At 70.8% G+C, this 88062-nt stretch carries 63 protein-coding genes and 2 pseudogenes (1 of these 65 running past the window's edge); 36 read left to right on the top strand and 29 right to left on the bottom strand.

The features are described from left to right. Window positions 1–86 precede the first annotated feature (86 nt). A complete protein-coding gene (locus tag ACWD68_RS18435) occupies window positions 87–1325 on the top strand; it encodes an RNA-guided endonuclease InsQ/TnpB family protein (protein WP_451807479.1) in 1239 nt (412 codons plus the stop codon). Here ACWD68_RS18435 and ACWD68_RS18430 read toward each other — a convergent pair. Then, entirely contained in the window at window positions 1309–2265 is a 957-nt protein-coding gene (locus ACWD68_RS18430; RefSeq protein ID WP_451807475.1) for a GlxA family transcriptional regulator, read from the bottom strand. The genes ACWD68_RS18435 and ACWD68_RS18430 overlap by 17 nt on opposite strands. A gap of 364 nt (window positions 2266–2629) precedes the next feature. On the opposite strand from ACWD68_RS18430, the gene ACWD68_RS18425 reads away from it, so the two are divergent. Next, window positions 2630–3802 (top strand): amidase domain-containing protein, encoded by a 1173-nt coding sequence (locus ACWD68_RS18425; protein WP_451807474.1) that lies wholly within the window; start codon window positions 2630–2632, stop codon window positions 3800–3802. A gap of 115 nt (window positions 3803–3917) precedes the next feature. On the opposite strand, the gene ACWD68_RS18420 is transcribed toward ACWD68_RS18425, so the two are convergent. Continuing rightward, the gene (locus ACWD68_RS18420) at window positions 3918–4283 is read right to left on the bottom strand and encodes a DoxX family protein (RefSeq protein ID WP_451807473.1); all 366 of its coding nucleotides are present in this window, start codon (window positions 4281–4283) and stop codon (window positions 3918–3920) included. 107 nt (window positions 4284–4390) lie between these two features. On the opposite strand from ACWD68_RS18420, the gene ACWD68_RS18415 reads away from it, so the two are divergent. The 3 genes from ACWD68_RS18415 (at window position 4391) to ACWD68_RS18405 (ending at window position 6660) form a co-directional block, all read left to right on the top strand. Then, a complete protein-coding gene (locus ACWD68_RS18415) occupies window positions 4391–4768 on the top strand; it encodes a winged helix-turn-helix transcriptional regulator (protein WP_451807472.1) in 378 nt (125 codons plus the stop codon). Window positions 4769–4805: 37 nt separating this feature from the next. Next, the gene (locus ACWD68_RS18410) at window positions 4806–5126 is read left to right on the top strand and encodes a DUF6191 domain-containing protein (RefSeq protein WP_451807471.1); all 321 of its coding nucleotides are present in this window, start codon (window positions 4806–4808) and stop codon (window positions 5124–5126) included. 358 nt (window positions 5127–5484) lie between these two features. After that, entirely contained in the window at window positions 5485–6660 is a 1176-nt protein-coding gene (locus ACWD68_RS18405; RefSeq protein ID WP_451807470.1) for an epoxide hydrolase family protein, read from the top strand. Between the two features lie 217 nt (window positions 6661–6877). On the opposite strand, the gene ACWD68_RS18400 is transcribed toward ACWD68_RS18405, so the two are convergent. The 4 genes from ACWD68_RS18400 to ACWD68_RS18385 all read right to left on the bottom strand — a co-directional run bounded on the left by ACWD68_RS18400 (window position 6878) and on the right by ACWD68_RS18385 (window position 9225). Then, entirely contained in the window at window positions 6878–7588 is a 711-nt protein-coding gene (locus ACWD68_RS18400) for a formylglycine-generating enzyme family protein (protein WP_451807469.1), read from the bottom strand. Window positions 7589–7653: 65 nt separating this feature from the next. Then, complete coding sequence (locus ACWD68_RS18395; protein ID WP_451807468.1) at window positions 7654–8460, bottom strand: rod shape-determining protein; 807 nt, start codon at window positions 8458–8460, stop codon at window positions 7654–7656. Continuing rightward, window positions 8457–8831, bottom strand: coding sequence for a TraR/DksA family transcriptional regulator (locus tag ACWD68_RS18390; RefSeq protein WP_451807467.1), 375 nt, complete (start codon window positions 8829–8831; stop codon window positions 8457–8459). The genes ACWD68_RS18395 and ACWD68_RS18390 overlap by 4 nt, the downstream gene beginning before the upstream one ends. Window positions 8832–8898: 67 nt before the next feature. After that, on the bottom strand, window positions 8899–9225 hold the full coding sequence (locus tag ACWD68_RS18385) for a TraR/DksA family transcriptional regulator (RefSeq protein ID WP_451807466.1): 327 nt from the start codon (window positions 9223–9225) through the stop codon (window positions 8899–8901). 396 nt (window positions 9226–9621) lie between these two features. Here ACWD68_RS18385 and ACWD68_RS18380 point away from each other — a divergent pair, with 396 nt between their 5' ends. The 5 genes and pseudogenes from ACWD68_RS18380 to ACWD68_RS18360 all read left to right on the top strand — a co-directional run bounded on the left by ACWD68_RS18380 (window position 9622) and on the right by ACWD68_RS18360 (window position 18358). Continuing rightward, on the top strand, window positions 9622–10572 hold the full coding sequence (locus ACWD68_RS18380) for a HAMP domain-containing sensor histidine kinase (protein ID WP_451807465.1): 951 nt from the start codon (window positions 9622–9624) through the stop codon (window positions 10570–10572). After that, window positions 10569–11234 carry a response regulator gene (locus tag ACWD68_RS18375; RefSeq protein WP_266764643.1) on the top strand — a complete coding sequence of 222 codons (666 nt, stop codon included), beginning with the start codon at window positions 10569–10571 and terminating at the stop codon, window positions 11232–11234. Before ACWD68_RS18380 ends, ACWD68_RS18375 begins: the two co-directional genes overlap by 4 nt. 198 nt (window positions 11235–11432) lie before the next feature. Continuing rightward, on the top strand, window positions 11433–13709 hold the full coding sequence (gene secD, locus ACWD68_RS18370; RefSeq protein WP_451807464.1) for a protein translocase subunit SecD: 2277 nt from the start codon (window positions 11433–11435) through the stop codon (window positions 13707–13709). Between the two features lie 129 nt (window positions 13710–13838). After that, window positions 13839–14613, top strand: a pseudogene (locus ACWD68_RS18365) (cytochrome P450); the annotation flags it as partial. A gap of 838 nt (window positions 14614–15451) precedes the next feature. Further along, a complete protein-coding gene (locus ACWD68_RS18360) occupies window positions 15452–18358 on the top strand; it encodes a zinc-ribbon domain-containing protein (RefSeq protein WP_451807463.1) in 2907 nt (968 codons plus the stop codon). A 93-nt stretch (window positions 18359–18451) separates the two neighbouring features. Here ACWD68_RS18360 and ACWD68_RS18355 read toward each other — a convergent pair whose 3' ends face one another. The 4 genes from ACWD68_RS18355 to ACWD68_RS18340 form a co-directional block, all read right to left on the bottom strand. Then, a complete protein-coding gene (locus ACWD68_RS18355; RefSeq protein ID WP_451807462.1) occupies window positions 18452–20839 on the bottom strand; it encodes an ATP-binding cassette domain-containing protein in 2388 nt (795 codons plus the stop codon). Window positions 20840–21232: 393 nt separating this feature from the next. Further along, a complete protein-coding gene (locus tag ACWD68_RS18350; RefSeq protein ID WP_451807461.1) occupies window positions 21233–21532 on the bottom strand; it encodes a DUF6510 family protein in 300 nt (99 codons plus the stop codon). A gap of 1 nt (window position 21533) precedes the next feature. Then, the gene (locus tag ACWD68_RS18345) at window positions 21534–22289 is read right to left on the bottom strand and encodes a ferredoxin reductase (RefSeq protein WP_451807460.1); all 756 of its coding nucleotides are present in this window, start codon (window positions 22287–22289) and stop codon (window positions 21534–21536) included. Then, window positions 22259–22858, bottom strand: a complete 600-nt coding sequence (locus tag ACWD68_RS18340) for a sulfite oxidase-like oxidoreductase (protein ID WP_451807459.1) — start codon at window positions 22856–22858, stop codon at window positions 22259–22261. The genes ACWD68_RS18345 and ACWD68_RS18340 overlap by 31 nt, the downstream gene beginning before the upstream one ends. A 227-nt stretch (window positions 22859–23085) precedes the next feature. On the opposite strand from ACWD68_RS18340, the gene nhaA reads away from it, so the two are divergent. Beyond that, window positions 23086–24987 (top strand): Na+/H+ antiporter NhaA, encoded by a 1902-nt coding sequence (gene nhaA / locus ACWD68_RS18335; RefSeq protein ID WP_451807458.1) that lies wholly within the window; start codon window positions 23086–23088, stop codon window positions 24985–24987. 37 nt (window positions 24988–25024) lie between these two features. On the opposite strand, the gene ACWD68_RS18330 is transcribed toward nhaA, so the two are convergent. Together ACWD68_RS18330 and ACWD68_RS18325 are read right to left on the bottom strand one after the other, a co-directional pair. Next, a complete protein-coding gene (locus ACWD68_RS18330) occupies window positions 25025–25936 on the bottom strand; it encodes a GlxA family transcriptional regulator (RefSeq protein ID WP_451807457.1) in 912 nt (303 codons plus the stop codon). A 10-nt stretch (window positions 25937–25946) separates the two neighbouring features. Beyond that, complete coding sequence (locus tag ACWD68_RS18325; RefSeq protein WP_451807456.1) at window positions 25947–26546, bottom strand: isochorismatase family protein; 600 nt, start codon at window positions 26544–26546, stop codon at window positions 25947–25949. A gap of 651 nt (window positions 26547–27197) precedes the next feature. Here ACWD68_RS18325 and ACWD68_RS18320 point away from each other — a divergent pair. The 6 genes from ACWD68_RS18320 (at window position 27198) to ACWD68_RS18295 (ending at window position 35247) form a co-directional block, all read left to right on the top strand. Beyond that, window positions 27198–27650 (top strand): phospholipase, encoded by a 453-nt coding sequence (locus ACWD68_RS18320; RefSeq protein ID WP_451807455.1) that lies wholly within the window; start codon window positions 27198–27200, stop codon window positions 27648–27650. Between the two features lie 258 nt (window positions 27651–27908). Continuing rightward, entirely contained in the window at window positions 27909–28619 is a 711-nt protein-coding gene (locus ACWD68_RS18315) for a lipoprotein (protein WP_451807478.1), read from the top strand. 399 nt (window positions 28620–29018) lie between these two features. Further along, window positions 29019–29588: a three-helix bundle dimerization domain-containing protein gene (locus tag ACWD68_RS18310; RefSeq protein ID WP_451807454.1), complete on the top strand. Its 570-nt coding sequence runs from the start codon at window positions 29019–29021 to the stop codon at window positions 29586–29588. 41 nt (window positions 29589–29629) lie between these two features. Continuing rightward, window positions 29630–30667: a polyphosphate kinase 2 family protein gene (locus ACWD68_RS18305; protein ID WP_451807453.1), complete on the top strand. Its 1038-nt coding sequence runs from the start codon at window positions 29630–29632 to the stop codon at window positions 30665–30667. Window positions 30668–30715: 48 nt separating this feature from the next. Then, a complete protein-coding gene (locus ACWD68_RS18300) occupies window positions 30716–33439 on the top strand; it encodes a cation-translocating P-type ATPase (RefSeq protein WP_451807452.1) in 2724 nt (907 codons plus the stop codon). Window positions 33440–33489: 50 nt separating this feature from the next. Next, a complete protein-coding gene (locus ACWD68_RS18295) occupies window positions 33490–35247 on the top strand; it encodes a SulP family inorganic anion transporter (protein ID WP_451807451.1) in 1758 nt (585 codons plus the stop codon). A 42-nt stretch (window positions 35248–35289) separates the two neighbouring features. Here ACWD68_RS18295 and ACWD68_RS18290 read toward each other — a convergent pair whose 3' ends face one another. After that, window positions 35290–37755 carry a SpoIIE family protein phosphatase gene (locus ACWD68_RS18290; RefSeq protein ID WP_451807450.1) on the bottom strand — a complete coding sequence of 822 codons (2466 nt, stop codon included), beginning with the start codon at window positions 37753–37755 and terminating at the stop codon, window positions 35290–35292. Window positions 37756–38110: 355 nt separating this feature from the next. Between ACWD68_RS18290 and ACWD68_RS18285 the strand changes: the two genes are divergently transcribed. Further along, entirely contained in the window at window positions 38111–40177 is a 2067-nt protein-coding gene (locus tag ACWD68_RS18285) for a SpoIIE family protein phosphatase (protein WP_451807449.1), read from the top strand. A 78-nt stretch (window positions 40178–40255) separates the two neighbouring features. Here the strand turns inward: ACWD68_RS18285 and ACWD68_RS18280 are convergent, their stop codons facing one another. Both ACWD68_RS18280 and ACWD68_RS18275 read right to left on the bottom strand, forming a co-directional pair. Continuing rightward, a complete protein-coding gene (locus tag ACWD68_RS18280) occupies window positions 40256–41293 on the bottom strand; it encodes a YihY/virulence factor BrkB family protein (protein WP_451807448.1) in 1038 nt (345 codons plus the stop codon). A gap of 258 nt (window positions 41294–41551) precedes the next feature. Beyond that, window positions 41552–43645 carry a SpoIIE family protein phosphatase gene (locus tag ACWD68_RS18275; RefSeq protein ID WP_451807447.1) on the bottom strand — a complete coding sequence of 698 codons (2094 nt, stop codon included), beginning with the start codon at window positions 43643–43645 and terminating at the stop codon, window positions 41552–41554. Between the two features lie 251 nt (window positions 43646–43896). Between ACWD68_RS18275 and ACWD68_RS18270 the strand changes: the two genes are divergently transcribed. Next, the gene (locus ACWD68_RS18270) at window positions 43897–44178 is read left to right on the top strand and encodes a glutaredoxin domain-containing protein (protein ID WP_451807446.1); all 282 of its coding nucleotides are present in this window, start codon (window positions 43897–43899) and stop codon (window positions 44176–44178) included. A 251-nt stretch (window positions 44179–44429) separates the two neighbouring features. Here ACWD68_RS18270 and ACWD68_RS18265 read toward each other — a convergent pair whose 3' ends face one another. Beyond that, a complete protein-coding gene (locus ACWD68_RS18265; RefSeq protein WP_451807445.1) occupies window positions 44430–45593 on the bottom strand; it encodes a serine/threonine-protein kinase in 1164 nt (387 codons plus the stop codon). 465 nt (window positions 45594–46058) lie between these two features. Here ACWD68_RS18265 and ACWD68_RS18260 point away from each other — a divergent pair, with 465 nt between their 5' ends. From ACWD68_RS18260 to ACWD68_RS18245, 4 genes and pseudogenes are all read left to right on the top strand, one after another. Further along, window positions 46059–47216 carry a S1 family peptidase gene (locus ACWD68_RS18260; RefSeq protein ID WP_451807444.1) on the top strand — a complete coding sequence of 386 codons (1158 nt, stop codon included), beginning with the start codon at window positions 46059–46061 and terminating at the stop codon, window positions 47214–47216. Window positions 47217–47552: 336 nt separating this feature from the next. After that, complete coding sequence (locus ACWD68_RS18255) at window positions 47553–48383, top strand: aldo/keto reductase (RefSeq protein ID WP_451807443.1); 831 nt, start codon at window positions 47553–47555, stop codon at window positions 48381–48383. Window positions 48384–48522: 139 nt separating this feature from the next. Beyond that, window positions 48523–48635 (top strand): annotated as a pseudogene (locus ACWD68_RS18250) (SAM-dependent methyltransferase); the annotation flags it as partial. Window positions 48636–49037: 402 nt separating this feature from the next. Then, window positions 49038–49907, top strand: a complete 870-nt coding sequence (locus tag ACWD68_RS18245) for a nuclease (protein WP_451807442.1) — start codon at window positions 49038–49040, stop codon at window positions 49905–49907. 198 nt (window positions 49908–50105) lie between these two features. On the opposite strand, the gene ACWD68_RS18240 is transcribed toward ACWD68_RS18245, so the two are convergent. From ACWD68_RS18240 to ACWD68_RS18225, 4 genes are all read right to left on the bottom strand, one after another. Continuing rightward, window positions 50106–52901 carry a hypothetical protein gene (locus tag ACWD68_RS18240; protein WP_451807441.1) on the bottom strand — a complete coding sequence of 932 codons (2796 nt, stop codon included), beginning with the start codon at window positions 52899–52901 and terminating at the stop codon, window positions 50106–50108. A 262-nt stretch (window positions 52902–53163) separates the two neighbouring features. Then, window positions 53164–56115 (bottom strand): hypothetical protein, encoded by a 2952-nt coding sequence (locus ACWD68_RS18235; RefSeq protein ID WP_451807440.1) that lies wholly within the window; start codon window positions 56113–56115, stop codon window positions 53164–53166. 205 nt (window positions 56116–56320) lie between these two features. Beyond that, a complete protein-coding gene (locus ACWD68_RS18230) occupies window positions 56321–57229 on the bottom strand; it encodes a glycoside hydrolase family 16 protein (RefSeq protein ID WP_451807439.1) in 909 nt (302 codons plus the stop codon). 239 nt (window positions 57230–57468) lie between these two features. Beyond that, a complete protein-coding gene (locus ACWD68_RS18225) occupies window positions 57469–58890 on the bottom strand; it encodes a lipase family protein (RefSeq protein WP_451807438.1) in 1422 nt (473 codons plus the stop codon). Between the two features lie 628 nt (window positions 58891–59518). On the opposite strand from ACWD68_RS18225, the gene ACWD68_RS18220 reads away from it, so the two are divergent. Together ACWD68_RS18220 and ACWD68_RS18215 are read left to right on the top strand one after the other, a co-directional pair. Then, complete coding sequence (locus tag ACWD68_RS18220; protein WP_451807437.1) at window positions 59519–60166, top strand: TetR/AcrR family transcriptional regulator; 648 nt, start codon at window positions 59519–59521, stop codon at window positions 60164–60166. Between the two features lie 268 nt (window positions 60167–60434). Further along, window positions 60435–61616, top strand: a complete 1182-nt coding sequence (locus ACWD68_RS18215) for a chitinase (protein WP_451807436.1) — start codon at window positions 60435–60437, stop codon at window positions 61614–61616. Window positions 61617–61842: 226 nt separating this feature from the next. On the opposite strand, the gene ACWD68_RS18210 is transcribed toward ACWD68_RS18215, so the two are convergent. Further along, window positions 61843–62190 carry a DUF1330 domain-containing protein gene (locus tag ACWD68_RS18210; RefSeq protein ID WP_451807435.1) on the bottom strand — a complete coding sequence of 116 codons (348 nt, stop codon included), beginning with the start codon at window positions 62188–62190 and terminating at the stop codon, window positions 61843–61845. Between the two features lie 404 nt (window positions 62191–62594). Here ACWD68_RS18210 and ACWD68_RS18205 point away from each other — a divergent pair, with 404 nt between their 5' ends. Together ACWD68_RS18205 and ACWD68_RS18200 are read left to right on the top strand one after the other, a co-directional pair. After that, window positions 62595–66677, top strand: a complete 4083-nt coding sequence (locus ACWD68_RS18205) for a discoidin domain-containing protein (RefSeq protein ID WP_451807434.1) — start codon at window positions 62595–62597, stop codon at window positions 66675–66677. Between the two features lie 185 nt (window positions 66678–66862). Next, window positions 66863–67675, top strand: a complete 813-nt coding sequence (locus tag ACWD68_RS18200) for a maleylpyruvate isomerase family mycothiol-dependent enzyme (protein WP_451807433.1) — start codon at window positions 66863–66865, stop codon at window positions 67673–67675. A gap of 37 nt (window positions 67676–67712) precedes the next feature. Here the strand turns inward: ACWD68_RS18200 and ACWD68_RS18195 are convergent, their stop codons facing one another. Together ACWD68_RS18195 and ACWD68_RS18190 are read right to left on the bottom strand one after the other, a co-directional pair. Further along, complete coding sequence (locus ACWD68_RS18195) at window positions 67713–69596, bottom strand: glycoside hydrolase family 15 protein (RefSeq protein ID WP_451807432.1); 1884 nt, start codon at window positions 69594–69596, stop codon at window positions 67713–67715. A gap of 279 nt (window positions 69597–69875) precedes the next feature. Then, on the bottom strand, window positions 69876–70400 hold the full coding sequence (locus ACWD68_RS18190) for a hypothetical protein (protein ID WP_451807431.1): 525 nt from the start codon (window positions 70398–70400) through the stop codon (window positions 69876–69878). A gap of 395 nt (window positions 70401–70795) precedes the next feature. Here ACWD68_RS18190 and ACWD68_RS18185 point away from each other — a divergent pair, with 395 nt between their 5' ends. Then, a complete protein-coding gene (locus ACWD68_RS18185; protein WP_451807430.1) occupies window positions 70796–71896 on the top strand; it encodes a winged helix DNA-binding domain-containing protein in 1101 nt (366 codons plus the stop codon). Between the two features lie 25 nt (window positions 71897–71921). On the opposite strand, the gene ACWD68_RS18180 is transcribed toward ACWD68_RS18185, so the two are convergent. After that, window positions 71922–73052 carry an NADAR family protein gene (locus tag ACWD68_RS18180; protein WP_451807429.1) on the bottom strand — a complete coding sequence of 377 codons (1131 nt, stop codon included), beginning with the start codon at window positions 73050–73052 and terminating at the stop codon, window positions 71922–71924. A 243-nt stretch (window positions 73053–73295) separates the two neighbouring features. Between ACWD68_RS18180 and ACWD68_RS18175 the strand changes: the two genes are divergently transcribed. After that, complete coding sequence (locus ACWD68_RS18175) at window positions 73296–75935, top strand: alpha-L-rhamnosidase-related protein (protein ID WP_451807428.1); 2640 nt, start codon at window positions 73296–73298, stop codon at window positions 75933–75935. A 40-nt stretch (window positions 75936–75975) separates the two neighbouring features. Here the strand turns inward: ACWD68_RS18175 and ACWD68_RS18170 are convergent, their stop codons facing one another. Next, window positions 75976–76392 (bottom strand): ATP-binding protein, encoded by a 417-nt coding sequence (locus tag ACWD68_RS18170; RefSeq protein WP_451807427.1) that lies wholly within the window; start codon window positions 76390–76392, stop codon window positions 75976–75978. Window positions 76393–76802: 410 nt separating this feature from the next. On the opposite strand from ACWD68_RS18170, the gene ACWD68_RS18165 reads away from it, so the two are divergent. Further along, window positions 76803–77459 (top strand): hypothetical protein, encoded by a 657-nt coding sequence (locus ACWD68_RS18165; RefSeq protein ID WP_451807426.1) that lies wholly within the window; start codon window positions 76803–76805, stop codon window positions 77457–77459. Window positions 77460–77874: 415 nt separating this feature from the next. Here the strand turns inward: ACWD68_RS18165 and ACWD68_RS18160 are convergent, their stop codons facing one another. Next, complete coding sequence (locus tag ACWD68_RS18160; RefSeq protein WP_451807425.1) at window positions 77875–78366, bottom strand: FBP domain-containing protein; 492 nt, start codon at window positions 78364–78366, stop codon at window positions 77875–77877. A 71-nt stretch (window positions 78367–78437) separates the two neighbouring features. On the opposite strand from ACWD68_RS18160, the gene ACWD68_RS18155 reads away from it, so the two are divergent. Together ACWD68_RS18155 and ACWD68_RS18150 are read left to right on the top strand one after the other, a co-directional pair. After that, complete coding sequence (locus ACWD68_RS18155; protein ID WP_451807424.1) at window positions 78438–79007, top strand: TetR/AcrR family transcriptional regulator; 570 nt, start codon at window positions 78438–78440, stop codon at window positions 79005–79007. 241 nt (window positions 79008–79248) lie between these two features. Beyond that, complete coding sequence (locus tag ACWD68_RS18150) at window positions 79249–80313, top strand: PucR family transcriptional regulator (protein ID WP_451807423.1); 1065 nt, start codon at window positions 79249–79251, stop codon at window positions 80311–80313. 1 nt (window position 80314) lies between these two features. Here ACWD68_RS18150 and ACWD68_RS18145 read toward each other — a convergent pair whose 3' ends face one another. Together ACWD68_RS18145 and ACWD68_RS18140 are read right to left on the bottom strand one after the other, a co-directional pair. After that, window positions 80315–81055: a flavodoxin family protein gene (locus ACWD68_RS18145; protein ID WP_451807422.1), complete on the bottom strand. Its 741-nt coding sequence runs from the start codon at window positions 81053–81055 to the stop codon at window positions 80315–80317. A 331-nt stretch (window positions 81056–81386) separates the two neighbouring features. Next, window positions 81387–83399 carry a trypsin-like serine protease gene (locus tag ACWD68_RS18140; RefSeq protein ID WP_451807421.1) on the bottom strand — a complete coding sequence of 671 codons (2013 nt, stop codon included), beginning with the start codon at window positions 83397–83399 and terminating at the stop codon, window positions 81387–81389. A gap of 163 nt (window positions 83400–83562) precedes the next feature. On the opposite strand from ACWD68_RS18140, the gene ACWD68_RS18135 reads away from it, so the two are divergent. The 4 genes from ACWD68_RS18135 (at window position 83563) to ACWD68_RS18120 (ending at window position 87716) form a co-directional block, all read left to right on the top strand. Further along, window positions 83563–84264: a hypothetical protein gene (locus ACWD68_RS18135; protein ID WP_451807420.1), complete on the top strand. Its 702-nt coding sequence runs from the start codon at window positions 83563–83565 to the stop codon at window positions 84262–84264. 81 nt (window positions 84265–84345) lie between these two features. Beyond that, window positions 84346–85257 (top strand): oxidoreductase, encoded by a 912-nt coding sequence (locus tag ACWD68_RS18130; protein WP_451807477.1) that lies wholly within the window; start codon window positions 84346–84348, stop codon window positions 85255–85257. Window positions 85258–85395: 138 nt separating this feature from the next. Then, complete coding sequence (locus tag ACWD68_RS18125) at window positions 85396–87030, top strand: protein kinase domain-containing protein (RefSeq protein WP_451807419.1); 1635 nt, start codon at window positions 85396–85398, stop codon at window positions 87028–87030. Further along, window positions 87027–87716: a hypothetical protein gene (locus ACWD68_RS18120; protein WP_451807418.1), complete on the top strand. Its 690-nt coding sequence runs from the start codon at window positions 87027–87029 to the stop codon at window positions 87714–87716. The genes ACWD68_RS18125 and ACWD68_RS18120 overlap by 4 nt, the downstream gene beginning before the upstream one ends. A gap of 28 nt (window positions 87717–87744) precedes the next feature. Here ACWD68_RS18120 and ACWD68_RS18115 read toward each other — a convergent pair whose 3' ends face one another. Further along, window positions 87745–88062: the end of a LacI family DNA-binding transcriptional regulator gene (locus ACWD68_RS18115; protein ID WP_451807417.1), read on the bottom strand. Its footprint extends 687 nt past the window's final position; the window shows 318 of its 1005 coding nt (coding positions 688–1005); the start codon falls outside the window, past its right edge; the stop codon is at window positions 87745–87747.

Below are 88062 nucleotides of genomic sequence, written 5' to 3'. Positions count from 1 at the left end.
GGGGCGAGCTTGAGCCGTGTGCATTGAAAGGTGCACGCACGGTTCTGAGGGGGCCGGGATGCAGTGATGCATCCCGGCTACCCGACCTGTACCCGACGTTTGGTCAGCGCATCGCGTTGGCGAGGGCGTTCGGGTGTGCGCGGGTGGTCTACAACGACGCTCTGAGGGCGCGGGAGGCTGCCCGTGGCGAAGGTATGCCGTTTCCGAGGACCGGTGACCTGTCGAAGGTGCTGATCACGGAGGCGAAGAGGTGCCCGGAGCGAGCGTGGCTCGGTGAGGTGTCGGCGGTCGTGCTCCAGCAGTCCCTGCGGGACCTGGACGCCGCGTACCGGAACTTCTTCGACGGTCTGAAGGGCAAGCGCCCGCGTATGGGCGCGCCGCGCTTCAAGTCGAAGCGGGATGCCCGGCAGTCGGTCAGGTTCACGGCGAACGCCCGCTGGTCGATCACGCCGGGGCAGAAGCTGCGGCTGCCGAAGATCGGCGACGTGAAGGTGAAGTGGTCGCGTGTCCTGCCCTCGAGACCGTCCACGGTGACGGTGGTCAAGGACGCGGCAGGCCGGTACTTCGCGTCATTCGTCGTCGACACCGGCGGCAGCGAGATCCTGCCGGACACCACGGGCACGGTCGGCATCGACCTGGGGCTGACGCACTTCGCGGTCCTCTCCGACGGCCGGAAGATCGACAGCCCGCGCTTCCTGCGCCGCGCCGAGAAACGCCTGAAGAAGACCCAGCGCAACCTGTCCCGCAAGACCAGGGGCAGCAACAACCGTGGCAAGGCCCGGCTCAAGGTGGCCCGCGCCCATGCGCGGGTGGCCGACGCGCGCCGCGAGTTCCACCACCAGCTCTCCACCCAGCTGATCCGCGAGAACCAAGCGGTCGCCGTGGAGGACCTGGCGGTCAAGGGACTCGCCCGCACGCGCCTGGCCAAGTCGATCCATGACGCCGGATGGTCCGCGTTCGTGACCATGCTGGAGTACAAGGCAGCCCGGTATGGGCGCACCTTCCACCGGATCGGCCGCTTCGAACCCACCAGCCAGGTGTGCTCACGGTGCGGCGTGAAGGACGGCCCCAAGCCCCTCCACGTCCGTACCTGGAAGTGCGGGGCATGCGGGGCCGTCCTCGATCGGGACATCAACGCGGCGGTCAACGTCGCCAAGGCCGCCGGACTGGCGGTTTCAGCCTGTGGAGCGCAGGTAAGACCGGGAGTGATCCCGGCACCGCGCAGCGAAACAGGAACCCACCCGAAGCCACCCACCACTCCTCGGTGGGAGCAGGCGGGAATCCTCGGCCCTTGGGCCGGGGAGGATGTCAATCGCCCTGGGTGAAGGTGCGCCGGTACTCGCTCGGGGAGGTGCCGAGGATCTTGTGGAAGTGCAGGCGCAGATTGGCGCCGGTACCGAGACCGACGCCCGCCGCGATCTGCTCGACACTCCATTGCGAACGCTCGAGCAGTTCGCGGGCCATGTCGATGCGGGCTCGCATGACCCATTGCATCGGCGTGTACCCCGTGTCGTCGGCGAAGCGCCGCGAGAAGGTGCGCGGTGACACCGCGGCGTGCTGGGCGAGCACCTCGAGGGAAAGGGGGTCGCCGAGCCGGTGCAACGCCCATTCGCGGGTCGCGGCGAATCGCTCGCCGAGCGGTTCGGGAACGCTGCGCGGCACATACTGCGCCTGACCGCCGCTGCGGTAGGGGGCCGCGACCAGGCGGCGGGCCGCATGGTTCGACGCGGCCACCCCGAGGTCGCCCCGCAGGATGTGGAGGCACAGGTCGATGCCCGAGGCGGCGCCGGCCGAGGTGAGCACGCTTCCCTCGTCGATGAAGAGCACGTTCTCGTCGACCTTGATGAGCGGATGTTTCGCCGCGAGCGCCCGCGTGTAGTGCCAGTGGGTCGTGGCGCGCTTTCCGTCGAGCAGACCCGTGGCGGCGAGCGCGAAGGCGCCCGTCGAGATGGCGGCGAGCCGTGCGCCCCGGTCATGGGCGTCGATCAGCGCGTCGACGACGGCCCGCGGCGGGTCCTCGCGGTCCGGTGAGCGGTAGCCGGGGACGAAGACGATGTCGGCCCAGGCGAGTTGTTCGAGGCCGTGGGCGACGTGGTACGACAGGCCGTCGCCGCCTGTCACGAGACCGGGTTCCGCGCCGCACACCCGTACCTCGTACGGCATGCTCGCGCGGGTCGTGAACACCTGCGCGGCGATGCCGACATCGAGCGGCTTGGCACCCTCGAGCACGAGAACGGCGACACGGTGCAAGGGGGAGGCTGCCACGTGGAGAGGGTACGTGGGCCTCCCGGTTCACGGCCTCGGATGTCTCGCGCGTCGGCTTCTCCAGCACCGGATGGGGTGGTGCCCCATGCGACACGATCGCCCGGATTGCCCCCTCTCGCGACGACATGTGATGGCCCGTCACCGGGAATCGGTGAGGTCACCGCCTCCGGTCGGAACGGTCCCGGAGCCGGAGGTCCGGGGCCGGGCAGGACCGCTCGGCGGCGGGGAACGCTCCCTCCCGATCGCGGAGCCGCGGCCTTTCCCGGAACCGTGATACCGCTTCGGTAACCCCCTTCACAGGAGCCTCACACGTCGTGCGAGGATGCGGCTCCGGTATCGAATACCGGCGTAGAGGGGAACACCATTGAAATCAAGGAAACTGAGCCGTAAGCGGCAGCGCGCGACCATAGTCACGGCGGCGGCCGCGTCGGTCGTCGCCGGCGCAGCTCTGCTGCCCAACTGGTCCGCGGGCGCGGCGAGTGTCGCCGCCGACCCCAAGGTGGACGCGTCGACGAAGGCCACCTTCCAGCGGCTGGCGGACGCGGTCTTCACCGACCGTACCGACGCCCTGGTGGACAACGACGAGAGCAAGCGGAAGGCGTCCCGGTTCTCCGGGGACGTTCGGCTGTCCTCCACCCAGACCCGCGCCGAGAAGGCCGCGCTGTCGCAGTTGGAGAGCCGCAAGGCCCGCCTGGCGTCGCTCGGTGAGAAGTACAGCTCGGCCAACACGACCGTGTCGCTGGACCGTACGCGGCTGAAGGGCCGTCACGCCACGGTCAGCGTCACCGAGACGACGACGCTGACCTACGACGAGGCCAAGGGGAGCGAGCCGAAGTCGACCGGCTTCGTCGCGCACCACGAGCTGACGTTCAAGGCCGACCACAAGGGTGACTGGCAGCTCACGGGCGTCCGTGACACCGACGACGGGGTCGCGGTCAACCAGGTCGCCACCACGCCGCTCGTCGCCACGCCGATGACCGGCGACACCACCCCGCCCTCGGCGACGCGCTCCGCGACCACGCGGCCCGCGCCGGCGAAGCCGAAGAACTTCTCGGCCACCGGCTACGACTACAAGGCCATGGCGGCGTACGCGGCCAAGTACTGGAAGAACTACAACCCGGCCTACCCCGACTTCAACGGGGAGGGCGCCGGCGGCGACTGCACCAACTTCGTCAGCCAGTCCCTGAAGGCCGGCGGCTGGAAGCACGCTCCCGGCTACACGAACGACTTCCACAAGTGGTTCGGCAACGCCGACATCCAGTCGGACTCGTTCGTCGGCGTCAACGAGTTCTCGTGGTTCGCCCTGTCCTCCAAGCGGGTCACCAGCCTCGCCAACGTCTATCAGGCGGACGTCGGTGACGTGCTGCAGATGGACTTCAACAAGGACGGGTCCAAGGACCACACCATGATCGTCACGTACCGCAGCCCGCAGGGTGTGCCGTACGTGTCGTACCACTCCACCAACACCTACAACAGGTCGGTGGCGAGCGTCATCGCGTCGTACCCGAACGCGGCGTACTACGCCTACCGCACCTGAGCGGTCGCGTTCCGGGGCGGGAGTCGGCACCAGGTGCCCGGCTCCCGCCCTTTGCGTTACGCGGGCCCGCGACCGTCCGGTCGCCGCGTCGGGTCCTCGGCACCCGGCGGACCGGTCAGAGCCAGGTGGTCCCCAGCCGGACGGCCGCCGCGGCGGCGACCAGCAGGGCGATGTTGAGTCCGATCAGCCGGGCCTCGCCGCGGGAGACGTGGACGGCGATTCCGCCGACCTGTATGAGGACGAGGCCCGTCGCCGCGGCGACGGCGAGCCAGGGCGCGATCCCGGTGAGCGGTGGCAGGATCAGGCCTGCCGCGCCGAGGACCTCCAGTGTCCCGATGAGCCTGACGAGCGGCATGGGAACGCGATCGACCCACCCCATCATGGGCTGGAGGCGCTCCTGGCTCTGCAGGACCTTCTTGCCTCCGGCGTAGAGGTAGAACACCGCCAGCAGCGCTGCGACGATCCAGTAGGCGACGTCCATAACGACCCCTTGCACGATGGTTACCAGGCGTAAGTTGCCCCATGATGTGTCACTGTCGGGAGGCTTACAAAAGGCACATGGATGTGCGCTACCCACAGGGAGTTGTCATGTCGCAGTACGAGCACACGTGCATGATCCGCGGGGACGGCGGGCGGACGATCCGCGCCGTGCTCGACCGGATCTGCGACAAGTGGACGCTGCTGATCGTGACGACCCTCGAGCGGGGACACCTGCGTTTCACCGACCTGCAGCGGCAGATACCCGGCATCTCGCAGCGGATGCTCACGCTGACCCTGCGGAATCTGGAGCGCGACGGCCTGGTGTCCCGGACGGCGTACGCGGAGGTCCCACCCCGCGTCGAGTACGCGCTGACCCCGACCGGACAGAGCCTCATACCCCCGGCACTCGCGCTCGCCGGCTGGGCGATCGAGCACATCGCGGAGATCGAGGCCAGCAGGACCGCGTACGAGGAACGAACCGGCTGACGGTTCCCTCCAGCTCTTCGCGCCGGATACTGGGGGCATGGGATTCGTGGTCTTCATGACGTTGCCGGGGCTGGTCATTCTTCTGACCGCGGTCGCTTTCGCCGACCAGTTGGTGCTGCGTGCGGGGCGAGCCGGACTGCTGCCCTGGCGGAACAGTGTCCGGCACGGACAGATATCGGCGACCGGCTTCGAGCAGCTGCACGCGAGCTTCTCGCCGGGTAAGCAGAGCGAGCTGAAGGAGCGGCAGTCGGCGCTCATCCTGCGGGACGACGAGGAGGACGGAGCGCAGCCGAACCGCACCATGGTGGATCTGGAGGGCGGAACAGCGGTCGTCCGGATACCTCAGCGCGGTCGGTGAGCGGAGGCGGAGGTCCGCCCGCCCGGGACCCGCTCCACACCCTGCGGGCAGTTCGCCCGGCGCCCTGCGGGAGTTCTCCCGTCGCCTGGCGGAGAGTTCGCCCGTCGTCCCTCGGTGCGGCCCAGACACTTCGGCGCGGAGCCCGGCGGTGCGGCAGGCTCGACGGCACGTCGGCGCGGAACCCGCCGACCGCGGGCCGTTGTTCACCGCGATACCGCCGCCGGGCAGCACGGCGCCACGGCGGCACGGCGGCACCGGTCTCCTCCAGTTGAGGGATCCTGGAGGGTGACGGCCGGCGGCGCCACGCCTGCCCTGCGGGTTCCAGAAGTCGCGTGGCCCGCTCCTTAGGATGCGCCTCATGCCTGATGTCCCGCCTCGCGCCGAGCCGTTCACTCCGCGGACCGCCCCCGCCGCCCTCGACGACCTCCGCTCACGACTGCGCCTGACGCGCTGGCCGGACGCCCCCGAGGACGCCGGATGGTCGCTCGGAACCGACCTCGACTACCTCCGCGAGCTCGTCGCCTACTGGGCCGACGGGTTCGACTGGCCGGCGCAGGAAGCGGCGCTCGCCCGGCTCCCCCACTACCGTGTCCGGCTCGGTGGGCTCGGGATCCACTTCGTGCACGCCCGGGCCGTCGCACCGGCCGGGCCCGTCCTGCCGCTGGTGCTCAGCCATGGCTGGCCGGACTCGTTCTGGCGGTACACGAAGGTGATCCCGCTGCTGGCCGATCCCGGCGCGCACGGCGGCGATCCCGCCGACGCGTTCGACGTGATCGTGCCCGACATGCCGGGCTTCGGGTACTCCGACCGCCCCAGCGGCCCGCCGCTCGACTCCATCGCTGTCGCCGGGCTGTGGGCCGAACTCATGGACGTCCTCGGACACGAGCGGTTCGGCGCGGCCGGCGGTGACATCGGCAGCCACGTGAGCCGCTACCTCGCGCTCGACCATCCCGACCGCGTCGTGGCCGTCCACCGCATGGACGGGGGCCTGCCCGTCCTCACCGGAGATCCTGCCGACCTCACACCCGAGGAGCGCGCCTGGATGGAGGGCGCCGCGGCGTGGGGCGGTACCGAGGGCGCGTACGCCGCCATGCACCGTACGAAGCCCCAGACCGCCGCCGTGGGGCTCACCGACTCACCGGCCGGGCTCGCGGCCTGGATCGTCGAGAAGCTCCGGGCGTGGAGCGACTGCGACGGCGACATCGAACGGTCCTTCACGAAGGACGAGATCCTGACGAACGTGACGCTCTACTGGCTTACGGAGACGATCGGTTCGTCCATGCGCATGTACCGCGCGAACGGCGCGATCGAGCCCGCGCAGCTCGCCCGCCGCGTCGAGGTGCCGTCCGGCTTCGCCATCTTCCGCGGCGACATGGTCCGCCCGCCTCGGGCGTGGCTCGAGCGCACGACGAACCTCGCGCGCGTCACGGAGCCGCCACGCGGCGGCCACTTCGCCCCCTTCGAGGAGCCCGAGCTCTACGCGGAGGAACTGCGCGCGTTCTTCCGCCCCTACCGGGCGTCGGTGACGGGCTGAGAAAGGGCTTCACGTCGGCGGGGTCGGACGACGGGGGCATCACTCGGGCCGTGGAAGGCCGTTCGGCGCGTCCAGACGTTCCGTCGGCCGCCGAACGGCAGGACGGCAGGACCAGCGTGCGTGTCGCCATGAGCCAGGCGTCGTCGACCCCGCGGAAGTGGTCCTCGTAGTGGCCTGTGTACGCGTGCAGCCGCGGCGGAGCCGACGTGCCTTCGGCTCACGAGCCCTTTCCCTCGGTCTCGTTCTCCAGCTCGTCGCCCGCCAGGGACCGGGCGACGCGGAAGCCGACGTCGTCCACCCGGAAGGTGGGGTGGCTGCGGCGCCGCACGGAAGCCCGGCAGCTCCAGTGCTCGTCGAACCAGCCACCGCCGCGCAGCACCCGGTAGCTGCCGTAGATCTCGGCGTCGTAGATGTCCCAGCACCACTCCCACACGTTGCCCAACATGTCGTGCAGGCCCCACGAGTTGGGCCGCTTGCCGCCCACCTCGTGCATTCGCTCGCCGGAGTTGTGCCGATGCCAGGCGATCTCGTCGAGGGGTCCGTAGCGCGGTCCGGTCGTACCGGCCCGGCAGGCGTTCTCCCACTCGGCTTCGCTCGGCAGCCGGTATCCGTCGGCCGATGCGTCGCGGTCGATGTCCTCGCCGTCGGCCCCGAGAAGGTAGACGGGCCTGAGTCCGTCGCGTCGGGACAGGGCGTTGCAGAACCGCACCGCGTCCCACCAGGAGACCCCCTCGACCGGCAACCGGTCCCCACGGACGCCGCTCGGACACAGGCCGGTGACCTCCGTGTAGAGCCCCTGGGTGACCGGGTGCTCCGCGATGGCGTACGGCGCGAGCTCCACCGCCCAACTGCGCTGTGTCCGCCGGTCCGACAGGTTGACCCGCCCCGCCGGAATCGCGATCATCTCCTGCTCTGTGCCCGTATCCATGAGCGGACGATCCTACCGGCGCCTGCCTCCGACGCCTACGTACGCCTTCGCGGTGCGCGCCCGCCTCACCGCGCGGTCGGCGGGCAGAGGGAGAGCGACGACGGGTGGGTGTGGGCGGCCGCCAGCAGGTGGGCCGCGCCGCGGACGGCCGCGGTGTGGGGGGCCGGGGCGGGCCTGACGGGAGCGTGCAGGTGCTGGGTGAGGCGGTAGGTGATGTCGGGGCGCAGGGCGCCTCCGCCTGCCAGGAGCGCTCCTCGGTGGACGGCGTCGAGCGTCTGGGTGGTGTGGTCCTGTTCCAGCATCGTGGTGACCATGGCGACGACGGCGTCGGCGATCCGCGTGGACGGGGTGAGGCCGTCCAGATCGCTGGTGCCCAGAGCGGTGCGGCGGGCATCGGTGACACTGCCTTCGGTGAGGAGGACGACCTCGGTGACATGGGCACCGAGGTCCACGACGAGCAGCGGCGTGCTCAGGTCGGCGCCGGCGGCGGCCGCGACGGCTCGTGCGGCCGGGACGGTCAGCACCGTGCGTGGTCGCAGGGTCTCGACCGCGAGGCGGGCCTCGGCGCGGAAGGCGATCCCGCCGAGGACGGGCGCGGTGAGGATGAGCAGGGGGCGGCCGAGACGGGGCAGGCGGTGAGTGAGCAGGCGGTCGAGCATCCGGGCCGTTCCGGGGGTGTCGACGATCGTGCCCCGCTGGATGGGGCGGGCCGCGCCGTCGCCGGAGAAGGTCACCGTCGGCACGTCGAGGATCACTCCCCGGCCGGACATCCAGGCGCGGGTGCGGGAGCTGCCCAGGTCCAGCGCGATGCCGCTGCAGTGCCGGCACCGGGGCCAGGGCCGGTGCCGTCCGGGGCGGGGTGTCGTGGTCACCGGTCGGCCTCCCTGACCTGCTGACAGCGCCCGCAGTACCGGGCTTGCGGCACGATGGTCAGACGCTCCCGGTCGATGGCTCTGCGACACAGGTGACAGGCGCCGTAGCGGCCCTCGTCCATGCGCCGGAGAGCCGCTTCGACATCGGCGAGCACCATGCGGGCGGAGGCGGCGAGCTTGACGCGGACCTCGATCCGGGAGGCGGTCTGCCGGGTCGGCAGCGCCTCGGTGGGGTCCATGGCGGCGGCCGCGATCTGCTGGAGCTGCTCCTGCCGGAACAGGCGCTGCTCGTGCAGGTTCTCGCGCAGCGCGGCGAGGTCCTCGATCGACAGGGTCGTACGGCGGTCGCCGATGATCTGATGGGTCACCACTTCACCCCTCGGGCAGGGCGGGAAACTGACGCTTCGGGACGGGAGGCGCGGAACGGACGGCCGCGCGTCAGGCGGTGTCGCGCCGGCAGGGGACGCAGAAGCGTGTGTACGGCAGGATCTCCAGGCGCTCGACCGGAATGGACTTGGCGCAGGCCTGGCAGACTCCGTAGCTGCCGTCCTGGATGCGGCCCGAGGCGGCGTCGATCTCGCCGAGGACACGCTCGATGACGTCTTTCTGCGCCGTCATCACCTGCTCCTCCGCGTCCTCGCCGGCCTCGTCGATGGCCCGCAGCTGTGTCAGCCGGGAATTGCGTTCGTGTTCGAGACGCTGACGTGCCTCGTGCGCCGTCAGGAGCTCGGGACGGGGTCCGGTCCGGGGCGTGTCGAGCGACATGGCGGGTCCTTCCTGCAACACGGAGAGTGACGTACGGCGAGGCGTGACAGGGCCGGGGCCCTGTGCGGAGCACGGCTTCGCGACGCGGTGGCTGTGCCATGCCTTCACCCTGGCCGATGCGCCGCGCGAAACCCATCGGGCGCAGTACCCATGTTCGGCGGCCCTCCGAAGCACCTGTGTACGCGGAGGACCAGCACGTACGGAGGAGCAGCCGGCCCTCACGGCGGGGCCGGGCCCCGGTGCGGAAATGGGCATGGGACCCCATCGACGGACGGGGCCCGACCCAGGCAGGCTGGGCGGCAGGCCGGTCGAGACAAGTGGCCGCAGCTCATGCTCGGGGTGCGCGGTGACCGACAGTAGAGAAGAAGCCGTGCGCACGAGAAAGGTGTCATCCCGTTGTCCCTGTTCTGGCGGATCTTCGCGCTGAACGCGCTGGTGCTCGGAAGCGCCACCGCGCTGCTGCTGTGGGCTCCGGTGACCGTCTCCGTGCCGGTGGTGCTGACCGAGGCCGTGATCCTCGTGGGCGGTCTGGCCGTCATGCTGGTGGCCAACGCGGCCCTGCTGCGGATCGGGCTGGCCCCGGTGGCCCGGCTCAAGAAGCTGATGACCACCGTCGACCTGCTGCGCCCCGGCCAGCGGCTGCCGGAGCGCGGGCGCGGGGAGATCTCCGAGCTGATCCGCACCTTCAACGCCATGCTGGAGCGCCTCGAGCACGAACGGGCCGCCAGCAGCGCCCGCGTCCTGATCGCGCAGGAGGCGGAACGTCGTCGTATCGCCCAGGAGCTCCACGACGAGGTCGGGCAGACGATGACCGCGATCCTGCTGTCCCTGAAGCGGTCGTCGGACGACGCCGCCGAGCCCTTGCGCAGCGAGCTCCAGCAAGCGCAGGAGATCACCAGGGAGAGCCTGGACGAGGTGCGCCGTCTGGTGCGCCGGCTGCGGCCCGGGGTGCTGGAGGATCTCGGTCTGGTCAGCGCCCTGACCTCGCTCACCACCGAGTTCTCCACCCACACCGGTCTGCGTGTCCTGCGCGCCTTCGACACCGGCCTGCCGTCCCTGGATCAGCAGACCGAACTGGTGCTGTACCGCGTCGCCCAGGAAGCCCTGACCAACGCCGCCCGGCACGCCGAGGCCGGGCGGGTCGAGGTCAGCCTGCGCCATACCGGTGGCACGGTCGTCCTGGCCGTCACCGACGACGGCCATGGATGCGGCGTCGCACGGGAAGGCGCCGGGATCCGCGGGATGCGTGAGCGTGCGCTGCTCATCGGGGCCACGCTCGACATCACGTCCGCACCCTCCGGTACGCAGATCCGGCTGACCGTGCCCGACCCTAGGAAGCAGTCATGACCCCGTCCGACGCGTCCGTGATCCGGATCCTCCTCGCCGACGACCACGCGCTGGTACGGCGCGGGGTGCGGCTCATCCTCGACAGCGAGCCGGATCTCGAGGTCGTCGCCGAGGCGGGGGACGGCGCGGAGGCGATCGCCATGGCCCGCGAGCACGAGGTCGACCTGGTCGTACTGGACATCGCCATGCCCCGGATGACCGGTCTGCAGGCCGCCCGCGAGCTCATCGCGCTGAAGCCGGGCGTACGCGTCCTGATGCTGACGATGCACGACAACGAGCAGTACTTCTTCCGGGCGTTGAAGGTGGGTGCCAGCGGTTACGTGCTGAAGTCCGTGGCCGACCGCGATCTGGTCGCCGCCTGCCGGGCCGCCATGCGGGACGAGCCCTTCCTGTACCCGGGTGCGGTCACCGCGCTCGTACGCAACTACCTCGACCGCGTCCACGACGGCGAGGAGCTCCCCGAGCAGGTCCTGACGCCCCGCGAGGAGGAGGTGCTCAAACTCGTGGCCGAGGGGCACTCCTCCAAGGAGATCGCCGAGATGCTCTTCATCAGCATCAAGACCGTCCACCGGCACCGGGCGAACATGCTCCACAAGCTCGGCCTGCGCGACCGTCTCGAGCTCACGCGGTACGCGATCCGCGCCGGCCTCATCGAGCCCTGACCTCCGCCCCACCGACCGTCTCAGGGCTCCGGCCCCACTCCCCCGCCGGAGCCCTGAGGCCTCCCCCGGCCTGAGCCCCGACCCCACCGGCGCGCGGGACCGCTTCCGACCAGCCATCACCAGCCGAGACATCTCCATGTCGTCATCCCGATCACCGCCGCCACTGTCCTGGCCGCGTTCGCCTGCCGGAGGCCCGCCTTGACCCGCGCCCTGCGCATCCGAGGGCTGCTCGCTCTCGCCGCTGTCGCCCTGTCGCTCTACGTCGCCTTCACCGTGCCCGTCCACCTCGGACTGGATCTGCGCGGTGGCACCCAGATCGTGCTGGAAACCCGCCCCGCCTCAGCCTCCGGCTCCGACCCCGCCCCCGACCCTGGGGCCACGGATCGCACGGTGGAGGTGCTGCGCGGTCGTATCGACGCGCTGGGTGTCGCCGAACCCACCATCGTCCGTTCCGGCAGCGACCGGATCGTCGTCGAACTGCCCGGAGTGCAGGACCCCAGGAAGGCCGCCGTGGTGCTCGGCCGCACGGCTCAGCTCACCTTCCACCCGGTCCTCGGCAGTGCCGCCGGCGCCGACGACAAGCCCGCGTCGCTGCCCAAACGACCTCATCAGCTGGTTCTGCCCGACGAGTCCGGCCGGTTCCTGCGCCTGTCGGCCGCCACGCTGACCGGCAGTGACGTCGACGAAGCCGCCGCACGTCTCGACCAGCAGGGCGGTGCCGGATGGCACGTCACCGTCGACTTCAAGGGGGCCGGTCGCGACGGGTGGGCCCGCCTCACCGGCGAGGCGGCCTGTCATCCGGCGGGAGATCCGTCCCGCCGGGTCGCCATAGTCCTGGACGGCAAGGTCATCTCATCGCCCCAGGTCGATCCCTCGGTGTCCTGCGGTTCCGGGATCGGCGGAGGCTCCACCCGGATCACCGGCTCCTTCAGCGACGGAGAGGCACGCGAACTGGCCCTGCTCATCAACGGCGGCGCCCTGCCCGTGCCGGTGGAGACCGTCGAGCAGCGCATCGTCGGCCCCACCCTCGGAGCGGAGGCCATCGCGGCCGGCGCCTGGGCCGCCGTCCTCGGCACCGCGCTGACCGCCCTGTTCATCGGCGTCGTCTACCGCCTCATGGGTGTCCTGGCCACCGTCGGCCTGGCCTGCTACGCCCTGATCTCCTACGCCGCCCTGGCCGCCATCGGCGCCACCCTCACGCTGCCCGGACTCGCCGGATTCGTGCTGGCCATCGGCATGGCGGTCGACGCCAACGTGCTCGTCTTCGAGCGTGCCCGCGAGGAGTACGCCGCGCGAAACCGTCCCACCCCGCGCTCGTCCCTGACCGCGGGATTCCGCGGTGCCTTCAGCGCGATCGCCGACTCGAACGTCACCACCCTGATCGCCGCCGGCCTGCTCTACTTCCTCGCCACCGGACCCGTCCGCGGCTTCGGTGTCACGCTGGGCATCGGCGTCCTCGCGTCCATGTTCAGCGCCCTGGTGATCACGCGTGTCCTCGCGGAGCACGCCGCCGCGCGCTCTCGGATACGCCGCCGTCCCCGGGTCACCGGCATCGCCCACACCGGCCGTGTCCGCGACCACCTCACCCGCAGGAATCCCGATCTGATGCGCGCCCCGCGCCGCTGGCTGGCCGTCTCCGCCGCGGCTCTCGTCCTGGCCGCTTCCGGAATCGCTGTGCGCGGCCTCGACTTCGGCATCGAATTCACCGGCGGCCGTCTGATCGAGTACACCACCGCCGCCCCCGTGGACCCCGACCGGTTGCGCGGCGCGCTCGCCGACGCCGGGTTCCCCCGGGCCGTCGTCCAGACCTCCGGCGACCACCGACTCACCGTCAGGACGGACCAGCTGACCAACGCTCAGGCGGCCACGATCACCGAGGCCGTCGGCGACCTGACCACGCGGGCCGACAAACTCCGCGACGAGACCATCGGCCCGAGCCTCGGCAAGGAGCTGCGCCAGGGCGCTCTGGTCGCCCTCGCGATCGCCTTGGCCGCCCAACTCCTCTACCTGGCGGCCCGATTCCGCTGGCTGCTGGGAACCTCGGCGGTCGCCGCGCTGGCCCACGACGTCGTGATCCTCGTCGGCGTCTTCGCCTGGCTCGGCAAGCCCATCGACGGCGTCTTCCTCGCCGCGCTCCTGACGGTCATCGGCTACTCCGTCAACGACTCGGTCGTCGTCTTCGACCGCATCAGGGAACTGCGGCGCCAGGACAGCGAGGCGCCGTTCGCCCGCACGGCCAACAGCGCGCTCCTGCAGACCCTCCCACGTACGGTAAACACCGGTATGGGCGCGGCTTTCATCCTCACTGCGCTGGCGGTCCTCGGCGGCGACACCCTGGCGGACTTCGCCCTCGCCCTCCTCATCGGCCTCGCGGTGGGAACCTACTCCTCCATGTTCACCGCCACCCCGCTGGCCATCGAACTCGACGACCGCGCCCGCTCGTCGGCCGGACGGGCACCCGCCCTCGGCTCCTGAGATCGCCGGTTCCGATGACGGCGTGCACGGATCGAACACCGTGCAAGGGATGCCGCATCTGTCACGGACGCATCAACACACCTGATTCGGGGAGGAGTTGCCTGCCGGAGCCCCGGGCGATCCCTGGGCTCGCACGAACTCATCGACGCCTTCCGGCACTCCGGTTCCGCCGACATCGTCAGCGACTACGCCACCCGCCTCCCGGTCGACGTCATCGCCGACACGCTGGGCCTCGACAAGGCCGACCACAGCCGCTTCCACGGCTGGTACACGACTGTCATCGCATTCCTCGGCAATCTCTCCGGCGACCCCGAGGTGACCGCGGCGGGTGAACGCACCCGTGCGGAGTTCGCCGAGTACATGCTCCCGGTCATCCGTGAGCGGCGGGAGAACCCAGGTGAGGATCTGCTCTCCTCGCTGTGCGCCGCCGAGGTGGACGGCGTGCGGATGAGCGACGCGGATGAGCGACGAGGACATCAAGGCGTTCTGCAGCCTGCTGCTGGCGGCGGGCGGGGAGACCACCGACAAGGCGATCGCGAGCACCCTCGCGAATCTGCTGACGCACCAGGACCAGTTGGCGGCCGTCCGGGAAGACCGCGGTCTCATAGCCGCGGCCTTCGCCGAGACCCTGCGTTGCACCCCTCCGGTCCACATGATCATGCGCCAGTCCGCCACCGAGGTGGAGGTCTCCGGCGGCGTCATCCCCGCGGGTGCCACGGTGACGTGCCTGATCGGAGCCGCCAACCGGGACGAGGAGCGTTACCGCGACCCCAACCGCTTCGACATCTTCCGCGACGATCTGACGACCACGTCCGCGTTCTCCGCCGCCGCCGACCAACTCGCGTTCGCACTCGGCCGGCACTTCTGCGTGGGCGCGCTGCTCGCCAGGGGTGCGTCGCCGACGCGCGCGGGCCACGGGGTCGCCGTCCCCGGGGTCCAGAACTCCCACCGCCGCGAGGTGACGCTCATGCGGCCATGAGGACGAGGAGCGGGGCGCCCGGACGGGGTCGTGGATCCGGGACGGCGATGAAGTCACCTGGGAGAAAGCCCAGTTGAGGCCCGCAATCGGGCGCCCTGACGCTCGGCCCGCAACAAGGGCGCCCCAGGCAACTCGTGCGACCTACAACTAACCGCTCACAATCTCTTGATCATGACGCCACGCCCTGATATTCATATCCACACCCTCCTTACATGATCTTCACATGTGGGCGGCCTCCCGGATCGACTCCCCCTGCGCGTCGGCGTCCTGCCGGCGTGCGCGCTTCGAGATGCCGTAAGGACGTTGCCTTGAGGGAGAGCATCCGCGTTCGTCCGCCCGGCACGCATGCCGGTCCGCACTTGAGAGCACCCTTGACCCTCCGCCTTGTCCGCGCGACGCGGTTAGCGCCGTCCGCGCACCTCGCGACGCCCCCGGGTCCCCCGGCGGCGTGGTCCGACACGGCCGCGACCCCGACCGGCTGAATCGGCCACCGCGGGCCGGCCGGCTCGTCAGCCCTTTCCGCACAGCCGTTGAGCACGCCCGCGCGCGCCGACTCCCGGGTCCCCGACCTCGTCGACGCCGCGAGCCGCCGCTCGCCGTTCCGGACCCGGACATCCCACCGGGCGGGCCGGAACACCGCCCGACCACCGGCGGTCCCTTCACGTCCTTCCGTCTTCCCACCGGGAGGCGGCGGTCACGCCGTGCACACCGTCCCGCCGCTTACGGCCTCACCGTCCTTCACGTCATTTCATCAAGGGAATCCATGCCTGCCTTCTGCGCCCACTGCGGCAGCCGGCTGACCGACGAGGCGCGTTTCTGCACCTCGTGCGGCCGGCCCAACATCACCCCTCCGCCGGTCGCGGCGCCGAGCGTGCCGCCTCCGCTCCCCGCCTCGCCGCCGGCCGCTCCGGGAACCGCGCAGGCTCCGTCCGGTTCCGCCGCCCTCGGCACGCCCCCGGCCGCACAGTTGAGCGAACGTGCCCGCACGGTGCTGACGCGCCTGCTGAGCGGTGACTGGATCGCCCCCGCGCGGATCGCCGCCCTGCCCACCGCCCTCCTGATTCTTCTGGCACTGGTCGTCACCCTGCTCTCGGATGTCCCGGGGGACGACTTCGGTGACGTCTTCTTCACGGCGCTCGCGGTCGTCATGTCCGCCGTGGGCGCCCGTCCGGGCCTCGAGCTGATGCCGGTGCGCGACACCGCGCTCGCCTCGGCAGAGATCTCGGTCGTGCCGCTCGGAGTGACCCTGCTGTGGGCGACGGCACTGTGGTTCGGTGCCCGGCTGCACCTCCGAGGCGCGGCCGGAAGCGGGGCGGCGCGGCTCAACAGCGCGGAAACCGCGCTGCTGGCCGTGCGCGGTGTGCTGTCGGCCGTGCTCGGGGCCGTGGTGCTGGCCTGGGTGGCCGGTACGTCGATCGCGCTGTCGGACTCCGGGGGCGGGTGGGATTCAGCCGCCTACCTGCTCGGGGTGGAGGACCCCACGATCTCGGTGACGTGCTCCCCCGTGAGCGCGGCCTGGTGGACCCTGCTGCTGGCGTCCGCGGTGCTCTTCCCGACGCTCTGCCGGACATCCGCGTCGGAGTGGGTCGCTCGTCGGCCCGGTCTTGGTGCCTGGCTCCGCGCGGCCCGGCACGCGGGTGTCTCGCTGGCCGTGTCCCTGGCCGTGGCCGGCATCGCCGTCGTGGTCCTTCTGGTGAGCAAGGGCGGCTCGGCCGCGCTGATACCGGCGCTGCTCCTGGCGCCCAACCTCGCCACGACACTGCTCGGCTTCGCCTGGGGCGCCCCCGTCCGCTTCGACATCGAGGGCACGGGGATCTCGGCGGCCATGGACAGCGATGCCTCCGGTCCGCCGTGGACGGCTTCCCTCTTCCAGCTCCAGAACCTCAGCGGCTGGGTGTGGACGTCCGTGCTGCTCGGTGTGGTGGCCGCCGTGGTGCTGGGCGCTGGCGTCCTGCGTGAGGAAGCCCGGCCCGTCGCCGCCGTACGCGCCGTGGTCTCCTTCGTCTCCGGGTTCCTGCTGGCGGTGCTCATCGCGGGAATCACGGTCGAGTTGACGTTCGATGCCGGCGCCACGCCGTGGCTGGGCAGGCTGCTCGAAGATGTCCTGGACCTCCCCGATTCTTCGGGCAGTCTGGCGGCGGAGGCCGGACTGGCCGTGCCCGGGGCCCTGTTCGCGGCGGCCGTGTGGGGTGCCGTCGGGGCGTTCGGTGTACCGGCCGCGGCCCGGCGGCTGGGCGTCACGCACCTCGCGTACCTCCCCGGACTCGTGGCCTTCGTCCGAGGCGTGAACACCCGGTCCGGCCCTGCCCTCACCACCGTGACTCCCGTCCCTGCGCCTACTGCGGTCCCGGTTCCGGTACCTCCTGCGGTTCCGGTCCCAGGTCCGGTTCCGGTCGCGGTCGCGGGTCCGGTCGCGGTCGCAGATCCCCGTCCCGCCGCAGGTTCGGTTCCCGTCGCGGGTCCGGTCACGGTCGCGGGTCCGGTCGCGGTCGCAGATCCCGGTCCCGCCGCAGGTTCGGTTCCCGTCGCGGGTCCGGTCACGGTCGCGGGTCCGGTCGCGGTCGCAGATCCCGGTCCCGCCGCAGGTTCGGTACCCGTCGCAGGTCCGGGTCCGGTCGCCGCACCCGAACTGCCCGTACCCGCACACGCTCCGCTCACTGATCCCGCAGCCGAGCCCGCGGCGACTCCCGCGCCCCTGGCCGAACCGGCCCCAGCGTCCGTCGCTCCAGTCACCCCGCCCGCACCCCAGCAGGCGCTGAACCCCGCGGCGGCCGCGTCTGAGGCCCCGGTCGCCGACGAGCCGACGGACTCGGCCGGCACAACACCCGAACCGGCCCCCGTCGCCCCCGCGGCCATGGCCGTACCGGCGGCCTCCGACATGCCGCCACCCCTCACCCCCGCCGGCTGGCTCGTTCCCGCTCCCGCTCCGCAACGGCGCAGGATCGGCTGGGGTGTCGTCACCGCGACCCTCGTGGCCACGGCGGTCGTCGCCGGTGGCCTCGCGGCGGGTGCGGTGTGGCTGACCTCCGACCGGTCGGCCCCCCGACCGCACACGGCGCAGGCGACCGCCGAAGCCGTTCCGTCGGGAGCGGGCACCCTCCCTCCGGCGCCCTCGTCGGGCTCGGCCGAAACCACCGATCCGTCTTCCGACTCCACCGGCTCCGACGCGTCGCCGTCCGCCTCGGCGACGTCACCGAAGGACATCGTCAGTCAGGTGCAGGGGCTGCTGGAGGAGAACACCCCGCTGCGCCAGCAAGTGCAGGACGCCGTCGCCGCGGCCAGGGACTGCTCGGAAGGAGCGGATCCCGTCCGCGACGCGCGTGACGACCTGGTGGCGGTGGCCGAGGCGCGCGAAGGGTTCGTACGACAGATCGACCAGCTCGCTCCGCAGGCGACCGGCGACCTCGCCGAGGCTCTGGTCGATCTGTCCCGCGCTTGGACGGCATCCGCCGCGGCGGACCGGGACTACGCCTCATGGGCGTCGGGCGTCGTCGACGACGTCACCGAGTTCGGGGTCCTGGGATGTGGGCACAGCGGAGCCCCCGGGGCCTCCGACTGGGCCTCGGCCCACAACAAGCAGGCGAGCACGGCGAAGAAGGACTTCGCCGAGCTGTGGAACTCCATCGCTCCGCAGTACGACCTGACCACGGTGGATCCGAGCCAGATCTAGCGCATCGGGCGCCCGGAAGGGCGGTCGGGGGCCGGGTCCGGCAGAAGCCACGGCTCTGCCGGACCCGGCCCACTTGTCCGCGAGGGGGCCCGGTCAGGCGCCCACGTAGGCCGCGAGGTGTTCGCCGGTGAGGGTGGAGCGGGCGGCGACGAGGTCGGCCGGTGTGCCCTCGAAGACGAGCCGGCCGCCGTCGTGACCGGCACCGGGACCGAGGTCGATGATCCAGTCGGCGTGTGCCATGACCGCCTGATGGTGCTCGACGACGATCACCGACTTGCCCGAGTCGACGATCCGGTCGAGCAGACCGAGCAACTGCTCGACGTCGGCGAGGTGCAGGCCGGTGGTGGGCTCGTCGAGGACGTAGACGCCGCCCTTGTCGGCCATGTGCGTGGCGAGCTTGAGCCGCTGCCGCTCGCCGCCGGACAGCGTGGTGAGCGGCTGTCCGAGGGTGAGATAGCCGAGCCCGACATCGGCGAGCCGCGCGAGGATCCGCTGCGCGGCCGGCGTGTGCGCCTCCTCGGTACCGAAGAACTCCTCGGCCTCGTCGACCGACATCGCGAGCACCTCACTGATGTCCCGGCCGCCGAGGTGGTACTCCAGGACCGACGCGTCGAACCGCTTGCCCTCGCAGTCCTCGCAGGTGGTGGCGACGCCGGCCATCATCGCCAGGTCCGTGTAGATGACGCCGGCGCCGTTGCAGGTGGGGCAGGCGCCCTCGGAGTTGGCACTGAAGAGTGCCGGCTTCACGCCGTTGGCCTTCGCGAACGCCTTGCGGATCGGGTCGAGCAGACCCGTGTACGTCGCCGGGTTGCTCCGCCGCGAACCGCGGATCGGAGTCTGGTCGATCGACACCACACCCTCGCCGGCCGGGACGGACCCGTGCACGAGCGAGCTTTTGCCGGAGCCTGCGACGCCGGTGACGACGACCAGCACCCCGAGCGGGACGTCGACGTCGACGTCGCGCAGATTGTTCGCCGACGCACCGCGAATCTTCAGCGTGCCGGTGGGCTCGCGCAGCGTCTCCTTCACGGAGGCCCGGTCGTCGAAGTGGCGGCCGGTGACGGTGTCGCCGGCCCGCAACTCCTCGACGGTTCCCTCGAAGCAGACGGAGCCGCCCCCCGTACCGGCGCCGGGGCCGAGGTCGACGACGTGGTCGGCGATCGCGATCGTCTCCGGCTTGTGCTCCACGACGAGCACCGTGTTGCCCTTGTCCCGCAGCCGCAGCAGCAGGTCGTTCATGCGCTGGATGTCGTGGGGGTGCAGGCCCGCCGTGGGCTCGTCGAAGACGTAGGTGACGTCGGTGAGCGAGGAGCCGAGATGGCGGATCATCTTGACGCGCTGCGCCTCGCCGCCGGACAGCGTGCCCGACGTACGGTCGAGGGCGAGGTAGCCGAGGCCGATCTCCACAAACGAGTCGAGGGTCTGCTGGAGCGCGGTGAGCAGCGGCGCCACCGACGGCTCGTCGAGACCGCGGATCCATTCGGCCAGGTCACTGATCTGCAGGGCGCAGGCGTCGGCGATGCTGATCCGCTTGATCTTCGACGACCTGGCGCCCTCGCTGAGCCGGGTGCCGTCGCACTCGGGACAGATGGTGAAGGTGACCGCACGGTCCACGAACGCCCGGATGTGCGCCTGCATCGACTCCTTGTCCTTGGAGAGCATCGACTTCTGGATCCGTGGGATCAGCCCCTCGTAGGTCATGTTGATGCCCGCGATCTTCATCCGGGTCGGTTCGTGGTGGAGGAAGTCCTGCAGCTCCTTCTTCGTGTACTTGCGGATCGGCTTGTCCGGGTCGACGAAGCCCGACTCCTTGTAGAGCCGCATGTTCCAGCCGTCCGAGCCGTAGCCGGGGATGGTGATGGCGCCGTCGTTGAGGGACTTGGAGTCGTCGTAGAGCTGGGTCAGGTCGATGTCGGAGACCGTGCCCCGGCCCTCGCAGCGACCGCACATGCCGCCGGTGCGGTTGAAGGTCGCCTTCACCGTCTTCTTGGCACCGCGCTCCACGGTGATGGCACCGCTCGCCTTGACCGAGGGGACGTTGAACGCGTACGCGCTGGGCGGGCCGATGTGCGGCTTCCCCAGCCGGCTGAAGAGGATGCGCAGCATCGCGTTGGCGTCCGTGGCGGTGCCGACCGTGGAGCGGGGGTCGGAACCCATCCGCTGCTGGTCGACGATGATCGCGGTGGTCAGCCCTTCCAGGACGTCGACCTCGGGCCGCGCGAGCGTGGGCATGAATCCCTGCACGAAACTGCTGTAGGTCTCGTTGATCAGCCGCTGCGACTCGGCGGCGATCGTGTTGAACACCAGCGAGCTCTTGCCCGAGCCGGACACCCCGGTGAACACCGTCAGCCGGCGCTTCGGGATCTCGATGCTGACGTCCTTGAGATTGTTCTCCCGCGCGCCGAGCACGCGGATCAGATCGTGGCTGTCGGCACCGTGGGGCGCAGGCGACTGCGTGTCCGTCCTCGTGGCCTTGCTCATCGTGTCTCCATCTGTCGGGCGGGGCCGCCTTCGCGGTCTCCGCCGGCATCGCCTGGCTCGATCCAACCAGCTGCGCGCGGTGCGCCGGGTGCTCCTCGGCCGGTTCCGTTCCCCCGGTCGCGGCCACCGTCCACGGCGTATCTCACCGGCGGTGCGGGTCGACGTGCTGTGACGATGTCCATGCGGACACGCTAGGTGAGGCCCGGTGGCGGGCGCTTCTCGATTCCTGACCGTTCTGGTCCCGGCCGCCATCGCCGGAAGGGCCTGCTCCACCGACAGCCCCGGTCCGGTCCCGACGCCCTTCGTCCCCGGCAGGCCGTCTCGCCCCTCTCGCCCCCATGAACCGCGCACCCGCACACCCGCCCGCCCCGCCGTCGACGGCCGGACGCGGACTCAGCGGTCGGCGAGCGGGATACGGAGGCAGACGGTGCCGCGCAGGTCCAGCCAGGCGGCGTCCGGACCGCGGACCAGGCGGAGAACGACCTGCGCGCAGTCCGGGCAGCGGGCGACCAGTCCCGGCGCTTTGCCGTAGACCCGCAGTCGGGCCAGCGGGCCCGAACTGCCGCACCCGGTGCAGGAACTGACGGCCGCCGTCACATCGACGGCGAACACCTCCGAGAGGGGGCCGGCCAGGACATTGCCGTCCTGGTAGGTGTCGTCGTCGTAGGACTCGTCGACGGGGTGCGTACTCATGTCAGCCTCCGCTGGGACCGAAGCGTTCGGTGCGGATGAGATCGGGAGCGTGGCCGAGGTCGACCAGCTGGTCGGCCACGCTCTCGACGAAGCCGGTCGGGCCGCAGACGTAGACGGTCGACTCGAATTCGACGGACCGGCCGGCCGCCATCAGGTCCTCGGCCCGCAGTCGGCCCGGCGGGCGCCGCGAGCCGTCCGGGGCACTGCGTGTGTAGGCGTAGGCCACGTCCAACCCCGGTTCCGTGTGCCGGAGTTCATCCTGGTACAGCCGGTCCTCGGGTGTACGCACCGAGTAGATCAGCCGGAACGGCGACCGGACTCCGTCGGCTCGCCGCGTGCGGATCATGGCCATGAGCGGTACGAGTCCGGAGCCGCCGGCGACCAGCAGCACGGGTTCGGTCTGCTCGGGGCGCCAGACGAACCAACCGCCGACCGGTCCACGCAGCTCCACCGCGTCGCCGACGCCCAGATCGTCCACCAGGTACGGCGACACCTCACCGTCCCTGACGCGCTGGATCGTCAGTTCGACATGGTCCTGGTGGGGGGCGGAAGCGATCGAGTAGCTGCGCTGTGTGCTGTAGCCGTCCTCGGCCGTCAGCCGCACGTCCACGTGCTGGCCGGCCAGGTGCCCCGGCCACCCCGGAACCTCCAGCACCAGAGTGCGGGCCGCCGGTGCCTCCTGTCGCCGGTCCACCAACGTGGCCGTACGCCATCGCAGTCGGTCTCCTAGTCGCCTTGATACCGCTGTTCGCGCCATGGGTCTCCGTAGTCGTGATAGCCCGCGCTCTCCCAGAACCCTGGTTCGTCATCGAGGAGCAGCTGGATCCCGCGCACCCACTTCGCCGACTTCCAGAGGTAGAGGTGCGGCACCAGCAACCGGGCCGGTCCGCCGTGCTCGGGGGTGACGTCCTCGCCGTCGTAGCCATAGGCGATCCAGGCCTGGCCGTCGAGCAGGTCCTCGAGGGGGAGGTTGGTGGTGTAGCCCCCGTAGGAGTGGACCAGTGCGTAGTCGGCGGCCGTCTCGACGTCCTCCAGCAGGAGGTCCAGCGAGACGCCCTGCCAGTGGGTCTCGAACTTGGACCACTTGGTGACACAGTGCAGGTCGACGGTCGGCCGCTCGGAGGGCAGCGCCATCAGGTCGGTCCAGGACCAGGCGTGCGTGGTCCCGGCCTCGGTCGTCACCGTGAACTGCCAGGTGTCGCGGCTGACCCGGGGCGTGGGCCCGGCCGACAGCACCGGGAAGTCGTACGTCTCGTACTGCCCTGGCGGCAGCCGCACGTCCGAGGACCGCGGCCGCCCCCGGAAGCCGGGAGAGAATGTCGCCACAGCGCCACGTCCTTCCTGGTGCGGGTCGCCCAGACGATTCTCCCTCGCGCGGGCGGGGACCGCACGGTCTCGACCCGCGGCCGTGGCCGCGAGTGAGATCGCCCGCGCGCAGGCACTGGGTGATCCTTGTCTTCGGCACCCATGAACAAACGGCTGCCTCCACGCCCCCGCCGAGGGGTGGCGGCAGGTGGACGGATCCGGTCTGGGGCGAGAATCGGAGGGTGACCATGCCATTCGATGCATCGCCCCTGTCAGGCCAGAGTCAGTGCGGCACGGACGCTCGAAGCCCGCTGCGCGCGTTTCTGCGGACGGAGACCGGCAGTGCCGCCGTGCTGCTCGCCGCCGCGGTGGTGGCGCTGGCCTGGGCCAACATCGGCCCCGACTCGTACGAAACGGTGTGGAGCACCGAGCTGTCGATCCGCGTCGGGTCGGGCGGAGTGTCACTGGACCTGCGCGAGTGGGTGAACAGTGGCCTGATGACGCTGTTCTTCTTCGTCGTCGGCCTCGAGGCGCGCCGCGAGTTCGACCTGGGAGAGCTCCGGGAGCGCCGCCGGGTCACCCTGCCGCTGCTGGCGGGCCTCTGCGGCATGATCGTCCCCGTCGTCGTCTATCTGGCGATCACCGTGGGCCACGGCTCCGCGGCGCACGGCTGGGGTGCCGCCATGTCGACGGACACCGCCTTCGCCCTGGGCATGCTCGCCGTCTTCGGGTCGCGGCTGCCCACCAACCTGCGGGTCTTCATCCTCACCATCGCCGTGGTGGACGACTTCCTGGCCCTGGCCGTCATCGTCGTCGCCTACAGCGACGCCATCTCGCTGCCCGCGCTGCTGACGGCGCTCGGCCTGTTCGTGGTCGTCCTTCTGCTGCGGCGCACCATCGGCGCGCGGATTCCCTCCTTGTACGGCCTGCTGGGCGTGGCGATCTGGGTCGCGCTCCTGAAGTCGGGCGTCGACCCGGTGGTGACGGGTCTCGCGATGGGCATGATGACCTACGCGTACGCGGCCGAGCGCAGCGATCTGGAACACGCCAGCCGGCTGTTCCGGCGCTTTCGCGAGCAGCCCACCCCGGAACTCGAGCGCACGGTGCGGCGCGGCCTCGCCTCGACGCTCTCCCCCAACGAGCGGCTCCAGCAGATGTTCCATCCCTGGACCAGCTATGTGATCGTGCCGCTCTTCGCCCTCGCCAACGCCGGCATCACCCTGAGCACCGGTCAGCTCGCCGACGCCTTCACCTCGCCGATCACCCTCGGCATCCTCTTCGGCTACATGATCGGCAAGCCCGTCGGCATCATCGGCGGCACCTGGCTCACGACGCGCGCCGGACGGGGACGTCTTCACCCGCCCGTGGGCTGGGGCGCCATCACCGCGGGGGGCACGCTGGCCGGGGTGGGCTTCACCGTGGCCCTGCTGATCGCGTCGCTGGCCTTCGAAGGCAGCCGTCTCGAGCAGGCGAAGATCGGCATTCTGGCCGCGGTGGCGGGCTCGTTCCTCCTCACCTGGGTCGTCACCCTGGTGATCGGCGCCCTCGGCTCTCATTCCCGTGCGCGGGCTCTCCTCGGCACCGGCGAGGCCATCATCGACCTCAGCGAACCCGTCGACGTGGAGCACGACCATGTGCGCGGGCCGCTCGACGCGTCCGTGACGCTCGTCGAGTACGGCGACTTCGAGTGTCCCTACTGCGGTCTGGCCGAGTCCGCGGTGCGCGAACTGCTCGCCGACTTCGGTGACGTCCGTTATGTGTGGCGCCATCTTCCGCTCACCGATGTGCACCCCGACGCCCAGCTCGCCGCGGAGGCGGCCGAGGCCGCGGCCCGCCAGGACCGCTACTGGGAGATGCACGACCTCCTCATGGCGCACCAGGGCGACCTGGGCCCCAAGGACCTGCTCCGGTACGCCGCTCGCATCGGCCTCGACAACGACCGCTTCCGCGACGACCTCCGGGCGGGCGCGGGCGCGGCCCGAGTTGCCACGGATGTCGAATCGGCCGACCTCAGCGGTGTCTCGGGCACGCCGACGTTCTTCGTCAACGGCCGCCGCCACCACGGCGCGTACGACATCGCCTCGCTGGCGGCGGCCGTACACGCCGCGCGCCAGCGGGCAGCGTTCACGGGAGCCGGCCAGGACACCTGAGGTCCGTGTCCGTGCCTCAGGCGTGCGCGGTGGCGGTTCAGCTCGCGCGGGCCCGTAGGCGGCGCAGCATGCGGGCGTCCTCGAAGCCCACCGCGCGTGCGGCGGCGTCGACGGTGACGCCGTGGCTGATGAGGTGCTCGGCGCGCTCCAGACGCAGGGCCTGCTGATAGCGCAGGGGTGTGAGGCCGCCGGTGGCACGGGTGAAGAGGCGGGTGAGGGTGCGTTCGCTCACGCCGACGGCCGTGGCCAGGTCGGGCAGGGGCACCGGCCGGTCGAAGCGGGCGTCGAGCAGGTCCTGCGCACGGTGCACGGTGTCGTCCAGGTGGGACCGGTACCGGAGCATCGCGCTGGCCTGCGGTTCGTGGCCGTTGCGCCGTGCGTAGACCACCATGACCCGGGCCACCTGGGCGGCGACGGCCGGGCCGTGCCGGGTGGCGATCAGGTGCAGGGCGAGATCGATCCCACTGGCGATGCCGGCCGAGGTGACGACCCGGTCGTCGGCGGTGTAGAGGACGTCGCGGACCACGGCCGCCCGAGGGTAGCGGCGGGAGAGATCGTCCTGGACGTCGTGGTGCGTGGTGCAGCGACGGCCGTCGAGCAGCCCGGCCCTGCCGAGCGCGTCGGCTCCCGCGCAGACACTGGCGACGGTGCCGCCCCTGGCGTGGTGGTCCCGGAGAACCTGCAGGCCGGCCTCACCGATGGCGGGGCCGTCGGCCAGGGTCAGCGTCCGCCAGCCGGGTACCACGATCAGGTCCTCGGGGCCGAGCTCGGGCCAGTCGAGCCGGGCCACCACCGGCAAGCCCTGAGCGGTGGGGATCTGTGGCTGCTCGGCGACGTAGTGGAGGGTGTAGGGGTGCCCGAAGTCGGCGACCGTGGAGAAGACCTGTGCGGGGCCGGCCAGGTCCAGCAGATGGACTCCGGGCACCAGGAAGAAGACGATGTGGCTCACGATCCGGTCATCATGCCCGAGACACGGCCGAGGTCTCCAGCTCATCGACGGTGGCGATGGTCGCGAAGCGCCCGGCCAGGGCGTACTCGGTGCGCCTGATGACCTCCTCGGCGCCCAGGGTGCGGGGGTCCGCGAGCAGTTCCGCCACGCTCTGGTCGGCGGGGGCGTCACGGTGCGGGATGGGGTTGGTCGCGGTGGCGTCGGAGACGAAGGTGACCGCGTAGCCGAGGTCGCTCGCGAGACGGGTGGTGGTCTCCACGCACTGCTCGGTGCGGATTCCGCAGACGGTGAGCTCGCGGATGCCCCGCTCGGTGAGGAGTTGCTGGAGGTTGGTGGTGGTGAAGGCGTTGTGCGAGGTCTTGTGGATCAGCGGTTCCCCGTCCTCGCGCCGGAGTTCGTCCATCAGGCGGACATGCCCGAGTGCGGGGTCGAACACGTCGCCGCTGCCGGGCTCCGAGTGCAGCACCCACACCACCGTGTCGCCGGCCCGGCGGGCGAGCCGGACCAGTCGGTCCACCTGGTCGGCGATCTTCGGGTTGGAGATGGTCTCCCACAGCGGACGGGCGCGGAAGGATTCCTGGACGTCGATGACGATCAGTGCTCGGGTCATGCCTCCACTCTGACCGTCGCCCGCACGATGGGACAGACCTCATCGGGTCCGGGTGCGGACCGATCCGGTCACGCCGTACCTGTCCGGCGGACGCGCCGTGATCCCGGCCAGTGCGTGAGCGGAGCCCGAACCGGACGAGGACGACGGCGGACAGGGTCACCACCCCATCCGTGGTCAGGGTGAGACGGTCCTGCACGGATCCCCTGGACACAGGGGCACGGACATGAGGACATGAGCCCATCAAGGCAGACACATGTACATGGGTGTCAGACATGAAGGCATCGGGCATGGGCCGGACTGCTCCACCGCCGCCGGCTCCCAATGAGGGTCGACAAGCAGCCAACAGCCGGACAGCTTCGGCGACATGACAGAGCGCACGCCCGGCCCTCTGTACGGGGGGGACTTCGGCTCCAGCGATACCCGACCGCCTCGCCACCGAAACAATTCGGAGGCGCGGGCCGGCCGGCCCCATGGAACACATCCAGCCATAGTCCGCCATGGTGGTCGCAACCATGGAGCGCCCCTCATCAACTCCGCCTAGTCAATTGATTGTTGGGTTCCAGACACTATGCAAGGAGGGTCGCGGTGCCGATCATTCTTGTCATGAACCTGCAGCCCGACGGGCGGGTCGCAGCCTCATGGAGGTGTGGGATGCACCGAAGACTCGCCACCGGCCTCGCTGCCTCGGCCATGGCCGTCGCAACCATCACGGCGACCGCTACAGCCGCTAGCGCAGCCCCTGCCGACAAGCCTCAAGTCCTGTCCAGCTGGACCCAGACCAGCGCTTCGAGCTACAACACCTGGGTGGCCGCACGCTCGAACCAGGCGGCCTGGTCGGCGTACGCGTTCGACTGGTCCACCGACTACTGCTCCACGTCCCCGGACAACCCCTTCGGCTTCCCCTTCGCCACATCATGTGCCCGCCACGACTTCGGCTATCGCAACTACAAGGCCGCAGGCGCCTTCGACGCCAACAAGGCACGTCTCGACAGTGCCCTCTACGAAGACCTGAAGCGGGTCTGCGCCGCATACAGTGGCGCGACCAAGACCACCTGCAACAGCACCGCTTGGACCTACTACCAGGCGGTCAAGGCGCTCGGCTGACCCTTCACCCCCGCACGGGGAGCGCCGAGCCGCGCGCAGGTCGGCCCTGACATGTGTCCTGCCGACGCCCTTGTGCGAATCGAGCCGACCACGTTCGGCCGACGTCTTGGTGATGAGTCGTCAACGCGTCGTCGATCCGGCGCGGACCGGCACATCATGCCGGTTCACAGGTGACCATGAACCTCTGCCCCACCCGCCCCGCACTCGCCACCCGTGCCCTCGTCTACATTGTCCACCGGACCAGAGGGGGAGCACATGATGGGTGTGGGAGCGCGGGCCGGGTGGCGCGGGCTGGCGGGCGTGGCCCTGCTGACCGTCGTCGCGACAGGCTGCTCGGAGACCACCGAGGAGAGTCCGAAGACGTCCGTGAGCGCCACGCCCACGGACAAGGCTTCCGGTGCCGCCGGTCCGGTGGCCAAGAGCGGCGGCACACTCGGTCCCGCGGGCTCGGCCTGCGAACTGCCGGTCGGCTTCGACACGGCCGAGGACTGGAAGCCGAAGGCCGTCGCCCCGGCCTCGCAACACACGGCCACGGCCGGCTCGGACAGCTCCGGCTCCCCGGAGGACGGCCTGGCCGGGGAGGTCGCCGATGCGCTGCTTCGTCAGGGTCCGGTCACCCTTGCCTGTGAAATAGACGCCAAGCCCGCCGGGAACATCGGCTACCTCAGGGTCTGGACCGGAAAGCCGGGCGGCGCTGACGCCGATGCCGTGCTCAAGGCTTTCGTGGCCGCCGAGGACGGCGCGAGCAAGGCGAGCTACCGCACGTTCGAGGCGGGCGGGATGTCCGGCGTCGAGGTGGAGTACGTCTACACCAGCGAGTTGCTCGACGAGTCGAAGAAGGAGTGCGCGTTCGCCGTCACCACCGACGACGGCCCGGTCGTCGTGCACCTCGGTGGGTTGGACACCGCGGAACACACCGAGATGCTCCCCGCGTACCGACTCGCGAAGCAGACCCTGCGCACCACCTGACCCCCGCGGGCCGATCCGGCCTCGCGCACCACCCGACCCCGCGAGCCGATCAGGCGATACGCACCATCCGGCCGCCGCGAGCCGATCCGGCGACGAGCCGCCGCCCGTCGCCGGACACGCCGTCCGTCATCAGTCACGCACGAGCCGGTACACGGGCATGACCGTCGCGCCCGCTTCGCGACATGGCGGCCTCCACGCCTGTGTCTGCGCGGTGGCACGCGCCCCCCGCGCGGGTGCGTCGTCCGTGAGGCGGTTTCGACCGGGCGGACTCAGAATGAGTGAAGCGGCGGCCTCGTACCCGGCCGTCGAGCCGTCTTGGGACGGTCGGTTCGGGGCCGTCGGCCATCGGTCTCCGACCTCTTGGGATCTGAGTCTTGCGAGCGCGCGGGCGGTTGAGCGATGAAGACGGATGAGCCGGCATCCACGGGCGACGAGAGCGGCGCGCCGCAGGGGGCGAGTCGCGCTCCCGCTCCACCCGCGGGCACCGCTCCCGCTCCGTCGGCGGGCACCGCTCCCGCCCCACCCGCCGGGGCCGCCGGCGCTCCACCCGCGAGCACCCTGCCGCCGACGGCCCCGGCGGCTGAGGAGGGCGTCCGCCAGGACGAGGCGGTCGCCCTCCTTCGCCTGGCGGCGAGGTTGAAGGCCGCGCACCCCTCGGTCGACCCGTCCGTCGTGGATCGGGCGGTCGCGACGGCCCGCGGTTCGTTCCAGCAGGCGAGGGTGAGGACCTACGTCCCGATTCTGGTCGAACGCCGGGTCAGGGTGCTGCTCGGCGCCATCGACCGTGAAGCGACCTCCCCCGTACCGGCGGCCGTCGGCGACTCGACGGAGGCGCGGCCCACGACGGCCGGGCCGGTGGCACAGCCGGCCGGGAGCCCGTCACGCTCTCCCCTCCTCGGCCGATGGATACCCGCCAGGCTCCGGCCCGCGCCCGCCTCCGACCTGGGCCGGGTCGGTGAGCACCCATGAGCGCGCGGCACTCACCGTGACAGGAAAAGAGGCGGGTCGTCATGACGGATGCCAGGGCCGAACGCGTCGCGAGGCTCATCGAGCCCTTGCGGGTCGAGCCGGGATCGCGGGTGAACCTGGGCGAGGACTTCGATCCTCGCTACAAGGCCGGCCTGAAGAAGAAGCACGGTCCGGAACTGCTGAAGGCGGGGGTGACACTGCTCGCCGAGTACCAGGAGCGGCTGGCCGCCCAGGACACGTACGGAGTACTGCTCTGTCTTCAGGCGCTCGACGCCGGAGGCAAGGACGGCACGATCCGGCACGTCATGAGCGGGGTGAACCCGCAGGGCGTCAAGGTGAGCAGCTTCAAGCAGCCCTCCGCCGAAGAGCTCGACCACGACTACCTGTGGCGGTACGCCGCCCGGCTGCCCGCCCGTGGCGACATCGCGATCTTCAACCGTTCGCACTACGAGGAGGTGCTCGTCGTCCGGGTGCACCCGGAGGTCCTCGACCGGCAGCGGCTGCCGGCGGACGTACGCGGGCCGGACATCTGGGATCGCCGCTACCGGGCCATCAACGACTGGGAGCGCTACCTGACCGACAACGGGTTCAAGGTCGTGAAGATCTTCCTGAACCTGTCCAAGGAGGAGCAGCGCACCCGCTTCATGAAGCGGCTCGACCTGCCGGAGCGGAACTGGAAGTTCTCCGCCGCCGACGTCCGGGAACGCCGGCGGTGGGACGAGTACCAGCACGCGTTCTCCGAGATGCTCTCGCGGACCAGTACGCCGTGGGCGCCGTGGTACGTCGTCCCGGCGGACCGGAAGTGGTTCGCGCGCATCTGCACCGCGGCGGTGCTGGCGAACACCCTGATGGACATCGACCCCCGCTATCCCGTGGTCGGCAAGGAGGCGCGCAAGGACCTCGGCGCCGCCCGGCGGGAACTGGAGGCCGACGCTCCCGAGGGCGCGCCGGCCGATCCGTACGCGGCCCGGCACCCGGTCCCCGAAGCGAGCGACGGACAGCGCCGCGACGGCCGCAAGGCAAAGGGGAAGCAGGCCTCCGCCTCGGCACGGCGGACCGGGAAGGGCAAGCGGAAGTAAGTCCCCGGGTTCACGGACGGCGGACCGGATCCAGATCGGAGAGCTGAGATGGGGATGCAGTCGAGCGGCCCGGCGGCTCCGGAGCGCGCTGCTCCAGAGCTCTGGTACGCGCGTTCTCCGCAGGAAGTCGCGTCGGCGTTCGGTGTCGATCCCGCGTCCGGACTCACCGCGGCCCGGGCCGCCGAACTGCTGGCCCAGAACGGGCCGAACGCACTGCCGGAGGAGAAGGCGACACCGGCGTGGCGGCGGTTCATCGAGCAGTACCGCAGCTACATGCAGATCGTCCTCGTGGTGGCGGCGGTCGTGTCGCTGGCGATCTCCGAGTGGAGCACCGCGATCCTGCTCGTCCTGCTGACGCTGCTGAACGCGATCGTGGGCCTGCGGCAGGAGGGGAAGGCCGAGAGCGCGATGAACGCGCTGAAGTCCATGCTGACGGCCACGGCCCGGGTGCGGCGGGACGGAACCGAGTCGGAGATCCCGGCGGAGCAGCTGGTCGTGGGCGATGTCGTGCTCATCTCCGCCGGGGACCAGGTCCCCGCGGACGGGCGGATCATCGAGGCCCACGCGTTGCAGATCGACGAGTCGGCGCTCACCGGCGAGAGCGTTCCCGCCGGGAAGGACGCCACGACGCTGCCGGAAGTCCTGCTCGGCCCGGGGGATCAGTCGAACACGGCGTTCATGCACACCCCGGTCACCCATGGCAGCGGTGTCGCCGTCGTCACCGGGACCGGTGAGGGCACCGAGCTCGGAAAGATCTCGGAGATGCTGTCGGCGACCGAGCGGGAGGAGGCGCCGCTCACCAGGGAGCTCGACACGCTGACCCTGTGGATCACGGCCGCCGCGGGCCTGACCATGATCGTGATGTTCGCGCTCGGGCGCAGCCGTGACCAGGCGTGGGACGCCCTGTTCGTGAGCGCGGTCTCGCTGGCCATCGCCGCCATTCCCGAGGCCCTGCCCACGGTGACCCAGGCGATCCTGTCCGTCGGCAGTCTCAATCTGGCGAAGCGCAACGCGATCGTGAAGGAGCTGCCGTCCGTCGAGACCCTGGCCTTCACGTCGGCGATCAACTCGGACAAGACCGGCACGCTGACCATGAACCAGATGACGGCGGTGGAGGTCGTGACCCCCACCGACCGGTACACGGTCTCGGGCACGGGATACGGCCTCGACGGGAGGATCCATCACGCCGCGGGCGCCTCCGCGGGCATCGAGGACGCGATCCTTCCGTACCTCGTCGCGAACGACGCCAAGCTGGTGGACGGCGAGGTCGTGGGCGATCCCACCGAGGGCGCGTTCCTGGTGCTGGCCCACAAGGCCGGGCTGGACATCGACGCCACGCACGAGCGGCTGTCCCGTATCGCCACGCTGCCCTTCGACCCGGGCTACAAGCTGATGGCCACCTTCAACTCCACCGTCGACGCCGACGGGCGGCCGGTGGTGCGCTGTTTCGTCAAGGGCGCGGCTCCGGCGGTCACGGCCCGCGCGGCCACCGCGCTGTCGGGCGGCGCGACCGTCCCGTGGGACGACGAGCTCAGCCGGCGCGCCGATGAACAGTCCGAGCGCATGGGCGGTGAGGGACGCCGGGTGATGGCGGCGGCGACCCGGGACCTGGACCCGGCCGACTTCGATCCCGGCGGGGACCTGCTCTCGTACGTCACCGGCCTGCGGATGACCAGTCTGGTCGGGATGGTCGATCCGCCTCGCGAGGAGTCCCGGACCGCCGTGGCCAGCGCCCAGGCCGCCCATATCCGGGTCCGCATGGTGACGGGGGACGACGTCACCACCGGCGCCGCCATCGCCCGGCAGCTCGGGATCCCCGGCGAGGCGGTCCTCGGTGCCGATTTCGCGGCGCTGCCGGAGCGGGAGCAGCTGGCCCGTATCGACGGCATCGGTGTGGTGGGGCGGGTCGCGCCGGAGCACAAGGTGCTGCTCGCGGACACGCTCAAGAAGAAGGGTGATGTCGTCGCGATGACGGGCGACGGCGTGAACGACGCTCCCGCCATCAAGTCCGCCGACATCGGTATCGCCATGGGCAGCGGTACGGACGTGGCGAAGAACGCGGCGCGGATGATCCTGTCCGACGACAACTTCGCGACGATCGTCTACGCCGTGGAGCAGGGCCGCAAGCTCTACGACAACCTCACCAAGTACATCCGTTTCGTCCTGCTGTTGCTGGTCACGTTCGTGCTGACCTTCCTCGGGGCAACCATCTTCAACATCGCCGCCGGTGAACCCTTCACCCCTCCGCAGGTGTTGTGGATCCACTTCGTGGTCAACGCCTCGTTCGGCTTCGCGCTCGGCTTCGACCAGGAGAGCGCGGGACTGATGCGGCGCAGCCCCCGTCCGCGGGGGGAGTCGGTGCTGACGCGCCCCGTGATGGTGACGGTCTGTCTCAGCGGACTGGCGATCACACTCATTCTGCTCGGGTTGATCAAGCTGGGTGAATCCCACTTCGACAGCGTCCGCATCGGCAGTTCGATGGCGTTCACCGCGTTCGCGCTCTGTCTGATCGTGGCCGCGTTCGAATGCCGTAGTGAGACGGATTCCGTGCTGACGACGAGCACGTTCGACAGCAAGCAGATGAACTGGACGGCACTGGCCCAGTTCGTCCTCGCGGTGCTGGTGACCCAGCTGGACGGGTTCCGCCGCATCCTCGGAACCACCGAGATCGACCTGCGGCAGTTCGGCTGGGCGCTGCTGTCCGCCGTCGCCCTCCTGGTCGTGTGGGAGGTGGGTAAGCTCCTGGCCCGCAGGACGCGGCGCACCGCATGAGTGCGCGGGCCCCCCGTCCGTAACCCCGCGGACCGACCCGAAGGACACGCGTGTCGAAGCACCCCGGCTCCCCAGGCGGAGGGTGGCGCCGTGCTGTGCCGGGGGTGCCCGGCCTCGCGGTGCTCAGGGGGTACCGCCGGAGCTGGCTGCGCGGGGACCTCCTGGCCGGGGTCACGGTCGCCGCCTATCTGGTGCCGCAGGTCATGGCGTACGCCAGTGTCGCGGGACTGCCGCCCGTCGTGGGTCTGTGGGCCATCCTCCCCGCCATCGTGCTGTACGCCCTGCTGGGTTCGTCCCGGCTTCTGTCGGTGGGGCCCGAGTCGACGACGGCGCTGATGACCGCGACCGTCGTGGGACCGCTCGCCGGCGGCGATCCCGCGCGGTACGCGGTCCTGGCCTCCGGGCTCGCCGTCGCGGTGGGTCTGATGTGTCTCGTGGCGTGGGCGGCGCGGCTGGGATTCGTGGCCGATCTGCTGTCCCGGCCGGTGCTGATCGGGTATCTGGCGGGCGTGGCGCTGATCATGATGGTGGATCAGCTCACCAAGCTCACCGGTGTCCCGACGGACGGCTCGGGGTTCTTCCCGAAGCTGGCCTCCTTCCTGGGGAACCTGGACGAGATCCATCCCACGACGGTGACGTTCAGCGCCTTGACGCTGGTCTTCCTTTATCTGGCCACACGCTTCCGGTGGCGCGTCCCGGGGCCGCTGCTGGCCCTCGTCCTCGGCACGGCCGTGGTCGCGGCGTTCGACCTTCAGGACCGCGGCCTCGCGGTGATCGGGGAGATCCCCGCCGGGCTGCCCCGCCCGGACTTCCCCGCTCTCGACACCTTGCCCCAACTGCTGCTGCCCGCCGTCGGCGTCCTGCTGGTGGCCTACACCGACTTCATCCTGACCGCGCGCGCCTTCACCACCGACGACAGCGCTCCGCTGGACGCGAACCAGGAGTTGCTGGCCCTGGGCGCCGTGAACCTCGGCGCCGGCACCCTTCAGGGTTTCCCGGTGAGCAGCAGCGCCAGCCGTACGGCACTCGCGCATTCCACGGGCGCCCACACCCAGGCGTACGGGCTCGCCGCCGGGGTTTCCGTCCTCGCCGTGCTCCTCTTCCTGAGCCCGCTGCTCACCGACACCCCCAAGGCCGTACTCGGCGCGCTGGTCGTCTACGCCGCGATCCGGATGATCGACCTGGCGGGCTTCCGGCGGCTCGCGTCCTTCCGGCGGCGTGAACTCCTGCTGGCCCTCGGCTGCCTCGTCGGAGTCCTCGCCCTCGACATCCTGTACGGGGTGCTGGTGGCCGTGGGTCTGTCGGTCGCCGAGCTGCTGAGCAGGGTGGCGCGGCCCCACGACGCGGTCCAGGGGCTGGTGCCGGGCATGGCGGGCATGCACGACGTCGACGACTTCCCCGACGCCAAGGTGATCCCCGGTCTGCTGGTCTACCGCTACGACTCCCCGCTGTTCTTCGCCAACGCGGAGGACTTCCGGCGCAGTGCCCTGGGCGCGGTGGCCGAACAGGAGGTCCCGGTCAGGTGGTTCGTCCTCAACGCGGAGGCCAACGTGGAGGTGGACATCACCGCGCTGGACTCGCTGGACGAGCTGCGCCGGGAACTCAACGGCCGTGGCATCGAGTTCGCGATGGCCCGGGTCAAGCAGGATCTGCGCGACGACCTCGACGCCTACGGGCTGAGCACGTCCGTCGGCGAGGACCGGATCTTCCCGACACTCCCCACCGCCGTCGCCGCGTACCGTTCCTGGTGCGGTGACCACGACGGCGATCCCGGCCGGGCGGATCGACCGGAGGCCGGCCCCGGCTGAGAGAGGCGCACCGCCGGAGCCGGCCGTGCGGGTCCGGCGTGTTCACGGGATCTCCTGTTCGGCCCAGATGACCTTTCCGTCCGGCGTGTGGCGGGCGCCCCAGCGATGGGTGAGTTGGGCCACCAGGAAGAGGCCGCGGCCACCCTCGTCCATACTCCGGGCATGCCGGAGCCGCGGGGCGGTGCTGCTGGCGTCGGAGACCTCGCAGGTCAGCCTGGAATCGCGCAACAGCCGCAGCCGGATGGGCGGTTCGGCGTAGCGGATCGCGTTGGTGACCAGTTCGCTGACGATGAGTTCCGTCGTCATGGCCAGTTTCCCGAGACCCCATGTCTCGACGACGCGGGTGGCCCGGGCCCGCATTTCGGAGACTGCGGCGGGGTCCACCGGCACCTCCCACGAGACCACATGGTCGTCTCCCAGGCTGTGCGTGCGCGCCAGGAGCAGGGCGATGTCATCGGGCTGGGGTACGGGAACGAGCTGCCGTACCGCGTCCGAGCACAGCGTGTCGAGGTCCGGGTCCGACCGGGCGAGCAGCTCACCGAGCCGCGTCATGCCCATCTCCATGTCGTAGTGCGCTCCCTCGACGAGACCGTCGGTGTAGAGACCGATCAGGCTGTTCTCGGCGAGCTCGATCTCATGGGTCTCGAACGCCATCCCGCCGAGCCCGAGCGGAGGCCCGGCGGGCAGTTCCGGAAAGGAGAACTGTCCGTCGGGGGCGACGACGACGGGGGGCGGATGTCCGGCCCGGGCCATCGCGCAGCGCCTGGTGACGGGATCGTAGACGGCGTACAGGCAGGTCGCTCCGAGGAAGGACGCGGTCGTGCTCCGGTCGGCCTCCGGTTCATGGGTCCTCTCCTCGCTCAGCCGGAGCACGAGGTCGTCGAGGTGCGCCAGCAGTTCGTCTGGGGGCATCTCCATGTCGGCGAGGGTCTGGACCGCCGTGCGCAGCCGGCCCATGGTGGCCGCCGCGGTGATGCCGTGGCCGACCACGTCGCCGACGACCAGCCCGACGCGGGCCCCGGACAACGGGATGACGTCGAACCAGTCGCCGCCGACCCCGCCGCTCGGGTCCGCCGGCAGATACGAGGAGGCCACCTCCAGCGCTGTCCCGCCCGACAGGGCGTGGGGCAGCAGACTGCGCTGAAGGGTGACCGCCGCCGTGTGTTCCCGGGTGTAGCGGCGGGCGTTGTCGACACACAGCGCCGCGCGTGCCACCACCTCGCGTGCCAGCAGGACGTCGTCGGGCTGGAACGAGATCGGATTGACGGACCGTACGAACGTGGTGAGGCCGAGGGCGGTGTTGCGCGCCCGCATCGGCACGGAGATGAGGGAGTGCAGCCCGTACCGGCGGATGCTTTCCGCTCTCGCCGGCTCCTCGGCGATCCACAGGTCGTCGGACGGATCGAGGACCTGGATGAGGACGGGCTCGCCGTTGGTGAGCAGGTGCACGTCGTGCGGCGGAGGGAGGAAGTCCGCACGGTCGCCGATCTGTGCCACGGCCTCCGGGCAGCCTTCCCGCACCGAGCGCATCCCGGCGCGCCGCATCATCGGCTTGGCCGGCGCGGGTCCCGCGTCCGAGAGCCACGCTCCGTGCCCCTCGGTGCTGAGCACGGATTCCAGGACGTCGACGACGACGAAGTCCGCGAAGCGGGGGACGGCGAAGTCCGCGAGTTCCTGTGCCGTCCGCATGACGTCGAGGCTCCGGCCGATGGTGGTCCCGGCTTCGTTGACCAGTGACAGGAGCTGCCGGGCGTTCCACCGTTCGGTGACGTCCAGGACCATGTAACACACCCCGGTGTAGGAGCTGTCGACGCCGAGCAACGGAAAGAAGGAGGTGGAGTAGGCGTGTCGGCGGTGCGGGTCGGCCCAACTCCATCCCAGGTACTCGTAGTCGATCACCGGTTCGCCGGTCGCCAGGACCTTGTGCATCAGCCCTTCGATGGTCTCCGCCTGCAGCCCCGGCAGCAGTTCGGTCAGACGACGCCCGAGCCGCTGCTCGCGCGGCACCCCGCCCAGGTGCTCCAGGGTGTCGTTCATCCAGACGTAGCGCAGTTGCAGATCCAGCACCGCCATGCCGACGGGCGAACGGGTCAGGAATCCGTCGAGGAAGGACGGGCCGACCGTCCACTGCCGTCTGTGCTGTCGCGCCGAGAGCAGAAAGCACTCGCCGTCGCCGACATGGAAGGACGCGGACACGCGCAGGTCCACGTCGATGCGGCGACCGTCGCGGTGCCGTACGGGGATGAGGCCGCTCCAGCCCATTCCGGCCCGGCACCGTTCCGCGACACCTGCCGCACGCACCGGATCCCTGGGCATCGCGAGAAGATGCGCGGCCGGGTAGCCGACCATCTCGGCCGCCGGGTAGCCGAGGAGTGCTTCGGCACCCCGCGTCCAGCCCACCACGACCCCGTCGCCGGACACCACCGCCGCCGCGTCGGTGGACGCGTCGAAGGGATCGCCCGGTCCTTCGGACGCGGGCGCATCGGAATCTTCTCGCGCAGAATCCATGAATTTCATCCTTTACAGGACCCATGTTCCTGCTTGTCCGCCCGATGTGCACGGTCCGGCGGATGATCACCGGACGAGGGCGGGCCGGACCGTTCACGGGTCCTGACGCGGATACGTCAGGACGTCCCGAGGGACGCCGCACGCCGGGGCAGAGCCGCTCCGCACCGCCCGGCAAACGCTCCGGGCGGCGCCGCACAGCACCCTCCCAGTGGCCCTGAACATGCCAAGGCGCCGCTCTGGAGTGGGCAAGGCCGAGGGCAGGGCGCAGCATGGAAGGGCCGGGGTCGGCACGCAGGTGCGCGGCAACGGCGACGAAGCCCGGCACACCGCGCCGGCCGGCGGAGGAGGGCCAGGGATGAAAGCCGATTCCTCGCAGACCGGCAGTGGAGGCTACGAACCACAGTCGATCCGGCCGACCGGCCTGCTGGATGTGCTCAGTGTGGGCGCGATGGTCCTCGACGCCGAGGGGCGCATCGTGTTCTGGACCCCCCAGGCCGAGGAGCTCATCGGCTACACGGCGGAGGAGGCCCTCGGCAAGTACGCGGCGCGCCTGATCATCCACCCCGAACACCTGCAGTCCGTCACGAAGCTGTTCGCCGACGTGCTGGAGACGGGTCGCAGTTGGGCCGGTGCCTTCCCCATCCGGCACAAGGACGGCAGCACCCGGCTGATGGAGTTCCGCAACATGCGGCTCCTGGACGACCTGGGGGACGTCTACGCCCTCGGCATCGCGGCCGACCACACCCTGCTCCAGCGTGTGGAGACCGATCTGGCCCTGTGCGAACAGCTGATCAACCAGTCCCCGATCGGTCTGGCCCTGATGGACCCCGACCTGCGCTACCTCATGGTCAACCCGGCGCTGCAACGGATCGACGGCATCCCCGCGGAGGACCACATCGGGCGTCATCTGCGGGAGACGCTGCCCTTTCCCGACGTGGACACCGTCGAGTCCGCGCTGCGGCAAGTGCTCACCACGGGGACGCCGCTGCTCGACCAGTACCACGTGGGCCGTCCACCGGCCGATCCCGAGCACGAGCATGCCTGGTCCCTGTCGTTCTACCGGCTGGAGGACCCCGGCGGGCGGGTCCTTGGCGCGGCGGCCTCGGTCGTCGATGTCACCGAACGCCATCGCGCGGCCGCCGAGGCCGACCGGGCGCGGCGGCGCCTCGCGCTCATCGCCGACGCCTCCACGCGCGTCGGGACCACCCTGGAGGTGGAGCAGACCGCCCGCGAGCTGGCCGACATCGCCACCCCCGAGCTGGCCGACGTGGTCGCCGTGGACGTCCTCGACTCCGCCCTGGCGTGCCGCCGCAAGCGCCGACCGGACAACGGCCCGGAGTTCTTCCGCGCGCTGGCTCTCAAGGCGTCCCACCCCACCGTGGCCCTGCGCGCCGCCGATCCCCCCGGTGATCTGGCCGCGTACGACGGTGACCGCATGGTGACCCTGTGCGTCCACACCGGCAGGCCGGTCCTGGTACGGCACGTCGGCGAGCACGATCTGCCGCGCATCGCCCGCGACGCCGAGGGCACCGCCCTGCTGGCCCGGGCCGGGGTCCACTCGTATCTCGCCGTTCCGCTGATCGCGCACGGCGAGGTGCTCGGCGCCCTCGACCTCAAGCGCACCCGAAACCCGCTCCCCTTCGACGACGACGACGTGGTCCTCGCCACCGAGCTGGCCACCCGCGCCGCCGTGGCCATCGACAACGCCCGCTGGTTCCAGAGCGTGCGCAACACCGCCGTCACCCTCCAGCGCAGCCTGCTGCCCGAACACCCACCGCACCTGAACGGTCTGGAGGTCGCCTCCCGCTACCAGCCCGCCCAGGCCACCAGCGAAGTCGGCGGCGACTGGTACGACGTCATACCGCTGGCCGACGAACGGACCGCCCTGGTCGTCGGCGACGTCATGGGCAACGGCATCGACGCCGCCGCCACCATGGGCCGGCTGCGCACCGCCACGTGCGCCTACGCCGACCTCGACCTCGAGCCCGGCGACGTGCTCCAGCACCTCGACAAGATCACGTGCGATCTGGAGCACTACATCGTCACCTGTCTCTACGCCGTGTACGACCCCCGCACGAGGGAGTGCCGTATCGCCAATGCCGGGCACATGCCGCCCGCCCTGGCCCGTCCGGACACCGCCCCCGTGCTGCTGGACCTGCCGACGGGAGCCCCGCTCGGCGTCGGCGGCATCCCCTTCGAGACCACCACGGTCGAACTCAACCCCGCCGACCTGCTCGTCCTCTACACGGACGGTCTCGTCGAGACCCGGCTCCATCCCATCGACGACCGCCTGAACGTCCTCCTCAGCTTCCTCGACGAACCGCGCCGGCCACTCGAGGAGATCTGCGACCTCCTGCTGTACGGCCTGCGCAACTCCGACGACCACGACGACGTCGCCCTCCTCGTCGCCCGCGCGACCTAGCCGTACGACGGCCGGTCCCGGGCCGCCGGACGGGGGTCGCCACCTGGGCAGCTCATGGCGGGCACGTGCCGGTGCGGCCTAGGGCTTCTTCGCGTCCTTGGAGCGGTAGTGGGAGACCTGCTCGCGTGTGGTGCGCCACCGCGACCGCGTCTGTTCGACCACCCTGTCCCACTGTCGGCGGACCTCGTCGTCGGAGGGGCGGTCGCCCGCGCGGATCCGGACGAGCTCCGCCCGCATCTCACGCCCGAGGGCCGCCGACGCGACGATGACGAACATCGCGGCGAAGAGCGCCGAGATCATCGCGAAGACGGCGCCGACCGCTCCGTACCGCGCGGCGTAGGAGTTGAACAGGCGCGGGAGGTAGATGGTCGCGCCCACCGAATAGACCGCGGTCAGAGCGCCCGCGGTGATGCCGAAGGGCAGCAGGTCCCGCCAGGCGATCCGCTTCGCGGACAGGACCCAGCCGCTCCAGACGAGGAAGGCGACACTCACCGGAATCTCGCCCACCGCGGCCAGCAGTTCCAGCTTGCTTCCCCCGAGGGCCGCGTGGAGCCAGCCGGTGACCGCCGCGTAGCCGGCGAGCGCGAGGATCCACCACAGACCGTTCCGCGTGTTGCGGACGCTCAGCGGCGTCAGTTGCCATGTCTGCTCGAACAGTCGCTGCGAGGCGCGCGCGAAGCTCAGCACGGAGATGATGAGGAACAGGCTTCCGAAGACGCCCACGCTCGTGCTGGTGCCCTCGGGGGAGAGAAGTGACCGGACCGCCTCGGCGCCCTTCCCCGTGAGGCTGTAGCGCTTGATGATGCGCTCGGCGGCGTCGTAGTCCGAGAAGTTGCTCAGCACGGCACCGCAGAGGATGGTGAGCGGGATCATCGCGGTGAGCGCACTGGATGCCAGAGCCATCGAGCGGTCGAAGCCCACGATCCTCTGGAACCGGCTGATGACCCGCAACGCGAAGGCGGGACGCAGCCAGAACGTCAGCGTTCTGACGAGGCGCTCGCGATTGATCCCCGCCGTCCTGTCCTCCGTGAACTCGGGCCCGGTGTGGCGCTGCGAGCCTAACGGACGGTCGTCCGGGCGGCGGGGGCGACACGGCCGGGCATGACTCCTCGTCACCCCACGGTCCACGTTCGATGTCAGTGGTCCCTTCTGGTCTCGCGGTCACGCCCACGTGGGCGGCGACTGGACCACGGAGGAGTTCTAGCCGGATCCGGAGTACCTCCGTACCGAACTGCTCATGGTCGCGTCGGGCGTGGCCCGCGGCCTCGACGGGGACCTGCTCACCGCCGAACGCCGTGCGGAACTCTCCCGGTTGAGGGACGAGTGCTTCGCGTCGCCGAGGCGGGCATCGTCGCCCTGTCCCTGATCGGCGGCTCAGTCGTCCTCGGACAGGGCGATCTCCGCCCAGATCGTCTTCCCGCGAGCCTCGGGCCGGGTCCCCCAGCGCCGGCTGACCTGCCAGGTGAGATAGAGGCCCCGGCCGCCTTCATCGGCCTCTTCGGCATGCCGGAGGTGCGGCGCCGTGCTGCTGCCGTCGCTCACCTCGCAGACGATGACGGGGCCTTCGAGGATGAGACGCACTTCGATGGGGCCGTCGGAGTACCTGACCGCGTTGGTGACGAGTTCGCTGACCACCAAGGTGGTGGTGAAGGCGTGCTGCTCCAGGCCCCAGGCCGCCAGTTGGCGCTCCGTGCGGGAGCGCGCCTCGGCAACGGCCGCAGGGTCGTTGGGCACCGTCCACGATCCGACCTGGTCCGGTCCCAGGGCTCGGGTACGGGCCAGCAGCAGGACCGCGTCGTTGTCCACATGCTCGGGCGTCAGCTTGTAGAGCACCTCGTCGCAGATCTCCTGCAGCGGCCGGTCGGCCGGCAGCAACGCGTCGCTGACGCGGGTCAACTGCTCCTCCGGGTCCTCCGAGACGGCACGCAGCATGGCGGTGTTGGACAGCAGGATGACGCTGCCCTCGGCGAGCTCGAACTCGGCCGTGCCGTACTTCGCAAGACCACGGCCGAGCGCCGGCCCGGTGGACACCACGGCGTACTCGGCGGTCCCGTCGGGGCGTGCCAGCACCGGAGGCGGATGCCCGGCACTCGCTACGGAGCAGCGGCGGGTGATGGGGCTGTAGACGAGGTAGAGACAGGTGGGGTTCTGGGTCTCGTCGTCGGCTGCGGCGTCCTGCAGCCGAGGCCGCTCACCGCGGAGACGGGTCACCAGGGCGTGCAGCCGTTCCAGGGCCTCTTCGGGTGCCAGGTCGAGAACGGCCAGCGCGCTGATCGCCGCCCTCACCTCGCCCATGGTGGCGGCGGCCCGGAGGCCCCGGCCCGGCGTGTCACCCGTCACCAGGGCCACCCGCGCCCCGGACAGAGGGATGACATCGAACCAGTCACCGCCGGCGCCGAGCGGGCAATAGCTGTAGGCGGTCTCCACCGCGGCGTGACCGGCGACCCGGGCCGGTCGCAGACTGAGCTGGAGGATGCGGGCGGCCGATCGCTCCCTGGTGTACAGCCGGGCGTTGTCCAGGCACAGGGCCGCGCGGTCGGCGAGATCGGCCGCCAGCGCGAGCTCGCCGTCGTCGAAGGCGTGCGCGGTGCGAGCCCGGTAGCAGTGCGCCACCCCGACCACTGAGCCGCGGGCGGCCAAGGGGAGCACCAGCAGCGAATGCGCCCCCGCTTCGACCATACGGCGCCCCCGCACCGGTTCCCGCACCAGCCAGTCGGCGTCCGAGCTCAGGTGCGGGACGATGCGTGGGCGGAGGTCGGACAGACTCTGGGCGAAGGGCGTCGCCGCGGAAAGGCCGATCGCCTCGCCGATGGAGGGAAGGCTCCGCTCGGCCTCCGGGTCCACGGAACGACGGCCCGTACACCGCAGGGCCCCGTACTCCATGATCGTCCCCGGTGCGGAGACCTCGCCCCGCAGGACGGAGTCCAGGACTTCGACCACCACTCCGTCGCCCAGCGCGGGCACCATCTCGTCGGCGAACTCCTGCGCCGTACGGAAGATGTCCAGCGTCGTGCCGATGCGCCCGCTCGCCCGCTCCAGCAGATCCAGGCGCGATCGTGCCCGCTGCCGCTCGGTGATGTCCAAGACCGCCGTCGCCAGCCCCAGCACTCCCCCCGCGGCGTCCTCCAGCCGGAAGCAGGACACCGACAGCACGAGCTCGGGCGAACCGGGACTCAGGTGGCCCCGCACCTCCACGTCCAGAGAGGGCACGCCTGTGTCCAGCACCTCGAGCAGCGTCGCCTCGTACGCGCCCGAGTAGAAATCACCGGCCCATTCCCTCGGATGGCGGCCCAGCGCCTCATCGAGGGCGAACGCCCGGGCGAAGCGGGCCGCCGTGTTGAATCGCACCAGCCGCAGCTGCGTGTCCAGGACATGAAGACCTACGGGGGACTCGGTGAAGAGAGCCCCGATAACCGCTTCGTCCAGCTCCGAACCCGGTCGGCCATGTCCGCCCAGCGATACATCCATGACACTTCCGTAGACCGTTACCCGCCTATGCAATCCGGTTTGTCAGAGTTCCACCATATTCTTTCGAGCGCGTCGCGCGACCGGAGTACCGGCGTGCGTCGATTTCCCCCGCTGAAGCGAAGGGATCCACCCCCGCGCAGGGGCGTTCTGCGTCCGCCGGCCCGGCTCCACTCTCCTTCCGCATCCGCTGGGCACCGACGCCTCGCTCGTCTACGCTGCCCCGAGCGCCGTGACGATCAAGGGGGAAACGGGTGACCGGGAACGACGAGGGCGTGGTCGTCTACTGGCGGCCGCTGTGCCCGTACTGCATGAGACTGCGACTGCGGCTGCGCTTCAGCCGGTTGCGGTACACCGAGAGAAACATCTGGGCGGACCCCGAGGCCGCGGCCTTCGTCCGCTCGGTCGCGCAGGGCAACGAGACCGTCCCGACCGTGACCCTGGCCGGCACCGCGATGGTGAACCCGTCGAAGCGGCAGCTCATGAAGGCGGTCGCGACGCGCGCGCCGCACTTGCTGTCCAAGGGCAGGCGCTGACCCACTCCCCTGGCCTCACTCCCTTGGACTCGCCGACGTCCGCGCCTCGGGATATGCCGCACGGGGCGCGCGTCGGTTGCGTCCCCGGCTCCTCGGCGAGGGCCCGCGGCGGGCGGGACCGCCGCCGGAGGAGCGGGACGGCGTGCCGCTGCGTCGCCGCTTCCGGCTGCCGTGCACCGCGGACGGAGTCCCGCTCACGAACGGTCCCCTGCCCGAGGCAGGACCGCTGCCCTCACTGTCCGTCCCGCCGGTCACGAACCCGCGGGAGAGCCGTTCGACGCGGTCGCCGCGGGAGTTGTCTCCACCGCGGCGCTCGGGCCGGGCCGCGGTGTCTCCGCGGAGCTGCTGTCGGGCGAGAACCACGCCACGCCCACGAGCACCGCCAGCAGGAAGACCACCACCACTCCGGCAGCCGCGCCCACCGCTCGCGACCGGTGGCCGAGGAGCTCACCGACTCCCGGACGCCGGCGTCGGCGTGACCGGTGGCCTCCGGAGGCGTCCCGCGACACCGACGGCAGGGCGTACGTGGTCGCGGGGCCGGTGGCTCTGGGGTCCTGCCGGTGGCGTCTGGGCTCCGGCACCGCGGGCGGGAGCGGCTCGGGACGCCCCTGCCAGGCCCCCGTGCTGTACCAGGCGGCCGCCTGTACGGCGGTGGGCCGGTCGTCGGGCTGCTTGGCGAGAAGGCCGAGCAGATAGTTCTCGAAGGCGGGCGGCAGGTCGGCGCCGAGTTCCCGGGGCGGTGTGGGCGCGGTGTCGAGGTGGTGATGGAGGACCGCGACCGGGCTGTTGGCCTGGAACGGCGGCCGACCGGTGAGGAGTTGGTACAGGACGCAGCCGAGGGAGTACATGTCGGACGGCGGCCCGGCGGTCTTGCCCAGGGCCCGCTCGGGTGCGAGGTACAGGCTGGTACCGACGATCTGCCCGGTCGCGGTGAGACCGCCCGCCGGGTCGTCCAGGAAGCGGGCGATTCCGAAGTCGCCGATCTTGACGCTGCCTTCGGCGTCCAGCATCAGATTGCCGGGCTTGATGTCCCGGTGCACGATGCCTTGCTGATGGGCGGCGGCGAGACCCGCGGCCGCCTGGGCCGCGATCCGCGCGACCTGCTCGGCGGGAAGCGTCCCGGCGGTGGCGAGAACATGGGCGAGGCTGTCGCCCTCGACCAGCTCCATCACGAGGAAGAGCCGGTTCTCGTACGACCCGAAGTCCAGGACGCCCACCACATGAGGATGGTTCAACAGGCCCGCGGTCTGCGCCTCCAGACGGAACCGGGCCGCGGCCGTCGGGTCGGCGTCCTGGGAGAGGAGCAGCTTCACGGCCACGGACCGGCCGATCATCTCGTCGTGCGCCCGCCACACCTCCCCCATCGCGCCCCGCCCGAGAGTGGTGTGCAGCCGATACCGCCCCGCTATCAGCACGTGTACTTCATCCTCACGCCGTTGAGATCCGTCGATCGCCACGGGTCAATGCCCTACCGAGCAGGAGTGATCATCGGGGCGCCGCAGCAGGTTGAGCCTACTGCCAACACGGCGGTGATCAGACGCTGTTCATCCTCGGCCTCAAGATCGCGGAGAAGCGGTCGCAGTGGCACCGGACGCTGACTGAATGTGACACCGGAAGGCGGTCGGGAGACCTCCGACGAGGACGTACGGAATCGGACGCGGCGGAGGATTCCGGCCTCTCGCCCGGTCTTCCGCCGAGGAGGACTCCCGAACGATTCCGAACGAGCCTCCGCACTCCGGGACGAACGCCGAGAGAGCGGACGTGCATTGGCGTGGACCTGTCTACCGTCACCCACTACCCTCTTCCACGCAACTCTGAGAGCGCTCTCTCCTGCCCTTCGCCCCACTCACCGACCATCGGATCGACGAAAGGCAACTCCCTTGAGAAGCACTACAGTTCTGCGTGCCGCCGTATCGGCGGCACTACTCGTCACCGCCGCGGCCGTCGGACTCACCCAGGCCGAGGCCGACGACGCCCCCCTCGCCGCGGCCCCGACGCACCGGGCACCAGCCTCGTCGGCGCTGATCGCGGCCATGCGGAAGGACCTCGGACTCACCAAGGAGCAGGCGACCGCAAGGCTCGCCGACGAGACAGCGGCACGCGGCGTCGAGCGCACCGCCCGGCGCGTGGCCGGCACCTCGTATGGCGGCTCCTGGTTCGACGTGAAGAGCGGCCGGCTCGTGGTCGCCCTCACCAGGGCGGCCTCGCGCGAGGCCGTGGAGGCGACCGGCGCCCAGGTCACGCTCGTCAAACACAGCCAGAAGCAGCTCGACGCCACCATGGCACGCATCGACGCGCTCGACGCACCGGCCGGCGTGGGCAGTTGGCACGTCGACCCCAAGTCCAGCACGGTCGTCATCAGCGTGGTCTCCGCACACAAGAATGACAACGATGTCCAGGACTTCGTCGCCCGCGCCGGTGCGTCGGGTCCCGTCACCGTTCGGCAGACCGACAAGGCGCCGAGCACCTTCGCGGCGGGCACGGTGGGCGGCGATCCCTACTACACCGGCAACGTCCGCTGCTCCATAGGCTTCTCCGTGTACGGCGGCTTCGTCACGGCGGGCCACTGCGGCCGGCCGAGCGCGGGCGTCAGCGGCTGGGACGGCAGCTACATCGGCAACTTCCAGGGCTCCTCGTTCCCGGACAACGACTACGCCTGGGTCAACGTGGGCAGCGGCTGGTGGACGGTTCCCGTCGTCCTGGGCTGGGGCACCGTCTCCGACCAGCTCGTCCGCGGCTCGCGCGAGGCCCCCATCGGAGCGTCGATCTGCCGCTCCGGCTCGACCTCGCACTGGCACTGCGGCAACGTCCTCGCGAAGAACGAGACCGTCAACTACAGCCAGGGCGCGGTGCACCAGATGACCAAGACGAGCGTCTGCGCCGAACCCGGCGACTCGGGCGGCTCGTTCATCAGCGGCGACCAGGCGCAGGGCGTCACCTCCGGGGGCTGGGGCAACTGCAGCAGCGGAGGCGAGACCTGGTACCAGCCCGTGAACGAGATCCTCAGCCGCTACGGGCTCACACTCCACACCGCGTGACCCGACCGCACCGACCCCCCGCCCCTTGAAGCAGGCCGGTGCAGCGGCTACTTGGACGCTTCCCCAGCAAGGCGAGGGCCCGCCGACGGAGCCGGCGGGCCCTCGCACGGAACTCGGTTCGGACATCCACCCGGGAACTCCGGGCACTCGCCAGGCGTGCGGCGGACCGCGCCGCGAGTCTGTCGCACACCTCTCAGGGGCCCTGCCGAACGCGATCGCCCTCCCGCTGCTCTGTCCCTCTTCATGTGTCGGCCCGCACCCGCGTCGCCACGACGGCGACGGCGACGGCCGTGCACGATGGGGACGTACCCCCTCGCAGATTCGGAAAGGCTCCCCGTGATCAGCATCCCGGCCCACACGGCCCATGACGGTACGAAGATCCCGGCTGTCGGCCTGGGCACCTGGCCGATGGACGACGCGCAGGCCGAGGAGGCCGTGAGCCGGGCGCTCGGCATCGGCTACCGACTCGTCGACACGGCGACCAACTACCGCAACGAGACCGGCACCGGACGAGGCATCGCCCGCGCCGACGTGCCGCGCGAGGAGATCGTCGTCACCACCAAACTACCGGGCCGGCATCACGGTTACGACGAGACCCTCGCCTCCTTCGAGGAGTCCCGTGGCCGCCTCGGGCTCTCCTATGTCGACCTCTACCTCATTCACTGGCCGCTGCCGCGCGTGGACCAGTACGTGAACTCGTGGAAGGCGATGATCAAGCTCCGCGACGACGGTCTGGTGCGTTCGATCGGCGTCTCGAACTTCACCGCCGACCATCTCACCCGGCTGGAACGGGAGACCGGAGTACTGCCCTCGGTGAACCAGATCGAGCTGCACCCCTACTTCCCCCAGGACGAGTTGCGCGCCTTCCACGCCGACAAGGGCATCGTCACGGAGAGCTGGAGCCCCCTGGGCCGTGGCACCAGCCTCCTGGACGAACCGGCGCTCGGGAAGATCGCCGAGGCGCACGGCGTGACACCCGGCCAGGTCGTCCTGCGCTGGCACACACAGCTCGGAGCGGTCCCGATCCCCAAGTCCTCGGACGCCGGGCGGCAGCGGGAGAACCTCGACATCTTCGGATTCGAGTTGACCCCCGCCGAGATGGAGGCCGTCTCCGACCATCCGCGGCAGCGCCTGGGCGGCGACCCGACGACGCACGAGGAGTTCTGAGGGCTCGGCGACGGAGCTCGTGTCAGGCCTCCGCACCGGGGTGCAGGTGCGGAGGAAGGCGGCGCCGACAAAGGGCGGCCGGACGGGTGTTGCGTTGCGCGCACGGAAGCGACCGGACCGCCGGGGCTTCCCGAACCGCCCCAGGTTCCTGCCCGAAGACGCCCCCGAAGGCCGTCCGGGTCTCGAGGAACGTGTCACGCCGCACTCGACCGGCACCACGCCGGGCAGGTGCCGCACCGCGGCGCCGACTGGGCGGCGCGACGACCTGACGGTACGCACCGAGCGCACGGTGTGGGCCGCACGCCGCGCCTGAGGAATTGATCCGGTCCGCCGAGTGGTCACCCAAGTCGTCAACCGGCCCCGCCCGCAAGGGCGTACGACCTGTGGCGCCGAGGGGCACCTCCGTACACGACGTCACTTCAGGTTCCGCCCCCCGGTGGCAGGCGGGGCGGGACCGGGCCCCGTCGTAGGCGATGCGGCACGGCCCGGCGTCGTGCGGGACAGGAGCGGCCGGTCGTACGCGGCGTCCGGCCGGACGCCGCGCCCCGGTCAGCTGATTGCATGACTTCGGGTCCCCATCGCGTCCGTAGCGGTGCGGCGGGACGCCCGGCGGGTCATCGTGGAGGGGGCGTTGCGAGCGATGGGGGAACTGCCATGCCGATGCTGCTCATCAAGGGCTCGTACAAGATTGCCGGGGCCAGCCCCGACGGCGACTCGGTCCGGTTCATTCCGGACGATCCCGGGGAGTGGGATCTGCTGCGCGGACGCAAGGTGCGCCGCAACCGGGCCGGCGGGGCCCAGCTCAGGCTCGACGGGATCGACACTCTGGAGACCCACTACAGGCCGCCGCACGGGCCCGAACTCCATCAGCCGGCCCCGTTCGCCGGCCGGGCCGCGGAAGCGCTGCTCGACTGGCTGGGTATCACGGAGGTGGAGCGCGGTGCCAATGGAATCGTGAAGCGCAGTGTGCCCGAATCCGTACCCGGGTACATCCTGACCCGCAACGCGGACGTCCACGGGCGCTGTGTGGCTCTCGCGGGCCGCGGGACGGACGCTCCGAATGCCAGTGGCGGGCTCGTCACCGTCACCACCGAGCACCTTCGGCAGACCGCCAACCACCACCAGCTCACCGAGGGCCTGGCCTACCCGACCTTCTACCGCAACCTGTTCGTCGACCTCCGTGAGGAGCTGTCCGGGGCGGCGCGGCAGGCCCGTCGGGACGGACGGGGGCTGTGGCCGGCCGACCAGACCCAGAGCGGGGCGAAGGTGGAGGGGCGGCTCACACTGACCGACTCCGCGGTGCTGCTGCCCAAGCTCTTCCGGCGTCTGGCGGACTATCTCCAGCTCAACGACGGCGACCCGTCCCTGGAGGGCTTCCGCCCCTACCTGGAACAGCGCGAGGACCGGCTGTTCGTCCTCTCCACCGGGCAGTGGACCGGCTTCGACACGGTCGTGGAGGTCACGAACGGCGACACCGTGCGGCTCAACCGCCCTTCGGAGGACCTCGTCTTCGACGAGAAGTAGGCGCTCCCGCGTCCACACCTCTCGGGGGATCCATCCGTGCCGCCTGCCGGCAGGTCCGGCGCGGCGTCGCCCGCCTGTGCGGAGCGGGCCGGCACGCGGCTCGCGCGAGCGGGGGCGCCTGTCCCGCGCGCCGACCGGCCGGAGGCCCGGGTCCCCCCGTGGATCCGGGTCCGGTCGGCGCGCGGGGTGGTACCGGGCCTACGAGGGGTCGTGCACCGTGCCGGTGAACTCCGGCCCGTCGTGCGACTCACCGGTCTCGTCGTAGATGGTCAGGCGCAGCCGTACCTTCTCCTCCGGCTCGGTCACCGTGTCCGTGATCGTGGGGATGGTGATCTCGGCGGTCGTCCGGCCGGCAGGGAAATCGGCGACGACGAACAGCCCTCTCAACTGGGACAGCGGCCGTGACGGCCGGGGTGCCTCGCCGGAGTTCTCCCGCAGCCACTGGGGATCGACGTCGGTGGTGGACAGTTCGGCGCCGCCGGTGACGGGCAGGACGGCGACGCCGGCCTGGATGTCCGCGTCGGCGGCCGCGGACAGGGACATCCGCCAGGTCAGGCTCCCGCCCTCGGCGGCCCGGGCGGAGGGTGGGGTCACCTTGATGGTGGGCACCGGATCGTCGTTCCTGGCGATGACCCCGCCACGGTGGGCGCCGATCACCGCACCGTGGACCGCCTTCACGAAGACGTCGTGCGACATGTCGTAGCCGAACCGTGTGTTGCCCCGGACCTCGACCTTCACATCCGGGCCGTGGCCGCCGGGCCGTACGGTCACCTCGCGCGAGGTGGTCCGGCCGGTGACCGGGTCCGCGACGAACAGGCGGAGCCTGCCGCTCCCGTGACCGGAGACCTTCACCGGCACCTGGTAGGTCCGAACACCCGTGTCGCCCTCCTTGACGGTCAGCCGGCCGATGTCGACGCGCGGCAGCGCCGCGGGCCGGACGGCCGGAGTACCGGCGCGCCATCCCCACGAGTCGATGAGCCAGGCCCGCCCGGACCGGGTGCGCGGGATCAGCTCCAGGGCGGTCACGCGGTGCGGGTCGATCCCCGCTCGCGTGGCGGCGGTCAGGGGTACCCGGACCTCCTGGCCCCAGTGGGAGGCGGTGCGATCGGTTCCGGGCAGGCCGTCGAGGTGAACGCGCCCCAGGGTCGCCCGGTGGCCGGACGCGTCGGTCAGGGCGACGTCGAACTGGGTGTCCCTGGTGTTCGGCGGAACGATCAGGCGCAGTGCCAGGGCCTCGGCCCCGGCGAGCGAGACCGGCCTCGAGGAGCGGACCCGGACCGCGGAACCGGCAGCCGTCCACCGCAGGGCCACGGCGCGCCGGCCCGGCTCCTTCGATGTCTCCCAGTGGGCGAAGTGCGGCGAGAGGCCGTTCGCATCGGAGTTGAGGCACGCGGCGGAGTCGTCGTCGTCCACCTCGGCGCACAGCCGGCCGCCGTCGACGGAGACCGGTCCGTCCGGCAGGAACGCCGGAGTACGGCGGGCGCCGACCGCGTGGGTGAGAACGCGCGCCGGGTCGGCGGAGGGTGCGCGTCGCCCCGAACCGTCGAGCAGCGGTCGTACACGGTCGTCGCCGGCGACGAACAGCCGTGCGGCGGCGGCGATGTAGGTCGCGCCGACGGACTGCTGCTGACGGGCCGTCAGCCTCGTCGCGGTGCCCGGCGAACAGACCCGGTCCCGCTCGTCCCCGGTCCAGAAGTCGTCGTCCGCCGGTGCCTGGGCCTGGCCCGGCGTCCACTCGGTGTTGAAGAAGTTGTGGTTGGCGCCGACCACGTAGACGGCGCTGTGCAGGGCGGCGCCACGGCTGACACCGCGTGTCGCGTCCACGTACATCTCGCCCTGGAGGTCGGAGACGTCGCCGTCGCAGCCGGGCAGGATCGTCGCCGACGGCACGTCGGGGGTCGGGTTCTGCCCGAAGATGGTGGGGCCGATCAGCACGGTGCCCCGGATGTGCCAACGCACGGGGCCGCGGTAGCCGTCCTGGTCGGCGGGGGCGCGGTACAGGCTGTCCATGGCGGCCCGGTTCACGCCCTCGCCGCCTCGCGAGTGGCCGACGAGCAGGACGCGCGACAGGTCGGCGGGCGCCACCCGCCGTACGATCCCGGGTGCGGACGACGGGTGCGCCACCCAGTCCGCCCAGCGGGCCAAGTGCTGTCGCACCAGGGACGATCGGGCCTGCGCGCCGCCGTCCTCCGCCGCGTAGTCCTGTCCGTTGATGCCGTTGGCGGAGATGGACACGGTCACGTATCCCTGCGAGGCCAGCAGCTTCTGGGCCTTGAGGTAGCCCTTGTGGCTCGGTATCGGTTTCGAGCCCGCGGGGCAGGGCCACTCGCCGCCGACCTCGTCGCCGTGACCGGTGTAACAGGTGGCGTGGCGGCCGTGCAGGAACAGTGCCAGCGGACGGTGTCCCGTGGCGTTCGTGGGCGCGACCACCACCGCGCGCATCTCCACGGGCGCGGGGAGGCCGGGCAGGCGCACCGCGGCGAGCGAGTAGTCACCGGTGGCGGTCCGGTAGGTGCCCGGCTTCCCCGGGTCGACCGCGTTGGCGGGTAGCCGGGTCGAGGGCCGGCCGGTGACTCCGGGCCGCTGCCCGGAGGGCGGGTCCTGCTCGGCGCCCGCCGCGTCCAGGCGCCGCCCGCCGGCCCGCACCCGGAGGTCCGAGGGGTCACCGAGCGGTGCCGCGCCGAGTGTGAGCCGGAAGGAGCGGCCGTCCGGCGCGCCGACGGGCCGGCCCAGGAGACGGTCCCCGGCATAGAACGCGACGCCGGCGTCGGTGACGGGCACCGGTGCGTCCGCGCGCCAGACCAGCTGTCGCGCCGCTCCCTCGCCGGTGACGCTCCAGCCGGCCGGTGGCCCGCCGTCGGAGTCCGAGGACGCGGGTCCCGCGGATCGCGCGGAACCGGCTGCGGTCTCCTCTGCCTGGGTCGATCCTGGCGATCCTGCGACCGCTGCGAGCAACACCGCAGCGACGACCCCTATTCGCCGGACACGGAACAAGGTTCTTCTCCTCCTGGTCGGCCTACGCCCCCGTCGCCCCGTTGGTCCCGAAGCGCTCTCCCCGTCCCACGAGGACGGAAAGCGAGGCCGATGGGTTGCCTCATGTCACCGGCGTATCGGTACCTCAACTCCCGTCCACAGTTGCGGAGTCGGGTCGTCCGGCGTGGCGAGGCGGTGCATCGGCGCGGATGCCGGGGTGCGGCGGCCGACCTTGGTCACGCGTCCGGGCGGCCGTGCCCGGACGCGTGACGCCAGGACGCTCTCAGTCGTCCTCCGGGCAGAAGAAGTTCCCGGACGGCCCCCAGCGCGTCACCGCTGCGGCCTTCGCGGACACCGCCCCGCACGTCAGGTCGGTGATTTTGGTGCCGTCCTCGGTGATCTCCCGGATGTCGACTTCCTTGTCCACCGGATACTTGTGTCCCTTGCCGATGGTCATGATCCCCGACTCTCCTACGTAGTCGGTGACTCCGGTCGACTGGAGGAAGGTGACGACGGCGCTGGGGGTGAACTGCGGGTCGGTGACCGAGATTTCGTTCATGACCTTGAAGAAGACCTTCACCGCGTCGTAACCGGCGGCGGCGTCACTGTCGGAGGAGACGTCGAAGGACTTCCGGAAGCTCCGGACGAAGGGGCCCTGGGCGTCGGGCAGGCTGAACTGGGTGTAGAAGAGGCTGAGCGAGCCGTAGTCCTGCGGCATCAGTTCCGGGTGCAGCACGAGATTGGGAGCGGGGCTCTCGGCGAGGACGGCGACGCGGCCCTGGTGCGTACGGCATTGCTTGTCGCTCTGCAGGTAGTAGAAAAGGTCGTGCATCACGCTGGATCGGCCCGCGTAGAGGATGAAGCCGTCCGTCCTGCGGATCAGCGCGCAGATGCCGGCCGCCACGGAGGGCGTCTGGCTGTCGTTGCCCGATTCGCCGTACGGCACCGGGTAGACCGGCCCCGCCGAACCGTAGGCGTCGGTGAACCGCTTCTTGAGATCCGCGCTGAAGTACCGGTCGTGGGGGTCGAAGACCACGACGGCCGCGGGCGCCGTGTGCCCCGGACCGACCTTGGTCAGGGCCGCCAGCCGAGGTGAGTGCCGGGCGAACGACGCCATGATGCGCGCGACGCGTGCGTCGGGCGCCGAGAGCTGGAAGTACGACACCGGGGAGTCGCCTTCGACCATGGGCTGACCCGAGACGCCGGTGCCGAGGACCGTGACGCCCCGGGCATCGAGTTCGATGGCCGCCTGAAGGGACTCCGGACGGCTCTGTGTGAGGCCGATGACGCCGGCGATGTGGTCCCGGTCGATCCGGTCGACGATCATGCGGGCCACATCCACATCAGTGTGGTTCGTCGTGTTGAGTCCCCCGCGCGATCCGAAGGCGAAGTACTCCCCCGCGTTGGCGACGAGCAGCCGGATCGGCATTTGCGACTTGAGGTTGAGGTCGTTCACCTGCTTCTGGGCGAGCAGCGCGCCCCGCAGCATCTGGAAGCCCGTGGGCACGGTACGGCGTGACGTGGAGCCGACGCTCAGCGGGGCGAAGAAGACCAGGGTGCGATAGGGCTTGGTCCGGTCGACTGCCGCGTTCTGGCGGCCCAGCCGGGCTTCCAGCTCTCGCAACTCGGGCGCGTACAGGCCATGGGCGAGCTCGCAGTGGTCGGAGCCGTCGGTGATCCCGACGCGCTCGCCCGTGCTGACGCGGGGGCACCAGGTGTCGGTGGTGCGGGATTTGGCGTCGGCTCCGGCACCGGCTCCGGGGTGCGGCTCGCCGGCCCTCAGCACCTGGAGGAGTCCGGCCGCGACCACCGCCGCCAGCGCCAGAGCGGCCACGACGGGACGGAACCAGTCGCCCGCGCGCCGGTCGCGGGAACGCACGGTCCGTTGTACGGCCAGCCGTTCGGCCGTCGTCCCGTTGTCGGGCAGGCGTGACAGCGGCACCACCCGCACCGCCTCGACCGGCTGCCCGGAGGCGCCGGCCGCCAGCAGCGATGCCACCGCCTGGGCCGTCGTGCCGTTGTCGCCGTGCCGGGCCCCCTGGAACGGGAGGCCCTGCCGGGGCAGGCCGACGGCGTACGGCGGGATGTCCGCCGTGGCGGCGCCCAGCACGAGCAGCGGGCAGGTCCCGACGTCCTCGGAGACGGCGGAGAAGGAGTTCAGGAGCTTGCGGCTCGGGGAGTCGTCAGCACCGACCGTCGGCAGCAGCAGGACGAAGGGCCATCGCCTGCGCGGCCTGCGCACACTCCACACACCCGGGCGCGCCGCCCGGGCCAGGTCGTGAATCAGCGCGGTCAGCAGGACCTGCCGGACCACCGCCTCGTCACGGGCCGATACGGCGGACACCGCGGACAGGGCCGAAGCCGCCGGCGCACCCGCGTCGGCCGGTGCCTCTCGAACGACCCTCTCCTGGGCCCTGGACCGCAGATGGGCGTCGCGCAGGGACATCGCGGCGTTGAGGAAGCTGCGCCCCGGCTCGTCCAGCATCCCTCCGACCCACCGGAAGCGGGCGCCGCGGTCGATCCGTACGCCGTACGACCACCGCCACAGCCACGCAAGTGGTGTGGTCACCACCCTCGTGATCGCCGACCACTGCTTGGCGCCGAGGTCGTCGCCGAGGCGTGTGACCTCGGCGGCGAACCCGAACTTCCAGGCGTACTTGTCGTAGATCCTGTCCCGCAGCGCCCGCCGTTCGTCCGTCACGTCCCCCGGGACGATGTCGGCTCGCAGCACCGACAGACAGGCGTCGAACTCGGTGAGCCGCAGAGTGCCGGAGCCGTCCGGCATGGTGGTGCGCAGTTGGCGTGCCACCCGGTCCAACAGCCGTACGTGCGGGCCCTCGTGCACCTCGCCGTCCTCCGCGGGGCGGTCGCAGGCGAGCAGTTCCTCGTCGACCAGCGCGTGCGGCGCGAGGCTGGCCAGGTGGCCCGTCTCACCGGTGGTGAGGCGCACCAGGCGGTGGTGGTAGACGTGCACCAGGGCCGAGAGCGCCGGATCAGGTTCGCCCCGCCCGGTGTCGGCCGCCGCGACACCGGCCGCGGTCGTGCCCGCCGGGGTCGTGTCGGCCGCGGGCTCGCGGGCGAGCAACAGGGCGGGCAGCCGGTGCCGTGAGCCCCGCCGCCTGGGCGGGATGCCGGTTCGCCGGTCGACGACGTAGCGGTCGATCACACGGACGATGTCGTCGAAACCGCAGGGCAGGACGAGATCTTGTTCGTCCGTCCGATGGGGTTGCGGCACGCGGGCCTCCCGGACGCTGAGAAACAGGAGGCGAGCCTAGGAACGGCCAGGTGAATTCACGCTGCTTTGCCTCTAATAGGCGCTCATTGAGCGATTGCGGCCGCTTGCCTTTCGGATCGGACGCGCCCAAGGGGCACCGGCTCGGCGCGGTGTGCGGACCGTTCCGCGATCGTGCCCGCTGTACGGCCCGTCCGCGCGCGGCCGGTCACTTCCACCCGTAGGTGTAGGCGGCCACCCAGGTGACGTCGAGTTCGGCGCTGCTGCCGGGCGCCGCGCCGGGGCCTTCGAGCGCGCTCTCGTTCTGCAGCACCCAGGACAGCGGTGCGGAGGGAACCCCGCGGGTGTCCTCGCCCGTCTGCCTGCCGTCGACGAAGAAGCGCACATGTCCCGGTGTCCACTCCGTCGAGACGGTGTGCCACTCGGTCCACGCGTCGTCGCTCGGGAAGTAGCCCTGTTCTCCCCCTCCGCACGGATGGTGGAACGCGGTGAGACTGCCGGTCCACTCTCCTTCGGGATGGTCCATCTCGCAGCCGCCGCCGTAGTGCAGCCACGCGGATTTGTATCCGGGAGCCACCTTCGTCACTTTGATACGAGCGCTGTACTTGCCGTACGCCATCTGCATCACGGCACGCGGTACGACCGCCGCGGCGTGCACGGGGCCTCCGTCCTCGGGGCGCCACATCCGGATGCGCATCACCCCGTCGCCGTTCTCACCGGGACCCACGCTCACCGTGTCCTCGGGGTGGTACTCACCGACGACGTCACGGCCCCGGTCGTTCGCGGTGTCCTCCCAACCGGCCGGATAGGCCCACCAGTTGTCGCGGTACTCACCGCTCAGCCCGCCGCAGTGGGCACCGGACGTGTCGACGCGGTGGTCGCAGTCGCTGAACGAACCCAGCGGCACCCGGTCGCCGTTGAAGTCCTCCGCGAGGACCTGCCAGAACGGTCCGCAGTCACCGCGGGGCAGAACGGTGCTCGTGTCGTGACAGGCGTCCGCCGAGCGGGGTGCCCCGTCGGCGCGGGGAACCCAGAACAGTGCGCCGGACAGGAGGACGAGACCGAGAGACAGGAGCAGAGCGCGCCGACGCAGGCCGGGCGCCGCGTGTGACCCCATCAAAAAAGCCTCCCTCGCTCCTCACCCTGCGAGCACCGGCGCTCTCCCCCGCGCGAGATCCGCGACAACCGCCCGGACACCGTCCGCGCCGGAGAGCACCACGCGATGGAGCATCCTCGCCCCACGACAGCGGCAACACCACCCCGCGGACACCGCTCGATGCGGATGGTCCGGCTCCGATGGCGTGCCGCAGGCCCCGGCGGCTTGGGTTCGTGCCGCCGGGGCCTGTGGGGCGTGGCTCAGGGCTGCAGGGGCATCGTCCAGCAGTTGGAGGTGGCTCGCTTGCCGGCCAGGCGGTCGGTCAGCCAGGAGATGGCGTCGCCCTGGTCGGTGATGAGGGGCGCGACATGGTTGGTGAGCAGTCCGTCACCGAGGTTCGGCAGGATGATGGCGTCGTAGGTGATGTCGGCGCCCTTGCGGCACCAGTCGACGGCGAGTTGACGTGCCTGGCCGTGCGGCACGATGTCGTCCTGGACGCCGGTGACCAGGCGCACCGGACTGGTCGGCTTGAGCTTGCCGATGCGCTGGTTGTCGAGCGTGGCCCGGAGCTCCGGCGAGCCCTCGACGATGTCGCTGACGGACTGGCCGTCCGTCGTCCACGACGTGCTCTTCTTGAACGCGTATCCGAAGATCGCGTCGCCGACGCACATCGTGGAGAGGTCGTTCAGGGCAGCCTTCCCGGCGGAGTTGAGGTGGGCGTCGGCGATGGCCCGCAGCTCGGGGTCGGCCTGCAGGAAGCCGTTGAGGGACCAGCCCAGGGCACCGGCGAGGGCACTGCCGTCGATGCCCTTGATCACTTCGGTGAGGTTGGCGGGCGGCGCTCCGGAGTAGGTGCCGGCCAGCGTGATGTCCGGGGCGTAGGAGGGCTGGAGTTCGGCCGCCGACGCGCTGGCGCCGCCGCCCTGGCTGTAGCCGAAGAGGCCGACGGGTGACGCGGAGGTGATCGACGCACCGGTCAGCGTGCGTGCCGCGCGGACGGCGTCGAGGAGCGCGTGGCCGCCGTCGAGACGGTTCACGTAGGTGTGGAGCCGGTCGGTCGCGCCCAGCCCGACGTAGTCGGTGACGACCACCGCCGCGCCGGTGGCCAGCAGCCGGTAGATCGCGAGATCCTCGTAACCGACCGACACCGTATCGCCGTTCAGGGAGAGCGGGTGCTGAAGTCCCATGGAGGCGGCGCACTGGTCGCCCTGGCCCATGGTGCCCGGGGCCACGGCCACCAGGGGGCGCGGGCCGCCGCCCTTCCAGGCGGCCGAGGGCTCGATGTACGCGCCGGTCACCGCGACGGGCCGGCCGTTGGAGTCGGTGGACTTGTACATCAGGCGGGTCGCGGTGCCGGGGAGCGGACCGTCGAGTCCGGGCAGGCTGAGGGCGAGCGGCAGGGGCTCGGTCCGGATCAGGGCGCCGTTGGCCCCGGGGAGGCTCGCGGGTGGCGTGTAGAAGGCGGGAATGGTCACGCCTCGGGAGACCACGCCGTCCGCGCCGGCGGCCGCGGCGGGGATCGCCTGGACGCTCAGGCAGGCGAGGGCCGCGAGTGCGGTGGCGAGGAGGCGGCCTCGCTTCGACGCGGCGACTCCGGGATGCGCGGAGGGCAACGGCCGCTCCGTGCGGGGACGTCGGGTGAACGCCGGATGCGGCTGGTCGGTGCTGTGGGGTCGTTCCATGCGGCTCACTCCCTGCTTCGTCGAAACGTGGGGGTCGTGCGGGCGGCCTGCGGCGTCCATGGGGTGACACCGGTTCCGGGTGAGATGCCGGCCTGGCCGCGGCCGGGGGACTCCGGGTGGCGGTTGCAGGTCGGTGCGTGGGAAAGGGCGGCGCACGGAGACGGACGTGACGGGACGACCGCACCCGCCCGGACCGCGGACGTGGGCAGGACGACGGACCCGCTCGCATCGCAGACGCGGCGGGACGACGGCATCCGACCGCGTCACGGACGCGGGCAGGCCGACAGCGCACTGCGCGCCGTCGGCCGGCGGCGCGCAGTGCGGAGCCCGCCCGTACGTCGTACGGCGCCGGGCGAGGCGGCATGTCCTGAGGGTTGTGTGCACGGCGGAGCCCCGGTGCTCGTGGCTGTGGCTCCGCCGTCCTGTGCTGTCCCGTGTTGCCCTGTTCCAGTGCCTGTGATCGGCAGCAACGGACGTCGAAGTCCCGTGCGACGCCCGCTAGTTACTCCCGAGTCACATCAGGAGAGTAGGAGCGGATGTCACTCAGTGACAAGATGTCTGCGCGCGTCAGTTCCGAGAGGCTCGCTATGCTGCCAGCGATCTGACAGACAGAGGCGGTGGGGCAACGGTGCGTAATGCGGCACCCGCAGACCGGGCCACGACGGCCGGAGCGGCCGCGAGGCCGTCACTGGGCGAACGACGCAGGGACGCCCTCCGTCTCGAGATAGCCCGCGAGGCCGTCCGCCTGTTCAACTCGCAGGGCGTCACGGGCACCACGGGGGACCAGATCGCGGAGGCGGTGGGCGTCTCGACCCGCACCCTGTGGCGCCACTTCCCCACCAAGGAGAGCTGCGTACGCCCGTTACTCACAGCGGGACTCGACGCCGCCACGGATCAACTGCGGCACTGGCCGCCGGACACCGGCCTTCTGGACTTCCTCACACACTCCTGCCGGCACGGGAGACTGCCGTCCGCCGACCCCGCGGTGCTCGACCTGATCCGCATGACTCCCACCGAGCCCGCACTGCGTGCCGTCTGGCTCCAGGCCCACGACGACGCACTGCCCGTCCTCACCGAACTCCTCGCCCGGCGCTCCGGCAGGAGCGCGGACGACCTCCGGGTAAAGGTGCACGCGGCCACCGTCAATGGCGCGCTGCGCGCCGCGGCCGAGGACTTCGCCGTACGGTTCGCCGACAGGACGGACGTCTCGGAAGAGGATCTCGCCGCCTCCCTGCACGCCGCCCTGCACGCGGCGTCGGAGGGCCTGCCGTACTGACAACACCCCACCGGGGCCACCGCGTCGGGGCCGGGCCGCACCCGGGCGGGCGACCCGCGACAAGCGAATCGCCCCTTCGTGGCCCCCAATGGCCGGGCAGCGAACGGGACTTCGGGTAAAGAGTTCGCATGGTCTAGTCCAAAGACCTGCCTGGTCTAGTCCAACTCATTGACGTGATCGCGACAGCAGCCGGAAGCTGGGGCCACTCCCCCACCCCTCTGGAGGCACAGTGAGACGTCTTCGCGCATGTCTGGGCGCGGCAGCCGCCGTGAGTCTGGCCGCAGTCGGCACCACCGCGCTGGTCGCGGGCAACGCCTCGGGCGCGACCAGCGCGCTCAGCAACCGCTGGTACGCCGCCGCCCCCTATCTGATGCCGACGGACAACGACCCGCCGGACCCGGGCGCCATCATGGACGCGACGGGCCTCAAAGCGTTCCAGCTCGCATTCATCCTCGCCCCCAACGGCGGTGGATGCTCCCCCACTTGGGGCGGAACCTCCGCGGTCTCCTCGGACACCGCCGTGCAGTCGGTCGTCAACACCATCCGCGCCAAGGGCGGCGACGTCTCCGTCTCCATCGGCGGCTACGGCGGCACCAAGCTCGGCCAGGCCTGCTCGGACCCGGCCGCCACCGCCGCGGCGTACCAGCAGGTCATCACCAAGTACGGCCTGCACGCGATCGACTTCGACCTGGAGGAGCCGGAGTACGAGAACACGGCGGCCATCAGGAACGAGATCGGCGCCGCCAAGATCCTCCAGCAGAACAACCCCGGCCTGTACGTCTCCGTCACCACGGCCGGCACGGCGGACGGAACCGGCTGGTTCGGCAAGCAGATGCTGCTCGAGGCGAAGTCGCAGGGCTTCACGCCGAACAACTTCTCCATCATGCCGTTCGACGGCGGCTTCAACGGCGCCGCGTCCCAGACCGGCGCGCTCACCAACTTCAACACGATCCTCCAGTCCACCTTCGGCTGGGACCAGGCGACGGCGTACGCCCATGAGGGCTTCTCCGGCATGAACGGCCGCAGCGACACCGGCGAGTACTTCTCGCAGGCCGATTTCCAGACCGTGCTGGACTTCGCCACCGGCCACAACATGGACCGCTTCACCTTCTGGTCCCTGAACCGCGACCGCCAGTGCACCCCCGCCGACAACGGCGGCCGAACGTCCGGCACTTGCTCCAGCGTGGCCCAGAACTCCTGGGACTTCGCGAAGTACTCGGTGAAGTTCGCCGGAGCGACCCCGCCCACCGGCACACCCACCCCGACGCCCACCCCGACCCCCACACCGCCCAGCTCCGCCTGCAGGACGGCCTGGAGCGGGTCGACGGTCTACACCGCCGGCAACGAGGCCTCGTACAACCACCACAACTGGAAGGCCAAGTGGTGGACCCAGAACGAGGCGCCGAGTGGCGCCGAGTGGGGTCCTTGGCAGGACGAGGGCGCCTGCTGACGTCTGTTCGGCTCCGGACGGCGTGCCCGACGGGTGCCCCGCCCGGAGCCATCGGCTCAAGGCCTCCCCGCCGAGCCGCAGCGGTGAGGGGATGGCGTCCCCCTAGGTCGGGCGGCGCCATCCCCTCAGTGCGTACACCCGAGTTCGGCACGGAACACACCACACACCACACACAACACACAACAGACAGCGGGCAGCGGGCAGCGGGCAGCGGGCAGCGCAACGGCTACTCTGCCGGCATTGCGTCCCGCATCGCCCTCGCGGTGGACGTCGGGTCGTAGCCCGCGGGGACGCCCGGGACCAGGATGATGTCCCCCTCGATGTGCCGCGAGCGCAGGGGAGCGATCTCCCGGTAGGCGGGCGAGTCCCACCAGGCACGCGCTTCAGCCATCGCGGGGAAGCCGATCACCACGACGTGGCCGGGCCAGCGGCCCTCCATCACCTCGTGCTGCGTGGCGTGCACGAGGAAGCGGCCACCGTACGGCTCGAAGGTGGCGCCGATGCGCTCGATGTACTCGGCGATCTCCGGGTGCGGTGGGGCTTCCCGCAGGTGGGCTATGGCGTACGCGGTCATGGCATCCTCCGGCCGTCGGGGCTCCGTACCCGAACGACCTTGGCAGCCGCGCACGCCGTGGTCGATTACCCCAGAGGTAACCGGCCCCTCAGAGGGATCGGGCGCCAGGGAGGCGGCCTGCTCGGGACAGCCGCGGATACCCCTGCCCCGTCGGGGCGCCAGGTCGGCCGACCGACAGGCCAAGCACCCGCGTCCGGCCGAAAGGTCACCCCCACCGACCCCGGCGGCGGGCCGAACACCTCGGGCCGACCGGCAAGTCCTCCCGGCGTGAGGGCAATCGGCGCCGGGAGTCTTGACAGGATCGATCACGCGTCACAGTCTTTGGCAACGTTGTCATTCGCCCTGACAACGTTGCCAACCCCTGTGCTCGGCAAGCACGACCCGTGTGATTGGACGCCCCGCTGATGGCTCAGCCGAATCCGCCGCACTCCCCTGCCCGACGATCGATCGTCCTCACCGGCTCGACGCTGCTGGCCGGTTTCGGCCTGGGAACCGCGTTCCCGGGTACCGGCTCGGCCGCCGAACGCCGAAGCCCCGGTGTCCCGCAGGGGTCCGCGGAAGAGCTCGCCGTGTACCGGCCCGTGACCGTCTCCTCGACCGACTACGCCCCCACGCCCGGGGAGTTCGTGGTGGACGGGGTCCGTTCCCCCGGCGTGCGGGGGACCGGGTGGCGTGCGGCGGCCGGTGACCCGCAGTGGATCTCGGTCGACCTCCAGGCGGACTGCCGCGTCACGTGGATCCGGCTCACCTTCGAAGCCGACGCGAGCGACCCGGTGTTCACCCCTCCGGCGAGCGGGAACTGGGCCGACGGAACCACCGGCAAGGAGATCCTGTCGAGCTACGCGGTCGACTTCGTGGTCGAGACATCGCGTGACCGCTCGTCCTGGGCGAGCGTGTACCGGACGACCGCCGGAACCGGCGGTGTCGTCGACATCCAGCTCCCCAAGGCGGCCACGGCCCGCTGGGTGCGCCTGACCTCCCGCAAGCGGTCCAGTGCCAACCCGCTCGGGCTGAACGGCTTCGAGGTGTACGGCACCGCCCCGGGACACCGCCCTGCGGCCACGGGCTGGACCGACTGGGGCACGCACGACGGCCACGCCCCCGCGTTGAAGCAGGCCGCTGACGGCACGGTACCGCTGGAGTCCGGCTGGACGCTGACCATGGACGACTGGGCCGGGGGTGACGGCCCCGCACTGTCGCGGGAGGGCGTGGACACCCGGGCCTGGCTGCCCGCCACCGTGCCCGGCACGGTCCTCGCCTCCCTCGTCGACCGGGGCAAGCTGCCCGACCCGGTCGCCGGCCTGAACAATCTGCGCATCCCTGAGGCGCTCTCCCGCCACTCCTGGTGGTACAAGCGGGACTTCGAGGTGCCGCGCGGCCTGCGGACCGGCGCCGGGCGCCGGATCTGGCTCGAGTTCGACGGCATCAACCACCAGGCGGACATCTGGCTGAACGGGCAGCACGTGGGCGGCTTGTTGTACCCGTTCGCCCGCTCGGCGCACGATGTCACGGAACTCCTGCGCGTGAAGGACGGGAACGCGCTGGCGGTGAAGATCACGCCGATGCCCGTTCCCGGCAGCCCCGGGGACAAGGGCCCGGCCGGTGAGGCCTGGGTCGACGCCGGAGCGAACCAGATGAACCTCAACTCCCCCACCTACCTGGCCTCTTCGGGCTGGGACTGGATGCCGGCCGTCCGTGACCGCGTCGCCGGTATCTGGAACCATGTCAGGCTGAGATCCACCGGTCATGTCGTGATCGGCGACCCGCGGGTGGACACCGTACTGCCCGACCTGCCCGACACCTCGACGGCCGAAGTGACCATCGTGGTCCCGGTCCGGAACGCCGACAGCGCCGACCACAAGGCGACCGTCACGGCCGCGTTCGACGACGTACGGGTCTCGCGGACCGTCACGGTTCCGGCCGGCCGGAGCGTCGACGTCGTGTTCGGCCCGGACTCCTTCAGCCGCCTGCGGCTGCGCGACCCCGAACTGTGGTGGCCCAATGGACTCGGAAGCCCCCACCTGCACGACCTCACGCTCGTCGCCCAGGTGGACGGCAGCGAGAGCGACCGGCGCACCACCCGCTTCGGGATACGCCAGTTCGGCTACGACTACGACGTACCGCTGCCCTTCGTCGCCACCGGCGACGCGTACACCCAGACCGTGGACCTCGGCGCACAGCGGGCTCGGCACATCCGGATCAGATGCCTGACCCGGGCCACCGACTGGGGCAGTTCGCTGTGGGCCCTGTCCGTGTTCGACAGTGCACGGCCGGGGACGGACCTCGCCCTGCATGGCGCCGCCACCGCCTCCACGGTGGACGGGGACGGCCACGGAGCCGGCAATGTCACCGACGGCGACCCGGCCACCCGGTGGTCCTCGGCCTACGAGGACGACCAGTGGGTCCGGGTGGACCTGGGCTCCACCCAGTCGTTCGACCGGGTCGACCTGGTCTGGGAGAAGGCCTACGCCCGGACCTATGCGGTGCAGGTGTCCACCGACGGTTCCGAGTGGCGGGATGCGCGAGCCGTCGACAACACCGCGGTGCCGCTGCCCTTCAACAATGGCGACGCGAGCCTTCAGGTGGAGGAGTTCACCCCACGCACGGCCCGCTTCGTGCGGATCAACTGCGGTCTACGGAACACCAGTTGGGGCAATTCGTTGTGGTCCCTCTCGGTCATCGACAGCACCGGTCCCGGTACCGACCTCGCGCTGCGCAAGCCGGCCACCGCCTCCACCGAGGACGACGGTCACTCGGCGGCCTCCGCCACCGACGGCGACCCCGGCACGCGCTGGTCCTCGCAGTACGCGGACCATCAGTGGATCCGGGTCGACCTCGGCGCCGCGCGGCGTTTCGACCGGGTGGCCATCGTCTGGGAGGCGGCCTATCCGAAGACGTACACGATCCAGGTGTCCGACGACGGCGACGCATGGACCGACGTCAAGTCGGTGACCAACACCCCCGAACCGCTGAAGATCAGCGTGAACGGCGTACGGGTGCTGGCCCGTGGAGGCAACTGGGGCTGGGACGAGTTGCTGCGCCGGATGCCCGCCGCCCGGACGGACGCGGCGGTGCGCATGCACCGCGACATGAACTTCACGATGATCCGCAACTGGGTGGGCAGCAGCAACCGCGAGGAGTTCTACGCCAGTTGTGACGAGCACGGAATCCTGGTGTGGAACGACTTCCCCAACGCCTGGGGCATGGACCCGCCGGACCACGACGCCTTCAACACGACCGCACGGGACACCGTGCTGCGTTACCGCATCCACCCCTGTGTGGTGGTCTGGTGCGGCGCCAACGAGGGCAATCCTCCGGCCGCCATCGACAAGGGCATGCGGGAAGCGGTCGAACAGCAGGCGCCCGGCATCCTGTACCAGAACAACTCGGCCGGCGGCATCATCACCGGCGGCGGCCCCTACGGCTGGGTCGAACCGGAGAAGTACTACGAGCCGTCGACCTACGGCAGCAACAGCTTCGGATTCCACACCGAGATAGGCATGCCGGTCGTCTCCACCGCCGCCAGTCTGCGGAACATGACCGGCGACGAACCCGAGTGGCCGATCCGCGGCGCGTGGTACTACCACGACTGGAGCGAGCGCGGGAACCAGGCCCCGCAGAACTACAAGGCGGCCATCGAGGCCCGTCTGGGCACGGTGGCGGACCTCGACGACTTCGCCCGCAAGGCACAGTTCGTCAACTACGAGAACACACGTGCCATGTTCGAGGCCTGGAACGCACACCTGTGGGACGACGCCAGTGGTCTCATGCTGTGGATGTCCCACCCCGCGTGGCACAGCACCGTATGGCAGACCTACGACTACGACTTCGACGTCAACGGCACCTACTACGGGGCCCGTTCGGCCTGCGAGCCACTCCATGTGCAGGCGGACCCGAGGACGGGACAGGTCATCGCGGTCAACCACACCCGCGCGGCGGTCGAGGGCGCAACGGTCACCGCCCGTCTCCACGACCTCTCCGGACGACAGCTCGGCACCCCGCACACGACCGAGGTCGACGTCCCGGCGGCGGCCACCACCCGGGCCTTCACCGTCGCCTGGGCCGACGGCCTGCCCGACCTGCACCTGCTGCGGCTGACCCTTGAAGACGCCTCGGGCCGCCCGCTGTCGCGCAACACCTACTGGCGCTATCGCAGCCCGGCGGCCATGAAGGCGCTCACGACGGCGAAGCGGGTCCAGGTGTCCGCCTCGATCACGCGGCTTTCCCGGACCGGTGCGCGCCACGAGATGACCGCCACCGTCCGCAACCGGGGAAGGGCCGTGGCCGCGATGACCCGGCTCTCCCTGCTGGACCGCACCAGCGGTGACCGCGTCCTGCCGACGCTGTACAGCGACAACTACCTGTGGCTGCTGCCGGGCGAGTCCCGCCAGGTCACGCTGTCCTGGCCGGCCGCCGCACTCCCCTCCGGCCGCCCCTCACTGCGAGTGGAGGCGTTCAACAGTCACCCGACGTCGGCCCATTCCTGACACGAATGCCCGCTTTACCCCCGAAGCCCCGCCTTCGATCTGCGTTCTCGCTGCTCAGGGGCTTGTCGCTGCCGCGGTTGCCTGGTCTTCTGTACGCCGGTGATCGATAGCGCGTCGCCTCACCACGGTCTGTCCGCGGCCCGTGGTGAGGCGAGGCCGGTAGGAAAGGCGACAACGTGGACTCAGTGGCTGGGCAGGACGTGCGGAGGGGACTGCCCGAAGGGCTGGGTGCGGCGATACGCGAGACCGCCGAGGACATCGCCGCGCTGCTGGGGCCCGATGCCGACATGGAGCTCCGGATTCCCGGGGCGGAGTGGAGTGTCGGCGAGGCGGCGGCACATCTGGCCGTGGCCAACGAGCTGATGGCGGAGCTCGCGGCAGGACAGGCGCGCCCCTACGGGGACGGCACGCCGCAGAGCCTCGCCGAGGCCAATGAGCGGTCGCTGGCCGCGTTCGGGGAGCGGGCGGCCGAACCGCTGGCGGCGATGATCGTCCGGCACGCCGATGCCTGCGTGAAGGCGTTGGAGGAAGGGGCCGCGGAGGACCCCGTGGTCACTCCGCTGGGCCCCATGAGCCCGCAGGAGCTGGGGTCGTATCTGCTCACGCACATGCTCGGCCACGGCTACGATCTCGCCCGCGCGCTGGGCCGGACACACATGATCGACCGGGTCCGGGTCGGGCTGACCCTGCCGTTCATGCTCACGGCGATGCCACGGGTGACCGATCCGCTGCGCACGGCCGGGATGAACACCCGCTACGACATCCGGCTGTGGGGCGGCGGCCGGTTCGGCGTGACCCTGGCCGACGGTGTCCTGTCCGTCGACCGGCAGCCACCGGCCAGGCCGGACTGCACCATCCTCATCGAGCCGGTCACCTTCCTCCTGATGGGCCTCGGACGCCAGGGACAGGCGGGCCCCATCGCCCGTGGCCGCATCCTCGTCTGGGGCCGCAGGCCCTGGCTCGCTCCCCGCTTCCCGGGCCTGTTCACCGCACCCTGAGACAGCGGATCGTTTCCCGGCGGCGGTCCCGAAGGGCTCAGCCGAGCCTGCGGTCGAGGTTGAAGGCCGCGCTGATCAGGGAGAGGTGGGTGAAGGCCTGGGGGAAGTTGCCGCACTGTTCCCCGGTGTGGCCGATCTCCTCCGCGTACAGGCCGAGATGGTTGGCGTACGTGAGCATCTTCTCGAAGGCGAGACGGGCCTCCTCCACACGGCCGGCGCGGGTGAGTGCCTCGACGTACCAGAAGGAGCAGATCGAGAAGGTGCCTTCCTCGCCCTTGAGGCCGTCGGGGCTCGCCTGCGGGTCGTAGCGGTAGACCAGGGAGTCGGAGACCAGGTCCTCGCCCAGGGCGTCGAGGGTGGCGAGCCATTTCGGGTCGGTCGGCGAGATGAACTTCCCGAGCGGCATCATCAGCAGCGACGCGTCGAGGATGTCGCTGTTCTCGGTCTGGGTGAAGGCGGTGCGTCTGGTGGACCAGCCCTGGCTCATGATCCGCCGGTAGATCGTGTCACGGACGGTGCCCCAGCGGATGACGTCGGCGGGCAGGCCGCGGTGCCGGGCCAGCCGCATGGCACGTTCGATGGCCACCCAGCACATGAGGCGGGAGTAGAGGAACGGCTTACGGCCTCCGCGGGTCTCCCACACTCCCTCGTCGGGCTGGTCCCAGTGCTCGCACACCCAGTCGACGATCTTGCTGACGCTGTCCCAGTGCGCGCTGGAGAGGGGCTGCCCCCACTTGTCGTAGAGATAGAGGGAATCGATCAGGGCCCCGTAGATGTCCAGCTGAAGCTGGCCCACCGCGCCGTTGCCGATCCGTACGGGAGCGGATCCGCGATAGCCCTCGAGGTGTGGCAGCTCGCGTTCGGGCAGGTCACGGCGCCCGTCGATGCCGTACATGATCTGCAGTGGACCGTCCGGGCCGGCGGTCTCGGGCGTGCAGCACTGGACGTGCTCGGAAAGGAAGCTCATGAAGGCCTCGGCCTCGTCGGTGAAGCCGAGACGCAGCAGGGCGTACACGCAGAACGCGGCGTCCCGGATCCACACGTAGCGGTAGTCCCAGTTGCGCTCGCCGCCGATCCGCTCGGGCAGGCTGGTGGTCGGTGCGGCGATGATGGCGCCGGTGGGGACGTACGTGAGCAGTTTCAGCGTGAGGGCGGAGCGGTGCACCATCTCCCGCCAGCGGCCGCGGTAACGCGACTGGGACAGCCAGCGCCGCCAGTAGCGCACGGTCGCGTTGAACTCCCTCTCGGCCTCGGTCACGGCGCAGAAACGCGGGCCCACGTCGCCGTCGATCTGGTCGAGCGCGAAGACCGCGGACTCCCCCTCGTGGAGTTTGAACAGCGACCACACGTCCTGTCCGGCGGCCTCGATCGGCACGGTGGACGTCAGGGCCAGCGTGAGCGTGCGCGAGGCGAAGACGGCCTGCCCGGAGTCCACGCGCACGGTGTGCGGGACCGTGCCGTACTCGAAGCGGGGAGCGACTCGCGCGCGAAAGGGCAGCGTCCCCCGGACGCACACCACACGGCGGATCAGGCGGTGCCGTCCGGCCTCGCGCGAGTCGTCGACGACCGGCATGAAGTCCTGGATCTCACCGACCCCGTCGTCCGCGAAGAACCGGGTGATCAGCACATTGGTGTCCGGGAAGTAGAACTGTTTGGTACGCGCCGGGACGTCGGCGGCCAGTTCGAAGCAGCCACCGCGGTCGGCGTCCAGGATCGAGGCGAAGACGCTGGGCGCGTCGAAGCGCGGGCAGCAGTACCAGTCGATGGTGCCGTCCGTGCCGACCAGAGCCGCGCTGCGCAGGTCGCCGATCAGACCGTGGTCGGCGATGGGCAGATAGCGGGGAGTGTCTGCGCCGCGTGGACCGCCGGGCACACCATGGGCCTCGTCGTACGCGCTTGGCACCGGAGTCACATCAGCCATACCGGCCTCCTCTGGGCCGTCGCCCGAGCCCCCTCCGTTCCAGGCTAACGAGTCATCCGGACTCGGGGGCGCTCGTCCATGGGCACTCCCGGCCACCCGACCACCCGAACGACCACACGTACGGCCGCGCTCCCGCACCGCCACCCGAGGCCGAGGGCGGCGAGCGGGGCCGGTCGCGCTCCCTGTGGAGCCCGCCCCGCACGGCCGGTCGCGCCCCACACCACGCTGTGCCCCGCACGACCACGGGGTTCGCGGCGATGCAGCCGCGCGGCCATGCCGTCAGTGCTTGAGGACGACCTTGGCGGCCACGATGATCAGTCCGAGAGCCAGGTTCACGAAGCCCTCGGCGATGATCAGGCCGCGGGAGGCGCCCGCACGGGCGGCTCCGAGGCACGCCCATATGACCTGCTGGGCCACCGCGATGCCCAGGGCGATCCACAGGCCCGTGTTCACACTCATGTCGAACACGGCGCTGAGGGCCACGGCGGCAGCGGGAAGCGTGGCGGCCTCGACGATGGACCACTCGTGCGCGCCGATCCGGCGGATCTCCCGCCAGGACCAGGACTGACCGACGATGCGCTCCCCCGCGAGCTGTGCGTAGACGTGGGTCGCCCAGAAGACCAGGCCGGTGATCACCAGCAGCACGACCGCCTCGAGCCGTGGGTACTCCCCTCCCGCTCCGGCGGTGGCCACCACGGACGCGGCCAGGATCGAGCCGTAGATGGCGCCCGCGTAGTCGGTTCGTTGGCCTGCCGGCGGGTCCGCACGATCCCCGCGCTCAGGGGGCACGCTGGAGCGACTCACCAACTCAACATAGGGGGAGCGCCACGGCCGCGCCCGGCGAGTGTGCCGTCCGGGGCGTCGCGCGGGCGGGTTCCGACTCGCGCCGGCACTCATGGCTCGAGAGCTCCGGCACGGCTCCGGTCCTGCCCCGGGTAGCGGACACATCCTGACCTCCATCCCTGCGACGGTGATCTCGCACCGGACAGCCCGACCGACCGGAAGGACCCGATCACCGTGACCACCCCGACCGCATCTCCCTCACCACCCGATGGAGAGCGGGCCGACCACGCCGGCAGCCGTCTCCGGCGGGGCTCGACGGCCGCGCCGAGGGCCGGTCTGCCCGCCCCGGGGACTCGCCCCTCCGGACGCCCCTCCGGAGAGTCGCGCACCCGTGACGAGCGCCGCGCGGTGACACGATGACCGTTCTCGGCGAACGGGCGCTGAACCGGGCGACGCTCGCCCGTCAGCTGCTGCTCGACCGCGCGGACGTTCCGGTCCTCGACGCCGTCGCGCACCTGTGCGGCCTGCAGGCCCAGGAGCCGCAGGAACCCTTCGTCGGACTCTGGTCGCGGCTGCGCGCGTTCGACCCGGCGGTCCTGGACGACCTGCTGATCCGGCGCGGCGTGGTGCGGACCCACCTCATGCGTCGCACGGTGCACCTCGTCGCCGCCGACGACGTCCGTGGCTGGAGGGCCCGCCACGACGCCATGCTGCGCCAGAAGGTGCTCGGGACCTACCGCGGCGAGCTCGCCGGGGTCGATCTCGACGAACTGGCCGCGGCGGGAAGGGCGTTGATGGCCGACGGCGAGGCCCGCTCGGCGGCCGACATGGTGCGCGTACTGGCCACACGCTGGCCCGCGCCAGGACGGCGGGCCCTCGGCGAAATGCTGGTCGCCGCGCTCGTACCGGTCGCGCAGACACCACCCCGCGGACTGTGGCGCACCAAGGCGGGCGTGCGCAACGTGCTCCTCTCCTCCTGGCTGGGCCGGGACGTGGACCCGCCCGCCCCCGACGGCTCCGACCCGGTCGGCCAGGCCCTGGTCCGGCGGTATCTGGCCGCTTTCGGTCCCGCCACGTCCTCCGACCTGCGCGCCTGGTGCGGCCTCGCCGGGCTGCCGGCCGCGGTGGCCGCCGTACGGGAGGAACTGGTGACCTTCCGCGACGAGGCGGGCCGGGAACTGCTGGACCTCCCCGACGCGCCACGCCCCGATCCCGACACCCCGGCCCCGGTGCGGTTCCTTCCCGCGTTCGACAACGCGATCCTCGGCTACCAGGACCGCGGCCGGATCGTCGACACCGCCCATCGGGGGCTCTCGGTCGCCGGCGAGCGCGTGGTGCTGCTCGACGGCCGCGTCACCGCGACCTGGAAGGCCGAGGCGGACACCGTGGTCGTCACTCCGCTGCGCTCCTTGTCCCGAGCCGAACGGTCCGCCGTCGCCGAACAGGGCCAGGAGCTGTCGTCGTTCCTCTCCGGCCGGGAAAGCGACCGCGTACGCATGGCGGCGGCTCCGGGGTAGGGCACGGCGAAGGGCCTTCGAAGGGTCAGGCGGTCCGGGTCGGCCCGATGCCGGCCGCTTCGGCGGCGAGTTCGCCGCGGATCAGTTCCAGGAGCCGTCCGGTCCAGTTCCGTCCGCGCTGCCCGCCCTCGCCCCAGTGGAACGATGCGGCGCCGGAGTAGAGGATCTTGGCGTCCCGCGTGCTGAGCAGGACCTCGGCGAGCGCGGGATGCTGGGCGTACTTGGCCCGCATCAGCTGCGCCATCACGGCCAGTCGAGCCTGTTCCCAGCCTTGGCGCCGGTGAGCCGTCTCGGCCACCCGCCTGGCCGCGTAGTTGTTCCCGGCGGCGAGCACGGCCTGCTGCCCGGTCTCGTCGTCGGTGGACAGGGCCAGGTAGGCGCGCTCGACGTCGGGATACACGACGCCTCCCACCTGGACGGGGCACGGGTACTCGTTGCGCAGCGCGAGCAGGCCGGGGTCGTCCGGCCGGCCTTCCGGGAAGACCGTGTGCGCGAGCCTGACGGCGGGGGAAACCGGCTCGGCAGGTCCGAAGATCTCGGTCCTTGCCTCGTGTTCGGTGCGGAGTTCAGCATGCCGGGCGAAGTAGGCGAGCGCCGAGGCGTGCATCTTCTCGGTGACGGTCTCGTCGCCGCGCGGCATCCGGCCGCCGACGCCGGCCGCCAGCACTTGAAGAGGCCAGTCCTTGCTGTCCATGTCGCCCAACGCGTAGTGGCGCAGGTGCTCGGGGATCGCCAGGTAGGCGTCGAGCAGGTGCCGCCTGCGCTCTTCGGTCGGGTCGGCGAGATGGGCGTCGGCCGCCTCCCGGCATCGCCCGGTCGAGTCGGGGCGACCGTTCAGCTCGTCGATGGTGTCCCGGACCTCGCCGAGGAGCATCTCCGGAGTGACCCACGACTTCGGTTCGTCGAACTTCCATGAGGCGACGTGATGAATCGAGGCCCTGGTGCCCTGTTCGAGCGCAGTGGCGACCCACCCGGAGCGGAGCTTCTCCTCGAATTCGGCCATGCCGACGAGTCCCCAGCAGTCGATCAGGCCGTCGGCGTAGACGATCAGATCGGTGAGGTAGTAGTCGCTGCCGTTCCGGATGAAGGCGTGCCGCGTGGTGCCGGGTATCCGCTCGCCGTCGACGTGCCTGTAGGTGGGGTGCTGGGCTGACATGCCGCCGGCTTAGGGCGGTGATCACCGAGGGGTTCGCCGGACCGATCGGATCGCCGGGGTCGCTTTCCGGTCGGACGGAGCCCCGGCCCCGCAGCCGGTGCCGGCCGGCTCCGTTTCGGGCCGGAGACCATCGATCCGCGCGGGTGCGCCCGGCGCAATGTCTGTACGCCGCCGACGTCCTGAGATAGCGTCACCTCGCCCACCCGGATTGAATCGTTTCAATCACTTGAGGAACGAGGCACCATGCCGTTGAACAGCACACCTGAGAACGCCCCGCGGTCCGGTCTCCCCCGGCGAGCGGTCGTCGCCGCCGGGGCCGGCGCCCTGGCCCTGTCCGCCGCGGGCCTCCCCGCCGCGGGGACCGCGTCCGCCGCCGAGGGATCGGCCGGTACGGCACCGTCGGCAGCGCCCCGCTCCGGAAGGAACTGGCAGCACTATGTGCAGGCTCCGGCCTCCCGCGCGGTGCGGCCCGTGCGCGTCCTCGGTTCCACCGGGGATGTCCGCAAACCCGAGGGCCTGTTGAAGTCCGGCGGCCCCCGGACCGTCCTGCGGCGCCCCGAGCCCGTGCCGGCCCCGCGCTGGCCCGAAGGCACCGTGGCCGAGGCCTCCTCGGCGCATGCGGGCAACAACGGCAACGACGGACAGCCGCGCACCTACGACGCCAGGAACGCCGTCGACGGCGACCCGGGGTCGTTCTGGAACGACGACACGCTGGGCGCGTTCCCCGACACCCTCACCATCACCCTGCCCTCGTCGCGGGAGCTGTCGGGCATCACGCTCGTCTCCAACAGCGACGGCGTCCCCACCGACTTCGTGGTCGACGTGTGGCGGGACGGCGCCTGGCAGACGGCCGCCACGGTCGAGGACAACGATGTCATCCAGCGGGCGGTGCCGTTCACGGCCAAGGTGTCCACCACCAAGGTCCGCATCACGGTGACGGGCGTCCAGGACACTTCGCGCGGGGCCTTCACCCGGGTCAACGAGGTGTGGCCGGAGCCCGTCGCGCCGGTGGCGGCACCGAGTGTCACGGTGGACTTCGGCAAGGTCGTCGTGGGATTCCCGCGCATCCGCTTCACCTCCGCGTCCGACAACTCCCCCGGTGTGCGGCTCGCGTTCTCCGAGACCAGGCAGTTCCTGACCGAGCGCTCCGACTTCACGCGCTCCGACCAGTCCGGCGGTGCGGGCCAGGGAACCGACCAGTTCGCGGTACCGGCCGCGGGCGCGGAGTGGACCGACCGCAAGGGTTTTCAGGCAGGCGACAAGGTCTACGCGGACGGACTGCACGGCTTCCGCTATCTCAAGATCACGCTCGACGCCCTGGCGAGCGACGCGCCCGCCGCGCAGCCGTGGGGAACGGTCGAGATCGACTCCGTCGGCCTCGACTTCAGCGCCTATCTGGGCACGCCGAGCACCTACCGGGGATGGTTCCTGTGCTCCGACGACGACCTCAACCGCTACTGGTACGGAGCCTCGTACACCAACGAGCTGGTCACGGACACCTTCCGTCAGGACGACGTCGACCCGCGCAACGCCTGGAGTCCCTCGCTCGAGGGCAAGCTGGTGCTGCACGACGGCCCCAAGCGCGACCGGGACCCCTATGTCGGTGACCTCGCCGTGTCGGCGCGGACCCTCTATCTGACACATGACGACACGGCCGCGGCCGCACGCAACGTCCTGGCCGACCTGGCGGACCATCAGCGTGCCGACGGATGGATCCCACCGGCATCCATCGCCGGCTACACCCTGCCCCTGTTCGACTATCCGCTGTGGTGGGTCACCTGCAGTTGGGACTACGTGCTCTACACGGGAGACCGCTCCTACGCGAGCCGCTACTACCCGAACCTGCTGAAGGTGCTCGACACCTGGTATCCGAGTGTCACCGACAGCGCCGGTCTGCTCAGCAAGGGGCTCAACGGCACGGACGGATACGGCGATTACGCCTTCCTGGACCGCACCGGACGCATCACCTACTACAACGCCAACTATGTCCAGGCACTCGACGACGCGGCCCGGCTGGCGCGTTGGCTCGGCCATGAGGGTGACGCGGAGCGCTGGAGCCGGCGGGCCGGATCGGTGAAGGACGCGATCAACACGCATCTGTGGGACGAGACGGTCGGCGCCTATCTCGACTCGGCGACGGGACCGGTCAGACACGCGCAGGACGGCAACGCGATCGCCATCACCTCGGGTGTCGCCGGTAGCGAGCGCGCCGCCTCGGCCCTCGCCCATCTGGACGCCACCACACGACGGCCGTACGGCAACGCGTTCATGGACAACGACACCATCTTCGGCGATGCCTCCCAGCGCGTGTACGCCTTCACCTCGTACCCCGAGATCGTGGCACGCTTCGAGACGGGGCGGGCGGAATCCGCGGTCGACCAGATCCGGCGCACCTACGGCTGGATGGACAGCCACGATCCCGGCATCACGCACTGGGAGGGCATCGGTCCCGGCGGGTCCTTGTACGAGGGCGCCTACACCAGCATGGCGCACGGCTGGTCCACCGGCGTTCTCCCGGCGTTGACACATCAACTGCTCGGCGCCCTGCCGACATCCCCCGGCTACGCCACATGGGAAGTGCGTCCGCATCCCGGCGGCATCGCCTGGGCTCAAGGACAACTGCCCACACCGCAAGGCGCGTTGGTGGTCCAGTGGGAGAACTCCGCGAAGGCCTTCGAGTTGACCGTGCGGGTGCCTGCGGGAACCCGAGGCGCGGTCGTGTTCCCCATGGACAGTCATGATGTGACGGTGCGAAGGGGCGGGCGCGTTCTCTGGGACGGCCGCCGGGCGTCCGACCGCGGTGTTCGGGTCACCGACAGCCGGATCACGGTCTCCGGCCTGCGCGCGGGCACCCACAGCTTCTCCGCCGTTCGGCACGGCTGAGAGACATCGCGTCACGGGGAAGCGAGTGCGGGGCCGATGCTCAGTCGGCCCCGCGCTGCCGGGTGCCGGTCGGGCGGAAGCACGCGGTGATCGTCTTCCCATGGCGCTGGCACTTCATGGCCCACTCGTCGGCGAGCATCCGCACGATGCCGACCCCCCGGCCGGACACCGCGCCCGGCTCCGGATCACGCTGGAGCGGCAGGGTGGAGTCCTCGTCGTGGACACTCACGTGAAGGCAGTCGCCGTCCCAGGTGAGAATAAGATGCGCGTCGCTGCGAGCGTGGACATGGGCGTTGGTGAGGAGTTCGGACACCGTCAACACGACAGCGTCCACCGTCTCGGGTTCGTCGGCCGTCCACGGAAGGGACTCCAGGTGCCCCCGGGTCCAGCGCCGCCCGGCGCTCACACCCCCGGAGACCGGGAACGAATGTGCCCAGCCCATCGCCTTGACCGCCATCGCCCGACCTCGCTCCCGTTTCACTCAACAGTGCCGCTCTCGTACTGGCCCTGTACCCGCAAGCCGCCCACACAGTCGGCACAGCCGCCAGCAGGCCCGGCAGATCGCGGCGACACTCCGTGGAGACTTGATGGACGCTGCTGGACGGACGCCCCATCGGTGAGACGCTGCGGAGCCCGGAAGACACCTCGGGAGTGAACTTCGCACCACAACTCGCGTTCCCCTTTGGGGCGAACCATCACGCGAAGGGAACAACAGGCCAACACTGTCCGTACTATCTGTAAGCCGGGGCATACGCATCAAGTGCGCCTGCCCATCCCTGCAGCCCGGTCAACGGGAACAAGCCCCGCCCTCCGGCAGCTTCATGGTGTGTTCATGCGGCGGCCACGCACCGAAGAGAGGTCTCCATCGTGCCCGACACCAAGACTCCCACCGAACTGACTTCGCACTACACCGCCCAAGTGGTCGGCGACCTCGAGCGCAACACCAAGGAACAGGAGCGCATCGGCACGGAGATCGACGCGCTGCAGGAGCAGTTGACCGCCCTGCGTCAGGACCACGCCGTCCTCACCAACCTGCACCAGGCGCTGGGCGCCACGAGCGCTCTCACCGAGGCCGGACCCGAGCCCACCACAGTGCCCTCGGTCCCCCAGCAGAAGACTCCCGCCAAGTCCGCCAAGTCTGTCAAGGTCGCGGACGGCAAGCGAACGCGGACGAAGAAGCCCGGCACCGTGAAGGACACGCCCGCCGGGGCGCCCGCCGCCAAGAAGCCCGCGGTCAAGGACACATCGGCTCAGCCCACCCTCATCGAGCTCATCCGCCGCTACCTCACGGAACAGAGCGAACCGCGCTCCGCCGCGGAGGTGTCCACGGCGCTCGGCGAGACCCACCCCGACCGCCGCATCCAGACCAACGTCGTCCGGACCACGCTCGAGAACCTCGTGGCCAAGAGCCACGCCCATCGCGCCAAGCAGGGCAGCTCCGTGTTCTACACGACCACCGACGCTCCGGAGCCGACGGCGCCCGCGCCGAGCGCGGAACAGCCGACGAAGACCGACAGCAACTGAACCCGGTCAACTCCGGTGCACAGCACCTGACTTGGGCATCCATGCCCACCACGTCGACGGGACGGGACCGCGCTCATGACGGCCGTCGGCAAGTCATGCGCGGCTCCGCACCGACACCTTGATGTGCCCACTCCCGAACTCGGGCTCAGGCCTCCTGTCGCATCCGGGCGGCCCGTACGACATGAGGGTGTGAGGCGGCAACAGCCGTCCGGACCCCTGGTGCTCGCCGCGGCGGCGCGCGCCACGCGTGCCGGTCTCGTCGTCATCGGGGCGCCCGGCCACCGGGCTCCCGACGGGTCCATGGGTGCGAGGCTCCCGGTCCGCGGCCCTCACTCCGGGGCCGCACCGGGATCCGGCTTCGGCATGCCGATGCCGTGACCTCGGATTTCGTGCCCCCCGGCATCCGGACGGTCGCTCAGGCCGTCACCTTGGCGACCAACGCCGCCAGGTTCGCCACGGTCCGCTGGATCTTCTCCTCCAGGGTCAGCGACTCGTGGAACCGCCCTCCTGCACCCGCGTCCTTCCTTCCCCTCACGTACAGCGAGCAGGCCAGGTCGCTGCAGATGTAGGCGCCGACCGAGTTGCCCTGCTGTCCGGCCTTCCCCGCCTTGGGCGCGACCATGAGGGAGACGCCGCCGGTGTGGGTGGTCACACACATGGAGCACATGCTGCGCCGCATCTGCCCCGCGATCGAGCCGGTGCAGCGCAGCACGAGGCCCTTCGGTCCGCCCTCCAGCTCGGCCACTATGTAGGCGCGTTCGGGTGACTGGGGGTCTCGCCAGCCCAGGTAGTCCAGGTCGTCCCAGGGCAGGTCGGCCAGGTCGCGCGGGACGGAGAGGCGCTTCGCCTCGCCCTTGGTGCAGTTCACGAACGCGGTACGGATCTCTTGCTCGGTCAACGGCTTCATATAGCTCACGGTAATTTGCCTAAAAGTATTAGGCAAATGCATAATCAGTTACGCCAAGAGAGAGGAAGGACATGGTTCGCGCGGGACTGAACGCCGAGCGCCTGACGCGGGCGGGCGCGGAGCTGGCCGACGAGGTCGGCTTCGATCAGGTGACCGTCTCGGCGCTGGCCAGACGGTTCGATGTCAAGGTCGCGAGTCTCTACTCGCACCTGAAGAGCTCCCAGGACCTCAAGACCCGGATCGCCCTGCTCGCCCTGGACGAGCTCGCCGAGAGGGGGGCCGCCGCGCTGGCCGGGCGGGCCGGCAAGGACGCCCTGACCGCCTTCGCGAACGTCTACCGCGACTACGCCAGGGAGCACCCCGGCCGCTACGCCGCGGCGCAACTGAGGCTCGACGCCGAGACGGCGGCCGCGAGCGCCGGCGTCAAGCACGCGCAGATGATGCGGGCGATCCTGCGGGGCTACGACCTGGAGGAACCGGACCAGACCCATGCCGTCCGGATGCTGGGCAGCGTGTTCCACGGCTATGTGAGCCTGGAGACGGGCGGAGGATTCAGCCACAGCGCACCCGACTCGCAGGAAAGCTGGACCCGCGTCCTGGACGCCCTCGACACCCTGTTGCGGAACTGGCCCGCCCCCTGACCCGATGCCTCGGCCGGGCGGACGCCGACATCGCCGGGCGTCCTTTCCGGGCCCGGGTGCCGGACACCGCCGACTCTGCCGGTGTCCGGCACGGAACCATCCGCCGTGCTCCCCAGCGGACATCGTGCATGACACCGCGTCACCCGCGCATTGCCGGTTTCCGGCAATGTTGCCTAGGCTCTGCGTGCCGGTCAGCGCCAGAAGTCGTCACCGGGCCGTCAAGAAACCGGGGGACGCTGTGATGGAACGGGCGACGACCGAGCAGTATCTGGAGGGCTATGCCCGGATACTGGCCGATGTCTCCGTCACCGGCCGACGCCTCACCCGGGACGAGGTCGAGTCGCGGCGGACCCTGGGCGAACGCGCTGCCGACGCCGGTCATGGTCTGCCCGCGCTCGTCAGCGCCCATCTCTCCGCCGCCCGCGCCGCCTGGCCGGCCTGGCCCGCCTCACCGCATTCCGCCGACAGCACGCTCGCCGCGATCCAGCAGGTCATCGACGCCTTCGCCGAGGGGTTCGGGCGGGCGCAGCTGCTCGCCGTACGCAAGGAGGAGGCGGCGCGCCGCGAGTTCATCGACGACCTCCTCTACGGACGCAGCGACCTGGGCCGCCTCGCCGAGCGCGCGGAACGCTTCGGCCTGCGGCTCTCCCACGCGTACGCCGTCGCCGTCGCGGAGGGCCCGAAGGCCTACGACGAGTCGGCGCCCGCTCCCCGCCGGGTGGAACAGTCGCTCATCGCCCGCTTCGGTGACCGCAGCATCCTGCTCACCACGAAGGACGGCCGGATGGTGTGCATCGCGCCCGGCGACCAGAAGGACGTCCTCACGCACTTCGCCACGCAGGCGCACGCGGCGACCGACGGTGGACGCGTGGCCATCGGCCGGCCCCAGCCCGGCCCCGGCGGCGTCGTGCAGTCGTACGAGGAGGCGCTGAACACCCTCGAACTCGCCCAGCGGCTCGGCCTGGACGCTCCCGTGCTGCGCGCCGCCGACCTGCTCGTCTACCCGGTCCTCACCCGGGACCGCCAGGCGATGGCCGACCTGGTCCTCGCCGCGCTCGGGCCGCTCACCGGCGCCCGCGGCGGCGCCCAGCCGCTCCTGGACACCCTCACCGCGTATTTCGACACCGGCTGCGTCGCCGCCGCGGCGGCCCGCCGCCTCTCCTTGAGCGTGCGCGCGCTGACGTACCGCCTCGAACGCATCCATCAGCTCACCGGGGCCGACCCGGCCGACCCCACGCACCGCTACACACTGCAGACCGCGGTCATCGGCGCCCGGCTGCTGGACTGGCCCGCGCGGAGTCTGTGACTCAGCGATAGTCGGGGTTCGGCGCGTCGAGACGGCAGCCCGCGTCCCACTCCGAACGCTGATTGCCGTGGGCCGGGATGCCGTCCGCCCGCTTCAACAGGGCCGCCACATGCATCAGGTTCCAGGTCATGAAGGTGGTGTTGCGGTTGGTGAAGTCGTTCTCGGGGCCGCCCGAGCCGGTGTCGAGGTACGACGGACCGGGTCCCGCCGGGCCGATCCAGCCGGCGTCGGCCTGCGGCGGGATGGTGTAGCCGAGGTGCTGGAGGCTGTAGAGGATGTTCATCGCGCAGTGCTTCACGCCGTCCTCGTTGCCGGTGATCAGACAGCCGCCGACGCGCCCGTAATAAGCGTACTGACCGGCGGAGTTGAGCAGTCCCGAACCGCCGTAGAGCCGTTCGACGACCTGCTTGGTGACCGAGCTGTTGTCACCGAGCCAGATCGGCCCGGCGATCACCAGGATGTCGGCGGTCATCACCCGCTCCTGAAGGGCCGGCCAGGCGTCCGTGGCGAAGCCGTGTTCGGTCATGTCCGGGTAGACGCCCGGTGCGATGTCGTGGTCGACGGCGCGTACGACCTCGGTCGTGACTCCCTGCCCCTCCATGATCGCCCTGCTCTTGTCGACCAGTCCCTGGGTGTTGCTCCGCTGGGGCGACGGCTTGAGGGTGCAGTTGATGAACATGGCACGCAGATCGTCGAAGCGGTACGCGTCGTCGGCTGCCGAGGTCGACGCTGACTCGGTCATGGGGACTCCTTCGTGCGGGGCTGCGACGGTCAGGTGGGCCGGGGCGCGTCGGCGCCTGGCCGCGCTTCCGGTCGATCGCTCAGGAGCAGCGTCTCCCGCGCACCCCCGCTTGTCCCCGAACGACGCACGGGCACGGCTGACGTGTGGCGAGCACCGGTGGGTCGCGCGCCGTGTGCCGTGTGCCGTGTGCCGTGTGCCGTGTGCCGAGCGGCGTACGCCCGGGTGCGCCACCACTCTCCTCGCCGCACCGGGCACCCCCGCGGAGGTTCCACCCCCGGGAGCGGGCCCCGGAACCATGGCGGCTCCGGGGCCCGCGCGAGCCGTACGGGTGTCAGGGTGCGACGAGCGGATGCTCGGCGCCGATGCCCGACGCGTTGCCCTCGGTGTACAGACTCAGTTCACCGTCGGACCAGCGGACGAGAGTGTCGTCCGGCCACGGGTTGTCGCTGAAGTCGCCGCCGGTGACGAGCATGGCGTGCTCCCACAGGTCGTTCGGCGCCTTCCACTGGTGCTCGCCCCAGCTGTCACCCGTACCGGTGAAGTCGTCATAGCAGGTGACCTCGCCGTCGGACCAGCGCACCACCAGGTCCCAGGTGTCGTTCTTGGTGTAGTCGCCCGAACCGATCTCCACCGCGTGCTTCCACAGCTTGTTCGGGTTGACGACCTTGATCTCCTTGCCCAGGCTCGTTCCGGTGTTCTGATAGATCGTCAGCTCACCGTCCGACCAGCGGACCACCAGGTCGTCCTGCCACTTGTTGCCGCCGTAGCGTCCCGCGGTCAGGGCCTCGGCATGCTTCCATGTGTCGTTCGGCGGCATCAGCTGCTTCTCACCGTGGAAGCCCCTCTCGTCCACCGAGGGATACAGGGTGAGTTCGCCGTCGGACCAGCGGACCATCACGTCGGAGCCGTTGTCTCCGGTGAAGTCGCCCGCGACGACCTGAACGGCGTGGTCGGCCCAGAGCTTGTTCGGCCCTTGGACGCGGATCTCCTTGTCGAAGTAGTTCAGCCCCTTGCCGGCGCCCCGGTAGATGGTCAGCTCACCGTCGGACCACAGGACGAACATGTCCATGTGGTCCTCGGAGACCGGCCCGTTCAACGCGAAGTAGCCGGAGGCGATGTCCTTGGCGTGCTTCCAGGTGGACGCGGCCGGCAGGACGATCGGCGTCGGCCGGCGGCCGTCCACCGCGGCGTCGTAGATCCGCTTCACATCGCTGTCGAAGTACGAGGAGTACGAGGTGTCGGCGCTGTGCCCGCCCGTCTGCCAGCCGCCGGTCACCCCGACGACCTTCGGATCGTCCCCGCCGATGATGAACGGTCCGCCGGACGTGCCGGACACATAGCCGTCGCAGTCGATCTGCGAGAACGTGCCGCCCTTCCAGCCGCCCTCGTCCGCGGTGGTGAACTTCTTCATCGGCGAGGTGCAGTCGAGCGGGTCCTGCTTCGGGTGGTAATGAGGGTCGCCGTTGTCCAGGTACGGGTAGCCGATCACCCGGGTCCTGGGGTGGTCGAAGCCGGTGCCGTAGCCGATCGGGATCGCGCCGACGACGTCCTGGAGCTTCTTGCCGTCGGACCGGGGCTCGGTCTTGAGGATGGCGAAGTCCAGGTCGGTGTTGTCGTGGTCACCGCCGCGGCGCAGATAGCGCGGGTCGGCGTAGATCTGCCCGACCTTGATGGGGAACAGCCCGTACGGGGCCGGGTGGTTCTTGCTGTGCTTCGGCACGAAGACCTGCTTCATGTGCTGGTCCTGGCTGTCGAAGCAGTGCGCCGCCGTGAGGACCATGTCCTTGCCGGGCGACGGCACGACGGTGCCGGCGCAGTAGCGGTGGTACAGCTCGCCGTCCCGGCGCTCGTCCCAGTAGAACGTACCGACTTCCTTGACGCCCTCGAACGTGTGCGACGGCGACCGCAGCAGCTTCCTGCGCTGCGCGGCGGACAGCCCGGCCTCGCGGACCTGGTCCTCGTGGACCGGCAGTGCCTCGGCCATGCGCTCGGGCGTCCAGTACTTCTCGAGCTCGGACAGCGGTTCGGAACCGTCGTCCGGGCCACCGCTCGTGGGCAGGCCGGTGGGCGTGGGCGAGGGGCTCCCGGTCGCCGAGCCGGTCACGCCCGGCTGCGCGGGGACGGACGGGGCGGCAGGGCCGGTGATGGTGTTCGACGGTGACGGCCCGGACGTCGTGCTGGGAGTCCAGGTCGGCGATGTGGACGAACCGGTGGGCGATGCGGTTCCGCCGGACGCGGTGCCGGGTGTCGGACCGGCCCATGCGGGCGCGGACACGGTGAGTCCGGACAAGGTGATCGCGGCGGTCACCGCGGTGATGGTGACAAGGCTGTGTCTCAGCCTCATTTCCCCCTCCATCTGGTCATTCCGAACCGTGGTCAGTGATCCGGATCTTGTGCAAGCCACCGACCGTAGCCAAAGAAGACCTGATATGCCGAATCTTTGTGCGACATAGATCCCTGGGGCACGGCCGAGCAACCCGAGGTACGGAAAAGGCATCTGACCCGGTATGGCGACGACACCTCACCCCTTCATCGGCTCCATCGGGCGGGCCCGCGCGCTCGGTCTCGTCGTAGGAGCGTGTCTGGCCGCGTCCGCGTGCGGTTCCACGGGCGACTCCGCCCGGCCGCAGGCGGCGCCGTCCGACGGGAGCGACCGGCCGTCCGTGTCCGCGCCCGGACACCGGCAGGCGTACGACGCGGGATTCACCGTGGGCAGACGGCTGTTCGAGGAAGGCGGCAAGGGCAGCGCGGTACGGGAGGTGAACGGCGGGTGCGTCCGCCGCTCCCTCACCGCGAAGCCCACGGCGGTGGTGGACCTCGACCGGGGAGCCTGGGTCCTGGGCTGCAAGCAGGGCAACGGAACCAGCGCCCCCCACCCGCCGAGCGGCCCCGTCACCCGGCGCGAACCGGACGCGGACCTGCTGCACCGCTTCGGGAGCTGGGCGCGCGAGCACGGGGCCGCCGACTCCGCCCGCCATCTCACCCGGGTCACGCTGGTCCACCTCGACGCCGGCGAGTACGACGTCGAGCTCACCACCACCTACACCGCTGGAGCCGACAGTCCCGGCGTGCGCCGCCTGGCCCGCGACTTCGTGCTCTGGTGGGACGGCGACGACGGTGCGGAAACGGCCTGGAACCTCCTCGTCACCGACACCGACGGGCAGCGCCTCACCGCCCGCGGCCTGCACTCCCAGGAGCGGACATCGTGACCGAATCACCGCGCGGCCGGCCCTGCTCCCGGATCAATGATCGGCGCATCAGGACGAAATCTGCCTAGGGTGTTCGCCGTGATGACTGAACGATGGGCCATGGGCGGCGACTTGGGTGTCGCACGCATCGGGTACGGCACGATGAAGCTGACCGGTTGGCCGAGGGGCGACCGGCCGGACCGGGAGAGCGCACTGGGCATTCTGCGCCGTGCCGTGGAACTCGGGGTGAACCACATCGACACCTCGTACTACTACGCGCGTGACGGGGTGTCGGCGAACGAGCTGATCCGGGAGGCCCTGCACCCGTACCCGGACGACCTGGTGATCGTGACCAAGGTGGGCGCGCTGGTCGAGGGTTCCGACATCGGCCTGCCTGCGGCGGAGAAGACGGGTCTCACCGCCGACAACCTGCGCCGGGGCGTCGAGGCGAACCTCCGCTCGCTCGGCCTGGACCGGCTGGACGTGGTGAATCTCCGGCTGGGCGATCTCGACCGGACCGCGACGCCGTCCCTGGCCGAGCCCCTGGAAGCCCTGCTGGCACTGCGCGACGAGGGCCTGATCCGGCATCTGGGCATCTCCAACGTCACCATCGACGAGTTCGCCGAGGCCCGCAAGATCGCGCCGATCGCCTGCGTCCAGAACCTCTACAACCTGTCCCGGCGCGATGACGACCCCCTTGTCGACGCCTGCGCGGAGGCCGGCATCGCCTACGTCCCGTTCTTCCCGGTCGGCGGCTTCCAGCCGATCACCGCCGAGCACCTGGACTCCGTCGCCGCCCGCCACGCGGCGACCGTGCCTCAGGTCGCCCTGGCCTGGCTGCTGGCCCGGTCACCCAACATCCTCCTCATCCCCGGCACTGGCTCCCTGGCCCACCTGGAGGAGAACATCGCTGCCGGAGGGCTCGAGCTGAGCGCCGAGGACGTCGCCGAACTGGGTCAGGCGCGAAGGCGGTACGGCGATGGGGAAGAGGGCCCGCGACCGCGGGTCGTGTGAAGGGGCTGCCGAGGGTCGGGCGGAACGCTCTCCCGCGCCCTGCAACCGAAGTGGCCGGAATCGTGTCTCACAGCACACGGCTGGGAGCGCGAGGGGATCGGAATGCCTCATGCGCCCCACGTCTTGGGGAGATGGGTCATGAACACTTGGGCGGTACCGGGCTACACCGAGTCCCGCGAGCTCGGTTCGGGGGCGAGCGGACGCGTCGCGCTGGCCGTTCACGAGCAGACCGGCCTTCCGGTCGCGGTCAAATACCTCAGTGAGTCGCTGCGCACCCGTCCGGGCTTCGTGCGGGAGTTCCGCGCGGAGGCCCGGCTGCTCGGCGGTCTGCGGAGCGAGCACGTGGCCGGTCTGTACGAGTACGTGGAGGGGCCGGAGGGCGCGGCCATCGTGATGGAGCTGGTGGACGGCGTCTGCCTGCGGGCTCTGCTCGCCAAGGACGCGCCCCTGGCCCCGGAAGCCGCTCTCGTCCTTCTCAAGGGCTCACTGCTCGGCCTCGCCGACGCCCACCGCCTCGGCGTGGTCCACCGCGACTACAAGCCGGAGAACGTCCTCGTCCGCCCCGACGGCACCTCGAAGCTGGTCGACTTCGGGATCGCCGCCACCGACGGCACCACGGCGGGCATCGCGGGCACCCCGTCGTACATGGCTCCCGAGCAGTGGACCGGCGCCCCGGCCTCCCCGGCCGCCGACGTGTACGCCGCGACCGCTACGTTCTTCGAGTGCCTGACCGGGCGCAAGCCCTATACGGGCGAGAACCTGGCCGAACTCGCCCTCCAGCACGTGGACGGGGCCATTCCCGCCGACGAGGTCCCCGAGCCGGTGCGCTCCCTCGTCCATCGCGGCCTGGCCAAGTCGCCCGAGGAACGGCCCGCCCATGCCGAGGACTTCGTCGCGGAGCTCGAGGCCACGGCCGGCGGCGCGTACGGGCCGGACTGGGAGGAGCGCGGGCGGGGGCGGCTCGCGACGCTCGTGGCCCTGTCCCTTCTGCTGCTTCCCTCCGCTCCCTCCGTGCCGCGCCGCGCGACGGACACGGCGCGCACGGTCCTCGGCAGGACACCGGACTGGCTCCGGGCCTGGAGCCCGAGCCTGCGCTCGCTGCTCGTCTCGGGAGCCGCGCTCGTCGCGGCCCTCATCCTGACGTACGGCATCGACCGGCACGCTCCGGACTTCGGCGCGCCGCGACAGGCCGCGCAGGCGCTCGCCACCACCAGCGCGCAGCCGACCGGCCCGAACGGGCCCACGGCGAAGGCGGACCCCGACTCCCCGACGCCCTCGTCGTCGTCCGCGTCGGCGCCGCCCACTCCCTCGGGCTCGGGCGACGAGTCCACCACGGAACCTCCCGTGTCGGCGTCCGCGAGCGCGTCCGCCACGGTCGCGGGCACGACACCACCGGCCACGCCCACGGCCGAGCCCACCACGGCATCCCCGTCGCCTAGCGCCGCCGTCAACGTCAAGGCCGTCGCGTTCAGCGGTTTCCGGCAGACGGGCACGGCGACCGCGGCGGCGACGGTCACCGTCACCACCGACGGACCCGGACCGGTCACCCTGACGGTCGCGTGGTTCACCGGCGAGGTCAGCGGCCAGGCCGGGACCCAGGACGGGGCGGCCGAGACGTTCCGGCGCAGCGGATCGACCCAGTACACCCTCGCCCTCGACCACACGTTCCAGGGAACGGGCTGCTACTGGGGCGTCCAGGCCAGGACCCAGCCCGCCTCCGCCGACGGCGGCGCGTGGCAACAGCTCCTCACCCGGCGGTGCGCTCTCCGATGAACGAACGCACCGGCACTCCGGGCGCCCACTCCGCCGACGACGAATACAGCGCGACCGCGCTGGCCAGCCACTGGATCCAGCGGCCGGACACGCCGGACACCCTCCCCCTCCCGGACTCCCCCGACACCCTTCTCCTCGGCGGGAACACGGCGACCGAGGCCCTGTCGGGACCCGCGGCCCAGGACACCCCGCCCGACCGGGTCGAGGGAACCCTGCTGCGCTTCGGCCCCGGCGTGAACGCCGACACCGTACGCCGTGTCACCCAGACTCCTCCTCCGGTGGTCGTGGTACGCCGCCGGACCTGGCGCAGGCACGCGCTGCCCACCGTGGTGCTCCTGGCCGTTCTCGCCTTTCTCCTCTGGCACCGCTCCGATCCGTCCATCGGCGTGGACGACGTCACGGTCTCCACCGTTTCGTCCTCCCCCGGGTGCGACGAGACCGCGGACGTCGTGGCCACGGTCACCACCAACGGCAGGGCGGGCACCCTCTCGTACCGCTGGGTCCGCAGTGACGGCACGTTCTCGAAGGTCCTGCACGAGGACATGACACGCGGTCAGAAACGGTCCCGGATACACCTGTTGTGGACGTTCCAGGGCAAGGGCACGTACGGAGCACGCGCCGAGCTGCGTCTGCTCTCGCCCGAGCGGCGCACGGTCTCGACGCGGATCGCCTACCACTGCCCGTGACGCGCCCTGGTCGCGTCACCGCGGTCCCTCAGACAGCCACGGCCGATCCGCGCGCGCACATCATCGGAGCGCACAGGATCCGCTTCCTGCGCGCCCGTTTCCCTTCGATCGCGGAAGCCGTCAGCCGGGCGGCCTCCGCGGCGATCTGCGTCAGACCCCAGCCGACGGTGGTGAGCGGCGGAGTGAGGACGCGGGAGACGGGGTGGTCGTCGAATCCGACGACGGAGACGTCCCGCCCCACCACGAGTGACGCCTCCGCCGCCGCCGCGTACACCCCGTACGCCAGGGAATCGGAGAAGCAGAAGACGGCGGTGGCGCGCCGGTCCCCGTCGAGGACCTTCCGTGC

The organism is Streptomyces sp. NPDC005141 (assembly GCF_053599975.1).
The sequence above is the reverse complement of the archived record's forward strand: the minus strand, read 5'-3'. Positions and strand labels throughout refer to the sequence as shown.

Bases quoted from the DNA above. Each gene is read 5' to 3' on its own strand.
- ACWD68_RS18420 (WP_451807473.1), bottom strand. From the start codon at position 4,283: ATGGACGTCGCCTACTGGATCGTCGCAGCGCTGCTGGCGGTGTTCTAC.
- ACWD68_RS18415 (WP_451807472.1), top strand. From the start codon at position 4,391: ATGTCGCAGTACGAGCACACGTGCATGATCCGCGGGGACGGCGGGCGG.
- ACWD68_RS18410 (WP_451807471.1), top strand. From the start codon at position 4,806: ATGGGATTCGTGGTCTTCATGACGTTGCCGGGGCTGGTCATTCTTCTG.
- ACWD68_RS18405 (WP_451807470.1), top strand. From the start codon at position 5,485: ATGCCTGATGTCCCGCCTCGCGCCGAGCCGTTCACTCCGCGGACCGCC.
- ACWD68_RS18400 (WP_451807469.1), bottom strand. From the start codon at position 7,588: ATGGATACGGGCACAGAGCAGGAGATGATCGCGATTCCGGCGGGGCGG.
- ACWD68_RS18385 (WP_451807466.1), bottom strand. From the start codon at position 9,225: ATGTCGCTCGACACGCCCCGGACCGGACCCCGTCCCGAGCTCCTGACG.
- ACWD68_RS18375 (WP_266764643.1), top strand. From the start codon at position 10,569: ATGACCCCGTCCGACGCGTCCGTGATCCGGATCCTCCTCGCCGACGAC.
- ACWD68_RS18360 (WP_451807463.1), top strand. From the start codon at position 15,452: ATGCCTGCCTTCTGCGCCCACTGCGGCAGCCGGCTGACCGACGAGGCG.
- ACWD68_RS18355 (WP_451807462.1), bottom strand. From the start codon at position 20,839: ATGAGCAAGGCCACGAGGACGGACACGCAGTCGCCTGCGCCCCACGGT.
- ACWD68_RS18350 (WP_451807461.1), bottom strand. From the start codon at position 21,532: ATGAGTACGCACCCCGTCGACGAGTCCTACGACGACGACACCTACCAG.
- ACWD68_RS18345 (WP_451807460.1), bottom strand. From the start codon at position 22,289: ATGGCGCGAACAGCGGTATCAAGGCGACTAGGAGACCGACTGCGATGG.
- nhaA (WP_451807458.1), top strand. From the start codon at position 23,086: ATGCCATTCGATGCATCGCCCCTGTCAGGCCAGAGTCAGTGCGGCACG.
- ACWD68_RS18325 (WP_451807456.1), bottom strand. From the start codon at position 26,546: ATGACCCGAGCACTGATCGTCATCGACGTCCAGGAATCCTTCCGCGCC.
- ACWD68_RS18320 (WP_451807455.1), top strand. From the start codon at position 27,198: ATGCACCGAAGACTCGCCACCGGCCTCGCTGCCTCGGCCATGGCCGTC.
- ACWD68_RS18315 (WP_451807478.1), top strand. From the start codon at position 27,909: ATGGGTGTGGGAGCGCGGGCCGGGTGGCGCGGGCTGGCGGGCGTGGCC.
- ACWD68_RS18310 (WP_451807454.1), top strand. From the start codon at position 29,019: ATGAAGACGGATGAGCCGGCATCCACGGGCGACGAGAGCGGCGCGCCG.
- ACWD68_RS18305 (WP_451807453.1), top strand. From the start codon at position 29,630: ATGACGGATGCCAGGGCCGAACGCGTCGCGAGGCTCATCGAGCCCTTG.
- ACWD68_RS18300 (WP_451807452.1), top strand. From the start codon at position 30,716: ATGGGGATGCAGTCGAGCGGCCCGGCGGCTCCGGAGCGCGCTGCTCCA.
- ACWD68_RS18290 (WP_451807450.1), bottom strand. From the start codon at position 37,755: ATGGATTCTGCGCGAGAAGATTCCGATGCGCCCGCGTCCGAAGGACCG.
- ACWD68_RS18285 (WP_451807449.1), top strand. From the start codon at position 38,111: ATGAAAGCCGATTCCTCGCAGACCGGCAGTGGAGGCTACGAACCACAG.
- ACWD68_RS18275 (WP_451807447.1), bottom strand. From the start codon at position 43,645: ATGGATGTATCGCTGGGCGGACATGGCCGACCGGGTTCGGAGCTGGAC.
- ACWD68_RS18245 (WP_451807442.1), top strand. From the start codon at position 49,038: ATGCCGATGCTGCTCATCAAGGGCTCGTACAAGATTGCCGGGGCCAGC.
- ACWD68_RS18230 (WP_451807439.1), bottom strand. From the start codon at position 57,229: ATGGGGTCACACGCGGCGCCCGGCCTGCGTCGGCGCGCTCTGCTCCTG.
- ACWD68_RS18225 (WP_451807438.1), bottom strand. From the start codon at position 58,890: ATGGAACGACCCCACAGCACCGACCAGCCGCATCCGGCGTTCACCCGA.
- ACWD68_RS18210 (WP_451807435.1), bottom strand. From the start codon at position 62,190: ATGACCGCGTACGCCATAGCCCACCTGCGGGAAGCCCCACCGCACCCG.
- ACWD68_RS18205 (WP_451807434.1), top strand. From the start codon at position 62,595: ATGGCTCAGCCGAATCCGCCGCACTCCCCTGCCCGACGATCGATCGTC.
- ACWD68_RS18195 (WP_451807432.1), bottom strand. From the start codon at position 69,596: ATGGCTGATGTGACTCCGGTGCCAAGCGCGTACGACGAGGCCCATGGT.
- ACWD68_RS18185 (WP_451807430.1), top strand. From the start codon at position 70,796: ATGACCGTTCTCGGCGAACGGGCGCTGAACCGGGCGACGCTCGCCCGT.
- ACWD68_RS18180 (WP_451807429.1), bottom strand. From the start codon at position 73,052: ATGTCAGCCCAGCACCCCACCTACAGGCACGTCGACGGCGAGCGGATA.
- ACWD68_RS18175 (WP_451807428.1), top strand. From the start codon at position 73,296: ATGCCGTTGAACAGCACACCTGAGAACGCCCCGCGGTCCGGTCTCCCC.
- ACWD68_RS18170 (WP_451807427.1), bottom strand. From the start codon at position 76,392: ATGGCGGTCAAGGCGATGGGCTGGGCACATTCGTTCCCGGTCTCCGGG.
- ACWD68_RS18160 (WP_451807425.1), bottom strand. From the start codon at position 78,366: ATGAAGCCGTTGACCGAGCAAGAGATCCGTACCGCGTTCGTGAACTGC.
- ACWD68_RS18155 (WP_451807424.1), top strand. From the start codon at position 78,438: ATGGTTCGCGCGGGACTGAACGCCGAGCGCCTGACGCGGGCGGGCGCG.
- ACWD68_RS18150 (WP_451807423.1), top strand. From the start codon at position 79,249: ATGGAACGGGCGACGACCGAGCAGTATCTGGAGGGCTATGCCCGGATA.
- ACWD68_RS18145 (WP_451807422.1), bottom strand. From the start codon at position 81,055: ATGACCGAGTCAGCGTCGACCTCGGCAGCCGACGACGCGTACCGCTTC.
- ACWD68_RS18140 (WP_451807421.1), bottom strand. From the start codon at position 83,399: ATGAGGCTGAGACACAGCCTTGTCACCATCACCGCGGTGACCGCCGCG.
- ACWD68_RS18135 (WP_451807420.1), top strand. From the start codon at position 83,563: ATGGCGACGACACCTCACCCCTTCATCGGCTCCATCGGGCGGGCCCGC.
- ACWD68_RS18130 (WP_451807477.1), top strand. From the start codon at position 84,346: ATGACTGAACGATGGGCCATGGGCGGCGACTTGGGTGTCGCACGCATC.
- ACWD68_RS18125 (WP_451807419.1), top strand. From the start codon at position 85,396: ATGAACACTTGGGCGGTACCGGGCTACACCGAGTCCCGCGAGCTCGGT.
- ACWD68_RS18120 (WP_451807418.1), top strand. From the start codon at position 87,027: ATGAACGAACGCACCGGCACTCCGGGCGCCCACTCCGCCGACGACGAA.